Here is a 103,555-nt window from a genome sequence, read left to right as displayed (position 1 = left end):
AGGCTTCCTCTTCATCCTCATCTCCAGACCCAACTTCCATCGCGAAGTCCGCACCGCCGCGTTGATCCTGCTCGTGGGAGGGATCGTCTTCTTCGCCAGACGAAAAGGCGTGGGCAACGCCAGCCAATCTGAGAAGGCAACTTCCAACTAGTTTGCTTTGACCCGATACCACGGCTTCGGTGATTCGCCATACGTTATGCGGGAGTCTTCTCACTCGACGGCGAAGATGTTCGATGGGCATCGGATACCATTCGCTCGATGGGCCATAGCCACACTCCGAAGAGTTCCGTAAGCGCCACCACATTCTGCTTCCGGTGTCACCTCACGGCGTTTCGACGCGTTCCAGAACTGCCTTAGGGGAGGAGGCATTGGTCGCTACGCTGCCGGCGTCAACCAGCAGTTCGAACGGCTGCAGGCCTCCATGAGCGGACTTTGCCCGCTGGAGAACTTGCATCATCAGTGACGGAGTCAGAAGGAATGTGGTCGCCGCTTCGGTGCCGGCCGTATTTAGTCCACCAACGATGAGCACATGTCCGGTCGACGTCAGGTTGGGACGATACGCGATGAGGCCATAGGTATGATCCGGACCCGTGCCATAGATCATGCTTTCTCCTGGACGGGGATGCACGTTGCGTATCCCCGAAGGTTTATCGTTGCCTGCGTTGATTTCAAAGCGGAAGTTCATCTGGGGTTGAAACAGTTCGATCCATGGATTGGCTTCGACGGAGCCGATCAGGATGGCATTCCCGGTGCGAAGTTCGTCTATACGGAGATCGCGCGCATATCGGATTACCATGCGGGTTGGTACGACCTCATCCAACTGAGCGATGTGAGCGACGAAATCCAAATCAACCACGCTGGTAAAACGCCGGGCCCCCAATTTGAGAATCTCGGGAGCGCCCGGGGCAGCGTCTGCCTCAGCCTTCGCGCGATAGCTCGCGTTGATGTAATTCGCGAGCGGCAGAGGTCGATCGATTAGCCGTTGCATGATGACCAGACCGCCGTCGGAGGGGACGATAAAGGTATCGCGATCGCTGCCAAAGAGCTCCGACCAAAGGGCAGCGGAAGCAGCCTCAGGGGGAGGCGCTGTGGCGCGCTTCAGAAAGTTCATGGGATGAAAGGCAGCAACGACGAGTCCTAAGACGATGCCAACACACAGGGTAAGAACGGCTCCGTACTTGTGGAGTGTCACTCTTGCCTCAGCTGCTTTTGCACTGGTCGAGGATGGTCCAACGACTTCTGAAGCTTGGGATGGGCGAGACTCTGCGGGCATCGAACCCGTGCCAGAGCCGATCGACTTGTCATCGGAAAGTGGAGACGTGGTCTGCGGAATGCTCCGGGCCTCTGTGGATGGCTCCGTTTCGACCGGACGAGAAGAGAAGGCAGGCGCATAGCCTCCTCGAGGAATCTCCAGGCGCAATGGCTCGGATGCACCCTCCGTCGCGAAGTATTCTTCGATCCGTCTTCGCAGGGTCCGCGCATAGCTTCGAACGATGTTGTCATCGCTTGCGTCGTAGCCTTCGGCCCTGCCGAAGACGAGAATGCCAATCTGCTGTTCCGTGATTTCATCGGTGCGATCGCGGATGTGACGATCGACGATGAATAACAGGAAGTCAGCCAACAGGCGCGAACGTCCCAAGCCTCCGCTGTCGGCGATTCGACGAGCAAGCAGCCATCGCGGGTCGTCGAGATGCGCATGGATGCCGAGTTGGCGCGCGCGGATGGAACGTACCCCATCCTCCGCTTCGACCTTGGTTGTCGGCTCCAATACCTGCATCGCTGATTTGTGGCTCGTTTCCAAGGCCGACTTTAAGCGCTTCCTGTGAACGCTATGTGAACCATGCCATCCATCCACCTTGCACAGGGGTGCGCACACGTTGGCACATACGTCTTCGCCATTGAAGCCAAGGGGGATAGCTCGTCCACATTGTGTCAAATTCTTTGTCACGGAGATAACCCCTACCACCGGTTGTGCGGCTTCCAAATACTCGACTCAACCCATGACTGAATATGAGCTGAGCCGTTGGGTGGGGCACATGAAGCATTGGATCGACCAATAGGAGACAGGATGAAGACGCTATTGCTGGACTTGCCGGGGCCAACCAACCAGACGGGTTTACTACGAGCAACGAGAACCACCTGGTATCGCGCCCTGATGACCACCGTCCTTGTTGGGCTCGGACTGCTGTGGGTGCCGAGCTCGTTCGGACAGGGATTGACCGCAACCATCGCCGGTACGGCGACTGACGGCAGCGGAGCTGCGGTCGCCGGAGCGAACGTTACGATTCGGCAACTGGACACGAATGAAGCTCGAACGGCGACCACTACGAGTATTGGTTCGTATACATTTCCGGGGCTTGCGCCGGGCGGATACAGTGTGACGGTAGAAAAGCCAGGATTCAAAATCTTCCTGCAAGATCGAGTGACGCTGGTGATCGACCAAGTGGCGCAGATCGATGCGCACCTGGAAGTTGGGTCAGATCAACAGACGGTAAACGTGACGAGCGAATCTCCGGTGATCCAGACGGAGACCTCCTCGGTCGGCCTGGTGATTGACAGCGCGACGATTCAGAACACACCTCTGAATGGACACGTGAGCATTCTCGGGCTCATCAATCTCACGCCTGGTGTCCAGGATGTAGCGGCGCAGGATCAGGTTCCGGTGCGAGGCGTCACGCTCGCCTTCGGCACCAACCAGCGCAACTCCTATGGCGACGTGGGCAATACCTTCGACGGCGTAACCAATATGGAGATCGAACTCCAGCGCGCTCAGGGCGAGGTACCTTCGCTAGACGCGATCTCGGAGTTCAAGGTGATCGACCAGGGTGCTCCGGCAGAGTTCAACCAGCCCAACCAGATCATCGTAGCCAGTGCGAGCGGTGGGAACGCACTGCATGGTGAGGGCTTCGAGTTCAATCGCAGCCGTGGAACGGCCGCCAAGGCGTGGTTCAACGGCACCCACGCTGCGGCGCCCGCGCGAGCTCCTTACCAGCGTAACGAGTACGGCGGAAACCTGAGTGGGCCGATCTTTATTCCACATGTATACGACGGCCGGAACCGAAGCTTCTTCTTCGCCAGCTATGAGGGCTTCCATCTCACCCAGTCGGCGTCGATCAGCAGCACGCAACCGACTGCGGCCGAACGCATGGGCGATTTCAGCTGCTTCCTTCCAGGTGGGGCCTGCACGCCAAACGTCGTCATCAAGAACCCGTTGACCGGGCAGCCCTTTCCCGGGAATATCATCAACGTTCCGCTAAACCCCATCGATGTGCAACTGATGACCCTGCTGATGCCTCCGTCGACCACTCAGACGACCGGAGTCAACACACAAGAGCTGGTTCCGCATACGACCAACGTCAGCCGATTCAATCTGCGCCTCGACCATAAGATCAGCGACCATGACCAGATTCGAGCCACATGGCTGCGCGCCTTCTATGGGCCGTTCTCCGATGTAGGGACTTCGAGTCTGGCTGGCGGTGTGTCGCAGGATGGAGAGCACAACTCTATCTTCGTGGTGGGCTGGACGCACACCTTCTCACCGACTCTGCTGCTCGATAGCCAGATCTCGTACATGCACATGCCGCTGTATCGTGCTGGCCAGAACGACAAGACCGACTTTTCCGCGCTCATTCCCGGGCTGGGTGCGATTGCGCTCCAGGCGGCACCGACGATCAGTATCACGAATATCACCGGCATCACCGAAGGTGGCTCGAAGAACCTCGAGCAGACTTACCAGGGCAATACGTCGCTTACCAAGGTCCTTCCCAAGCATACGGTCAAGGCCGGCTTTTCCTATCTCTACAATACGTCTTGGCAGGATTCCTCGGGGCATGGATCGTTCTCTTTCAATGGCGTCTACTCGGGAAATGCGTTCGCGGACTTTTTGCTGGGCTACCCTTTGCAGACAGGCAATGCGACTCCGGAGGACTTCGTTGTTCGCTGGAACTCAAGCCAGTACGGCATGTATGTTCAGGATGACTGGAAGATACTGCGCAATCTGACATTCAACTTAGGAATTCGCTACGATCTGCAGCGATTTCACGATAACCCGTATGGCACCGAATCGCTGTTTGTCCCCAGCGTGGGTAAGGTGGTAGTGTTCGCGAGCTCCTACCCCGCAATCAGCAACCCGCTGTATATCCCGGATACGGTCCTTGCGCCGACGGTGGGTCTGCCATCCAAAATGTACTCCTACCTCGGTCAGGCCGACACCAACGTTGCGCCGCGCTTCGGCTTTGCTTACCAGGTCCATCCGAAGACCGTGATCCGCGGTGCTGTAGGCCAGTACTACAACCTTCTGCCCTCGTCCTACCTGGGCGCCGGGTTCAGCAGCATTCCCTTCACCACCAGTGTCAACTACACCAACACCACTCCCACGCCGACGATCAACATGAACTCGCCGTTCGCCGGCAGCGCCACCGTGGGCGCCAATCCGTCAGTAATCGCGCAACATAAGACCGTTGCGCCTTACACCGAGCAGTACAACCTGGCTGTGGAGCAGCAGCTGCCCGGCGGCCTCGACTTCCGCGTCGGCTACGTGGGGCAGCGCACCATCCACCAGAACAATCACGGCGGACCCGGTAACACGGAACCCGACATCAACTACGCTCCTCCGGGCCCTTACACCGAGCAATCGCATCGGCCCTATCCGACCTTCTCTACGATCACCGAAGACTTCGATCCGCTGTATCACACGACAGGAAACTCGCTGCAGGTCGGCCTCCACAAGCGATTCAGCCACGGGTTCCTCATCAACGCGGAGTATCAGTGGATTCGTGTGCTCGGCGTGGAGAATCACGAGAACCCGACTAATATCGGAGACTCATACGGCAACATCTCCAACATCACGCCGAACACGCTCGAAGTGAGTTACCAATATGAGCTTCCGTTCGGTAAGAACAAGATGCTCTTCGGCAGGGCCAACGATTTCACGAACGCCCTGGTCGGCGGATGGCAGCTCGGTGGAGTTACCTCCTTCCAGACCGGGCAGCCCTTCTCCGTCACCTACACCGCACCTGGCAGCCAGATTTACGGCGCCAGTGGCCGAGCTAATCGCGTGGAGGGCGTTCCACTGTATCCAGGGGTCAAGACCCGTGCCGAATGGTTCAATCCCGCGGCCTTCGCGGCGCCTCCGGCATATACCTTTGGCACCTCCGGTTACGACATGATGTGGGGGCCGCACTATCAGAATTGGGACATGAACCTGGAGAAGAACGTGGCAATCGGTGAACGGTACAAGCTTCAGCTTCGCGGAGAGGTGTTTAACGTTGCCAACCACCCGAACTTCAGCGTACCCAGCGCGTCCATCACCACGCCTTCTTCCTTCGGAATGATCTCGTCGGTGGTGAACGAAAGCCGCACAATTGAGTTCGCCGCGAAGTTCCATTTCTAGTCAGCTCAAACCTCTGGGCGCGTCCGTCTGTCGGAGCATCGATCTGCGCTGACAGGCGGACCGCTTCGGACGTACCCATGTCTTGAAGGAAGTAACGAGCGCAAGGGCGTCCTCCCGGACGTCGGTGAACAGGAAACGAACCATGCTGATCGATCGACATCTCAAAAAATCTTCCGTTGCTGGGCTGTTGCGCGCAAAGCGGTTGGGCCACGTGCCTTCCGTCCCAGCCATGCCTGCACGCGCCATTGGCAACGCTGAATACGGTGGTCTTCTCCGATGTAGACCGCGCTCCGATGCACGCGTTGAACAGATCATCTGGAAGAGCGTGAAGGGCGCAGATTCTCCGATGCCACCATCGGTACTTTCGTCCACTCATCGACGCCGGGGATGTGACCTCTAAAGATGAAGACCAGCGGAAATGCAGTCACGAAATCAACGCGGGCGTGAGCTGATCCCGCTCCGGCACGAGTTTGTCTCCAAATATTCTTCAGCAACGTCATCTTCCGTCGTCACTCTGCCAGGTCAGACTGAAGCGGAAACTTAATTGAGCCTTTGAATAGAGGAAAGTAATATGCATCTTCGTGTCTTCACGCGTCTTTGTGGTTTTGTGGTTGGGCTCGTCCTTGCAGGTTATATCTGCGGCCTCGCGCTGGCACAAGCCGTCCACACGAATCCGTGGTCCCCGGTCGAGGTTGCGCCCTTACCGCCCATTGCCAGCGTTGACGATGGCGTCTGGCTTAAGGGTGATCTTCATCTGCACTCCCGGCATAGCCATGACTCTAGCAATAACTCGGAGGCGAAGATCATCTCCTTTGCCCAATCGGTCGGCATGGACTATCTCTGCATTACTGATCATGACAATCATGTCCAGGGCGACGTGGCGGATAACACTTGGACCGATCCCGAATTCAAGTCGGATTCCGTGCTACTTCTGTACGGTGGCGAGTGGACGACCACTCGCGGCCACGGCAACGTATTTTCCGCGCACCCTTATGACCATCAGAGGCTCTATGATGTTCGCGACCAGCGTGACATTGTGATTGGCGCCGTGAAGAAGGAGCTCGGCGTTCATCTGTCGGCCAACCATCCGAGCGGCAAGGATCATTTCGGCTTCTCATACGATATGGTCGACTCGATCGAGGTGTGGAACTCCGCCGTCTGGCCTAAGAACGCCAATGCCATCATGATCTGGGATGACATGCTGTCGTCGGGTCGCAAGCTGACGGGCAGAGGGGGCAGCGATTCACATCACGGCACGCCGGATACGCCGGAGCAAGCGACGAAGAACTCCTACCAGCGTCAGGCTAACTATGTGGGAACGCCGACGACCTGGGTGTTTGCGAAGACTCGAACGTTGCAGGCAGTGGTCGATGCTTTGACGAATGGACGGGTCGCGGTAAGCGCAAATCCCTATGCGCCGCGCGTAGAGTTCTATGCGGACCTCGACCAGGATGGAAAGATGGACATGATGATGGGCGACAATGCCAAGGCCACTGGCAAGCCCGTACGGTTCCGCGTCCAGCTGACAGGCAATACCGTCTCGGGGGCTTCGTACACGGTGCGGATCGTGAAAGACGGCGACCCGTTCAGTACACTGCATGCCATCGGAGGCAAGGCGACGATGGTGGAGTTCACGGACACCCCCAGGGAGATTGGCCGGACTTACTATCGCGTCGAGGTGGAAGGGCCTCCGACGGCGTATCCCCAGGTCCCGGGGTCAGTCACGTTGAGCGGAAATATGGTGGGACTATCCAATCCCATCTACTTCAATTTCGATCCCAACTTCTGATCGTCGCAAAAAAGATAATTATTGGTATAGAGCGGCAGGGAACGCCGACCTTAAGTGTTGTAGTTGTCGAGATCCGGGGCGGGCGCTTGTTGACGGCGACCGACCGTGATGCATTGCCTCCGCCACTTCTTCATCTTCTTCGAAAGGATCTCAGAGTTGAATGAGCGGCCGAGTGTGTCGAGGTCGAGACCGGGGCGATCCGCAACGGAAGTGGTATACCGAAGGAAGGTCTGGAGGATCGAGGGCACCATTGAGTGGATTTGCCGGTGCTGCCAATCTCAAAATGGCCGTTAACTAGTGACTCGCAGCTCTTGCCATTCCATAGCTCGGCAGAGGTCAATCGGTGCGATCCCGATGAGGTGCAACAGCCGTTGGGGCGCTCGCGGATCAGCGGCAAGACAGACGACGTTGTACCGTTTGTGTGCTATCCGGACGTGTCTCAGTCCCACTGTGCCGAGGAGCCTCTGCGGAGCAGATAAGCTCGCTCGATGGGTAGGCATCCTGCACTGGCTCTGCTTCCCGGACCCACCTGAACACGGATGGGCGAGAAGCGGAAGAATGCACTCGACAGTGCGGGATGACGCCGGATTACATTTCTTCAATATCGTCCCATCCTGATGAAATGAGCTTTCTCCGAAATGTTGGCGACGAAGCCCACCTCCCGTCTAGGAGCGTCCCGCCAGCCTTAGTACACACTCGACACGGATCTTCGGCGTGGCTACAGAGGGGGAGCGTAGCCTGAGGCTGCAGGTACGAGATACTAGGTGGACATAGAAGGGGGAGCCACTGCTTGCGATCTCGCATCCAACACAACGTGACAGCTCCAGCTGTCGAGGGCGAAATGCCCAAGTCTCATGCTCTCTATCTAGATTCCTCAGAGGCGGTGTTGGAGAGCGCCCAGCCAAACGTACTGGCGGCGGCGCCCGACATAGACCTGATGACGGTAAAGATGTGGGCGATGGTTCTTTTGACCGGCGTGGGAGCCGGGCTCACCAGCGGTTTGCTGATGAGGCTGCTCCGTTTGGTGCAACACCTGAGCTTCTCGTATTCCACCGGAGATTTCCTTACGGGAGTGCGCAACACCTCAAGCGAGCGTCGGATCCTAGTTCTTGCGCTTGGGGGCATCGTCGCCGGCTTATCGCTCTATCTTCTGCGCCGCTTCACGGGAGGTTCCGAACCCGGGGTGACGGGCGCGATCTGGCACCAGCAGGGACACTTTGAGGCTTCTCCGACCATCGCAAAGTCGCTGATCTCAATTGTCGTCGTCGGCATGGGGGCGGCGATCGGCCGTGAAGCTGCACTGAAGGACATGGGGGCTACGGTCGCCGGGAAGATCTCCGATTGGACCAGCCTGTCGCCGGCGCAGAGACGTCTTCTTGTCGCTTGTGGGGCGGGAGCGGGAATGGCGGCGGCCTACAACGTGCCGTTGGGGGGAGCGCTATTCGCGGTAGAAGTGTTGCTCGGAACAATGTCGCTCACCAACGTGCTTGCGGCAGTCATCACCTCCTTTGTCGCCGTGGCGGTCTCCTGGTTGTTCCTGCCAAACTCGCCCACGTTCAACGTCGCACAGCTGTCCCTCTCTCCGTCACTCTTGTTGTGGGCGGCTTTGGCAGGCCCAATCCTTGGAGTGGCATCGGCCATGTATGTGCGATTCATTGGCTGGTCGGAAAGTGGGAAGCCCAAGGCACTCATGGTGGTGATCGCGCCGGTCCTGGTTTTCCTGCTCCTTGGAGCTGTGTCTGTGCGCTTCCCGGAGATTCTGGGTAATGGAAAAAACGTGGTGCAGGAGGCCTTCGGCAGTCAGCTGGGAACGGGACTACTCTGCTGGCTGCTCGTTCTAAGGCCGCTCGCTACGGCGATGTGCTTGAAGTCGGGTGTGCCAGGAGGCTTGTTCACGCCAACCATGACGTTCGGTGCGTTGCTCGGTGGCCTACTGGGCGAAGGTTGGAGTCACGTGGTTCCGTCAATCGCCAAAGATAGTTACGCCATCGTGGGCGCGGGGGCAATGCTGGCCTCGGCGTCACAAGGACCACTCTCGTCTGTGGTTTTCATGCTGGAGCTTACCAATCACACCGACGCGCTGATTGTGCCCTTGCTCATCGCTGTCGCTGGCGCCACCTTGATGGCTCGGAAGCTGGATGTCCATTCGATTTATTCCATTCGTGGCTAGCAATGTAACCGGGAACAGGTAGGCGACAGCGGCAGCTGTTCTCAATCCTTCCAAGCGGATACGTAATGGCATTTCTCCATCAAGCAGCAGTGGCGATCCAGTCCCGCCCCTGCACGAGTGCTAACGCAGAGTGGATGACATCGAGTAAAGACATCCGAGGCCGTCGAGAGAATAATCGCACCGTCGAATCCGTTGTGTCTCAGTGCCTCCAAGAGCTTCACGGGCGTTGGAGTACGCGTGGACCTCGTAGCCAAGGCGGCGACTGCTCACACTGGCATGCCGCGACTTGTGGCACACGAATGTGGAGGTGATTGCCACCTCGGATATTGACAGAATCAATGCCCAGGTATCTATAGGTATGTGGCTGGCAGTTGAATCTCAGTCAACCGTGTACTCAAAAGTAGACCGCGTGAGAGATGCGCTCGTTTCAGTGACAGGGGTATCCGTATCGAGCCGAAAGTGAGTGCGATCGCAACGGCGCGGTTTGCGCGTCACCGCCCTGGTCGAGCGAATGTGCCAAGTGTAGTCGAGTGTGAACTGTAGGCGATGCGGGTTGCCGTTCGTGCGTTATCGCGTCTTTTACGATGAAGTAGATTGTTCGCGAGATGACGCGCAGGAAGCGCCAGCTGAATGCAAACGGCCCTCAGCGAGCTGAGGGCCGTTGATGGTGAATAAGGTGATGTTTAGAAATAGGCGCGAACACCTGCCTGAATCTGACGCGGCGTGTTGCCTTGCGTCTTGATAACGCCCCAAGAGCTCGAAGACTGCAAACTGAGGCTGGGGTTTGCGAAGTCGAGATGGTTCATCACGTTTTGGAAGACGCCGGTGAGTTCCAGGCTGTAGCGCTCGTACACCACGAGCTTCTTCTTGACGCTGAGATCGAGGTTGAGGGAGGGAAGACCGCTGATCCTGCCGGCGCCACCCGAACGCGAGTCGAGCCCGAGGATCAGAGGGCGGATCTGATCGAAGACAGCAACGGGGTTGGTAAACATGTTGACAGCGGCCGAGGTGCTGCCCGTGTGAACAGCCGTACCTACTGCGACGCCGTTGGGGTCGGTTCCACCGAGGACGCCGCGATGCGTGCTATAGCCGCCTGTGTACGCGCTGGTAAAGACGCAGTTTTCGGTATCGGTCAGGTTGCTTCCATCGTTGCCGCCGAAGCTTTGACCAGAGTTGTTGGTCGCGCAGCCGAGCGGAGCGCCAGAGGCGGCAGTCAAGACTGGCGAGAGTGTCCAACCTCCTGCGAACCGGCCGATGATGCCTGGTTGTCCCCTATACCAAGGAGTGTCATAGACGATGAAGGTGTTGAAGATCACTCTCTGGTCGAAGCCCTGTCGACCATATTGCAGGCCCGGGTTGTAGTTATCCACGTCGGTTGAACCACTGGCGGATTGGTTGCCAGGCTGCAGGCCAAGCGCTTTGCTGTAGGTGAGGTTTTCCTGCAGCGTGAGGCCGCGCCAGCCACTGGTCTTGAATGTCACATACCCCCCATTGTAGTTACTGTACCCGTTTGGCACGTCTTGGTTCATGCCGCTTACAACCTGACCGGCAGAGCCGAAGGTTGCGATCGAGGTGGGTGTGCCCATGAGGCTGCGGGGAAATACGAAGCCTGCTCCAACGGCGCCATTAACGTTGTTATCGAGCGCTTGCCAGAGGCTGAAGACCTTCTGCTGGCCGAAGTTGGCAGCCTGCTTCGCGACGACCGCTTGTGTGCAACTGCTGTAAGTAGGAGTGGGGCAATAGGCTGAGCCTACACCTCCGAGTGCCGTCTCAAAGAACGGTTGTGGGGCGACGGTCGGATAGATCTTCTTGGTCGTCGCAGCTGTGGTGTTGGCTGAGCAGAGGCTGGCCGAGGTCGTGCAGCCAAAGGCCGTTTCGACCGCCACGTACGCGGCTTCGAACGATTGGCCGCCCTGGCTCAGCATGTATGGCACCGAGTTGGGGTTGAGCTGGTTGAACTCGTGATGGATCAGCCGCCCGATGTAGCCGACCTCGATCAGCATCTTGCGATTGATCTGACGCTGGACGGAGACGTTGAAGGTGTCGACGACGTTGGGGCGCATCGAGACGTCCACCCCCGAGGAGCTCGCGATGCCCGGGCCATCGAAGCCGGGATGGTAGGGCTGTGGGAGTGTGTTGGTCACGGGCGCACTGGCCAAAACGGGTGCAATGCCATCTTCACCCTGACTCGTGTTGCCGAATCGATACGCAGTTTTGTCCGTGTAGTTGGTTTGCGTGCAAAGACCGGTGCCGGTGGTGGAAGACTGCGCATACTTGCACTGGGTTCCAAGGATCAGACCCGGAGCGGCCAGCAGCGGAAGGATCTCCGCATCGCCGTTGACTCGGCCATAGAGGCGGCCGTATCCAACTCGAATCGCCGTAGCGCCATCCCCAAAGAACTTGTTCAGCCCTTCGTAGCTGAACTTTGGCGTCCACACAGCCGAGACGCGAGGACTCACTCCGCCGTAAAAGGGGTTGTAGGGATATTTGCGATTGCCTTGCACATTGTGGATCTCGGCCCAGCCGATCTCAGGATTGTAGATCTGCCCAATGATAGCGGCGGCCTTCCGGTCGGCGAGAAACTTCTCCGTGCTGAGCGGGTTGCCAGATGCGTCGGTGAGGAGAGACTCGTTGCCGTTGCGGTCCGTGGGTGGCATCTCCACGGCATAGCTGACGCCAAGATTCAAGGTCAGTGTCGGCTTGGCGTGCCATGTATCCGTGACGTAGATGTTGTAGAACGGATTGCTCGCATGACCGGTGACGGGTGTCAGCGGTGCGTTTAGCGTGAGGCCGTTCGCGGTATTGCTGTAAGTATTGGCCACCTGCGTGTCCGTGACGAGACCATAGTAAGTATCAAGAATGCGGGCGTTGGACGAGGTGCCTGCTCCTACCGCGCTGAGCCCGGTGTAGGAGATGTTGCCGCCGCCGCCGCTGTCGCCGATCTGGTAAGTGGGTGTGAAGTTGATGCTGGAACCATTGTCCGTGCGGGAGAAAAAGTAGAAGTTGTGCTGGAATTGGCCCCCGACCTGGAGGAAGTGATTTCCTTTCAGCTTCGTGACGTTGTCGCTGAAGAAGTTGTCCTTGCCATCCCAGGAGCGTGTGCGGATGCTCTGCGCATTGACGTTGTAGGGCGAGAGCACCGTGGTAGCGCTCTCGCCCAGAGGCTCGATGGCGCCGCCAGCACCTGCGACCTGCGCGGGTGCATTGGCGTCCTTCCAGTTCCAATAATTACGCAGAAAGCTGTAGTGAAAGTCATTGGTGAGGCTGGAGCTGATGTTAGTGGTGACGCCAACGACGAGATACCACGGTTCCTGAGGGCGAGGTGCAACGGCTGTGGGCACGCCAACTTTATCCCCGGGCAGAGCGCCGCCAATGTCGACCTGATTGCTAGTGACACTGGTGAACTCGTAATAGCGGTAGCTCGCCATGACATGCCACTTAGGGCCGAAGTCGTGGTCGATACGCGCCACGAAGAAGTCACTCTTTTCCGGTGTGAGGACGGAGGCCTTATATCCGATGATGTTCTTACCATCGCAATAGGATGTAGACAGTCCACCGCAGCTTTGATCGAAAGTGCCCACATACGTTATGCCAGTAGCTCCGACAGAACCGTTACTCGATGCCGGGGCAACTGGCAGCTGATTGTTATAGAAGTTGGCGAGGGTTGGATTCATGCCGATGCCGCGGGGGTCGGCAGTGATCAACTGCTGCTTCGTGTAGGTCGTCGAGCCGAAGGTGAGTTGTCCCTGTTGCAAGTATTGGTAGGACGGGACTGTCCGCTCATAGATCGAGGCCTGGGGGTATCGGAAACCTTCATACATTGCGAAGAGATAGGTTTTTCCGCCGAAGAGCTTCGGCAGGATGGGGCCACCCGCGGCCACGCCGTAACGGCTGTAATGATAGCTCGTCTTCGGGGTATAGGAGGTGGTACCGGTGTTCGGGAAGTTGCCCTGCCAAGTATTGCTGTTGAAGTTGTTATTGAGATAGTACTCGTATACCGTTCCGGTCCACTGGTCGTGACCGCGCCTGGTGACTGCCTGCGTCTGGAAACCGGAGGAGTTGTTGAAGTCGGCGGTTTGGCCGGTGGTGGACACCTTGAATTCTTCGATGCTGTCCTGCGGCATCGGCATGGCGCCCTGTACTGGGGCAAACGCCGTCGTATACGTCGTCGACGTGCCATCCATATCGAAGGTATTGTTGCCGCCGTCGAGCATGAAGGTGGCCTGGTCTGTTGTGGTTCCTGCGACGTTGCCACCTGGTGTCACGCCAGCCTGCAGCGTGACGAAGGTGGATACCTCGCGACCGATCGTCGGCAGGGAGGCGGTGAGGGCCGGGTCGACGGTTGTGCCAGTGGATGCGTTGATCGTCTGGAGGTCCGCGTTGGATGCAGTGACCTCAACAGTGGTGCTGTCGGCACCGACTTCCATCCTGAAGTTGGCCGTCGTCTGAGAGCCAACGCTTACTGTCAGAGCCGTAATCACATCCGTTGAGAAGCCGGTTCTCGTGGTCTTCACATCGTAGACGCCGGGGGGGACATCGGGAACGATGTACTGGCCCTGCTTATTGGAGACGGTGGTGCGGGTACTCTTTGTAGCCTGGTCAGTTACTGTAATCGTGGCGTCCGCGATCAGCGCACCGCTCGAGTCGGTTACTGTGCCGACGATCGTACCGCTGCTGGTGGCCTGGCCGAAAGCCAGACTCGCGCTGTGGGGGATGAGTGCCAAGAGAAGGAAGATGCCAGTCGCAAGAAGCAACCGCCTGAAGCCAGTGGTGTTCATGAAACCCCTCGTATTCGTTCCTGTGTCTTATCGTTGGGAATTCGGGTGCGATCTCGCCTGTGCGCAGTCACTTCGAGACAGACGACTACCGTTACGCCATTGGGGAAATGGCTGGCATTGCAACATCGAGGCAGGGACAAGATTTGTTGCTTCATTTCATACTCCTTACGGTTCGTTTCGCAGCAAACGGCGGCCCTGCGGCTACGTGGGGTCGCCGTTTGGGGCGCATTGCAGCGCATCGTGAGTTACTAGGAGGCCAGTGCTATTAGAAGCAACAAAGACAAAGGCGCTGATCGCGTCCCACGGTATTCAGGTGAGGCATGGGTTGTGTGTCGTAGTGATTCACTGGGATTATCATTCGCCTCCTGTCTTTGCGGCAGCCTCTTGCTTGGAGGGCTGCGCGAGGTTCGCACTGTTGTTGATGGCCGCCGGTTGCGAGGCGGAGTAGAGCAATGCGTTGAAGAGGAACTTATAGGTGACTTCAGAGATGGCGCGATATTGCGGCCGGAATCCGAAGAGGATCAGGTGGCCCTTGCCGACGTTCTGCTGCGCGATCACAGAGGTCCCTTTGAGGAGGTTGCCTCCGAGGATCCAGCCGCTGAGGAGCGGTGCGTCGGTGTTGAACGAAGCGATGGACTGAGCCTCGCCATTCACGCGGAAGATGGGGCCGTTCTCGTAAAAGATGGGCACCGTCGGAGTCGAGCCAAAGGCGATTGGGTTGTTGGGATCGACTGAGACCTGAAGGATTGAGCCGGGGATATAGAACTGACGACGATCGATGGTGTCGAGTGCGTTCTCGATGACGCCACCTTTTTTCGCGTAGACCTCGGAGGCACGGTTGAAAGTGATGATCGTTCCGCCATCGTTCGTGAAGGCATTGAGCGCGGAGACACCGTCGGGGCCGAGGCCACCGGTGAACTCGGGTGGGGTCGGCGGTGGGGGAGTGGCTCCCTCGCCAGCCGGTCCTCTACGAACACGAGCTGTGCCTTCTGCACCTCCGGCTCTTGCAGTAGCCTGTGTATTGTTTGCCGTTGGGGCCGCCGGGCCTTCCCCTTCGCCAAAGCCGCGGCTACCTGAGGTGATGGCGCGTCCCGAGTTATCGGGGAGGATGATTACATCGAATCGCCGGTGCAGGTCACCTTTGCGCACGTCCGCGTCCACCAAGCGGATATACGGGATGTGGTTCTGATCGAAGATGAAGCGGGTCCAACCCTCGTCCATGGAAGCTACCCAGCTTTGATAGAGACCGATGCGAGGCAGGTGCAAGACGAGTGCATTGCCCGCTGGTGCGGAGGACGCGGGCTTGATGTCGAGAGAGAAGTCGGCAGCCAGCTTGCTTAGCTTTGCGTCGATGCCCGGCTGGGAGGGGACATAGATCGTGCCGGGCGTGGGCGAAGAGGTGAGCCGGTAGACCTGCACCTTCTGCGCCAGCAGGGAGAAGACCGCGTACAGGCTGGAGTTGGTGGTATCGGCAATAAAATAGCCGGTAGATGAGTGGCCTTCGAAGTGTCCCGGAGTGGGCTTGGCCGTAGTGACAGGTTGAGTAGAGGCATCGAACTTGTCTTTGGCCTCGACCGCATTGACGCCGAAGAGCAGAGGCAGTGTCTGCGCGGTGACATCATAGGGACGCTGCAGCGGACCACCGGGATATTGCGCGATGTTGGGGTAGTGCTGGATCTCGAGAACGCTCTTGGCAAATGCGGCGAAGGGCTGGCCGAGCGGAACGATATAGCTACCTGCGCCGAACTGCTGTCCATTTGCAGTGAACGGAGTTGTTGCGCGCTGGACTTCGACATCGGCGGTACGCAACGTGTTGACGAGTCGTGCCGTGACGACGGGGTCGGTCTGCTCCGCGGGGATAATCCAGGCATAGGGCTGACCGGCAGAACGAGTTACTGCGTGCTGACCAATGGTGTAGAAGTTGTTGAGATAGCGCTCGCGGAAGGTAGCAGCGTTATAGGCGATTGAGAAGAAGGCGTCGTGCTGATAGTCGACGATGTCGCCGAGACGCCACCAACCACCCTTCCAGGGATTGGGGAAGTTCCACGCCGCTACCTTCGCGTCGTATCCAATGCCGCGGCCGAGCCGCTCATAGGGAATGTTAACGGGCGTAGCGATGTTCGCACTTGCTGACTCGGTGAGGATGCGAAGCCCGTTGTGCAGCGAGATGTAGTCGCGCAGGGGAGACCAGAAGTCGTAGACGCCATAAGAGAGCACGCCCGTCTTGCCAGTACCGGCGATGTCCAGTGCCGTGTTGGCTCCCAATGCGTTGATCGACGAGATGAGCAGGGGATCGATGTTGGGGTCGAAGGGATCCACGAACGGAGGCACGTAGATGCGCGCCGCATCCTCTCCCTGCTGATGCATGTCGTAGAGGATCTCGGGATGCCAGCGATTGAGGACTTTTTCGGTGGTCAGTTGGGTCTCGACTTGTGTGAAGGTGGCCCAGTCGCGATTGTCGTCGTGGCCGGTGTAGTGATGCCAGATGACGACCGGCTGCGTGCCCTCGTACGGTGTGCCGAGGTACTTCTTGTACCAGTCGACGACGAGTTGCTCGCCATCGGGGTTTTGCGATGGCACAAGTATGATGATGACGTTGTGCAGGATCGACTGAATGCGCGGTGTGTTCCCGGTCGCGAGTTCATACGCAAACTGAGCGACACTCTGCGAGCTGGCTATCTCCGTAGAGTGGATGTTCGCGGTGACAGCGAGGATGGTCTTTCCCTCAGCGACGAGCTTCTTCGCCTCTTCCGGCGAAGTAATACGCGGGTCAGCCAACCTGCGCTGAATGTCAAGATAGTGATCCAGGTGGGACAGATTCTCCGGTGCGGAGATGGTGACTGCAACGAAGGGCCGGCCCTCCGTGGTCTTTCCCAGTTCCTCGTAGCGAATGCGATCACTCTCGCTTGCAAGCTTCTTGTAGTAGGCGGTGAGTTGGTTCCAATCGGCGAGCTTGCGATCTGCTCCAAGCTTGAATCCAAACGCTTCTTCCGGAGTGGTGACGTGCTTCTGTGCAAGGCTAGGAACTGCGGCAGACAACAGCAGGAGCGTTGCGATGAATGTTTTCATTGCTTCCTCGTAGAACTTAAAGAGTGATCGAATCGGGGAGACGACGACCTACGCTAAGAGTGACTGCAGCCACGCACAACACGTCTCGGGGACGGCGTCAGGACCGGTACAGGCAGGTTTTTATCGACAGGAGAGAGAGAGGAAGAGATGGAAAGGGCAACAGCGCTGGAGGAGCGCCTGCGTCGCCGCATTTGAATAAGCATTCTTCATCTCGATGAGCCAGACGATATCAGATATCAAGTCCAGAGTGCAACGGGCAGACGAAACCTCTCGCGGTAGAGGTTTGGTCGCTTCCGTCTAGATTCTGGTGGCTTCGATTAGCCAGAGGGCAAGGTGGTGCGTCACGTCACCGAGGGCATGAAGGCGAGCGCGAAGCCCGGAACGGACCTCCAAGCCCCGGCGCGCCCTGCGGACTTCGTCGTGAACGTTTCGCAGCTGGGGAAGGGAAAGAAACTGCGCATCAGTGCGTGACTCAGCGTCGGGCGGGATGGGCTCTATGGACGTTGCGCCCGGCACGCGATGGAGACGCTTTTCGCGCGAAGCTGGCGAGCCGGAGTCCAGAAGCTGGCTAGATACGTCATACTGGAAACGTCGTGACCAACAGGCGCCTCAATCCGAAGGCCAGCATGGCCGTGTCCTTGTCCCTGAAGATGAGGAAGTGGGTTGGCGTCTTCGCGGTCTTCCTGGGCCTCATGGTCCAGACGGCACATACGCATCGGGGCGAGAACACCGTTACGCCGCAGGGCAAGGGGCATGCACTCCTTGCTGCGGCAGGAACGAGCTCTGATCTCTGCCCGCTTTGCGTAGCGATGCACTCGGCGAGCCCTGCAGAGGCTGCCAGGCTGCCTGTGCCACCACAGGAGACCTCTGCGCTGCTGGTTGTAACGCGTGGACGATTCATCGCTGCGCCGACGGCGTACACGCACTTCAGCAAGCCCCCACCTAACTCCACTCGATAAAGACAGCTGTTCCCTTGTTCCTGCACCGGTTGTAGTGGTGCGGAGCATCCTGCGCACTCACCGGCGTCGTGTCGATGAGCGCCTTGTCGTCTCTTCTTGACTGGAGGTTATCGTGCAAATTACGCATACGTTGCGTACGTTCATCAGATTTTTCTTTGTGGGTCTTCTGGCTCTCGTTCCATTGGCAACCGCTGTGGGCCAGACCAACTCAAGTGTTGTGAAGGGAAGTGTCTCGGATCCGACGGGTGCTAAGGTACCCAACGCGAAGGTAGTCCTCATCAATCCGGTGAGTGGCTTCTCGCGTTCTGCAACGACGGACCCGGAGGGAAACTTCGCTTTCTATAACGTACCCTTCGACTCCTATACCGTCACCGCGACGGCGCAGGGGTTCGGTTACTCCCGAGCGGAGGTCAACGTTATCTCCAGTGTTCCGGTGTTTGCGGAACTCCATGTGAAGGCGGCGGAAACGGAGACGGTGGAAGTAGAGGCCGCAGCCGGGCCGATCTCGGAGACCTCTCCCACGTACCACACGGATGTCGATCGCTCGTTGATCGATCATCTGCCGATAGAGAGTCCGTCGAGCGCGCTAAGCTCCATCGTGACATTGGCGTCGCCCGGTGTAGCGGCTGACTCCAACGGCCTCATGCATGGTCTGGGCGATCACAATGAGGACTCGTTCAGTGTCGATGGCGAGCCAATCTCCGATCAGCAGAGCAAGGTCTTCTCCAACCAGCTTCCTGCTGCGGCCGTTCAGTTGTTGCAGGTCATCGACGGAGCTCCTCCGGTGGAGTATGGCGACAAGACCTCACTGGTTATTGCAGTGACGACCCGATCGGGGCAGGGCATCACGAAGCCCACGGGCGGCGTGCATGCAGCGTATGGCACCTTCGGGAGCACCAGCGTCGGCTTCGACTACGCGCAAGGTGGCCGCAACTGGGGCAACTTCATCGCCGTAGATGGGCTGCAGACGGGCCGTTTTCTCGATGCGCCAGAGTTTGTGGTCTTCCATGACAAGGGCAACGAAGAAAACGTCTTCGATCGGGTCGACTTCAACCTGAGCCAACGCGACTCGGTTCATCTTAACTTCCAGTACACACACTCGTGGTTTCAGACGCCGAACGACTACGAGAACCTCGGCGTCGTGGATCAGTTTGGCAATCCGGTGAGCGATACAGATCAGCGTTCGAAGATCGGAACCGTCAACTTCTCGCCGACGTTCACGCACGTCATCAGCCCTGAGTCCGTGGTCAACTTCGGTGTATTCGTTCGGCGCGACGCCTACAACTACTATCCGAGCAACAATCCGCTCGCGGATTATGCTGTCGATCAGCAGCAGGAGAGCGTGAGCCAGGCTCGCTCTTTGACCAACATCGGCGTGCGCACGGACTACTCGTATGTGCATGGCATCCACAACGTCAAGGTGGGCGGCGTCTATCAGCAGACCTTCCTGCGGGAAAACGATCACATCGGCATCGTCGATCCGACGCTGGTGTCTGGTCTCGGATGCCCGGATCCTACCAATTCAGCCTGTGGCATCCTCGCTCCGTATGATTTGACGGCGGGAGGAAGCTACTATCATTGGTCGGGCCGCACCGATGTGAAGCAGGTCGCTCTCTATGGGGAAGACTCGATCTCACTGCGGAACTTTCAAGCGAACTTCGGTCTGCGTGGTGACTTCTACAACGGCTTGGCGGTCCAGCGCCAGGCGGAGCCGCGCGCCGGTGTCTCCTACAACATCAAGCAGAGCGGCACCGTGCTGCGCGTCTCGTATGCCCGCACCCAGGAGACACCCTTTAACGAGAACCTCGTGCTGTCCTCGACGGGATGTGCGAACCCTGTGCTCTACAACATCTTTGCCACACTCTCCGCGGGCAGCTGCGCGACCGAGGCGGCGACGCCGTTCAATCCTGGCTTCCGTAATGAATTTCACGCGGGCTTTACGCAGTCTGCAGGACGCCATCTTGTCTTTACGCTCGAGTACCTGACGAAGTACACGCATAACGCGTATGACTTCAGTGTGCTGGGCACGACGCCGATCACCTTCCCGATCGAGTGGCACAACTCGAAGATCCCTGGCTATGCGATGAGCGCCTCGCTCACGAATGTGAAGGGATTGTCGATCCGGTTCAACGGCTCGTCGGTCTCGGCGCGCTTCTTCAATCCTGAGGTCGGCGGTGTCGGCGCGACCCCGAACACCCCCGGATCCAACGCTCCCTTCCGCATCGACCACGACGAGCACTTCAACGAGACGACACACGTGGAGTACACGATGCCATTCCGCAAGAGCCTGTACACGTCGTTTAACTGGCGATATGACACCGGCCTCGTTGCGGGTGCGGCGCCTTGCTACAACGTGACGGATCCGAACAGCGCCTGCTCCGGTACCTCCATCACGATCAATGGGCAGCCATATGTGGATCTCAGTGGTCTCAGTCCTGACCAGCAGTTTCAGGCTGGACTGGTGTGCAACGGAGTGAAGGCCACGCCGACGCTCGGGACGGGTGCTGCAGTCGGGGGGAATTCTGAGGTTTGCCTCGCATCGCAGTTGACCTCGAAACTCATTGTGATCCCGCCCCCAGGCACGGAAGACGATGACAGGAGCCCGCAGCGTATTCAACCTCGCACGGTCTTTGACCTAGCGCTGGGCGATAGCAACATCGTTCATTTTGGCGAAGGCGAACGGTACAGGTTCAGCGCAAGCGTGACGGCGATTAACATCGCCAACAAATATGCGCTGTATAACTTCCTGTCCACGTTCTCCGGAACCCATTACCTCACACCTCGCACCGTCACCGCCGAAGTGGCATTCCATTTCTGATCCCACCACAGGCCTGGCACCGGGACGATCTGGGCGTCAGGCCGGCGAGGTGATGTGATGCGAAACATATTGCGCTCCCGGCAGTCGCTGTGGCGTGCCTTCCTGCGGACTCCCGCAGGAAGGCAGCTGCTGCGCGACGGGGTTGTTCCGCGGCCTTCTTCGTCGCGGCGCAGGAAGCCGATCGTATCTCCCGAAGAGAAACTGATGCTCCTTGTGTGGATCGTCCTATGTCTGCTCGGCCTGGCGTTGGGAGCATGGTTTGGTGAGGCGAGCGGCAGAGACCGCTGGATCGATGATGATCGAAAGGCGATGTCCAGCCCGTTGATTGTTCGAGGCGAGCAGCTCTCAGGATATCGCCGGTCAGGAGGACGGGTTGTAGTGATTCGCCTCGTCGGCGAGGGGCCTTAGGCAAGTCGCGAACGCCGGTGACGTTGGTGATCATACGCAGCGGCAACGCTATTTCATGGCTGCCGCGGTGATCGCGATCACACAATGCTCACCTCTTGGCCCCCATGAGTTTGCGAGCTCGGTGTGTGCAGGCCCGACCATTCCGTGAGCCAACGGCTATGTAGCCATTTTGCCGAGTAGGCTATCCTTGATGTATGCCAGCGACCGAGGATCTTCAGTTTCCTCCGGCATTCACCGCGGAGACCGAGCCCGGCTTTACGGGCAAGGCGCCGTTCGAATCCTGGGGACGCTACCCGAATTACAACGCCAACGTGATCCCGCTTCATTGGCAGGGCGACTATCCGCGTGTGATCGACGGCGTGCATCACGGCGTTCTGCCCGTGGGCATGGGCCGCAGCTATGGAGACGTGTGCCTGCTGAAGGATGGCACGCTGGTTAAGACGACCTCGATGAACCGGCTGCTGGCCTTTGACGCAGAGACGGGTCTGCTGACCGCGGAGTCCGGCATCACTCTCGCGGAGATTCTGGACTTCTGTGTGCCACGGGGCTTTTTCGTCCCGGTGACTCCCGGGACAAAGTACGTTACGCTCGGCGGCGCGATTGCCAACGACATCCACGGCAAGAACCATGAGGCTGCAGGCTCGTTTGGGAACCATGTGCCAGCGTTCGAGCTGGTGCGCTCCGACGGCACGCGCATGCTGTGCACGCCGACGGAGAACCCCGACTTTTACGCTGCGACGATCGGCGGTATGGGGCTGACGGGACTGATCAGCTGGGCGCAGCTGAAGCTCAAGCCCATCGTGTCGCGGCTCATTGATTATGAAGGCATCCAGTTTCACGGGATCGATGAGTTCGTCGCCATTAAGAAGCAGTACGCAAATGTGGAGTACAGTGTCTCGTGGCTCGACTGCGTGTCGACGGGGAAGAACTTTGCGCGGGGCGTCTACATGCTGGGAGAGCATGCGAAAGAGCCGGGTGAGTTGAAGCCCAGCCCCGAGCCGAAGCTCGTGTTCCCGATGAACGCTCCAGGCTTCCTGCTGAACAAGCTCTCGATCAGCGCATTTAACACGGCATTCTTCCATAAACAGATCAAGAGCCATGTAAAGACGAAGCAGGACTACGAGCCCTTCTTCTACCCGCTGGATAAGGTGCTGCATTGGAACCGCATGTACGGCCAGCGCGGCTTTGTGCAATTCCAGTTCGCGCTGCCGTGGCAGACGAGCAAGGAAGGCACTATTGCGATGTTGAGAGAGATCACCAAGTCCGGCCTTGCAAGCTTTCTTGCGGTGTTGAAGACGTTCGGCGATGTGCCTTCGGTGGGTATGATGAGCTTCCCGATGCCCGGCTTTATGTTCGCCCTGGACTTCCCGATCAAGCCCGGCATCACGATGCCGCTGATGCAGCGGCTCGGCGACATGACGAAGGAATACGGCGGCCGGTTGTACTCGGCAAAAGACGCCTGTATGACTCCGGACCAGTTCCAGGCTTTTTATCCGCAGTGGGAGAAGTTCGCACGCTTCAAGGATCCTGCGATCACGTCGAGCTTCTGGGAGCGCGTGGTGGGTGCAAGCTACACGGGACGCACGGTAAGGACGGTCGGCCGATGAGCGCGGCGAATCCCGCTAACCCAACGCATCCTCTGCAGATCGCCAGACGTCCTTCGATGACCTCCGGAACACCGAAACGCATCCTTGTGCTGGGCGCGACCTCGGGCATCGCTGAGGCTTGTATCCGGCGTTGGGCTGCGCGTGGCGACTTGCTGTATCTCGTTGCCCGCAGTCCGGGGAGACTCGGTGTGGTGGCGGACGATGCCCGTGTGCGCGGCGCGTCTTATGTGGATAGCGAGGTGGCTGACCTCGATGATACTGCTGCACACCCACAGATGCTGGCGCATGCTATCAACTCGTTGGGCGGGCTGGATGTGGCGTTCATCGCGGTGGGTACGATGGGCGAGCAGGCGCAGTCGGAGCGCAGCTTCGAGGATGCGGCCGCTGTACTGCATAACAACTTCATTGCGCCGGCGAGCCTGCTGACCTGGCTGGCGAACTACTGCGCGCAGCGGCACACTGGCACCCTCGCGGTGATCTCTTCCGTGGCTGGCGAGCGTGGGCGGAAGTCGAACTATGTGTATGGCTCAGCGAAGGCAGGCTTGACGGCATTTCTGAGCGGACTGCGCAATCGTATCGATCGCGAGGGCGTGCGGGTGCTGACCATTCTCCCTGGCCCGGTGAAGACGGCGATGACTGAGAGTATGAAGGGCAGTGACAAGTTCGCCGACGTGAACAAGGTTGCGGCGAGCATTGTGAGTTCCATCGATAAGGGCGGCGATGTCCTCTATGTCCCGGGCATCTGGCGGATCATTATGGCCGTCATTAAGCTCATCCCGGAGACAGTGTTCAAGAAGCTGAGTCTGGGCGCGGAGTAGTGCAATACTATCCAGCTGTTGCCGGGGCGCGGCCCCTGAGACGTAGGTCAATGATCAAGTGCTACGGGAAACGATGATGTCGCAGCCACACCGGCCCTGCCAGCTATGGTTGAGGCTTGTGCCTCGCTAGAGATTGAGGGCGCGGTTTCTTCGAGGGGAACCCGTTCTGTCAGACAAGCAAACGTTCGCGTCATGTCAGCGAATCCCGATACCGTGGTATCCTCGGACGCAGGCAATCAAACCTGCGACAGATTGAGCGATGAAAATCTTGGAGTGTCTGGACTCAAGAGATGGCGCAGTCAGGTGGTCGAATGGGTGGTTTCTGCTGAGTCGTCGAGATGGACATCGTTGAGGATTTGCGGGATTTTCTTCGGGGCGGCTTCCAGGGGGTGGTGGTGCGGAAGGTTTCTCGTCAATATTTTCCGGTCACTTTAGGGTTTTGCGGCGAAAGTTACTTGCTCATCGTTGCATTTTATGATTCGTTCTTCTATGAGATGGGCGTGAGCGCCATGCGATATAACTCTTCGGTTTTGCGCAATTTCGTGTATCAAGGCGCCATGAACTTGTCAGGCGCGTGCGGCGTAAGTTTTTGCACTTAAATCGGCCCATCTGACATATATCAAGGCTCACAAAATCATGGCCATCATAGAATTTCCCACATATCAATTTTTGGGTGTGAAGGTTCAGCCTCTCACGAAGGCCGAACTATTGGGGGTTTTCGATGTGATCATGGCCTCTGATCTGGAAAATTGCATCGTAGGCAACCATAATCTGCATAGCCTTTACCTGGTGCATCGCGAGCAGGCGATGCGCGATTTCTACGGTAGAGCTCTCTATACCCATGTCGATGGCATCTCGATTATCTTGCTAGCCAAGTTGTTGAGGGTGCCCCTGCGGCGCACACACCGCAATGGGTATCTCGACTGGATCGTGGATTTCCTTCGAATGGCGGCAGAGAGATCCTGGCGAATCTACTTTTTGGGGGGGCCACCCGAGATGTCTGAGAACGTCCCCGCCCGTCTTGGTTTGCTGTTTCCCGGACTGCAAGTGCGTAGCCATCATGGTTTTGATGCGTTTACCCCGGACACGACCGTCTGGGAAGAGATCGAAGAGTTTGGCCCACAAATCATTTTGGTTGGCATGGGGATGCCAAGGCAAGAACGATGGATCCTCGAGGCGACAACTCGGATCCACTCCAGGCTCCTTCTTCCATGCGGCGCCACGGTTGAATACCTTATGCATTTCCAAAAGCCGGCACCTCGTTGGCTGGGCCCGATCGGCCTGGAATGGCTCTATCGTCTTGTCACGCGGCCACGGAGTTTATATCGCAGATATCTTCTAGAGCCTCTTACTTTGATCCCAATCATCTTGCGGGAAATGATTACGAGGAAGGCCCAAGATGATTGATGAAGTTCGATCTGGGCCTTTGGTGTCTGTAGTCATCCCGACGCGCAATCGCGCCGACTTGGCGTGTCGAGCCGTTCGCAGCGTTTCAGCTCAGACTTATACGAATATCGAGATCATTGTTGTCGTGGATGGACCTGATCCGGCGTCGGTAGAGGCTCTGACTGCCCTGGGGATAGATAGGCTGCACATCGTCGCGCTGGAACAGAACGTCGGGGGAAGTGAAGCCCGTAACGTGGGCGTAAGGAATGCTGGCGGGGACTGGATCGCATTCCTGGATGACGATGACGAGTGGTTTGTATCAAAGCTTGAAAAGCAGCTTGAAACTGCCTTGGCGATGTCAAGCCGGCTGGTCTTTGTGGGAAGCCAATTTATTCAGAGGGATAACTACGGGGACCGGATTCTTCCCGTGTTCGCGCCTATCGCGTCGGAAGCATTCTCTGAATACCTTCTCGGTCGTACAAGGAATTTAGGAGCCGGTGGCTATGTCCAGACCTCCACTTGGCTCGTTTCCGGGGAACTTGCGCGATCTGTAGAGTTTGCGAGGAATCTCAAGCGTAACCAAGACATAGACTGGATGCTGCATGCCGTTGAAGGCAAGAAAGCTGCCTTCCAAGTAGTGATGGAGCCACTCGCAATTTTCCATTCGGAGCAGCAAGAGGGCAGGATAAGCAAGAAACCGGACTGGCGCTTTCACTATGAGTGGGCGTTACTGAACAGAAAATATATGACCCCGCGAGCCCTGGCCTATTTTCTTTCGACGGTCTGCGCTGTAGACGCGGCTAAGCAGGGCGAATCGATTTCAGCTTTTTCGAAGATCTTGTCTACGATTGTACGAGCCAATGCTTTATCGCCCCGCTGCCTCGTTTGCCTTCTCTACTACATTACCGTCCCTGAACGAGCCCGGACTAAGGTCAGACTTGCAGTTTCTAACGGTCGGCGGCGACCAGTTGGCAGGGGGGCTCTATAATGCGTGTCGCTGTTGTAGTGCCATGGTATTTCGCGAATGGTGGTGCCGAAAAGGTGGATGGCGTCCTAGGCGAAATGTTTCCCCAAGCGGACTTTTATGCGCTATTTTTCAAGGATCAAGGAATTCCCGCGAAGCTTGTAGGCAGAAAAATTCATGGATCATATCTGCAGCGGATACCAATGATCGAGAAAATCTATCGCCCACTTCTCTTCACATATCCCTATGCCGTCGAATCTCTCGACTTGCGGGGTTATGATCTCGTGATCACTTCGGACTGGGCGTGTGTTAAGGGTGTTATTACGGATCCTACGACGCGTCACATTTGCTATTGCCACAGCCCGATGCGCCACGTGTGGGATTTGTACCGGACCTATCTAGAGGACCTCTCCGCCTGGCAAAGACCGTTTTACGCCATGACGGCGCGAAGACTCCGGCAGTATGACTTTGAAGCATCCCAGCGGGTTGAATCGTATATAGCAAATTCCAAATATATAGCTGATCGCATCCGGCATTACTACAGAAGAGACTCAACGGTCATCTATCCGCCAGTAGAAACGCGCGACGGCTATATTTCCGAAACGGTTGGCGACTATTATCTCTCTGTGGGTCGGTTGAATCGTACAAAGCGTATTGACCTCCTCATTGAAGCCTGCAACAGGTTGCAACGCAGGCTCGTCGTGTCTGGTTGGGGACCCGAAGAACAGTCGCTGAAAGCTCTAGCCGGCCCGACAATTGAGTTTGTCGGGCGGGTTCCAGACCTTCAATTGCGGGATCTCTATGCGAATTGCCGTGCGCTATTGTTTGCTGCGAATGAAGATTTTGGAATTGTTCCTGTAGAGGCGCAATCATATGGACGTCCCGTGATCGCATTCGGATACGGAGGTTCACTTGAAACTGTGCGGGTGAATCACCCGGAGGGCCTTCCCGATACAGGGATCTATTTTGCTGATCAAACTGCTGGTGCCGTGGTCGACGCGATTTGCCGTTTTGAAGACATCGAGAGCGAGTTCCTTCCGCAGCAGATTCGAGAACATGCATGCGAATTCGATACATCTGTATTTGTAAGTGCAATGCGGAGATACATCGATGATGTGTTGCGGACGCCGAAGCGGTCGATGGAGTTGCGATCGTAAAATGAGGTTGTTCCTGACCTCATATCTTGCTATCGCGGTGCGGCTATTTGGCACCCCATGGCCTTTTGGACCGGAAGGTATTGTCCTCTTTCTCTTCGAGGAGGAGGTTCTACCGCTCAGGGCTGCCACCAAGATGACCGAGTGAAAAGCGCAATCTAAGGTCGGTAGACACCTAAGTCTCAGAGATTGGATCTTGACGTGGATTTTACGAAAAGAACTTGGCATTCTATCCTCTCGTCGCTCCGGAGGCGTCAGAGGGAATTTGTCGAATCCGCGATACTGCCGTGGCCCCGGATGCTCGTTCTTTATCTAAATAATCACTTCGGAAAGACGCGCATCACGGAAGACGGGAGCTCGATCACTCTATCAATCACGACAAGACCGGACCGTCTGGCAAGCGTGTTCTTCGTATTCGAGGCTATAGCGCAGGGGACGATTCGCCCGTCACGAGCTATCCTCTGGATCGACGATCCGTCGGCGTTCGCGGCGTTGCCGCAGTCCTTGATCCGTCTTCAGAAGCGGGGGCTCGAAATCATTTTCACCGACAATTTCGGCCCACACACAAAGTACTTTCCCTACGTGATGTCTCTTGGTCATCATGAGATGCCTCTAGTGACCGGAGATGATGACCAGCTATACCCACGTCGGTGGCTTGAGGGACTTGCTGCAGCGTATAGTCAGTCGCCGGAATACGTGCATTGTCATCTTGCGAAGGTCGTGCGCCTGGATGAGAGCGGCGGCGTGCGGCCGTATGAGGAATGGCCTAAATGCCGGTCGGAGCATGCGAGCTTCGATCACATAGCCCTCGGCGTTTCCGGCGTGATCTATCCGCCGGAACTACTGAACTCACTTCGTAACGCGGGAGATGTATTCAGAATCTATTGCCCGAAGGCGGACGACGTCTGGCTGCACGTGCAGGCGATTCGAGCGGGGTATAGGATCCGGCAACTGGCTTCGACGCCGGGGGAGTTTCTTCCAGTCGCGGGATCGCAGCGTGTGGCGCTCTGGCGTCAAAACGTTGTGGGCGGGGGAAATAACTGGCAGATTAGAGCTACTTATACCCCAAGTGATCTCGCGAAGATACGATGGGGCGCTGAAGAAAAGGAACATGGACGACGGACTTCGATGTGAAGACCCTTGTGCTCCCGAACACCTGTGCAAGGGGAAAAGATTTCAAAAAAATCGCGTTCGTGTGAATCACCAGCAGGATCGAGGGAGGAGTCATCGTCCAGGGCTAGTTCTGAGGCTCATGAAACCGCTTCGCTCGACCTTTTCGAGATTCGCTACGGCGTACAGCGTGAGGAGTAATCCGACCCCTGGGCTATATGAGAGAAGTGACATGGCAAAACTCACGATAAGAATCACAACAATCATATGAATAAAAACCTTGAGGTGTTCGAGCGAGTAACTCATGAGGGCGCGGAAGCTAAATAGAAACGCGGAAAGCGGTATGGGAAGAAAAAGCAGCAAGCCAATGATCCCATAAGTCACGGTGGCGTCTAGATAGGAGTTGTGCGCGCTTGTCACCTCGAACCCCACGCGTGCAACTACATCCCAGGCTCGCGGCGTAGTCCAGACGCCGTACGTGCCATAGCCCAGCCATGGTCGTCTGGATATAAGCAACAACGTACCGTCCCAGATAGCACTTCTGCCAGTAAGTGTACGATCCCGGCCAAACAAGGCCAGCACACTGTCCAGGTTTTCGTAGGACAAAATCGCGAGCGTTCCCAGGATCGACGTCATCCCGACGACCATTGAGAATCGTGATTTGGGGTCGAAGGCCGCAATAAACTTGACGCCGACGGAAAGCAAGACAACGATGACAATGGCGATCCATGACTCACGGCTGTTTGACCGGAATGAGAGGAACATCGCCAAGGCGAATAACGACCATCGCCAAAACCTCTCCAAACCCGACGTCGGCACGACGCCGAGACAGAGCGCCACGGCTAACGCGGTGTTCAATCCGAGTTCATTCTTCTGCCGGAACATGCCTCTCCATGATCCGAGGTTCGCAAGGTTACCTTCCGAACTGGTCTCTACACCGAAACCATGCACGTGAACGATTAGGAAAGACGCTACGAGTAGAAGGGTATAAGCCCACATCAGCAACCGTGTGAGCTCAGATGGAGTAAAGCGGTCGAGGAGATAGTTGAAATAAAGAAAGACGCAAATGCTCGATATCGCTGGAGAATAGGTCGTGCTGAGGGGAGACGCATCCCATGTGAGACTTAACAAAGTCCAGAGAAGATAAATCGCCCCCAATTTACAAGTCAACAATTCCCAATGAATTCGGCTTCGATTACTGATGAATGCAAGGATCGAGCATAACCAGAACACTGAAAGTACGATCTGATCTACGACGTGTCGCCGCTCGAGGCCGAAGATTGTGATGGAACCGTTCATCGCGAAAAGGCAAAGAATCCCAATATTGACGCATTCCTCTGTGGAGAGCGAACTGCTGAGAACGCGATCGCGCAGCTGACTCGATGTGCGAAGCGGAACTGGGACTGCCTGCACCTTGTCTTGAAATGTTGCCTGCATAACCGCATTGTACGCTACTGTCGTCTCCCGAATGCGGGGGAGGGCCCGTCAGAAAGGGGGTTCCCATGCTCTTGGCTCATAGAGAATATGGAGGAGTCAAAGACGGAGACCGCAATGAGAGTTGGGGGCATCAAACGAAGTGGTGGGGCCCGTCCCGGATACCGAACGACGCGTCAGAGAGTTTTGTAGAGCTCTATCGACGGCTGGCAAGGTCCCGGTCGCGGCAGTTGGATGGACTGCGTCTGAGTTCAGCCGTCGGCGCGCTGTCGCGATAGACTAGGCGGGAAGGCGATTTGCGATTCTGGCCACGCTCCTCAAACCGGAGCCGCGCGCCGAGCGGCGTTGGAGACCAATGATGCTACCCTCACGATTCTTTCGCATCGCACTCGTGACGCTTGTCGTCTGGTACGGTGTCGGCCTGGCCGAATGTCAATCGAGCGGCTCCACGACAGTCCCTATGTCAGGGTTCCGGACCGCTCATCCGCGTCTGATCATAACGGATGGCGATCTCGTGGCTATTAAGCGGGCTATAGGAAGCGATTCTTTTGCGAGGTCACAGTTCACCTTCATCCAGGCGAAGGGGCAAGACATGTTACGAACCTCGCCGATGACTTACAAGCTCGGTGGTGAAGAACACACATTATTGGGTCTTGCTCGGATTGTGGAAGACCGTATTCTCACATTAGGTGGCTTGTACCGTCTCACGGGTGATCGTCGCTACGCCGACCGGGCCATCCAGGAGATGCTAGCGGCTGCTAACTTTCCAGATTGGAATCCGCAGCATTTCCTGGACACAGCAGAGATGACTGCTGCGCTAGGGATAGGCTACGACTGGTTGTATTCCGTGCTCACCCCCGCGCAACGAGACACGATCCGTCATGCGGTGCAGAGCAAGGGGCTGGCGCCGTTTCTCAGCGAGCTCCCCGCGGGCAAGCTGCAGTTCATCAATAGTTCGAACTGGGGCGACGTCTGTTATGGCGGCGAGACACTTGGGGCTTTGGGGATCGCTGAGCCGAACGACGCCGCATCCATGGCTTCCGCGCAACAAATTCTTGGGTATGCCCGCACTGGATTTGCGCAGGTCATGCAGCTCTATAGCCCAGACGGAGGTTTCGATGAGGGGCCCGTCTATTGGTACTACGCGACTATCTACAATTCACTTTATCTAGCAGCTCTTGACTCTGCGCTCGGAAGCGACTTTGGTCAGGACCATGCGGCGGGCTTTTCCCTTACTGGCACATTTCGTGAGCAATCGGTCGGCCCTAGCTATCAGCTGGCGAACTTTGGGGACGCGGATCAAGCCCCGATTCCAGCAGCTCAAATGTTTTGGATGGCTCGGCACTTCAACCGCCCTGACTATGCGGCATCGGAGAAGGGCACGCAGGAATATATCCGGACCGCGATGGCCAAGAATCCGTTCTGGGATAGCGCTCGATTTGATGTTTTCTGTCTCTTCTGGTACTCGCTTGGATCGCACTCTGGTACAGCCGCGGGTTCGCCCCTGTACCAGACGTTTCAGCGAATCGGACAAGGTTTCATTCGCTCGTCCTGGACGGATAGGTTTGCATGGTACGTCGCGTTCAAGGGAGGTGACGCGCGGGCTGTCCATGGTCATCTAGATCTTGGGTCATTCATACTGGAAGGTCTGGGTGAGAGATGGGGGGTGGATCCGGGTAAGGACAGTTATGCTATTCCCGCGTCACGTAGCTGGAGGCCTCGTACTGAGGCTCATAACACCCTGACGATAGGGAATCAGAATGAAGATGCAAATGCCAAAGCTGCTATCTCTCCAATTCAGAAACACGGTGACAAGACATTTTCTATTATTAACTTGGACGACGCCTATAAGTCTCAATTGAGACACTGGCAGCGGGGGGTTGCACTTCTTTCTGGCGGACAGTTCCTGGTTCAGGACGAAGTTCAACCGGTGTCCAAGGCCGACGTCGTATGGCACTTTCATACTTACGCCACGGTTGTCTTAAGTTCTGATGCTCGGACAGCAACCTTGGTTGAGGCTGGGCGTTCCATCAAAATACATCTGCTGACGCCGTCCATGCGATTTTCGCGAGAATTCCCTCAGACGACGCCTCCGCAGTACCCCGTGACAGGCATGACTGATCTGGTCATCCAGCTACCGGATGTAACGGTACCCACAACGATCGCCGCTCTTTTCTCGTCGCCCACCGGATCTGGAGCCGCAGACGTGAAACCACTCACTAAGTGGTAGAGTCGCGCAGTCACTCGCACGTCGAGAATTGGCGGACGGTCATCGCGAGGCGATCGTCTTCAACTATTCCTGGATGGCTGTTCGGAGACTTCCGTAGTCGACTGGGCATCCTTCCGGAGAACGAACTGTAATAGAGTCCAATTCGCCACGACCAACAGCCCATCGGTGAGGAGACTTGCCCAGGCAGCGCCGTACCATCCATAACGAGGAATGAGCCAGACGTTCATTCCGCAATTCATGGTGGCCGCTATCACTTGAGAAGTCGTTCGGTATTTCTGAAGCCCCGCTGCCGTCAACGCAAAGCCTGTGATCTGGTGAATTCCGCGAAAGAAGGGGATCAAGCAGAGCCATCGAACGGCATGCACGCTGTCGGAAAACCCTCGGCCAACAATATGAGGGATGAGCGGAGCTGTCACGAAGATTGCCAGTGACAGAGATGCTCCAAGAGGGATCGTTCGCTTGAGCAGCCGGTTCGTCACTTCTGACGTTGCTCTCACTCCCTGCTGACCTTCACGAAATAGCTTAGGCATGGTGGCGAGTTGAATAGAGCTTATGGGAATTGTGGCAATATCAATGACGCGGTAGGCCATCGTATAGATGCCGTTTGCGTAATTCATGCCATAGTGACTCAGCAGCGTCTTGTCGATGTCGTTATAGACGCCAGTTGTAGATGCCGCAAACGAGTACCCAATGCCTTCTGCTCCATGTTTCAGTGAAAGTCGCAGATCAAGGCGCGGTCGCCCCAGGAGAACGGTCACAGTCGTAATTGCGATAAACATCGAAATGAGTGAAACCGCCGTTGAGGCCACAGACCACTGCCATGCGGTGGCTCGATGCATGACAAGAATCATTCCGCCGGCTGCAATGACCCGCATGAGATTTGTGAGCAGATTCAAGCCTGCAGTAAACCGCAGTTTTTCGAACGCTTGGAAGACTCGCCCCGTTTCACCTGTGACTTGGGCGCAGATGCAGTTTGATATGGCGGCCAGCGGAAGCAGGGTGGCGCTACGGGCGTTCAGAAAATGAGGCCCGAGGAACGAGAGTACGATCGTCATGGTGGTGCCGACTGTTACAGTGACGAAGAGTAAGTTTCCCCAGTAGACCGCGAATTTCGTCGGCTCACCCGAAACATAGCGGAGGAGCACCATTCCAGAGCCAAGGGTGGTGTAAAGCGATACCAGCATCGCGAGAGCAAAGGCTCCGCCATACACGCCGTATTCCACGGCTCCCAGCAACCGCGCCAGAATGACAAAATAGCCAGCTTGCAATAGGACTGACGTACCTTGTCCGGCCGCCATCCAAACTGTGTTCCGACCAGTGGTGGTTCCTAGAAGGCGCTTCCATTCACGCAGCAAGATATTCATGCGGGAGATGAACCAAGGATGAACACATGATTCAGAAACAAAAAAAAGAACCCCGCTCGCTGAGAGGCTAGCTTCTGTGCAGCCGTGACCATGATTGTGCCTCGCTCGGCTAAGACTACGATGCAATGCTTGGTGGATCAAGTCAACCTTGTGAGGCTAGTCGAGTTCTAGGGACCCTCTCTGCTGACGGGGCTATGGAAGTTGTGACGTATTTCGCATCGGCGGAACTAGTGGCCGATCGGCAGTTCAGCGCCATGGTCGTAGATTGGAGCGGTCTCGTTGTGGGCTTCATCTCTGGGAGCGCTCTATCTGAGTGCTCTCATCACGAGGGTATAACGAGCCTCAGAGCATGAGATCTGATATGCGACGATGGACTGCATGCCCGGTACGAAAGAGCTGGCCTCTAGTGGTCTTTGGTGCTCGCTGAGCTGAACGAAAACGATGCGTTTACTGCAGATTACGCAACTTCAAGGCGGTTGCCCGCCGATCACCAATCGTGTAGTGTATTGTCAGGCTACATCGGAACCGTGCCAAATTCCTCCGTATCGCACACGTTGAACCGCAGGCTATTGTCCGCGGCCCTCGGTTGTGATCGGCAAGCCATCATCTTCAACCTCGGAAGCGGGTAGCTTTGGACTCTGGAAAACTGCAAGATCAGGGAAGCACGGCGGAAGGAAAACTTCTGACCATTGGAGACCTTCTCCGGTTTCTACAACGGCGTAGGTGGACGATCCTCGGCTGCCTCCTTGGATTCTTTGTACTGGCGATTGCCTATTGCGCTGTCGCCACCCGTCGGTATGCTTCCGAGTCAATCATCGAAATAAAGCGCCCCGATGATACGCTGGGACTTAATACTCTCGTGAGCGGCTCGTCGCAGATGAACGGCGAAGAGAATCCGCTTCAGGAGAATGTAACTCTGGCGACTAAGGTTGCCGAGTTGCAGTCCGAGTCCCTTGCCCTCCGTGTCGTTGAAGAGTTGAACATGGAGCAGACATCGGACTATAAGCCTCGCTTGACCTTGGGGAGCCTGAATCCGGTTGGATGGCTCGCCGGCTTTCTCAGTCCGGCTGCTAAAGGGGACCCTCCCGGGACGGCATTTTTGGATTCACCTTCCCGCCGGATGCTCGCATTCAAGATCTTTGAGTCACATCTGAAAGTCGAAGTGGTAGCAGGGACGCGCTTGATTTCGATCACCTATCAGAGCCCCTCTCCTGAACTCGCGGCGCAGGTAGTGAACACACTCACGAACGATCTTTCCCAGTACGGTTTTGAGACAAAATATAAAGCTACTCAACGGATGTCTTCCTGGCTTGCCGACCAAATTGATTCGGTTCGACAGCACGCTGAGGACATGCAGCAGCAGGAAGCCGCCCTGCGGCGAGATACAGAAACATATAATATGGGCGGCACCAATGCTGCCGGACAAACCCTTGTGTACAGTCCTCTGCTAGACCACCTGCAGCGGACTACCGACACACTGAGCCAGGCCGAGGCAAATCGCATTGTTCGCGGCGCGGTCGCACAGATTGTGAAGACCCGTAATCCGGTTTTGATCTCGGGGTTGGCCGGCAGCGGTCTCGGTGGCAGCGGCAATACATCTTCCGCCGAGTCTTTGAATCTTATTCGAGATCTCCAAAATAGAGATGCGCAACAACAGTTACTGATCTCTCAAGATGAGCAACGGCTTGGATCCGCCAACCCGAAGCTGATTCAGGAGAGAGCCCAGCTGACATCGATTCAGGAAGCGGTCAAGGCGGAAGAGGATCGTCTGGCAGCCCGTGCCAGCAATGACTATGAGGTCGCTGCGCAGGAAGAACAGGGCGCGCGAAACGAGCGGGACGCCATCATGAAGCGCGCCGACGTGGTGAATGACAAGGTCCTCCAATATGAGATCGTTCACCAGGAGGCCTCTGATGCGCGGCTTCTCTACACAGACCTCAATCGCAGGCTAAGCGAAGCGGGAGTTCTTGCCGGCCTTCAGTCAAACGATATGACGGTTGTTTCTGCTGGCTTTGCGCAGGATAAGCCTGCATCTCCGCGCATTATTCTTATTCTGGGCGGCGCCATCCTCTTCGGAGGAATCATCGGTCTTATGATCGCCGGAATTCAAGATGTGCGTGATGACAAAGTCAACTCGGTTGAAACCGTTGAATCGGAACTCGGCATCCCGGTCTATTCCGTCATGCCTGACTTCAACGCGCCCGATAGCCTCTACGGATATGGCAAGTATTTCTATGGGCGTTATGGTTTTCGCAAGAAGAAGGATTCCTCAGCACCTGAAGCGGAGGAAGGAGCCCCTCACGCCATTCACGTTGTAAGTCGACCGGATTCCCAATATTCGGAGGCGCAACGCGTTCTTCGTACCGCCATCATGCTCTCCCGTACCGGCACTCCGGCGAAGACAATCCTCATTACAAGTAGCACACCAGGTGAAGGCAAGAGCACTACGAGTACGAATCTTGGAGCTACATTTGCACGCACCGGGCTACGAACGCTCCTGGTGGAAGCGGATCTGCGAAAACCAGTGCTCGCACGCCGTCTCGGCCTGGCGCCGTCCACGGACGGCTTATCAAGAATCATTACAGGTCATCTTGATCAAGATTGGGTCGTTGAAGTGCCGGGCGTCCCGAATATGTGGGCCATCCCAGCTGGTCAGCGACCACCAGATCCCTATGAGCTCATCAGTTCGGATGTCATGAGGGACTTGGTTAAGCGATGGGGGGAACGTTTTGACCTTGTGATCCTTGATGGACCGCCTGTGCTCCCAGTCATTGATTCGGTGATGCTCTCTGAACATGTGGATCTTGTGCTGGTGATCACGAGGTTTAATCGTACGAGCATCAGGTCGTTGCGCACCACCCATAGGTTGCTTAGCCGACAGGTACGCGCCAGTATCGGCGCCATTCTCAATGCTGTGGCGCAGGGCAGCGAAGGTTACTACGACTACTACGGGTACAGACAGAATCCCTATAAGTATGCGGACAACGAGGAGGGATCATGAAGACTAGTCAGGTGCGATTTGGCCTCCTCTTTCTCGTTGCTTCTGGAGCTTTGCTGTTTTGCTCCGCACGCGCCCAGCAGCTCGCGGTTCCACCTTCCGGTCCCGCAATGACCAGCAATTTGCCGGCGGCGGAGAGTCTGCCAATCGTTGCTGGCGATATCATCGCCGTTCACGTTTTTGATGATACTGATTTGGACCAGGCACATCTTCGTGTGACCGACGCGGGCACAGTCCCTCTGCTGTTGCTGGGCCCCATTAGAGTGACCGGCCTTACTCCGGGCGAGGCGGGTACGGTCATCGCCAATGCCTACGTGCAGCATAACCTCCTGATTAACGCTCATGTACAGGTAACAGTCGAATCGATCTCGTCCGCTGACGTGACGGTGTTCGGTAACGTCAACGGAGTTACTGGTCAGACCAACGGCATTGCGTTTACGCTGAATTCCCCCCGGCCGCTGCTCACCGTTCTCGCCATGGCAGGCGGATTTAATGATCGGGCTTCGCACACCGTTACGATTGAGCGACGTGGTCCGGAGAAGCAACGTATTACGGTGAGATTGCCGGTCGATCCGATCGAAGATCTAAGCAATGACCCTATGGTGTATCCGGGGGACATCGTGGTTGTTCCCCGCGCCGGGATCGTTTACGTGCTCGGAAACGTGACACAGCCCAAAGGAATCGTGATGAATGAGGACGGCAAGCTGAGCCTGCTGCAGGCGATCAGCCAAAGCGCTGGTCCGCTCCCCACCTCATCCTTGAAGAGTCTCATGTTGTTCCGCAAAGAGAACGGGGAGTACAAGGCTATTCCCGTGAACCTGGGTAAGATCCTTCATGGCAAGGCTCCTGACATTGCCCTCGCTCCCGAAGATGCGATCTACGTTCCATTCAGTGTTGGCAAGAATCTGTTGGTGAATGCTTCTGGAATCACCGCCGCTCTGGCCAGTTCGACTGCGACAGGACTTATCTATACCCATTGATCCTTGTTACTCTGGCGACGTAACGAAGCCGCGCACTCTGTGACACCTAGGCTCGCGCGAAGACAACGGCCGCTTCGGGGTTTTTGGCTAAGGACCGATCAACGGGCGGAGTCGGTCAGGGCAAAAATGGCCCATGCGAGTTCGCGCCTCTGCCTCGGGGCGTGATTGGTAGGCAGCGCAAATGTCCCCGAACGTCTGCACACTCAATCCATCCTCACCAACAGGCGACATCGCGATCTGGCCACCATTGGATCGGATTAGCCTCGCGAGAGCGCATTGTTCGTTGGTACTGAGGCGGCTGCCAAACGGTCTCGATTGGGAAGCAGCTCAGCGACAGTGAGCGGGATGCACGCCTGGAAAGCGCGGGCCGCGCGATGTTTGATGTTCTATGGGCGCGAGGGCATACACACCCACATCCAGTTCTCAGGCAATTCCCGGTCTCAACGTTCAATGAGGAGATCCGCCTCGGTACCACGGACTTCTTCGAATTGTCGCGCTGAAACCGTAGGCGTCCGGAAGTATCGCTTCAGCGCGGTGATGTGCCGTTCAAAGCCGTAGAACGATGCAGCAGCGATCGCGATGACCGTAAGAAACTCTACGACCATGAAAACTAATAGCTTCGGCACGTTTCCGCTTGTGACGGCGGTCGTGTAGAAGTTGTTCTTTTTTAGGACCGCGAATAAGAAGACATGCAGTAAATAAATTCCATAACTGATCTTCCCCACAAAGATGAGCGGGGAAGCTCTAAGTACCTTGGAGGAGAGGGAATTGTCTTTAAGCAGTATCAAAAGGAATGCACCGCTTGCGTAAACCACTGGCGTCTGCCACTCTAACGGCACAATCAATAGCCACGCTACGAGCCAAGCCAGTGGCCGGAACCGTTGGAGATCTCCTTTATAGCTCGCCAGAAGTGAGCCTAATGCGAGGGCATCAAGATGTCGGAGGGTGTTGTGGGCGGAGACGACGTCCCAGTGACGAAGAATGGGGCAGACCACCATCAACACGGCGCAGAACACCATGAGACGCTTCCTCGTGAGCATCCAAACTAATGCGGGCCAAGCGAGATAAAACTGTTCCTCCACTGCCAGGGACCAGATCGGACCGAATGGGACGGGTTGGGCGTGATCGACGCCATAGGTTAAGTTGGAAACATAGAATAGATAGGGCCACCAACTGACACCGTGCCGCCCAAAGGCACCGGAGGCCAAAGTGAAGATTACGACCAGGTAATAAAGCGGCCAAATACGGAGCCCGCGGCGAGCGTAGAAATTTCTGAAGTAGTGAGGTGAGTCTTTTTCGGCAAGCAGAATGCCTGTGATTAGGAAACCAGAAAGTACAAAGAACATCTGCACGCCAGTCGCCCCGTACTGGGCAATGTAGTGGCGTGCAGCGGGGAAATGAGTAAAGTTCGGACCTGAATGCCCGATGAGAACAAAAACCACTGCTACGGCCCGAAGACCGTCAAGTTGGCCAATATATTTTCTCATTACGAGTACGCTAGCAGGTTCTTGAAGGAAGCGGCGACCTTCTCAATGATGGCGTCGACCCAGCCGGCGGACGCCACCTTGGGGAATGGTCCGGAAGTGCGCCACAGATACGAATGCTTGGTTTGAGCGTGAGGCGTGCAGTGGTAGGCGGGAGCGGCGGCTCGGCGGCGGCGGATCAAGTAGGTGAAGATTGTGTTGGGAGACGGTTGCAGAGCCGTTGACTCTTGATGGTTATACCGGCATCGGCTGCTTTGTCCCGCGTCCCAGCGCATCCTTGATGGTGTCCCTGGTGGAGCGGTTGAGCCGCCACTTCACCCCCTCGAGCCAGATAGAAAATCGGGTCGAGACCGGTGGCGTCGCTTTGCCGAAGTGCCGCTTCAAACGCCACACCTCGCGGTGATAGCAATATGCCTCGCGATAACCGGCGCTGAAGTGGACGACATCGGGTTCAACCAGAACCCCTTCCTTGATGAAGTGGCAGTCGCCCTTGAAGACATCAAGATGAATGGCGCCACGCGAGTTGATCGGAGTCCACATTCCATGGATACCCGCCGAGACCAGGGGAATGTCGCAAATCGCCAGGGCGAGTGCGAACAGCGGCTCATCCGTGATCCCGCCGCCATAATAGGTGCCAATCCTGAGGGTGTCTGCCTGCTGGAGAAGGTCTCGTGCCGTATCGAAGAATTTCGTCGTCAGTTCACTCTGGCGGAAGTAGTAACATCCACCGTTGAATCGGGGTAGGCGAGTCAGATTGAACTTATTCAGCACATAGGGAACATCGACGTCGTACATGGTGTCTGCGGCGGTGACATAGCGCCAGCCAAGGATGCTTACATCCTGTTTGCCGAAGGTGTCGAACAGACGACTGAGGTTATTCACCACCAGGCAGTCTGTGTCGATGTAGATCGTCTCTTGAAAGGGGGTAATCCGATCGAGATAGAACTTGGGCACCATATTATCTCCGTACTCCGCAGTGTGGGGGATGATATGGGTGTAATACTCTGCCAGTTCTGGATCGGTGGAGTCGGTCAGGATGGCGACCGGAAGGTTCGGGGCGTTGAGACGGAGTGACATCCCAAGCCATTTTGCCATCTCAATATATTTTTCACCGCCGAGGGCCATGGTGATGAGGCCCCGTTGAAGCCCTTCGGTCTGCATGTTTCCTCCAGAGGTAGTTGTCATTATAGGCGAGCATTGTGAGATGCCAACCACCCTGGATTCGCCGGTTCGAGGTTCGAAGGTAATCCTCGCCCGCGTGAGATATGTCAGGGCCCTGCGTCAGCGCAGATCGACCTGAGCCTCAATGGCAAAACGTACGAGCTGAGACCGGCTGCGCACGCCGATCTTCTCGAAGAGCTTCTGCACGACAGCCTTCACTGCGCTTTCCGTCAGGTCGAGGCGGGCTCCGATTTCCTTGTTGCCGAGGCCCTCGAGGATTCCCCGGAGAACCTGTGACTCGCGTGGCGTCAGCCGGCTGAGGCCGGCGCTGCTGGCTGCGGCGCGGGGTTCCTCGTCGTTCAGGAGGGTCAGGGCCGCGCCGGAGGAGATCCAGCGTTCGCCCTTCGCTGTGCGTTGGATCGCCAGTACGAGTTCGGCGGGCGGCTCGGTCTTGAGGAAGATGCCAGCATTCATCTGCCTTACGGCTTTGTGCAGGTCGCGGATATCCATTCCAGCCGTGACCATCAAGGCCTTCGCGCCAGGCCGCACCTGACGAAGGCGGCGAAGTAGGTCGAGGCCATTGGAGGCCAGCGTCGCCGTGTTGGCGAGTTCGTAGTCGATCAGGGCTACGTCGAAGTCGAGGCCACGCTGAAGAGCGGACATGGCCTCGTCTGCCGTAGCGAAGTCACCACTGATATGGAAGCCCGGTTCTTCCTCGAGCATCCGGCGCAGGCTCTCGCGGAAGAGCGTGTGGTCATCGACTAGGATCACCTCGATTGGATTCATCGTCTCTGTGCTCACTCTTCCACCTCCGCTATGGTTAGGTCCACGATGAATGTAGCGCCGATCGGGCTGGCCTCATAGCGAAGGTCGCCGTGGAAACTGCGCATCATCGCCTTGGAAAGATATAGTCCCAGCCCTGTAGCTCCGCCTCGCTCCCCGAAGGGACGAAAGAGCTTGTCCGGATCTCCGACCCCGGGACCGTTGTCGGAGACGGCGATGTGGATCATATCCTGACGGTGCGTGGCGGAGACCCGGACTTGTGGATGTTCCGTGTCCCCCAGCGCCGACTGCGCGTTGCGGAGGAGGTTGAGGAAGACCTGGATGAGACTCGAGGAGTCGGCCCAAACGGCCGGCAGTCCCGGCGCGATCTCCCAGGAGAGATCGATGTCTGCCTCTCGCAGCGAGGCCTGTACCACGATGTAGAGGTCGCTGAGAAAGTTGTCGAGATGTACGTGTGTGGCCTGCCGCTTAACTAGCGAAAGCTCTGCGGAGGCCATACGCTCAAGAGCCGCGACCAGCTGACGCAGGGCGTCAAACTCTTTGACCTGACGTGCTCCGGGCTTGTCGATCAACAGGTTCTGTTGCACGTTCGAGATCGCAGCGCAGATGTTGCGGATCTCATGCGACAGCGCTCCGAGCGCGATGCGTGAGCTGACCAGCACTTGCTCCAGATTGGCCTGCTCGCGATCGCGCGTCTCATTGGAGGCGTCGATGATCATCGCCGTCAGACGACGTCCCTGGGGACTGTTGTAGGTCGAGAACCAGACGTCAGCGAGAAAAGGATCCTTGTTGGAGCGAAAGCCCTGGCACTGCATCATGGTGCGGAGACGTTCGAAGCCCTGCCGGCCGACTTGCACGCGGGCCAGCGACGGGACGAATTGTTGCAGCGCCATTCCCTGCAGGGAAGCGGTAGGGGAATCGGGGACGCCGCTCCAAAGCTGCTGTGCCGCATCATTCGCATCCAGAATCCTGCCGGACTCATCTACAGTAACAATGCCGATCGACGAATTTGCCACCACCAGCCGAAGTTGCTCTTCGACGCCGCGCCGGGTCTCCACTTCGGCTCGCAGGGCCGTTGAATGTTCTTCTTCGACGCGCCGCCGCTGGAAGGTCTCATGCACATAGAGACCCACCGCCACGTAAGCAAAGCAGTACAGAGCATCGCGGGGGAGGCCCTCGTTGAGATTCCAGCCGAACGCGTCCGCAAACTCGGCCGCAAAGGTGCAAACAAGGCCGAGCAGCACGATCTGCCAGCGCCGCAGCGCCGCGCTCATCAGGATGATGGGTGCGACATAGAGCGGCGACAACGGAATGGCGGCGCCAATCTTGGTGTCGACGACCACGATCAGGAGGATTGCAGCAAGTCCACCGAACAGCACGGTGCGCCGTCCCTTGGGAGTCGCAACCGATCTCTCCAGCCACCGATCAACCTGAAACTTCATCGCCATCTGCGCGGTGCATCCTGTCCCGTTCGCGAAAGACCAACCCCTTCATACTCTATGAAAATCGAAAGATAGAGAATGTCTCGTAAGAGCGCGAGAGGGCCGCGTGCTCCTTGCGGCACGACTCATTTAGCCTAGTAGACGTGAGCCGGCCTCGGAGTAGCCAGTCGGCGAGAACGTGATGCCGTTATCCGGATAGGGTGATTTGCCAGGCTTTGTAGAAGCCGGCAGGAACCCTTTCCATCGCCGAAACCATTCAAGCGAGGAAAGTTTGCGGGAGAGATCAGGCCTGGTGAAGCTGCATGCAGGTGTCGGCATTGTTGCCGCGATGGGGCTGGCCATGGCCTCCCTTGGCGGCTGCAAGGAAAAACAGGAAGACAAGAGCGCACAGGAGGCTCCTCCCGCCGCGGTGTCGGTGGAGGGAAGCAGCGTCAACGACCTGGTGCGTGTGTCCAATCCGCAGCGGTTCCGCCTTACATCCGCCGAAGTGCGGTCAGTTGACGCCACGCTGGCAGTGACTGGGTCGGTGAACCCTGACGTCTCGCGTGAGATTCCGGTGCTGTCCCTGGCGAATGGTCGGGTGGTCGCGCTGCACGTGGGGCTTGGCGATACGGTGCGCAAGGGCCAGCCGGTGATGGATGTTCAGAGCACGGATGTGGCGGCAGCCTTCAGCACCTATACCAAGGCCGTCAACGACGAGCACCTCACTGACGTGACGCTGACCCGCGACAAGCTGCTCTATGACAAGGGAGCGATTGCGCAGAGCCAGCTCGAGACCGCACAGTCTGGAGAGGACGATGCTAAGGCCGACCTGAGGGCCGCCGAGCAGCAGCTCCGGGTGCTGGGCGTCGATAAGAATCATCCCGCCGACACGGTGAAGATCTACGCTCCTGCCAGCGGCGTCATCATCGCACAGAACACGACGGCTTCTGGAGCGGCGGGCATTACCTACGCCGGCGCCAACGGTTCGCTCACCATCGCGGATCTCTCGCATGTGTGGGTCATTTGCGATGTCTATGAGAACGACCTCGCGCGGGTGAAGCTGGGAGATCCCGCGGACATTCACATCAACGCCTTTCCCGGAAAGACCTTCCGCGGCACCGTGAGTGACATCGGAGCGGTCCTCGATCCCTCGATCCGCACGGCGAAGGTACGCATCCAGGTTCCGAACCCAGGTGGCTTGCTGCGGATCGGCATGTTCGCTACGGCGACGCTCGATATCGCGAAGTCCACGATGCAGACGACGCTGCCTAGCACGGCGGTGCTCCATCTGCATGACCGCGATTATGTGTTCGTTCCGGGGGGCGATGGAACCTTCCGGCGCGTCTCAGTAAAGCTCGGAACCTCGCTCGACGGTGGCTGGGTGGTGGTGCAGTCCGGGCTGGCTGCGGGGCAGCAGGTCGTAGCCAATGCGCTCGAACTGCAGAACACGGCGGACCAGGGATGATTCGCCGGCTCGTCGATTTCGCCCTGAATAACCGCTTCATCATCCTCGTCTTTGCGGTGCTGCTGTTCGTGTGGGGAGCCATCAGCTTCCACAACCTTCCGGTGGAAGCCTATCCGGACGTGGCGAACAACTACGTCAGCGTGATCACGCAGTGGCCGGGCCGCTCTGCCGAGGAGGTCGAGCAGCAGGTGACGGTGCCGCTGGAGAATGCCATGGCGGGCATCCCGCACATGAGCCATCTCCGCTCGACCACGTTGGCGGGCCTGTCCAGCGTCGTCATGGTCTTCGACGATGACAGCGTCAACGACTGGAATCGTTCCAAGGTCAATGAGCGGCTCTCGCAAGTGAATCTTCCCGCGGGCCTGCAGCCACAGATGGGCACGGACTGGAGTCCGGTCGGCCAGATCTACTGGTACACGTTGAAGAGTACCAATCCGCAGTACGACACCATGGCTCTCAAGAGCCTGGAGGATTGGAAGCTTGAGAAGGCCTTCCGCAGCGTACCCGGCGTGGTCGATGTCTCCAGCTTCGGCGGAACAACGCGCGAGTACCAGGTCATCATCGACCCGGAAAAGCTGATCTCTTTTGGACTGACGATTCAGCAGGTGCAGCAGCAGATCGCCGCGAACAACGTCGATGCGGGCGGAAGCTTCATCGAGCAGGGCGAGCAGCAGATCAACGTACAGGAGGTCGGCCGCTTCAGGACGACCGATGACATCGCGAACACCGTGTTGAAGGCGTCGAACGGTGCTGCTCTCAAGGTCAGCGACGTGGCGACGGTCATACAAGCGCCCAAAATCCGCCTGGGGCAGATCGGCAAGACCTGTAAGCCTGGCGACTACACCTGCGGCAACGAGCCGCCGCAAGACAAGAAGTCCATCCGCCGCGCCGATGGAAAGTTGGTCGATGACGACGATGTGGTCGAAGGCATCGTGCTGCTGCAAAAGGGCGCGGACTCCGATGGCGTGCTCGACGCGATTCACGAGAAGGTGAAGGACCTGAACGAGCATGTCCTTCCTCCGGGCGTGAAGATCGTGCCGTTCCTCGACCGCAGCGACCTGCTCAAGCTAACTACGCACACGGTGCTGCACAACCTTACCGAGGGCATCGTGCTGGTTGCCTTGGTGCTGTTGATCTTCCTCGGCAATGCACGTGGCGCGCTCATCTGCGCGATCACCATTCCGTTCGCGCTGCTGTTCGCGTCGATCTGCCTCGACCTTCAACACATTCCAGCCAACCTACTCTCGTTGGGAGCGCTGGACTTCGGCATGGTGGTCGAAGGCGCGGTGGTCATGGTGGAGAACATCGTTCGCCACCTGAGTCACAAGCGCGACGTCAACCGCTCGGTGAACGATCAGATCCGTGAGGCCGCGCACGAGGTACAGCGCCCGGTCTTCTACTCCATCACCATCATCATCACGGCCTACCTTCCCATCTTCACGCTGCAAGCGGTTGAGGGACGGCTCTTCAAACCGATGGCGTGGACGGTTGCCTTCGCGTTGCTCGGTGCGCTGCTGTTCTCGATGCTGATTGCACCTGTGCTGGCAAGCTTTATCTTCAGCAAGGGCACACGCGAGTGGGAAAACCCGGTGATGCACTGGCTGCTGACCCGCTACCGCAAGGATGCAACATGGGCGATCGAGCACAAGTGGGTGCCGTTTAGCGCAGCTGCCTTCGTGCTCGCGCTTAGCGCCTATCTTGGCTTCGGCGGAGCCATCGGTTCGGAGTTCCTACCGCATCTCGATGAGGGCGCAATCTGGGTGCGAGGTTCGCTCGCGCCCAGTACAGGACCCACGCAGAGTCATGCGATTGCCGAGAGGACACGTGTCTTGCTCGCCAGCTTCCCCGAGGTGCGTCAGGTCGTGAGCCAGATTGGCCGCCCTGATGATGGAACCGATCCGACAGGTTTCTTCAACACCGAGTACTACGTCGACCTGAAGCCGAAGGATGAGTGGCGTCCGGTCTTCAAGCAGAACAAGGAAGAGCTGATCTCAGCGATGGACCGCGAGTTGGAGAAGTATCCTGGCGTGGTGTGGAACTTCTCGCAGCCGATCTCCGACAACGTGGAAGAGGCAGTGAGCGGCGTCAAGGGCGAGTTGGCCGTGAAGCTCTACGGCGATGATCTGAAGACGCTGGAAACCAAAGGCGATGAGATCGTCAACGTGATGAGCAAGGTCCCGGGTGTTGCGGACCTCGGCTTGTTCCGAGTGCTTGGCCAACCCAACCTCAACTTCGTGGTCGACCGTGCTGCAGCCGCACGTTACGGCATCAATGTTGCCGACATCCAGAACGAGATCGAGGGTGCAGTGGGGGGCACCATTGCGGGTGCTCCTGTGACGCAGGTGTTCGATGGCGAAGCCAAGTATGACGTGATGGCGCGCTACGATCCGAAGTATCGTTCGACGCCTGAGTCCATCGAGAACATCCGCCTGGTCGCTCCATCCGGCGAGCGGGTCTCGCTCGCGCAGCTGACGCATGTTCAGATCGCCGACGGCGCGGAGGAGATCTATCGCGAATCGGGCGGCCGTTATGTGGCCATCAAGTACAGCGTGCGCGATCGCGATCTCGGCAGCACCGTGCGCGAGGCCATCGACAAGGTGAACCACGATGTGAAGCTGCCGGTGGGCTATCACCTCGACTGGGCTGGTGAATATGCCAGCCAGCAACGCAGTTCGCGACGCCTGATGATTGTTTGCCCGCTGACGATCCTGCTGATCTACCTGATCCTCTACGGCATGTTCGGCTCGATGAAGTGGGCGAGTCTGGTGCTTGCGAACGTGGCGATGGCGCCGCTGGGCGGCATGCTCGCGCTGCTGCTCACGGGCAATCACTTCAGCGTGTCGACTGGTGTTGGCTTCCTCGCGCTGTTCGGCGTCAGCGTGCAGACCGGCATCATCATGCTGGAGTGCATCAACCAGATGCGCGTCAACGGCCATCCGCTGAAAGACGCTGCCGTTGAAGGGGCTGTGCTGCGTTTGCGACCGATCATGATGACGATGCTCGTGGCGACGCTGGGTCTGTTGCCGGCTGCTCTCTCGCATGGCATCGGCTCTGACTCGCAGCGGCCCTTCGCGATTGTGATCGTCGGCGGCCTCATCGGCGCCTTGATGATGGGTATCTTCCTCATGCCGACGCTGTATGTGTGGATCGCGCGGCCGAATGACGTGCTGCCCACACCGGACACGGAGTTTGAGAACTGATGATGAAGAGCAACGAGCAACTGGTCCTCACTCATGCAGGCATTCGCTCTATGGTGCCCCTCGCATTGGTGTGTGTGCTGCTCTCGAGTTCGCGCAGCTGGGGACAGGCACAGCAGGCCCCGGCAGACACGCAGAGCGTACGCTCGGCGGCTGAGGCATACGCGGCCAGTGCTCAGCGCGGCGCCGATCCCCGGCAGCCGCCGCAGTCGAAGCCCGGAGCGCTCACACTACAGCAGGCTGTGGAGCAGGCCAAGGCCAAGAACCCCACGATCCTCGCCGCGGAGGAGAACCTTCGTGCCGTGCGCGGCCAGGAGATCCAGGCTGCCGTGCGAGCCAACCCGAACTTCACGCTCTATGGGACCGACGTCTCAGAAAACGCGAATGCTGTAACGCCGTACAACTACAGCGCACAGGTCTCGCGGCTCTTCGAGCGCGGACAGAAGCGGCGCTGGCGCATGGACGATGCGAAGGCGACTAGCGCCGAGACCGAAGCGCAGCTCAACGACCAGCTCCGACAGACGGTGCTCGCGGTAAAGCAGGCGTTCACCAAGATGCTTGTCGCGAAGGAAGCGCTGGAACTGGCTACGGCAACGCTGAAGGACTATCGGCACGAGGTCGAAATTGGAGAGGACCGCTACAAGGCTGGCGATCTCGCGAAGCTCGACTTCGAGCGGCTCGATCTGCAACTCGCGAGCTTCGAGAGTGATCAGTCGAACGACATCGTGAACCTGCAGCAGGCCAGCTATCAGCTGCAAACGTTGCTGGGCATCGACAAACCTTCCGACGAGTTCGACGTGAGAGGCGATGTGATTCCTCCTGTGATCACCGAGACTCGGGCCACTCTGGAGCAAAAGGCGATTGATGCGCGGCCTGACTTTGCCGCGGCTCGCTTTGCGGTGAACGCCGCAGACGCGAACTACAAGCTTGTCGTCGCGAATGGCAGCACGGACCCAACGCTTGAGATGGAATATGATCGCTCCGGCACGGAGAACTCGTTGGGCTTCTCGGTCAACATCCCACTGCGTCTCTTCGATCGCAACCAGGGCAATAAGCAGACCGCAAAGTTCCAGGCGAGCTCTGCGCGGTTCACGCTGACTGCGGCCCGCAACCAGGTGACTTCAGACGTTGATCAGGCATGGGTGGGATATTCCGAGGCCAAACGGCTCTCAGATCGCTTCTCGGAGCGCTACCTGGACGAGTCGCACGATGTGCTCAACATTGCGCAGTATGCCTTCGAGCACGGAGGCCTCACCCTGATTGACTATCTTGATGCCCTGCGGGATTTCCGCACCTCAACTGCGGATGCACTCAACGCGTACCAGAATACGTGGATTGCGATCCATCAGCTGAGCGCAGCGAGCGCGACGGAGCTTGTGCCTTAGCTCTGAGAAGAATTCAAAGGCACAAAGATGCGCAACGGGTATGACGCTTCAGCGTCATACCCGTTGCGCGTTGTGATGATCGAGAGCTAGGGAGTGGAGCGGATCTTGTCGGTAGCTGCCGCACTCGTGATCGTCGCCGCCGCCGGAAGCTGCGTCGTATCCCATCCGCCGCCGAGCGCCTGCACCAGCTCGACCGCCGCAGTCATCTCGTTGATCTTCAACTGAACCTGAGTCGTCTGATCGCCGAGCAGCGTTGTCTCGGCGCTCAGCACGTTGAGGTAGGGATCGACGCCGGTCTCATAGCGCGCGTTGGCGAGATCCAGATAACGCTGCGCAGCCTTAATCGAGTCGTCCTGCTGAATGGTCTGCGCCGACGTCGTTCGCAGCGTGGCGAGGTAGTCTTCGACCTGCTGGAACGCCGTGAGCACGGTCTGCCGGTAGGAAGCCACATCCGCGTTGTACTGCGCCGTATATTGCTGTACGGTAGCGCGGCGCAGCCCGGCGTCGAAGATGGTCTCTGTTGCGGACGAACCTAGCGACCACAGGAACGCTGGCGCCGAAAAGAGATTCGCGATGTGAGACGATTCCAGGCCGCCAGAGCCGCTGAGGCTGAGCGTGGGGTAATAGGCTGCCTTCTCGACGCCGATCAGTGCATTCGCCTCGGCCATGGTGCGCTCGGCGGCGGCGATGTCGGGCCGACGTTCAAGCAGCTGCGAGGGCACACCAACCGGAATGGAAGGCGGCTTCGCCGATAGTGCTTTGACCGCCATCGAGAAGCTGCCCGCGGGCTTGCCGATCAGCGTCGCGATAGCATGTTCATAGATGGCACGATTTGTAGCGACGCTTGTGCGCTGCTCGATCGCGTTGTCGAGCGTCACTTCGGCTTGTGCGACCGACTCGTCACTATCGATGCCGGTGTCATAAAGCGCCTTGGTCAGGTCGAGCGACTTGCGATCGGCGTCTACGGTTTTGTCGTAAACGTCCTGCAGCGCATCCTGACCGCGGAGCTCGAAGTAATAGATGGCGAGGGACGCCTGCTCGGAAAGACGTTCGTTCTCGAGATCGGCAGCCGAGACCTGCGCCGCGAACTGGTACTCCCGGACTTGATTCCGCACGCGACCCCACAAGTCCGGCTCCCACGAAACGTCGAAGGGCAGCGAGAGCACCGTCGAAGTCGAACCCGCCGCAGTCGTGGTTGCAGACGTTGTCCCACCCGAGGTGGTCGTTACGTCATGCAGCGTTCCCGGTGTGTGCGTGCGGCCCCACGACGGGCCAACGCTTAGCGTGGGAAAGAACGACGAGCGTGCTTCATTGACTAGCGCGCGCGAGGCCATGAAGTTCTGGAAGTACTGCTGGACAGTCTGATTGTTGATGTCCAACTGCTCTTCGAGTGCATTCAACTCAGGCTCCTGGAAGACCTCCCACCACTTGCCCTTCAACATCGCGTCCGAGGGCTGCGCCGGCTTCCATGAGCCATCGGGAAGGTTCGCGTACGTCGCCTGAGTGGTCTCCTTGTAGGCAGGCGGAGGAGGAGGCGCCGAGGCGCGGTTGTACTTGGGCCCGACATTGCAGCCCGTCAGCGTAACGGCTGCGAGCGCGGTTCCAAGGGCCAGTGTTCCGCGAAAGGTCCGAATACCACTGCTGACCATGCGGCGGGAGGCTTTGAGGTTCGTATTGATTGCCGTCTGCGTCATCGTGTCCTGCTTTCCCACGGGCTAGTGTTGTTCCACCGGTCGCGTGGTAAAGAGTCTTGCGTTCCTGTCGCCCTGTACCTTCAGGCGAAGATTGTCCATAAAGAGGTAGATCACCGGCGTGGTGTATAGCGTCAGCACCTGGCTGACAATGAGGCCGCCAATGATTGAGATGCCAAGCGGGCGACGGAGCTCAGCGCCCATTCCCGTACCAACCGCCAGTGGCACAGCTCCGAAGAGCGCAGCCGCGGTGGTCATCAAAATCGGCCGGAAGCGCAGAATCGACGCCTTGAAGATGGAGTCGCGAGTATTTAGATGCTCGGTGCGCTCGGCATTGAGGGCAAAGTCGATCATCATGATCGCGTTTTTCTTTACGATTCCGATCAGCAGGATAATGCCGATAATGCTCATCACGTCGAGTTCGCCGCCGGTGAGGAGCAGCGCCAGCATGGCCCCGACGCTGGCCGGAGGAAGCGTCGTGAGAATTGTAATCGGATGGACCAGGCTCTCATACAGGATGCCAAGCACGATATAGACCGCGAGAATCGCGGTTGCGATGAGGTATGGCTCCGTGCCTAGCGACTGCTTATACGCTTGCGCCGTGCCTGCGAAGTGGCCCTTCACGCTTTCGGGCATGTTCAGCTTCTGTTGGATGCTCTGAATGAGCTGCGTGGCCTGGCCCAGGGAGACGCCCTGTCCCAGGTTGAAGCTGACGGTCACACTGGGGAACAGGCCGGTGTGATTGACCGAGAGTGGCGAGGTGGAAGGCGCGTACGTGAGGAGCGAGCTTAGTGGAATTGCCCCTCCACCCTTGGTGGGGATCACGTAATCGTGTTTGAGTCCCTCCGGGGTCTGCCAGTACTTCGGAGCAACTTCCATCACGACGTAGTACTGGTTCAGCTCGGAGTAGATGGTGGAGACCTCGGACTGGCCGAAGGCCGCGTAGAGCGTCTGATCGAGGAGCTGAGGCGTAGCGCCGAGCCGGGCAGCGGTCGCGCGATCGTAATTCAGCAGCGCCTGCAGTCCGTGGTTTTGCTGGTCGCTGTTCACGTCCTGGATGCCCGGAACCTGCTTCAATTCGGCCATCAGCTTGGGACCCCACTCCTGCAGCTCGGCGGTCGTGTCGGCAGAGATCGTGTACTGGAACTGCGCGTTAGACTGACGTCCGCCCATGCGGATGTCCTGCACGGCATTGAGGAATGTCGCGGCGCCTGATACTTTCGCAAGCTTTGGACGCAGACGGTTGATGACGTCCGTCGCGCTGATCTTTCGTTGATCCAGCGGCTTCAATGCAATAAAAACGTATCCGCCATTGGTCGATCCTTGGCCTCCCGTGAAGGCCATCACCTTGTCGACCGCAGGGTCGTCCTTGATGATCTTCACCGACTGCTGCACGGCCGCGTTCATGGCATAGAACGATGTGCTCTGCGGCCCCTGCATGCCGCCGTTAAGCACGCCGGTGTCCTGCTGCGGGAAGAAGCCGCCGGGAATCTTGATGAGGAGGTACACATTCAGACCGAGCGTGCATACGAAGATGAACAGCACGATTGCCGGGTGGTCGAGCACCCAATTCAGGCTGCGGCGATATCCATTCAGCAGCTTGGTGAAGAAGAACTCGCTCAGGTTCCAGACGCGGCCATGCTCAATATCGTGTTCGGAGCGCAGCACCCGCGAGCACATCATCGGTGTGGTGGTCAGGGACACGACCATGGACACCAGGATCGAGGCCGAAAGCGTGATTGCGAACTCACGGAAGAGACGCCCGATGATGCCGCCCATCAACAACAGTGGAATGAAGACCGCGATCAGCGAGATGCTGATGGTGAATACGGTGGGACCGATCTCCTGAGCGCCGCGCAGCGCTGCCTGGAACGGAGTCATGCCGTCTTCGATGTGGCGGGAGATGTTCTCCATCACCACTATCGCATCGTCGACGACGAAGCCCGACGCGATAGCCAGTGCCATCAAAGAAAGGTTGTCGAGCGAGAAGTCGCAGAGATACATGATCGCGCAGGTGCCGATCAGCGAGACCGGCACGACCACCGCAGGGATGAGGGTCGCAGGAACGTTGCGCAGGAAGACGAAGACGACGAGGATGACCAGCGCCACCGAGACCAGCAGCGTGGACTCGATGTTCTCGACCGACGCGCGGATCGTCAACGTACGATCGAGAATGATGCCGAGGTGTTCCCCTGTCGGAATCGTAGCCTGCAGTGACGGGAGCGCGGCCTTGACCGCGTCAACCGTCTGAATGATGTTTGCGCCCGGCTGGCGCAGGATCATCAGATTTACCGAGCGACGCCCGTTCACGTAGCCGGCCTGGCGCACGGTCTGCTGTGAGTCGATGACCTCGGCGACGTCCTCGAGCCGGACCGCGGCGCCGTTGTGGTAGCCGACGACCAGTGGACGATAGGCGGCGGCTTTGGAGATCTGATCGTTTGCGAGGATGTCGTAACGGTTTGCGCCGTCGCTGAACTGGCCCTTGGCGAGGTTCGAGTTCTGCCCGCTGATGACCTGTTGTACTTGCGGCAAGCTGATGCCGAGGCCAGCGAGCTGGTCGGGATTGATCTCGACGCGCACCGCGGGCAGCGACGCGCCCACTACGTTGACCTGGCCCACGCCGTTGATCTGCGAGATGCGCTGCATGATGACCGTAGAGGCCTCATCATATAGCGTCGGGATGTCATAGACATCCGACTGCAGCGACAGCATCAGGATCGGCGAATCGGCAGGGTTGACCTTGCGATAGCTCGGGTTGGAGGGCAGGTTCGCGGGCAGGTAGGTGCGCGCTGCATTGATGCCCGCCTGGACGTCTCGCGCCGCGCCGTTGATGTCGCGGCTGAGGTCGAATTGCAGCGTGACGCTCGTCGTCCCGATGGAGCTCGACGAGGTCATCTCGGTGACGCCTGAGATGTGTCCGAACTGGCGCTCCAGCGGCGTGGCCACGGCCGAAGCCATGATGTCCGGACTGGCTCCGGGAAGCGACGCACCGACCGTGATGGTAGGGAAGTCCACCTGCGGCAGCGGCGAAACGGGCAGTACCGTAAACGCGATGACGCCCGCAATCGCAATCGCGATCGTCAGGAGCGTCGTCGCGACGGGACGCTCGATGAAGACGCGCGAGGGATTCATGCTGTCCTCGCGGCTTCCGGCTCATCAGGATGAACGATGGTGCCTTCCTGCGGTTTCTTTCCGAAGCGCTTCCCGAGGTTGTCGAAGAAGATGTAGATCACCGGGGTCGTGTACAGCGTCAGTACCTGGCTCAGCAGCAGGCCGCCGACCATCGAGACACCCAGCGGTTTGCGAAGCTCCGATCCGATTCCCGAACCGAAGGCCAGCGGGATGCCGCCGAGCAGCGCAGCCATCGTCGTCATCAGAATCGGGCGGAAGCGCAGCAGCGATGCCGTGTAGATGGCTTCGGTGGAATCGAGGCCATGATCGCGCTCCGCCTCCAGCGCGAAGTCGACCATCATGATGCCGTTTTTCTTAACGATGCCGATGAGCAGGATAATGCCGATGATCGCGACAATGTCGAGATCAAGGTGGAACATCCGCAGCGCGAGCAGAGCTCCCACGCCGGCCGAGGGCAGTGTGGAGAGAATCGTGATCGGGTGAATGAAGCTCTCGTACAGTACGCCTAGCACGATATAGACGACGACCAGTGCGGCGATGACCAGCAGGCCTTCGTTCGAGAGTGAGCCCTCGAATGCGGCGGCCGTGCCCTGGTAGTTGCGCACCACGCTTTGAGGCAGGTCCATCTGATCGATGGTCTTGTTGATCGAGTCCAGAGCTTGGGAGAGCGAGTAGCCGGTGCCGAGGTTGAAGGAGATCGTCACGGCAGGGAACTGGCCCTGGTGATTGATCGAGAGCGGCTCGCTGACGGTTTCAAAGTGCGCGAACGCGCCCAGCGGCACCGGGTTTGAGGTAACCGTCGAGGCTGAGCTCGACCCACCTCCCCCGCCTCCGCCACCGGGCGCGGGGGTAGTGCCTGAACCGCTGCGCGTCGTACCGGAAGCCGCCGTGTTGGTCGACGAAGACGTGCCGGTTGAGGAAGAGGACGCGGAGATAACGTTCGTGACGGCTGCGGTATTCGATGACGTCGAGAGCGAGCCGGTGCGAGCCGCTGAAGTCGTCAATGCGGTGTTGTTCGCGGTCGCGCTGGTCGATAGTGCGGAGGTCGCGGTGGTGGTTGCGCTGATACCATTGGTCGCGCTGGAGTTGAACAGCGAGGTGCTCGCGGCTGCCGATCCGTTGCCTGCGCCTGCTGACGATCCCTGCGTGTTGGATGAAACCGCAGTCACCCCACCGGTCGTCGACGCCTGCACGTAGATATCGTTCAGCTGGGTCGGATTCAGCTGGAACTGGGGCATCGCCTCCAGGATCACGTGGTACTGGTTCAGCTGCGTGTACATCGTGTTGATCTGACGCTGGCCGAAGGCGTCGTAGAGCGTGTTGTCGATCGCCGAAGGTGTGACGCCGAATCGCGAAGCGGTAGCGCGGTCGATGACGAGTTTCTCGGCCACGCCGCCGAGCTGCTGATCCGTCACGACGTCTGCAAGTTCTGGAAGCTGTTTCAGCTTCTTCACCAGGTCGGCAACAACGACGTTCAGCTCGTCGATGTTGGGATCTTCGACGGTGTACTGGTATTGGGTGCGGCTCACACGGTCATCTACAGTGAGATCCTGCACGGGCTGCATATAGAGCTTGATGCCTTCAACCTGGTTGAGCCTCTGCCCCAGCTGTCCGATGATCTGTGTCGCTGAACCTTTGCGCTTGTCCTCATCCTTCAGGTTGATCTGGATGCGGCCTGCGTTCAGCGTCGAGTTGGTTCCATCCGCCCCGATGAACGACGAGATACTCTCGACATCCGGGTCCTGCAGCAACACGTTCGCCAACTGCTGCTGCTTGTCCTTCATCGCACCGAAGGAGATGGAAGCTGGGGCCTGTGAGATGCCCTGGATGATTCCCGTGTCCTGCACCGGGAAGAATCCCTTGGGAATGATCGTGTACATCACGATCGTCAGCACCAGTGTGGCCACCGCAACCAATAAGGTGATCGTCTGGAAGCGCAGCACGAAGCGGAGGGTGCGTCCGTAAAAGGCGATCAGGTCCTCGAAGACCTGTTCGGACTTGTGGTAGAACCAGCTCTGCTCGCTCTCGGGAGTGTGCTTGAGGATGCGAGCTGCCATCATCGGCGTCAGCGTCAGCGAGACGAACGCCGAGAGCACGATGGTGACGGCCAGCGTCACCGCGAACTGGCGGAACAGCCGGCCGGCAACGTCGCCCATGAAGAGCAGCGGGATGAGCACGGCGATGAGCGATACCGTCAGAGAGACGATGGTGAAGCCGATCTGCTCAGCGCCCTTGAGCGCCGCGGTCATCGCGTCCTCGCCCTCTTCAATGTAGCGAGCAATGTTCTCGACCATGACGATCGCGTCGTCGACGACGAAACCGGTCGAGATGGTCAACGCCATCATCGTGAGGTTGTTGAGGCTGTACCCGCAGAGGTACATGATGCCAAAGGTTCCCACCAGCGACAACGGCACAGCCACGGACGGGATGACGGTGGCCGAGACGCTGCGCAGGAAGAGGAAGATCACCATGATCACCAGGAAGATGGTGAGCATCAGCTCAAACTCAACGTCCTTGACGGATGCGCGGATGCTGACGGTACGGTCGGTGACGGTCTGCACGTGGACAGACTTCGGCATCGCGTCGATCAGTTGCGGCAGCAGCGCCTCGATGCTGTTGACCACCTGAATGGTGTTAGCGCCGGGCTGGCGCTGGATGTTGAGGATGACCGCGGGTGTCTGGCCCTTGTCGCCAGCGTGGGCGACCCATGCCGCCAGCTCCGAGTTCTCGACGCCGTCGACGATCTTCGCGACATCGGTGAGCATGATGGGTGCACCGTTGCGGTACGCCACCACGACCTGCTTGTAGTCTTTGCTGGTCTGCAGCTGGTCGTTGGCATTGATCGTATAGTCCTGTGAGGGACCGTCGAAGCTACCCTTCGCCGAGTTAAGGCTGGTTCCGACGAGCGCGTTCCGCAGATCTTCCAGATTCAGCCCATACGACGCAAGCGCCGTGGGGTTGGCCTGGATGCGGACTGCTGGCTTCTGGCCGCCGGAGATGGAGACCAGGCCGACGCCGTTGATCTGCGAGATCTTCGGCGCGAGCCGCGTGTCGGCGAGATCCTCAACCTGAGAGAGCGACGTCTCGTTGGACGTCAGCGCGAGCGTCAGCACCGGCGCATCGGCCGGGTTGGACTTCGAGTAGATCGGAGGCGTCGGCAGGCCCGCAGGCAGGAAGCTCTGCGCCGAGTTGATGGCGGCCTGGACTTCCTGCTCGGCCACATCGATATTGATGGCGAGCTGGAACTGCAGCACGATGACCGACGACCCGCCCGAGCTTGTCGAGGTCATCTGGCTGAGGCCGGCGACCTGGCCGAACTGACGCTCGAGCGGAGCCGTCACCGCGGAGGCGACGACGTCTGGGCTCGCTCCGGGGTAGAACGTCTGGATCTGGATGGTCGGGTAGTCGACCTCAGGCAGCGCCGAGACCGGCAGCTGGAGGAAGGCAACACCGCCGGCCAGAAACATCGCTGCCATGAGCAGCGCCGTTGCGACCGGTCGCAGGATAAATGGCCGCGAAGGACTCATGGTGCTTAGTTGCCGCCTGCCGGGGATGACGTTTGGCTCCCCGGTGCGCCCGTGCTGTTCTTTCCACTGGACTTGCCGTGACCGCCCTGACCGTTGGCAGGCTGGTTCGGCTGGATGAGCGCATCGGCGTTGTTTTCCAGGCGATCGAAGCCGCTGGTCGCAAGCTTGACGCCCGCTCCGATGCCTGAGACGGCGGTGACGTTCTCATCGCTGGTAAGGATGGTGATGTTCTGCACTGATACTGTGGCTGGAGTTCCGGTAACGCCCTGGCCTCGGCCCGAACGTCCGCCCGCAGCACTTGTGGTAGCAGGAGCGCTGTCTGCTGGTTTGGCGGCAGCGCCTCCGGTAGCGGCTTTCTTTCGAGAGGCCCCCGGCTTGACCACGTATACGAAGGCCTGCGTGCCGTTGTACTGCACCGCGGAGGTTGGAACCAGCGTGGCTCCCTGCACCGTCCTGACCAGCAACCGCGCATTCACAAACTGGTTCGGGAAGAGCGCCAGATCCTTGTTCTCAAAGGAGGCACGGAACTTCAGCGTTCCGGTCGTGGTGTCAATCTGGTTATCCAGCGAGGTGAGTTTGCCGGTAGCCAGGATGTTGTCGTTGGTGCGATCGAAGGCGTCCACTACCAGGCTATGGCCGGCCTTGAGCTGCTGCTGGATCTGCGGGAGGTTATCCTCGCTCACGGTGAAGACGACGGTGATCGGCTGGAGCTCGGTGATAACCACCAGCGTCGAGCCGGTGCCCGAGAAGACCGTATTGCCCGGATCGACCAGGCGCAGACCGACCCGGCCGGTGATAGGCGCGACGATATGGCAGTACGAAAGATTGGTCTCGGCGCTCTGCACACTGCCCTGATCCGTAGTGACCGTGCCCTCGTCCTGCAGCACGAGCTTGTCCTGATCTTCCAGCTGCTGCCGTGCGATGGCATTGCGGGCGAAGGCGTCCTGGTAACGCTTGAGGTCCATGCGGGCCTGGGCCAGCACGTTCTCGTCATGCGACAGCGTGCCCTTGGCCTGGGTCAGTGCGGCCTCGTAGGGGCGGGGGTCGATTTCGACCAGCGGCTGGCCCTTCCGAACCAGCTGACCTTCGGTGTAGTGCACGGACAGCACGCGGCCGGTGACCTGGCTGTAGAGCGTGATGGTGTGCAGCGGCGTCACCGTGCCGAGTGCGTTGACGTAGATATTGCTGTCGCCGGTCGAGGACTCGCCGACGGTGATCGCTGCGGGGCCGGTCTGACCGCGACCGTGATGGGCCCCAGCGGCAGGTGTATCGCCGCCGTCGGTGGCCTTGGGCCGCGTCGTGAAATAGAGGGCCAGCGCACCGACGACCAGCACCACCAGCACCACGCCCCAGATGAGGGCACGGCGTCCGCGGTGCTTGTCCTTTTCCCATTCTTCGCGGGAAGAGTTGTGCTCTTCAAAGCTTCGTCCGAGCTCGCCTCCATAGGAGGGAGAGCTTTGCGCCGCAAAGTTATCGCCCAGCGCCCTGTCGTCCAGCGGGGTGCGTCCGCGCTCGTTGTCGAGCATTCCTTGTCCTCGATCAGCCGCCCCAACAAAGTTGTGCGATGAGTTGGTTATTTGCCCAGTGCGTTGGGACTTTAACTGTATGGATGGTTTAGCTTGCGAAAAAGTTTCGATGCCCGGGCCCGGTGTGAAAAAGCCTTTTCATGCCACCCGTGCTGGCACATTGCTATCCGTTTGGAATGCGATTATTGCAGTCTCTCATAGCTTTGGGGTGCATCCCAATAGAGAACGGTAAACGCACGAGGCGTGCGACCTTTCTACTCCTGGAGCCGCGGGAAGGATGCGATTGCCGGCCAACGCGGTTCTGGCGTTAGGCCCGTTCGAGGTGTTGGTGGAGCGATGAGAGCGAGGTACCGGCTACCGGGCCTCGTGGTCGCGCCGCGCCTGATGATACGACGAGGAGAGTAGCTTCGACTCATGGAACGGAATCGCATCACCGTGCTGGGCAGTTTTGTTGCTGATCTGGCGTTTCGCGTGGATCGTCTGCCAACGCGTGGAGAGACGATCCTGGGGCCGTCGTTTGTGCTGGGGCCAGGGGGCAAAGGCTCCAACCAGGCAGTAGCGGCGGCTCGCGCGGGAGGACAGGTCAGCTTTATCTCCAAGCTAGGCCGCGATCCCTTCGGCGATATCGCCCGCAAGCTCTATGCCGACGAGGGAATTGATACCGGCCACCTTTATGAAGCTGCGGTTCCCACTGGCGCCGCGGCGATCCTCATCGATGCGGCCAGTGGCGATAACGCGATCATCGTCGTTCCCGGGGCCTGCTTCACGATTACGGCGGAAGAGGTGGAGGCTGCCGGCGAGCTTATCGGCAGCTCTGCCATCCTGATGGCGCAGCTCGAGCTGCCGCTGGAGATCGTTGCGCATGGACTGCGGCTGGCGCGGTCGCTCGGAGTGCACACGATCCTCAATCCTGCGCCTGCTGCGCCTTTGCCGGATGACATTTACCCGCTGGTTGACTACATCACGCCCAATGAGAGCGAGACGGAGGCGTTGACAGGCGTTTCCGTTGCCAACGTCGCCGATGCGGAACGGGCTGCCGATGTCTTCCTCGCCCGCGGTGTAAAGAACGTCATCATCACCCTGGGAGCGCAGGGCGCCTTTGTGAAGAGCGCGACGGTTCGGGCTCATGTCGGCGCGCTGAATGCCGGACCAGTGGTGGAGACGACGGGCGCGGGCGATGCCTTCAACGGAGGTTTTGCTGTGGCGCTGACGGAAGGCCTCGGGCTCGAGGATGCGGTGCGCTTTGGTTGCGCAACCGCGGCGATCTCCGTGACGCGGCCCGGAACCGCACCCTCCATGCCACAGCGGGGCGAAATCGATTGCCTGATGGGTGGGCGCGCAATCAACGCAGCTGGGTAATCCGCACATGTACCTGCCTTTTGAGGCGCGCCGGACCAGCTGGCATTGCGGTAGGATGGTGGCGCCGGGAAAGGGAGACTGGTTTCATGGTCAAAACGCAACGCCGCTACCAGGAGGTCGCGGCCAGGATCTCGCGTTACATCGCGGAGCATGGGCTGCAGCCGGGGGCTCGCCTGCCGGGCGAGATCGATCTGGCGAAGGTTTGCGGCGTGAGTCGCCCGACCATCCGCGAGGCCATGGTGGCGCTGGAGATCGCCGGCGAGCTGGAGATTCGTTCCGGCTCGGGGGCGTACGTGCGTGAGGCCGTCAATCCCATGTCGCTGGTGCTGGACTCCGGGCCGGGACCGTTTGAGTTGCTACGTGCGCGTACCTTGATCGAAGGTGAGATCGCCGCCGATGCCGCCGTATACGCCTCGGCCAGCGACCTGAACAAGATTGAGAAGACGTTGGAGCAGATGCGCAAGATGGTCTCGTCGAAGACCAACGCGCAGGTCAGCGACCGCCAGTTCCATGTTGCGATCGGTGAGGCGGCCAAGAACAGTGTGCTGGCCTCCATCGTCGATGGCCTGTGGGCGGGGATGTTTGCCCCGATGTACCACCGGCTGAGCCAGCGGGCGGGCCTCGATCGCCACCAGGAGGCCGCGCTGGTGGACCACGAAGCGATCTTCAAGGCCATCGCGGAGCGTAATCCGAATGAGGCGCGCCGCGCCATGCGACTTCACCTGTATCACGTAGAAGAGCACCTGACGAGTGATGAAGCCGGCGGTAAGGAAGAGCCCATGTCGGCGGCGCGGGGAAAGCGATCGTCGGGTAAGAATGATGCTGCGGATCGCGACGTGATCACGGCATAGATCTTCGAGTTCGAGAAGACACGACGCGGGGCCGATATTGTGGCCCCGCGTTTGTGTTCGAGGCGAATGTGTCTACTTCGCGAAGAGCTGGCTGAGGTCGGCGAAGGCCTTGAACTCGAGCGCATTGCCTGCGGGGTCGAGGAAGAACATGGTGGACTGCTCACCGACCTCTCCCTTGAAGCGAGTGTAGGGCTCGATGACGAACTTCGTGCCAGCGGCTTTCATGCGCTCAGCCAGAGTCTCCCAGTCCTTCTGCTCCAGGATCACGCCGAAGTGCGGTACGGGGACGTCGTGTCCATCGACGGGGTTGTGGTGTGCCCCGTCACTGACGCCAGGCTTCCTGTGCGCGACGATCTGATGTCCGAAGAAATCGAAGTCGATCCAGGTGTCGGAGCTGCGGCCCTCTGGGCAGCCCAGCACGGTGCCGTAGAAGTGTCGAGCGGCGTCGAGGTCGTTGACGGGGAAGGCAATGTGGAAGGGGCGCAGAGAGCTCATGGACCTGAGAAACCTTCGGGCTTGGGACTTATCTTCGCGGCCATGCTGCGGAGACTGTACTCGATCATAACGAACCGGCGTAACGGCTTGGCCCGACGGCGACCCTAGGCATTTCCCCAGTTACTGAAGGCGGACGGCAAGTTTGGTTCTGCCTCCCTTTGGGGGATGTTCATCTGACGCAACTCCATTTCTTATGACGATAGAGTTCAGCGGCACACCCGCCGGGCCTGTACGTGGAGGAATCGATTGAGCATTCCCGTTATTCTGGCCGACAATCAAGTGATCTTCCGTACAGGTACGGCGCGAGTCATCGCGCAGGAACCCGGGCTGGAGATTGCAGCGCAGTGTGCGGATCTGGTGCGGCTCGAGGAAGCTGTAGCAGGTCTGCGGCGTTCGGTGGTGATCTTTCCCTCCAGCATTACCCGCGATCTTGAGAGCTTGTTGATGTTGATCGAGCAAGCCAATAGCCGCGCGATCATGATCCAGGAGCACGGCACCGAGACCCCGGAGTTGCTGCGCAGCTTGCTCGACGGCCTCGTACTACGCTCGGTCGCCGGCGCGCAGCTCACGGATGCCATACGCCGTGTCTGGCGGGGCGAGCACTTCGAGCAGCGCGCGACGGTGAAGGAGATGCCGTCCCCGGATCGTGTGGGAGCGCGTGTGCTGGAGCGCCTGACGCCGAAGGAACTGCAGATTGTCGCGCTGATCGCGGAAGGCTGCAAGAACAAGGGAATCGCCGACATGCTGGGCACGAAGGAGCAGGTGGTGAAGAACTACCTCCGTTCCATCTACGACAAGACCGGCGTGAGCGACCGCCTGGAGCTGGCGCTGTTCACCGTGCACCATCGCACGCTGGCGGATGCCGCGGCTCAGGTGCGTGCGGAGCTGATGAGGACGGCTTAGGCTCCGGGGTACCCCCCTCCCCCCCCTGTTTTCGGTAAAGTCTTCATGCAAGACATGTTAGCGGGGTACCTCGAAATGCGAGGTGCCGCGTGAGCGCCGTCTGCATGTGTGAACGTGGATGCCCGTGTCTTCAGGGTAGCCGGTTTTGGCTGGGGATTCGGCAAGCGAGTGCATGCGAGATCGGCAATAGGCATGCGTATTTGGTGGAGGTGCAGGGTTGGCCTGGGCTTGACAGGTTTGCGATCGGCAGCGATGTGCAGCCGCAGGGTCGTTTACTACCGCAAACGATACCCCACCCTTTTCACGATGGAGCCGTGAAAGGATGGGCCACCCGACGATTCCACCCAACGATTGGGATGTGTGCTCGGAGCTACGAGCGGTGTCCGGACCGGTTTCCGATCCAGGTTGCTATCTGGGTGAGCTGCTGCTTGGGCAGGTCGTGATCTAGCTGCTCCAGCAGGTCTGCGATCGTTACGCTGCGAAGCTTCGCTTTCCAGGCCTCTTCGGCGTCCCACATCACACGCGCGATCTGGCAGGGGCCGTGCGGCTTCGACTTCGCGGGTTTGCAGGGGTTGTTCTGCCGAATCTCCGTACAGACGAAGGCCGGTCCTTTGCCCTCGACCGCCTCGACGATGTCGAGGAAGGTGATGGAACGTGCTGTCCGTGCAAGGCTGTAGCCGCCGGTGGGGCCAAGGGTTCCCTCGACGATACCGGACTGCGAGAGCGCCTGGAGCGCCTTGGAGAGATACTCCTTGGGAATGCCGTGGAACTCAGCCAGGTCTTTGGTGGGGAGATGACGCCCCTCGGGCAATCCGGCGAGGATTGCGCAGCAGTGGAGCGCCCACTCGACATGATTGCGTAGTTGCATCAGCTCAGGTTCGCCTTGGTGAGCCCGTACGCCTCGTCCTGCGATCCGGGTACGGCCTGGAAGGCGATGCTCGCGCGGTTCCAGCCGTTGATGATCATGATCGCAAAGGTGAGGTCGGAAAGCTCCTTCTCGCTGAAGTGCTCGCGGACGCGGTTGAAGATCTCGTCGGAGACGCCATGGGGAGGGAGCTTGGTGAGGGTCTCGGTCCACTCGAAGGCGGCGCGCTCACGGGGAGTGAAGAGCGGGCTGTCATGCCATACGGCGACGTGATAGAGGCGGAGCTCGCGCTCGCCACCGATCTTGGCTTCCTTCGAGTGCATGTCCACGCAGAACGCGCAGCCGTTGAGCTGGGAGGCGCGAATGTCCACGAGGTGGAGCAGGGAAGGCTCGATGGAAGACTTCTTTACGGCAAGGCTGGTTTCGAGGAACTTGCGGAAGAGGGTTTCGGACTGTTTGGCGTATTCGATGCGCATGGCGATGTCTCCTTTCGTATTGAGGACAGTAATTATCCTTAATTGAGATGAGGTGCGATTGCCGGAGATGCGGGAAAAAGTGAAGGGCAGCGATTGCTCGCTGCCCTTGGGGTTTGAAAGACTGAGCTCATGGCGGAAGATGGAGGGAATTGGTGCCAGTGCCAGCAGAAAGCAGGTCTTTCGACTGCGCCTCTCGCGATGAAACCGCGAGGAGGCTGCGCTCAGGATGACAAAATTTTCAAAGTCGAACAGCTGCGCTCAATCTATCGGTAGAGACAGCCTAGAGGCCCATGCGCTGTTCCTGTTCCTCATCGTGGCCGGAAACTACGCCTAGTTTTTCGGCGATAGATTTGCCTTGGGTGAAGAGGAGGAGGTAGTCCGGGCCGCCGGCTTTGGAGTCGGTTCCGGAGAGGTTGAAGCCTCCGAAGGGATGGGCTCCGACCATGGCGCCGGTGCACTTGCGGTTGAAGTACAGGTTGCCAACGTGGAACTCCTCACGGGCACGGGTCAGCTTCTCGCGGGAGCTGGTGTAGAGGGCACCGGTGAGGCCGTACTCGGTGTTGTTGGCGATGGCGAGCGCGTCGTCGAAGCCTTTGGAGCGGATGACGGCGAGCAGGGGGCCGAAGACTTCTTCCTGCGCGAGGCGGGAGGTGGGTTGGACGTCGGCGATGATGGTGGGCTCGAGGTAGTAGCCACCTTCCTTGTCAACGCCATTGCCACCGGCGATGATGCGCCCTTCGGTCTTGCCGATCTCGATGTAGTCGAGGACGCGCTTCTTCGCGACTTCATTGATGACCGGACCGATGTAGGCATTTTCGGCGGGATCGCCGATGACGAAGTTGGAGACGCGCTCGGCGAGGCGGTCGCAGAAGACGTCGTAGATGGAGTCTTCGACAATGACGCGGGAGCAGGCGGAGCACTTCTGGCCGCTGAATCCGAAGGCCGAGGCAGCGACGCCCTCGACGGCCGAGTCGATGTCGGCATCGGCCTCGACGATGATGGCGTCCTTGCCGCCGAGCTCGAGGATGGTGCGGCGGATGAAGCGCTGACCGGGAAGCGTCTTTGCGGCGTTGGCGTGGATCTCGAGGCCGACCTTCTTGGAGCCGGTGAAGGCGATGAAGCGGATGGCGGCGTTCTCGGTGATGGCGCGGCCGACTTCGGGGCCGCCCTGCACGAGGTTGATGACGCCATCGGGCAGGCCGGCTTCGATCATCAACTCGAGGAAGCGGGCGGCGATGGTGGGGGCGTCTGGCGAGGGCTTCAGCACGACGGTGTTGCCGGAGACGATGGCGGCGCAGGTCATGCCGGCCATGATGGCGAAGGGGAAGTTCCAGGGCGGGATGACCGCTCCGACGCCGAGAGGGACGTAGCGCAGGAGGTTGCGCTCGCCGGGGAGCTGGATGGGCGTGTTGGTGGCGTCGAGCTTGAGGGCCTCGCGGGCGTAGAACTCGAGGAAGTCGATGCACTCGCCGACGTCGGCATCGGCCTCGGCGAAGTTTTTGCCGACTTCTAGTGTGAGCCAGGCGCAGAAGTCGAGGTGGCGCTTTCGGATGAGGGCGGCGGCCTTGAGGAGCAGGCCTGCGCGGTCGGCGACGGTGGTGTGCTTCCAGGTGGCGAAGGCAATCTGGGCGGCGTCGATGGCGGCCTGGGCGTCTTCGCAGCTGGCCTCGAAGTGGATGCCGACGATTTCGGCGGGGCGGGCGGGATTGACGGAGTGGAAGGTCTTTGCCGTTCGCACGGGGCAGCCGCCGATGAGGAGGTCGTAGCTCTGGCCGAGCGCGGAGCGGGCGACGCCCAGGGCTTCCTGCATCGCGCGCTTTGTTTCGGCGGTGGTGAAGTCGGTAAAGGGCTCGTTGCGGAAGGGCGTGAGGTCTTCGAGTTTCATGGCTCTTTCATTGTACGAACTTGTGGGTGTTAGTCGGCGGCGGCGTCCTGTGCACCGGGCGCCGCGGCGATCTGGGCGGCGTCGAGCGTAAGCAGCAGAACGCGGCGGAGGGCCAGTTCGCGGCCTGTGGGGTCGTAGGACTCGGCGAGGGTGTGCACGCCGGCGCCGAAGCCTCCGGCGCCAATGGCGAGCGCAGGAACGCCGAGCGAGAGGGGAAGGTTCGCGTCGGTGGAGCCGATGCGCAACTCCGTGACGATGCCGAGATGGCGGTCGACGGCGCTGAGAGACTGTGCGATGGGCGAGGCGGGCATGAGCATGGCTGCGGGACGGTCGCCGATGCGCTCGGCGTGCAGGGTGAGGCGGAGGTCCGGCGTGGTCGCGCCAGGCTGGCGAGCCGCGGCGTGCTGTTGGTTGTAGCGGTCGACGGCAGTGCTGAGTACACGAAGGATGGAAAGCTCGGCGCGATCGAGCTCCATGGGGGCGATGGAGCGGAGATCGAGGTCGGCGGTGGCGAGCTCGGGAATGGAGTTGACGGAGGTGCCTCCGCGAATGGTGCCAACGTTCAGGGTGGTGCGCGGGCGCTGGGGCAGGCGGAGCTCGCCGAGTTTTACGAGAGCTTCTGCGAGGGCGAGGATAGGGTTGGGGCGGCCGGCGTCGGCCCAGGAATGGCCGCCGGGGCCGGCGACCGTGACGCGCAGACGGCGGCTCCCCAGAGCACGGTTCACGGCGGATCCGGTGCCGCTGCCTTCGAGTGCGAGCGCGGCGCCGATGCGCTGGAAGTAAGCGGACTGTGAGCTGAAGAGGTGGCGCATGCCGCGGAGGTCACCTTCGCCTTCCTCGCCCACGTTGGCGGCGAAGAGGATGGTGCAGGCGGGCTCGATGGCGGCGGATTTCATTGCGGCAGTGAGGGCCAGCAGGCCGGCGAGGCCTGCACCGTTGTCGCAGGAGCCGGGGCCGAGGATGCGGTCGCCGTCCTCGCGGGGTGTGCAGTCAGTGCCTTCGGGGAAGACGGTGTCGAGGTGCGCGGAGAGCAGCATGACGGGGTCGTCGGAGCGAGCGTCCGCTGCGTATAGCTCGCCGAGGGCGTTGCCGGCTCCGTCGAGATGGACATTCTCGAGGCCGAGGGCGCGGAAGCGATCGAGGAACCAGGCCGCGCGCGAGCCCTCGCCAAATGGAGGCGCGGGGATGGCGAGGAACTCGAGCTGCCAGCGGCGGAGCTGGAACTCGTTGAGGTGCAGCCACTGGAAGGCTCGATGGACGGCGCGAAGCTCGGCCAGAGCGGCGATGCGGCGGGGCGCGCTGGGGAGCGGGGCGGTCATCGAAGGGCCTCCACAGGCCCGGCGACTAGTTTCTCGGGCAGGGGTGACGGGGCGGTCTCCGGATAGAGGACCTCAGCGAGGAAGAGGCCGCTGGCCGGGGCGGTGGGACCGGCGGCGCTGCGGTCACGCGCGGAGAGGATCGAGGGCATTGCGGAGGCGTCCATCGAGCCGCGGCCGATCTCGACCAGCGTGCCGACGATGTTGCGGACCATGTGGTGGAGGAAGCCGGAGCCGTGGATGCGAAAGGTGAGGAGATCTTCGGTGCGGGTCCAGGAGACGGAGTGGATCGTCTTGACGGGATTGGGGCCGGCGTCGTCGGGATCGGAGTCTGCTGCGTCAGAGGCTTCGTCCGCGCTGCGCTGGGACTTGTCGAGATCGCCGGCGGCGAAGCTGGAGAAGTCCAGGGCGCCGAGGAGTGGTTGCGAAGCGTGGCGCATGGCTGCGAGGTCGAGGGACCAGCGGCAGTCCCACACGTAGGGAGCAACGAAGGGGGAGCAGATGCGCTCGAGGAGGCGGCCATTGACCAGGGGGCTGCCGGCCTTGCGGCGCTCGAAGAGGTGGTACTCGTAGATCTTTCCGCGGGCGCTGTGGCGGGCGTGGAAGGACTCGTCGACCAGCTCGGTTTGCAGGATGCGGATGCTGGCGGGAAGGATGCGATTGAGGGCGCGGTGCAGGTTGGTGGCGGGGATGTTGGCGCGCAGGCTCAGCGACGCGACCTGGCCCAGCGCGTGGACGCCGGCGTCGGTACGGCCGGAGCCTTGCGGAAGCAGACGCTCGCCGGTGACCTCGGCGACGGCGTCCGACAGGCAGCCCTGTACGGTCGGCAGGCCGGGTTGCACCTGCCAGCCGTGGTACGGCGTTCCGTCGTAGCTCAGGGTGAGCTTGAAATGCGGCACCTCTCCACGATACGGGAGCGGCCGGATCGGACGCCATCGCCCGAATTTCCCGTGCCCCGACGCACCGCCGGTTGCCGTGGAAGGCACCTATACTGGAGGCTGTCCTGAGCGCCAATGGAACCAATCGTGTGCGGCCCGCGTAGCAGAGTGTGCCGGACAGCGAGCGTTCCTCCATGGGCTGCTCCGGTTGGAGAGTTGATCGTGAACTGGAAGCATGGTCAGGCTGCGGCCTGCGTGGCCTTAGTGGTGTGGAGTGCGGTGACACCGGCCGCGATACAGATGGCGGCGGCCCAACAGGTGGCGCAGCAGGTCTCGTCGAATGCGGCGCCGGTGAGTGCGACGCTCCCGGCCGCGCCGAATCCGACGCAGCCGCTCTACCTGCGGCCGACGGAGCATGATTACGGCAAGGGCCGCAGCGGCTTCCCCAACCCGTTGAGCTGGTATCAGCGGACCGACTATCCCGAGCCGAGGTTGACCAACACGCCGCGACTCGACGATCTGCTGCGCGATGGAAAGATCTACCTGAGTCTCTCCGATGCCGTGACGCTGGCGGTGGAGAACAACTTCGACATCGCGATTGCGCGGATCAACCTGGATATCGCGGACGCGGACCTGTTGCGGGCCAAGGCCGGAGCGTCGCTGCGCGGCGTCTCGACGGGTCTGGTGGCCAACACGATCGGAGGCTCCAGCACAACGATCACCGGCGGCGGCGGGCCGGGAGGAACTACAAGTGCGGCGGGTGGATCGGGTACGGGTAATGGCGGCCTGGTGCTGAGCACGAACGGCGCCGGTCCGGTGCCGGAGGTGCTTGATCCGGCGCTGACGGGAACGGTCGAGTACCAGTCGCAGAAACAGGCTCAGGCTACACCGCTGTTCAGCGGCGGCTTGCCTTCGATCTACAACAATACGGGGACGTTCAACTTCGCCTACAACCAGGGTTTCCTGACTGGAACGCAGCTGCAGGTTGGCTTCAACAACACACGCGTGACCACCAACAACCCGAACAGCGCGTATACACCGCAGCTGAACACGAGCCTTGTGGCGCAGGTAACACAGCACCTGTTACAGGGGTTCGGCACGGGCATCAATGGCCGGTTCATTCTGCAGGCGAAGAACACTCGCCGCATCACGGACTCGGCGTTCCGGCAGCAGGTGCTGTACACCGTGAACCAGGTGGAGAACATCTACTGGGCGCTGGTGAGTGCGTATGAGGATGAGCAGGCGAAGGAGCGCGCTCTGGCGCAGTCCACGCAGCTTACGGCGGACAACCGCAGGCAAGTGCAGATCGGGACGTTGGCGCCGCTGGACGTGGTGAACTCGGATGCTTCTGTGGCGAGCGACAAGCAGGCGCTGGTGGCATCGCAGACCAACCTCGAGTACCAGCAGCTGCTGATGAAGCAGGCCATTGCGCGCAACCTGAATGACGCTGCACTGTCGGCTGCGCCGGTGATTCCGACCGATCGTGTGAGCCTGGAGCGTCTTCCTGTCGAGGACGAGACCGTTGACGACCTGGTGAAGTTGGCCTACGCGAACAACCCGCAGATTGAGCAGGCCGTACTGAACATGAAAAACAACCAGATCACCATCAAGGCAGAGCGCAACGGGCTGCTTCCGGTGGTCGATGCGTTCGGGTTCTATGGTGGTAGTGGACTGGGTGGCACTGTGAGCCCGGCCTGCGCGCAGGAGGTGCAGCTGTATGGCTTCCCGGTCTCGGCCTGCCCTAGCAATAGTGGTTATGGCTCGGTGCTGAACAGCACGTTTAACAACACCAACCAGAATTATGCCGTTGGGGTGAACATCAACATCCCGCTGCGCAATCGTGTGGCGCAGGCGGACCAGGCGCGATCGCAGATGGAGCTTCGTCAGAGCGAGATGCGGCTGCAGCAGCTGTATACGCAGATCCGCATGAACGTGATCAACGGGCAGTTCGCGCTGACCAACGACCGCGCGCAGGTGAATGCTTCTCAGGCCTCGCGAGACTATGCCGCGCAGTCGCTGGACGCAGAGCAGAAGAAGTATCACCTGGGCGCTTCGACGACGGCGCTGGTGCTGCAGCAGCAGCGCAACCTGGCATTGGCGGAGAACACGCTGATCTCGGCCCAGGCGGTGTATGCCAAGGACCGCGCGGCGCTGCGGCAGTTGCTGGCCTCGACGCTGGACGACTACGGCATCACCATTACGGATGCGGCTACGGGGTCGGTCTCGAAGGCGCCGGCGATTCCTGGCCTGACGAAACCGGAAGCTCCCGCGGCGCCGAAGCCGATCCCGGCGGTGGCACCACCGGCTCCGGGGAATTAGCGGCTAAGGCGGGAGTATTATCGCTGTCATGGCGACGACCACGATCTCGGAAGAAGAAGCTATTCGCGATCTTCCCGGCCTGCTGGTAAGAGTGCGCGGCGGTGAGGAGATTGCGATCTCTTCGGGAGACAAGCCGGCGGTCATCCTCAAAGCAGAACAGATGGATCCGTCGATCGATGCGACCCTGGCTCGTATGAAGGCGATCCGTGACCGGGACGGTGAAGACGCTTTTCGTATGGGCAGCGACTTTGCCGACGACCTGGAAGAGATCATTCGACAGCGGAAGCCGGCGGACCGGTCCGCGTGGGACTGATTCTCGACTCCAATATCCTTGTCGCATGCGAGCGTCGGCGTCTGCCGATCGACGAGGTTGCATTGAACGCCCGTGCGGCCGGTGAGCTGCAGCTTGGCATTTCCAGCGTGACCGTGGTCGAGTTGACCCATGGCATTTATCGAGCGGAGAGCCTCTCTGAAAGGGAACGCCGCAAGCGGTTCCTCTCCAGCGTCCTGGGGTCGATCACGGTATATCCGCTTTCGGTGGAGATTGCTTTGCTCGCAGGACAGATCGAAGGCGAGCAGGCGGCGAAAGGTATCGGCCTTCCGTTCGAGGACTTAGTGATCGGGGCGACGGCGTTGTCGCTGGGGTTTCGGGTGGCGACTTTGAACGTCAAGCACTTTCGCTTGATTCCAAGGTTGGAGATCGTGTCGATCTAGAGACGGAAAGAATTGTGAAGCCCGCCGATGCTTTGTGCATCGGCGGGCTTTGTTGTTTGCGGGTTCCGCGAAGCACAGGGCAGCCATGCGTAAACTTGACGATGTATGAGTCACGAGCAGTCTTTGAACGCACTGGCCCACTCCGCGTCCGCTTATCTTCGCTCCGCACGGCATCAGCCGGTGAACTGGTACGAGTGGGGCGCGGAAGCCTTTGAGCGCGCGCAGCGCGAGAATAAGCCGGTCCTGCTGGACATCGGCGCGGTGTGGTGCCACTGGTGCCACGTGATGGACCGCGAGAGTTACGAAGATCCGCAGATGGCGGTGATGATCAACGAGCTGTTCGTTGCGGTGAAGGTGGATCGCGATGAGCGGCCGGATGTGGATGCGCGTTATCAGAGCGCCGTGTCGGCCATCAGCGGACAAGGTGGCTGGCCGCTGACGGCGTTCCTTACCGGTGACGGCAAGCCGTTCTTCGGCGGCACGTACTTTCCTCCGGACAATCGCTACGGGCGACCGGGGTTCGGGACAGTGCTGCGGTCGATGGCGGGAGCCTACGCGGAGCGTCGCACGGAGGTCGAAGAGACGGCTGCGAGCGTGATGAATGCCATTGAGCATAACGAGAGCTTCTCGGCGTTTGCGAAAGACCCTGGAGACCCGCTGGTCGAGAAGCTGATCGGCGCGGCGCTGACCTCGTACGATCCGCGTAATGGCGGCTTTGGCTCGCAGCCGAAGTTTCCCCACTCGGGAGCGATCGACCTGTTGCTGGACGAGGCGACGCGTGGGACAGCGCTGAGCGAGAAGGCTCGCGAGGTTGCGCTGACATCGCTGAAGAAGATGGCGCGCGGGGGAATCTACGATCAGCTGGCGGGTGGTTTCCATCGGTACTCGGTGGATGACCGATGGATTGTGCCTCACTTCGAGAAGATGGCGTACGACAATTCGGAGCTGTTGAAGAACTATGCGCATGCGTTTGCCAGCACGGCCGATCCGGAGTTTGCGCGGGTGGCGAAGGACATCCTGCGGTGGATGGATGAATGGCTCTCGGACCGTGCGCATGGCGGCTTCTATGCCTCGCAGGACGCCGACGATTCGCTCGATGATGATGGTGACTACTTCACGTGGACGCGCGATGAGGCGCAGGCTGCGCTGACGCCGGAGGAGTTCGCTGTGACGGCCGCATACTTCAACATTCGCGTGGTGGGAGATATGCACCACAATCCCTCGAAGAATGTGCTGCATGTTCCTGCTGAGGTGGAGGTTGTCGCCAAGACGCTGGGTCGCAGTGTGGAGGAGACGCGCGCGTTGATCGAGGCTGCGCACACGAAGATGTATGCGGCGCGGCTCGAGCGCAAGACGCCGTATGTCGACAAGACCGTGTACACGGGTTGGAACGGGATGTGCATCTCGGCGTATCTCATCGCTGGTCGCACGCTTCAGCTAGCCGAGCCCGTAGCGTTTGCGCTGAAGTCGCTGGACCGCGTGCTGGAAGAGGCATGGGATCCGGAGCGGGGGCTGTCGCGGGTTGTGGCGTATGGCGAAGGCGGGGCAGTGACTCCGATACCGGCGGTCCTGGAGGACTATGCGTTCCTCGCCAACGCAGCGCTCGATGCCCGGGAGGCGACGGCGGAGATCCGGTATTACCTCGCTGCCAAGGGACTCGCGGACCAGATGATTGCGCGCTTCTACGATGTGGAGGGCGGCGGCGGGTTCTTCGACACGGAGACGAAGGCGGGTGCGATTGGAGCTCTATCGGCGCAGCGGAAGCCGCTGCAGGATTCCCCGACTCCTTCGGGCAATTCGACGGCTGCGACGGTGTTGCTGCGTCTTGCAGCGCTGGCGGACGATGCGCAGTATGAGAAGCTCGCACGGGAGACGCTGGAGGCTTTCGGCGGCATGGTGGAGCACTTTGGGCTCTATGCGGCGAGCTATGGGCTGGCGCTGCGGCGCGCGGTTGCGGGCTCGCTGCAGGTTTGTATTGTGGGTGATGATGCAGCCGCTGATGATATGGAACTCGCTGCGACGGCGCGGTTCATGGTGAACAAGAGCGTGATCCGGGTGCGCCGTGATCAGCTCGCGATGTTGCCGCCGGCGCTGATGGAGACGCTGCCGAATTTGGCGCAGGAGCAGGGTAGCGTGGCGCTGGTGTGTCGTGGAAGCTCGTGCCTGCCTCCGGTGACCACGGGTGAGGGCGTCATCGAAGCGTTGGCGAATTAGCCTTCCGCAGCAGGGGCGCAGCTGAGGTGGTCGGATTGAATCCAATCCGGTGCGGCCGTCTTGCTTACCTGCCAGTCGACATCGAAGTGGCTGCCGTCCCGCACCGTATAGAGGAAGCGATTGATCGCGTAGGAAGCCTTCGGATCCTGGGCGATGGCAGAGGTCATGGTGAGAACTCCGTTCTGCCATCCTTGCTCGCTGGTGTACATCGCCGCACCGAAGTTGTTGGCATCGAACTCGACCAGGCGTTTCTGCTGTGGGTCATACCCGATGAGGTACTTCGCAACGTAGCCGGTGGTTGGCACGACGTCTCGTTCGGTCAGCTCGAGCCACTTGTCGTCGAGAATCACCGCAGCCTCGAAGCTGGCCTGATGAATCTTTCCATTGCGGAAGGAGCCCTTGCAATTCCACTTGCCGGAGAAGCGGAATGCACCGGACGGCGTTACCGGCATTGATGCGGTCTGCTGGGCGAGAGTACAGGATGCAGTCAGCAATAGAAGAGAGAAGACAGAGACGCGTCGTGACGGAACGGTCGATTTTGGCATGTGGCGAATCTCCAAAGTCACTGTGTGATTCAAGGGATCCGTACGGCGTCTGTGGTCTGCGCTGCGGAGCTTGGCAATTCAGTTTGAGGCGATCGGCCCTGCAGGACGAGCATGGAGCTTGAGGAGCCGAAGGAGATGTTTTCTTCGGCGAAGGCCTTGAGTACGCGGCGGCGCAGCTCGCGCAGCACGCCGTCGCGCTGGTTGACCTGAACACGTACGGTGATGGGATAGATGACCTCGTAGCCGGAGATCTTATCGACGCCGGGGGTATCGGGGTCGCTGATGACGACGTCTTTGAAGGCTTCGTCCTTGCGCACGGCGAGGGCCAGGTTGCGCAGCACAGCCAGGACGCGGTCGGGATCCTCGCGCGCGTCGACGCCGACGTTGAGGGTGCCCACGGCGAAGTCGCGGGAGAGATTCGAGACGGTGGTGATCTGCGAGTTGGGAACGATGTAAAGCGTGCCGTCTCCGTCGCGCAGGCGCGTGATGCGCAGCGACAGGTCTTCGACGGTGCCGGTGAGCGAGGCGATCTTGATGGTGTCCCCGACGTTGTACTGGTCCTCGATGAGAATGAAGACGCCGGTGAGCACGTCCTTGAAGATGGACTGCGCGCCGAAGCTGATGCCGAGGCCGATGACGCCGGCGGAGGCGATGAACGGGCCGAGGGGAACTCCGACGGCGCCAAGGAACTCCACGAACACGTAAAAGCCAATGACACCGTATGCCGTCGCGCGTACGATGGCGGCCATGGTGCGGAGCTGAGCGGCACGCTGGGAGTTGCCGACCAGTTTATCGGCGCGATTCAGCAAGCGGCGGACGAAGAATGCGGTGATCCGCTGGGCGGTGAATCCGAGCAGCAGCGCGACGATGAGCCTGGGCGCGCCGTGCTCTGTGAAGGAGATGAGATCGTTGTGCCAGCCCTTCATGAGGGCTTCGAAGAAATGCTCCTCGTTGGGAACAGTTGCCGCGGAGGCATGCGACGTGGGAATGGCGGCGCCGATCGAAGCAAGGAAGTTGTGCCATGGGTTCATCAGGTTCATCATTCGGTTTCAGTAGGATTCAGAATACCGAGCGGGACGATGCCTGGCCGTTCGGACGGAAATGCCGATTGAGGTGAGGCAATGAAATGCGCACGTGGGGTGAGCGGGCGGATGTGGACTGCGGCGTGGCTGCTAGGCGCTGCGCTGCTGCTGACGGCAGGTGTGAGCTTTGGGGGCGGACAGAGCGGGAGTCAGACGCCTGCGCCTGGAGGTGCAAGCGCTCCCAATGGCGGCTCCAACAGCGCCATGCCGGCCTTCGATGACACCGATCCGCTGGCGAGGGCGCGGCAGGCGACCCAGTCGCGGACGTACGCCAATGAACGGCAGAAGAAACTGCTGGCCGATGCTGACAAGCTCGTGGAGCTTTCGAATGAGTTGAGGGCCGAGGTCGGCAGCTCGACCAAGAACGATCTCTCGCTCACGGTGATCAAGAAGGCGGGAGAGATCGAGAAGCTGGCGCACGATGTTCGGGAACGCGAGCGGAATTAGGTACGGTTCACCGCGCGAGGGCTGCGGGAAGATTGAGCTGCGGCTCGGTCATCCTGCTTGAGGTGCTGGCGGTGGTCTGCAGCAGCGCGATGATCTGCGCCGGGGTCAGCCCTGGTCGTTCGGCTCGCAGGATGGCGACGGCACCGGCGACCAATGGGGCTGTGGCGCTGGTGCCCATCGCCTGCACGTAGGCCACGTGGCCGAGACCGAAACAACCGAGGCTCGAGTCGCTGGTCGCGGGCAGGCCGTCGGTGGTGTTGCTCAGGCCGCTGGAGCAAGCTCCGCGGACGAAGCCGCTGACGCCGCTGTCGGGACCTTCGGGGTAGCTTCCGCCGGGTGCGGCGATGGCTCCCGCCGCGCCGTAATTGCTGTAGTAGGCGCGCGTGATGGGGCCGGCCACGCAGGTCGCGTTGGCTGCGAGATTCTCCGCGCAGGCGGGATTGGTGTCGGCGACGACGGGCAAGACGCCGCGGGCCTGCGCGGGAAGCTCGATGTAGCGTCCCGCACCGAGATTGAGGCCGTCATTTCCGACAGCTGCAACGACCACGGCTCCTGCCTGTTCGGCGGCGTAGGCCACGCTGTCGAACTGGGCTTTCCAGCCGGCTCCGTCGCCGGTGTTGAGGTCGACGACCGAGCCGAGAGAGAGCACGATGACCGTCGCATGCTGTTCGACTGCGTCGTTGATGCCGGCGAGCACCCAGCTGAGGAGGCCGCCGGGCTGGCCGGCTTCGCACTGTGCGAGTGTAGTTGCCCCGGTGCCTGCGGGGAGTCGCTCCAGCACCTTGATGTTGAGCAGAGAGGCCTGCGGTGAGACGCCGATGACGTCGCCTGTACCGGAACCGAGCGCGCCTGTTGCCAGCGATGCTACCCATGTACCGTGGCCGGACTGGTCCTGGGGCGAGCCGTCGTCGCAGGGGCTGGGTTCGCCGCTTGCGGTCTGATCGACGAACGAGCGCTGGTAGACGAGGTTCGGAGCGATGTCGGGGTGGCTGGCGTCCACTCCGCTGTCGAGTATGGCGATACGCGCGCCGGCTCCAAAGGAGGTATTCCATGGGCCGGAGACAGGGCCGCCGGGAACGTTGCTGCCATAGCCGCCGGACTGCTGAATCGCCCAGCCCTGTGGCGAGGCATAGTAGGTATCGAAGGGCGCGCTGGGAGCCGTTGGAGGCTTGTCCCCGATGGACGTGAAGAGACGAGGCGTGAGGCGCGTGGTGGAGATGGGCGACGGGGTGGGGTTGGAGATGATGGCCGAATGGGCGGCGGCACGATTCGAGGACTCGGGCTGTAGTGTGGCGCTGTCCTGTAGGGACGCCCCGAGGATCATTCCGTGACCGCGAACTACCCGGTCCTGGAGTACCGTGGCGACCTCCGGCCGGGCCGCGAGGGCTGCGCGGACTGAGGATTCTTCGGTCGCGGAGGTTGCGACAGACGAAATGCCCAGCGAGCTGAGATGACGGATCGGCCGTGCACCGGCTGCCCGGAGCAACGCGTCTGCGTTGGCGGGAATGCGTCCATTGCGATAGACCACCACCAGCCGCCCGGGGGCGGTTTCGGCGACGATCGAGGAGCGCGTCGACGTCAGCGGGGCGATTGCGGAGCCGGTCTGGCAGACGGCCAGCGCAGCTTCGAGCAGAAACGGAAGCACCACGAGGGGGCTAAGGCGGAGCGCAGGGAAGACCCTGGGGAATCGCATCGTGAACCTCATCGTGAGGGCCTATCGGCGACGCGCGAGAGAAGCACAGCTTTTTCAGGGGTATTGTGTGACCAAGGACACCCCCAAATGAGAGGAATCGCCCGGTTTGGAATCCATCTGTGCCAGTTCCGGACAGGGTGGACGATTTTCCGGCGGGCTGCGTCTCTGCGCGGCGCGGGTAAACTGTGGCGCAGAACCGGGGCGACCCGCGTCTGTCTCCGCGACTGTGGATCGCCGCGTCGCCGTGGAGGGCATCCAACGAGTAAAATCTGTTACGGCAACGAAAGAATTCTGCCGGGAGGAGATTTGGCTGTGGCGCGTGCGACGTCGACCCCTGTGCAGTCCGCGGACGCACCCGCTGACCTTGCGGACCTTTCTGACCTTACGGATAACAAGCCCTTTGCGGGCGGCCTGAGCGCGGGGCAGCTGGTCCGGTTCTACCGGCTGATGTATCTTTCGCGGCGCATCGACGATCGCGAGATCCTGCTAAAGCGGCAGCAAAAGATCTTCTTCCAGATCTCCTGCGCGGGGCATGAGGCCCTGCTGGTCGCGGCCGGCCTGGCTCTGAAGCCGGGTTACGACTGGTTCTTTCCGTACTATCGCGATCGGGCGATCTGCCTGGCGCTTGGCCAGACGGCAGAAGAGCAGCTATTGCAGGCCGTGGGCGCCGCGGAGGATAAGCAGTCGGGCGGCCGGCAGATGCCCTCGCACTGGACCTCACCGGAGCTACATATTGTTTCGCCGTCCAGCTCGACGGCGACGCAGTGCCTGCATGCGATTGGCTGCGCAGAGGCTGGCCGCTACTTCTCGCACCATCCGAAGGCGGCGAAGAAGCCGGATGCCGCAGTTTTTGATTATCGCCAGTTCAAGGATGTTACGTTCCATCCCGACGAGGTGACGTATGTCTCTCTCGGCGAGGGGTCGACGTCGCAGGGTGAGTTCTGGGAATCGCTGAATACGGCTTCGAATAACAAGCTTCCCGTGCTGTACGTCATTGAGGACAATGGCTACGCCATCTCGACGCCGGTGGAGGCGAACACCCCGGGCGGAAGCATCTCGAAGCTGGTGGCGAACTTCCCGAACTTCCACTTTGCCGAAGTCGACGGCACCGATCCCATCGCGAGCTACGAGGCGATGGTGGAGGCGGTGGCGTACTGCCGCTCCGGCAAGGGGCCGGCGCTGGTGCATGGGCATGTGGTGCGGCCGTACTCGCATTCGCTCTCCGATGACGAGCGCAAGTACCGCAGTGAAGAAGAGATTTCCGCAGATGCGCTGCGCGATCCAATCGCGAAGATGCAGGTTTGGCTGCTGGAGAAGGGAATTCTCGACCAGCGCGGCCTGGACGAGCTGCACAAGAGCGTGGATGACGAGGTACAGGGGGCGAGCGACCGGGCCATGGCGGCCCAGCCCGCGCAGGTGCCGTCGATCCTGAAGCACCAGTATTCGGAAGACCTGAAGCCCACGGATATGCGCTTTGCCGCGGAGCCGCAAAACAGCGGGGAAGAGCGCACCATGCTTGACCTAATCAACGCCTGCCTGCGCGATGAAATGCGCCGCGACGAGCGGATTGTGGTGTTCGGTGAGGATGTGGCGGATGCGACGCGCGACGGCGCTCTGCGGGCGGGTGTGGTGAAGGGCAAGGGGGGCGTCTTCGGCGTGACTTCCGGCCTGCAGTATGAGTTCGGCAATGACCGGGTGTTCAACTCGCCGTTAGCGGAGGCCAACATCGTGGGCCGGGCGATTGGCATGGCCGTGCGCGGCATGAAGCCGGTCGTAGAGATTCAATTCTTCGATTACATCTGGCCAGCTATGCACCAGATGCGCAACGAGTTGAGCGTGATGCGGTGGCGCTCGAACGGCACGTTCTCGTGCCCGCTGGTGATGCGGGTGCCGATGGGCGGATATCTCACGGGCGGGTCGATCTATCACTCGCAGTCGGGCGAGAGCCTCTTCACGCACACGCCGGGTGTGCGGGTGGTGATGCCATCGGACGCGCGGGATGCCATGGGCCTGCTGCGGACGGCGATCCGTTGCGACGACCCGGTGATCTTCTTCGAGCACAAGAATCTGTACCGCGCTGTCTATGGGCGCGAAGCCTATCCGGGACCGGACTATACGGTGCCGTTTGGCAAGGCGAAGATAGCTCGCACGGGCAAGGACTTGACCGTGGTCACGTATGGCGCGGTAGTTCCGCGTGCGCTCGAAGCGGCGCGGCGGATGGAGGTCGAGAAGGGCGTGGATGTCGAGGTAATCGACCTGCGCTCGCTGAGTCCGTACGACTGGGAGGCGATCGCCGAGTCCGTTCGCAAGACGAACAAGGTGCTGATTGCGCATGAGGACATGCAGAGCTGGGGCTATGGGGCCGAGATCGCAGCACGAATCGGCGAGGAGCTGTTCCATGATCTCGACGCCCCGGTGAAGCGAGTTGCGGGGATGGATAGCTTCGTGGCCTACCAGCCGATCCTCGAGGACGTGATCCTGCCGCAGGCGGGGCGAATCTTCGAGGCTATGGCAGAGCTGGCGGCGTTCTAGCTCGCTCGAAGCATCGTTGCGAGGTGGATACACCTACGTTGATCCTGTGAACACACTTGGATTCCAGAGGAATTCGTGAGCATTCGCGCGACCCGGGAGCCAGTTCGGGGTATTACAGGCCAGTCCCTGTTGATTGCGCGGCGATGCTGCGGGCAGGGCCGCGAAGGAGAGACGTTCGCATGCGTCCTGTCCGCACCCTGTTTCCCCTGATCTCCAGCGCTGCCAACGCGGCGGTAACGGCTGCGCTCTGCACGCTGATGGTCGTTCCGCCGGCTTTTGCTGAGGGTAGTGAGCCCATGGCGACGACGTCGGTGGCGCCAGTGGTTCGCTCCGCAAAGCTAAACGAACATGAGCGTGTGCTGCAGGCACTCAACCGGCTGACCTTCGGGCCACGCCCTGGGGATGTTGCCGCCGTCGAGCGTGTGGGGTTGGATCGCTGGTTCGATGAGCAGCTTCATCCTGAACGGATCGACGATTCGGCGTTGCAGGCCGAGCTTGCGATGTATCCCGCCTCGCAGATGAAGAACTCAGAGCTGATGCGGCGCTTTCCGCCGCCGCAGGTGCTGAAGCAGATGGCGTCCCGTGGGATGCCGCTGCCCAGCGACCCAGTGGAACATGCCATCTATGCGGATGCCCTGGCGAGCTACGAGGCGCAGCAGAAGAAGCAGGGCGCGGCCGGCCAGCAAGAGGCAAAGGCAGTCCCGGCCGACAAGGTGGCTGACATGGCGGATGAGGCCATGATGCCGTCGGTTGTTGGAGCGAGCCCAGAGACTTCAGTGAAAAAGGGCAAGGCCTTGAAGCACTCCGAGGCGATTGCGGCGATGGATCCGGCAGACGCGCGGGAGGTGCTGGCGCTTCCAGCGGACGAGCGTTATGGCCGGCTGCTGGCGATGTCGGGCGAGGAGTCGGTGGCGTTTCGCGAGGGATTGAAGCCTGCGCAGCGGGCCCTGCTGACCCAGGGCATGACGCCTGCGCAGACCGAGGTGGTGCTGGCGATGCAGGGGCCGGCACGCGTGGTTGGCGCGGAGGCGATGGAGACGAGGCTGCTGCGCGACATCGACTCCAACCGCCAGTTGCAGGCCGTGATGGCGGACTTCTGGCTGAACCACTTCAGCGTGTACGCGCGGAAGAATCAGCTTGAGCCCTACATGCTGGCGACGTATGAGCGGGAGACGGTTTTGCCGCGCTCGCTGGGGCGGTTTGAGGACCTGCTGGTGGCGACTGCGGCGAGTCCGGCGATGCTGATGTATCTCGACAACTGGGAGAGCATCGGGGATCATTCGCTCGCGGCGGACCGGGTGAAGGAGCTGCAGGAGCGACGTCCGAATGGCGCGGCGCAGAAGTTGCCGAAGGGCATCAACGAAAACTATGGCCGCGAACTGATGGAGCTGCACACACTGGGAGTCGGTGGAGGATACACGCAGAAGGATGTCATTGAGGTTGCGAAGTGCTTCACGGGATGGACGATCGACCGGCCGTACCAGGGAGGGCTGGCCCAGCCGATGGGCGGCATGCGACGCGGCGCGTTGCAGCAGGTTCATAGCGCTCCGGGGGAGTTTCTGTATGACCCCAATCGCCACGAACCGGGCACCAAGGTGGTGCTGGGGCATGAGATCAAGGATGACGGCTTGAAAGAGGGTTTGGAGGTGCTGCACCTCCTGGCGACGAGCCCGGCGACGGCGCACTTCATCTCGCAGAAGCTGGCAGTGCGCTTCGTCAGCGACGATCCTTCGCCGGCGCTGGTGGATCGCATGACGGCGATGTGGCTGAAGACCGATGGGAACATCTCAGCCGTGCTGTCGACGATGTTCCACTCGCCTGAGTTCTTCTCTCCTGCGGTGTATCGCGCGAAGGTGAAGACGCCGATCGAGTTCATGGTCTCGGCGTTGCGCGCGAGCGATGCTCATGTGCTGAATCCGCTGCCGCTGGTGCAGGCGATGGATCGGCTGGGCATGCCGGTCTACGGAATGCAGACGCCGAATGGCTATTCGTGGAAGTCGGACGAGTGGGTCTCCAGCAATGCGCTGATTGCGCGGATGAATTTCTCGCTGGTACTGGCGGCCGGACGGTTGCCGGGAGTGAGGACGGATTGGCCGGGGCTGCTGGGGGCTCCGGGAGACTCGAATATGGCAATGAGCCCGACAGCGGAGACGGAGAAACAGCTCGAGGGGTTGCTGCTCGACGGTCCGGCGGCGGAGAAGACGCGCGCGACCGTGCTGGCGCAGTTTGCCAATCCCACCGTTCCGCAGGAGGCAGAGCGCGGCTTCCGGGCGCGGCCTGCTCCGCAGACGGCTGAGATCGCCGGCGAGGACGGTGCGGGGCAAGTCATGCAGCCGACACAGCAAGAGGCGCAAGGGGTGATGCTGGTGCGGGCTAAGGCGACGCGCGCCGGTCGTGGCGGAGGCGGATTTGAGGCGGTGGCGAGTGCCCCGGTGACTCCGCTGGACACCATGGCAGGGTTGCTGCTGGGCTCTCCGGAGTTCCAGAGGCGGTAGGCGCAGGGGTGACCAATGCGCCACCATCGCCGTGGGAACGGCAACTTCCTTCGGCCCCCGGCGTTAACATCAACAGCAGCGGCGCTTCGTGCGCCCGGCTAGAGAGCAGAACGGGCTCAAGGAGTACATACCATGTCCCACAAGACACTCTTCACCGACTCTAGCGACTGGGGCTGCGATATGAACGGCCGCGACCTGGCCATGCGTAACGGAGTCACGCGCCGCGGGTTCCTGCGGAACGGCGCGCTGGCGCTGGTTGGAACCTCCGTGGTTCCGGCGTTTCTTACGCGATCGATTTATGCCGAGATGGGTCGTGCTTCGGCGTCGAAGAAGAAGCTGGTGGTGATCTTCCAGCGCGGCGCTTGCGACGGTTTGAACGTGGTTGTGCCTTACGCCGAGAAAAATTACTACGCCATGCGTCCGAGCATTGCGATCCAGCAGAAGGATGTCCTCGACCTGAACGGCTTCTTTGGCCTGCATCCCTCGATGGCTCCGCTGAAGCCGCTGTACGACCAGGGACACCTGGCGATTGTTCATGCCGCGGGGTCGCCGGATCCTTCGCGTTCTCACTTCGACGCGCAGGACTACATGGAGTCGGGCACGCCGGGCGTGAAGATCACGCAGGATGGCTGGCTGAATCGCGCTCTGATTGATGTGTCGGAGCCGAATGCTTCGGCTTTCCGCGCCGTAGCGTTGGGGACTGAAGTACCGCGCACGCTGAAGGGTAAGGTGCCGGCGATTGCTGTGGCGAACCTGCAGGATTTCTCAGTCGGCGGGCGTGGACCGCAGACTTCGCCGATCTCGAACGCGTTCCAGGCGATGTACGACCAGAGCACGGATGCGATGCTGCACGGCACGGGGCAGGAGACGTTCGAGGCTGTGAAGATGCTGAAGTCTGCCGATCCCGCGCACTACACGCCCGCGGCCGGGGTGACGTATCCCAACCAGCCCTTCGGCAACAGCCTGAAGCAGATTGCGCAGTTGATGAAGGCGAACCTTGGCGTTGAAGCTGCGTTCGCAGATATCGGCGGATGGGACACGCACCAGAACCAGGGTGCGACGACGGGGCAGCTGGCGAACCGGCTTACGGAGTTCTCCAAGTCGATTGCTGCGTTCTGGCAGGATATGGGCGACGAGGCCGAGAACATCACGCTGGTGACGATGAGCGAGTTCGGGCGCACGGCGAGGCAGAACGGCACTGGTGGCACGGACCATGGTCACGCGAATGTGATGTTCGTGCTTGGCGGGCAGGTGAAGGGCGGCAAGGTCTACGGCAAGTGGCCAGGGCTTTCCAACGAGCAGCTCAACGATGGCCGCGATCTCACCGTAACGACGGACTTCCGCAACGTGCTGGGCGAGGCGGCGTATCGCAGCCTGGGCTCACGCGACATGGAGCGGGTCTTCCCGGGGTCGAAGGTGAATCCGTCGAGCTTCCTCAACTTCGTCTAAGCGACGCAGAATATTTTCAGCGAGTGTGACGGTCGGCACATACGGCTCGCATTCGTGCGCTTACAAAAGAATCACATTCGATGTGACGGATTCGGGCAACGTTCCACAGTGGCACATATGGTTCCCTCATCGGGGCATTGTCCACACAACTTTTCCCAAGTATGACCGTCATATCCCATGTGCGGCGCGATGAGCGCGGCATAACCAGATAGCCGGACCAGCACTTCCATCGGCAACCGGCTTCCCCTATCCGCATAACCCTCCCCACCCTTTCTTAGTGCCCCCGGAACATCGGGGGCACTATGCCTCTTAAGGGCAGCAGAGGAGCAGAACAGCTGAATAGCAGAACAGCGTCTTAGCTGAAGGGCTAGGCGGGATCTAACGGCCTAGTGTGGGGATGGTGGTGGCCAAGTACTGATCTATGAAGCGTCGCAGCTCGGTCTGCAGGGCAGCATCGTCGCCGGCGTTGAGTTCCACCGTCGTCTTGGGGTCATGCGCGTTCGCGAAGGCTGCAGGCGCATGGCTGGCGTTGGTGGTGAGCAGGAGCTTTGGGGTGCTGAGCCCTGCGAGGGGTGCGGCGAGAGGGAAGTCCTGGTTGAACAGCAGGCCGATGGGGACGATGCGGACGCGGCGATCCTGCTCCACATGATTGCGCATGTCTCCATCGGCGTCCCAGAGAACCAGCGCTGGCAGTTCGCTGTGGTCGTGGCAGAGTTGCGTCGCGATGGCTGCGCCGACACCGGTGCCAAAGACGACGATCTGCTTCGGTGCGATGCCTCGGGTCGAAGTGAGGTAGTTGAGCGCGGACTCGGCATCGGTCTGCATCAGCTGCTGGGTGGGATGACGTCCGCCGCTGTGCCCATAGCCGCGATAGTCGAAGAGCAGGACGTTGAGGCCGGCGTCGTGGAGAGCCTTTGCCGAGGGATTGGCGTCGCCCATGGAGCCATTGCCGGAGTGCAGCATGAGCGCGACGTTGGCGGAGCTGGTGGTGGAAGGAATCCACCAGCCGTCGAGCTGCGGTTCGCCGGTCGTGTCGACCCCGAAGCGGACCGGAGTGAAGCTCAGCCCCTGGCTCGAGGGTGTCAGTGCGAGTTCCCGTGAAGGCTTGAGGACGTACTGCCACTGGGTCTTGTAGAAGACGTAGCAGACGAGCACCTGAGCGCAGAGGAGCGCCAGAACAATCATCGCGAGGAACATCTTCGCGAGCCACAGAGGATGCACGATCTCGTAGACCTGCTTCGGCCTTTGGGGTGCGGGGGCTGGGATACTCGTCTTCTGCCTGCTGCTGGCGTTGCGCTGGGAGGTTCGGCTGGGCATGCTCGTTGCTTCTTTAGCATCTCATGCGCGGTCGCTCCGATGCTCGCAGGCAGAGGCTGGTTGCATGCTTGTCACACGGTGTTGCTGGGGAGTGCCTGCAATTCTCCGTTTCCCACAAAATTCGTATTGATGCGGCAAACCTCTTGCGCTGGTTTCCCCTCTTACTCAACAGCTTCGGAGATACCAGCCGGTTTTCCGGTTGGGTTCTCAAGGTTGCTAAAAGTTTTCAGAGACGCGGGCGCAGCTTTTTGGCTGCGGGTCGCAACAGGAGAAGAACCATGAAGCGTATCGTCCTTTCGATCGCTGCACTGATCATGCTGGCTGGCGCATTCTCGCCGGCGCAGGCGCAGGAACATCGTCACAAGCATTGCTGGGTCAGCCACCACCACCGTCATTGCCGCTGGTCTTAGGCTGCGGCACACCACGTAGCACAGGAAGCCCGGCCGCGCGCCGGGCTTTCGTGCGTCTGGCGGCGTTGTGGACGTGTGCCCTGGAACCCGGTCGGCAAACAAATTCGCGGAATCTGGGGTCGCTCCGGCATTCTCGCTTCTGGGTTGGTAGAATCGATTGAATCCGCCCGAAAGGGGAAAGCCCATGCAGGCTATCCTTGCCCTCGAAGACGGACGCCTATTCCGCGGTAAGGCCCACGGTGCACCCGTGGAACGCGTCGGAGAGGTGGTCTTCAACACATCGCTGACTGGCTATCAGGAGATCTTTACCGATCCCTCGTATGCAGGTCAGATCGTCGTACTTACCAATCCGCACATCGGGAACTATGGCACGTCGCCGTCGGACGCGGAGTCCGTGCGTCCGTACATTGAAGGCCTGGTGGTGCGTGAGTTCTCCCCGGTCAGCTCGAACTGGCGGTCGACCGAGGTGGTTGACGAATACCTGGAGCGCACCGGCGTTCCTGTGATCTCGGAGATCGACACCCGTGCGGTGGTGCGGCACTTGCGCGCCAATGGCTGCCTGCGGGGCTGCCTCTCGACCAACGTGGCGGATCCGGCTGCGCTCGTCGCGAAAGCTCGTGCGCTGCACATCATGAGCGGGACGGACCTCGCCAGCGTGGTCTCAACCAAGCAAAGCTACACGTGGGATTCGGAAGAGCCGAAGAACGAGACCGGCGACGCGTTCCTGCCGGTGAACGATGCGGCGGCGAAGGACAAACTGCACGTGGTGGCGTACGACTTCGGCATCAAGCAGAACATTTTGCGCATGCTGGCGCGCGAGAACTGCACGGTGACGGTGGTCCCGGCGAAGACGCCGGCGAGCGAGGTGCTCGCAATGAATCCCGATGGCGTGTTCTTCTCGAACGGCCCGGGGGACCCCGAGCCGCTGGACTACGCGGTGAAGAATGTCCAGGAGCTGCAGGGTAAGACGCCGATCTTTGGCATCTGTCTGGGCCACCAGATCTTCGGCCTGGCGCTGGGCGGCAAGACGTACAAGCTGAAGTTCGGACATCACGGCGGCAACCACCCGATCAAGAACCTGGAGACGGGCAAGGTGGAGATTACCGCGCAGAACCACAACTTTAACGTGGATCCCGCGAGCCTGCCTGATGACGTGGAGCAGACGCACATCAACCTGAACGACCAGACGCTCGCCGGCCTGAAGCACAAGACCGACCCGATGTTCAGTGTGCAGTACCACCCCGAAGCATCGCCCGGACCGCACGACTCGCACTACCTGTTCAAGCAGTTCCGGCAGGCGATGGAGGATTGGAAGAAGTAGTCGCGAGCGGGTCAGCTTGGTCGAGCCGCAGTCAACGGCACGACTGAGTGGCTTGTTTGCGGCGATAGTAGGTGAAGTCCCGGTCGGCGCTCAGGGGGACCTGGCAAAGTTCGTAGTCTTGTTGGAACGATGCGGATCGACTGATCTCGTCATCACCGAAGAAGAAGACGGGCGTTCGTATCTCTGGGGTCGTTCCTTCGGCCGGGCCGAGGATGATGTAGTCCGGTTTGCGAGCCAGTACTGAAGCACCGTCGCCTTTGAGGTGTCCTATGAGCCGTGTCCATGGACCCGAGGTCGGGATGTTTTTTCTCCTGGCGATCTCGGCATCGTTCAAACCCAACATGTCGATGTATTCCATGCTGTCCGAGTGGTATGGGGTCGAGCCGGCCGTGTTCAGCGCGACATAAGAGCCGGCGGGCCAATGCGTCGCGATATACCTTCCCACGAGCTGGCCCACGCCGGCGGCTGGGTCGACGGTGCGGGGATTCAGGACGGGAGGCACCACCTGAAGGGTGAGCGCTGCAATCATGACGGCGAAGCTCGCAAGAACACCGTTTGACGTAGCGAAGAACCCCAGCTCCTTGGCATGCAGAATCAGCAGCGTTGCGAGCAGCGAGTAGATCAGAAGGCAGAAACGAAAGGCGACCATGTGATCCCCGCCTGAAACCAGGATGAACAGGGCATTACAACCGGTGAGGACCCAGATGGCGGTATCCCTCGGGCTGAAGGTCTTTCGCTTCACGGAAAGACATGCTGCAGCGATCGCTATGGGGCCGATAAAAGGCGGCGTGACAAGGAAGTGCACCGCATAACGGATGCCGAAGCGCAGCAGGACAAGGTGGCTGATTCCACCCAGTTTCGCGTACATGGTGTTGGGGACGGCTGCGTGGAAATACGACCAGCGGAAGATCTCAGTTGGAACCAGCACGAGCGTTACGATGCCCACGAAGATCCCAAGCAGATGTACTTTCGGCTTCCTCGAAGCGTTCGGAAGCACAAGAAGCAGACCGCCGTATCCCGCGATCAGGAGAATCCCTTCCGGGCGTGCCAGTGTTGCCAGGGATAGCAGAAGCGCGGCCGCTGCGACGTTCCGGTTCCCCGGCGAAAGTTGCGGCTCGAAGGCATCGCAGCCTTGTAAGACACCAGCGGTCCCGAGGGCGGCGTAGAGCACCGAATCAAGTCCGCCGATGTCCCACACGAGGAACATCCAGGAAGCGCCGATGAGAAGCAAGCCAAGCTGCGCGCCGATGAGGCCGGTTCGACGGCGCAGGTAGGAATAGAGAAATGCCGCGAGGGCAGCATGACTCGAAAAATTCACAATGCAAGCGGCCCATCGCAGGGGTATGCCCACGGCTCCGCAGGCCGCGACGAGGATGAGGTGGAGTGGGCTCGTGAAGCCCTCGACGCGCGGCCCACGCCGGTTCCATGTCAATCCAAGGCCATCCAGCAGGTGACGCGCGTAGCGCAGGGTGATGTAGGCGTCATCGTGGAAGAACTGATGATTTCGTTGCAGGCAAACGGCGATGAGCAGCGCGGTGTACGCAGCGGAGACGAACCAAAGGCGGTTGGACTGGAAAACCCTGTGTTGAAAGTCACGCGAATCGGATGCCATCATAGGTCCAGGGTTCGTGACGGGAGAACGTGTTGTTCGCTTCTGCCCGTTTGCTTTCGGTGGGGTACATTGTATCGCCCGCTCCATGAGCGATAATCAAGACACGAAGCGCTTATTCGACTGACTCAAACATGCCACGTAGAAATGACATAGCAAAGATTCTGGTGATCGGCTCCGGTCCGATCGTCATTGGCCAGTCTGCCGAGTTCGACTACTCCGGCACGCAGGCGTGTAAGGCGCTCAAGGCCGAGGGCTATGAGGTCGTGCTGGTGAACTCGAACCCGGCGTCCATCATGACGGACCCGGACGTTGCCGACCGCACGTACATTGAGCCGCTGACCATTACCTACCTCACGGAGATTCTTCGCAAGGAGGTCGAGCTGCTCGATCCGAAGCTCGGCAAGTTTGCCGTGCTGCCGACCGTGGGTGGACAGACCGCGCTGAACCTTGCCGTCGATCTCGCCGATGCCGGCGTGCTCGACGAGCTGGGTGTGGAGCTGATCGGCGCGAAGCTCGAGGCCATTAAGAAGGCTGAAGACCGTCTCCTGTTCAAGGACGCGATGACGAAGATCGGGCTCGACATGCCGAAGTCGAAGTTGATCAACAATCTTCGCGACGGGCTTGAGTTCGCTGGCGTTTTGGGCTTCCCGGTGGTGATCCGCCCGAGCTTTACCCTGGGCGGATCGGGCGGTGGCATTGCGTTCAACCGCGAAGAGCTGATGGAGATCCTCAACCGCGGTCTCGATCTCTCGCCTGTCCACGAGTGCCTGCTCGAAGAGAGCGTGCTCGGCTGGAAAGAGTACGAGATGGAGGTGGTGCGCGACCTGAAGGACAATGTCGTTATCATCTGCTCGATCGAGAACTTCGATCCGATGGGCGTGCATACGGGTGATTCGATCACCGTGGCGCCCGCGCAGACGCTTACCGACCGCGAGTTCCAGCGCATGCGCGATGCGTCGATCGCGGTCATCCGCGAGATCGGCGTGGAGACTGGCGGAAGCAACGTGCAGTTCGCGGTGAACCCGCAGAACGGCCGGATGACGGTCATCGAGATGAACCCGCGCGTGTCGCGTTCGTCGGCGTTGGCCTCGAAGGCTACGGGCTTTCCGATTGCGAAGATCGCGGCGCGGCTCGCTGTTGGCTACACGCTCGACGAACTGCAGAACGATATCACCAAGGCCACGCCGGCATGCTTCGAGCCCACCATCGACTATGTTGTGGTGAAGATTCCGAAGTGGCAGTTCGAGAAGTTCCCCGGCGCGGATGAGACGCTCGGGCCGCAGATGAAGTCTGTGGGCGAAGTGATGGCCATTGGGCGCACCTTCAAGGAATCGCTGATGAAGGCGGTGCGTTCGCTGGAGACGGGCAAGAAGGGCGTGATGGATGACATCGATCCTCGGCGTTTGCGCCAGCGGCTTGTGACGCCGCATCCGGACCGTCTGTCATATCTGCGCTATGCCTTCGATACTGGCATGAGCGTGCGCGATGCGGTGCGCTTTACGGGCATGGACCCTTGGTTCCTGCACCAGATGAAGCAGATCGCGGATGAGCTGAAGGCAGTGGAAGCCATTGGCTATCGCAAGCTCGATGAAGACACGCTGCGCTCGGCGAAGCGGATGGGGCTTTCGGACGCGCGCATTGCTGCGGCGCTCAAGCTCGACGACAAGGACGGCGCGGCGAAGGTCGCTGCGCTGCGTAGTGAGCTCGGCATCAAGCCGGTGTTCAAGCTGGTCGATACGTGCGCTGCGGAGTTTGAGAGCTTCACGCCCTATATGTACTCCTGCTACGACGAGGAGGATGAGTTCCAGGCGACCGACAAGAAGAAGGTCATCATCCTGGGCTCGGGACCGAACCGCATCGGGCAGGGCATTGAGTTCGACTACTGTTGCTGCCACGCGGCGTTCGCGCTGCGCGAGGACGGCTACGAGACGATCATGGTGAACTGCAACCCTGAGACTGTCTCGACCGATTACGACACCTCGGACCGCCTGTACTTTGAGCCACTGACGCTCGAGGACGTGCTGGCTGTGTATGAGCATGAGGCTGCCGCAGGTGCGGATATCGGCATGATCGTGCAGTTCGGCGGCCAGACGCCGCTGAACCTCTCCATGCCGTTGAAGAATGCGGGCGTGCCAATCATCGGCACGAGCCCGGAGTCGATTGATCTTGCCGAAGACCGCAAGCGTTTTGGCAAGCTCATCACCGAGCTGAAGATTCCGCAGCCGCAGGGCGCGATTGCGACCAACGTCGACGAAGCTCTTTCGGGTGCTCGTCGCGTGGAGTATCCGGTGCTGGTGCGTCCGAGCTACGTGCTCGGCGGCCGCGCGATGGTCATCGCTTACGATGATGCGGACATCGTGCGCTACATGACAAGCGCGATTGAGTACTCGCAGGACAAGCCGATCCTCATCGACCATTTCCTCGAGGACGCGATGGAGGTCGATGTCGACGCGCTGTGCGACGGTACCGATGTTGTCATCGCCGGCATCATGCAGCACATCGAGGAGGCGGGTATTCACTCGGGCGACTCGTCCTGCGTGCTGCCTTCGGTGGACCTAACGCCGGATGTGCTGGACATGATCCGCACCTACACGCGCAAGCTGGCAATGGCGCTGGATGTCATCGGCCTGGTGAACCTGCAGTTCGCGGTACAGCGGGGCACGGTGTACGTCATTGAGGTGAACCCGCGCGCTTCGCGCACGGTGCCGTATGTTTCGAAGGCGACCGGCATTCAGCTGGCGAAGATCGCATCGCGGCTGATGACGGGTCGCAAGCTGATCGATCTGCTGCCTGATGCCGTCGCAAGCGGTGAGGACCTCTCGACCGGAGAGCATTTCTTCGTAAAGAGCCCGGTGTTCCCATGGGGCAAGTTCCAGGGAGTGGATCCGATCCTCGGTCCGGAGATGCGCTCGACGGGCGAGGTGATGGGCGTGGCGAGCACCTTCGGCGAGGCTTTCGCCAAGGCGCAGATGGCTGCCGGCCAGGTGCTGCCGACCGGCGGGACGGTCTTCTTCAGCGTCAACGACCACGACAAGCCGCTCGTTGCGGCGCTGGCGAAGCGGTTCGTCGACATGGGCTTCCGCCTGGTGGCGACCTACGGCACTGCCGAGCTGCTGGAGGATGCTGGGTTGCAGGTGGAGAGCGTCTTCAAGGTGAAGGAGGGCCGTCCGAATGTGGTCGACCTCATCAAGGGCGATCGCATTCAACTCATCATCAACACGCCGCGTGGGCAGGAGAAGGTCTTCGATGAGCAGGCCATTCGGCGCGCCGCGGTAAATGCGCGTATCCCGACGATCACCACGCTGGCCGCGGCCCATGCGGCTGCCGAGGGCATCTCGGCGTTGCAGCGCGGCAAGATCACGGTGGAGTCGCTGCAGGAGTTGCACGCGTCGCGCAAGGCTGAGCCGGTCGCACAGTAGACGAGGTAGCAAAGATAGACAGCGGCGCATCCCTGAGGGTGCGCCGCTATTGTCTGTAGCTTGTTAGATTTCTTCGGGGGCTGGTGCGCCGAGCTGCGCGCCGATGGCATAGCCGACCATCGCGACGGGGATCCAGCAACCTACGAGGGGTCCGGCGCCGTCCATGAGCCCGCTGCCGTGGTAGAAGTCGAAGAAGGTTCGCCACAACCGGAGGGTGAGATGGCCAGGGCCGCACTCGGCGCATAGGCCGGGGCCGGTCTGCAGGTCGATCACCCAGACCGAAGCTCCGAGGAGCACGATCAGGCCGGCGATCCACACATAGCGGCCGACGCGATTTCCCGTGACTCGGGTGACGAGGGCGCCCACGATGGCTGCCACACCGAAGCTAAGGGCCGTGAGGATCAGCTTTGGCGCGGGCTCTGCGGGATCAGGGCGGGTAAAGCCCATCCCGATGACGAGCGCCATCACCACCGCCAGCGTAAGGAGACAGTGAGCTGCGAACCAGGAGGCTTCGCGGCCCAGGTCACCTATCGATTTGTTGTGCTTATCTGCTGAGGCGCCGGTCATCGAACATCCTGCCTGAAGTGTAGGATGCCCCGGACTAAACTGAGAATGACACTTATGTTCATCGAAGGCATCCACGTCCCCCTGACCGCGCCGTTTTACCTCGACCAGAGCAGCTACCTGCGCAAGCTGGAGCACAACGTCCGACGGTACTCCCTGACGCCGGTCTCGGCCCTGGTGGCGTTCGCCCCCGGTTGCGAGGGGGAGGGATTGTCGGACAGCGAGATTGCAGATGCGCTGGCGACCATCGCGGATTCAGCGGCGAAGGAGAAGGTGCTGATTGCGGGGCTGCCGCGCAGCAGCGTGCGCTCGGCACTCGCGATTGCTGCGAAGGCAGAGGCTGCGGGCTTCGATGCTGTCCTGGCGGCGGCACCGCTCGATGTCGCCACGCTGAAGCCTGAGGAACGGCTGGTATGGTTCCGCGCTATTGCGGATGGATCGCCGCTGCCAGTGATGCTCTACAGCGATGCGCAGGGGATTGGGGCGACGCTCTCGGTCTCCGAGGCGGCAGCGCTCGCGCAGCACCCGAACATCCTTGGGCTCTACGACGCCGGGCTTACAATCGTGCGTTTTGAGGCCATTGCTGCGGCGACGAAGGAGATTCGCCGTGAGGTCGCGGTGACGGCGATCTTCGCCCCCGTGACACGCAGGATGCTGCAGCCTGAGACCGTGGCGACCAATCTGGTCACCATCGGAATTGTCGGCGAGTTGGGCGGTACAGCCGTTGCAATCACTCCTGTGGCTCCGGCGATCAAGACGCGGACGAAGGTCGTCGGCTTCCAGGTGATCGCTGCGGGACGGATCGCGGGTGCGGTCGAACTGCTGCAGGCTGGCGTTCCGGGAGTGATGCCGGCGCTGGCTGCCTCTGCGCCGCAGGGATGCCATGAGGTCTTCGCAGCCTTCAAGGATGGCGATCCGGCGCTGGCGACGCTCAAGGCTGCACGGCTCGCTGCGGTTGACGATGTTGCTACGGCGCTGGGGATCGCGGCGATCAAGTATGGGTGTGATCTGAATGGGTACTACGGCGGCCCACCACGGCTGCCGCGTCTTGCGCTGACAGCTGGGGATAAGGAGCTCGTGGAGCGAGCCTTGGGCAGCGTGAAGAACTGACAATCTGCGAGACTCAGTTCAGGCGAAGCAAAAGGCCATGGCACTTGCCGTGGTCTTCTATTGACCGACCTCGATCTATCGTATTGATGCGAGCTTGGTCCTCGCCTGCATCGCTTCGGGCGAGTTCGGATAGCGCTGGATCAGCGCGCGGAGTTCGCGCTGGGCGTTGTCGTTCTGCTTGGTCGCGATCATCGCCTCGGCGCGGTGGAGACGCGCGGCGGGCAGCTTGGAGTTGTCGGGATAGTTGTCGATGACCTGGGAGTAGGCCTTGATGGCCGTGCTGGGCTTGTTGCTGCGCAGGCTCATCTCGCCGAGGTAGAAGTAGGCGTTGCCGGAGAGATTGTCATTCGGGTAGGCCTGGATGAGGTTCTCGAACTCAGTCGACGCGAGACCGTACTTGGCGGTTACGTAGTCACCGTACGCGGTGCGGTACATGTCTCCGGCTGGCAGGCCGGGGTTTTGCGGCGCTGCGTTGGGGTCGTTTGCGGCTTGCGAGGCTGTGGGGGCTGGTCCGCTGAGGCCCCCCTGCGGAGGGTTTGTGGGGAGTGGTGCGCCTCCGCCCGCTGGAGAAGGCACCGCCTGAGGCAGGCTCTGCAGGATGGAGTTTGCCGCGGCCTGCTGCCCCTGGATATCGCCGAGAGCCTTCTCCATGCGGCCGAGGCGCGCCTTCAGCTCGTCGATGGAGTCATTGAGCGACTGCACCTGGCCGGAAAGCTGGTCGTGCTTGGCTGACTCCGCGTCCTGCACGTTCTGCAGCTTGAGCTGGAGGCCGTTCACCGTGATCCCCATCTTGTTCACAGAGTCGGCGGTCTGCTGTACGAGATCCTTGAGCACGCCCATGCGCTCGTCATTGGCCTGGGTCAGGCGCGCGACCGCATCCTGCAGCTCCTGAACCTGGGTCTGCAGCTGGACCATGTCCTTGTTGACGGCGTGGGCCGGAGTGGTGCTGAGGCCTAGCGCGAGAAGAGCGACGGTGGCCGTGCTGCGGAAGGTCGCGCGGAAGTTGCGGTCGGTAGTCATGGGGAAACTTGCTCCTGGAGGTAAACCGCCTCACGCGAGGCCGAAGGCTGGCTTCGGCCTCGCGTCGGCGTTAGCGATCGAGTGAGAACTGGGCGCGGCGGTTCTCCTGCCAGCAGCTCTCGGACTCCTCGGTGCAGAACTGGCGTTCCTTGCCGTAGCTCACGACGCGGATGCGGCCGGGGGCTACGCCAGCGTTGACCAGCGCAGTCTTGGCGGAGCTGGCGCGGTTCTCACCCAGGGTGATGTTGTACTCGGCAGAGCCGCGGTCGTCGCAGTAACCGGCAATCAGCACCTTCACCCCGGGGTGGGCGGTGAGGTAACGCGCGGCCGAAGAGGCGGAGGTCTGCGCGTCCGGGCGAAGCTCGTAGCTGTCGTAGTCGAAGAAGATATCCTTCACGTTGGCCTTGAACTCCGCGTCGGAGCCCATGTTGCTGCTCTCGTCGTTTCCGGTGGCTCCAGTGGGCAGGCTTGGGACGCGCACGGTGACGCGGACGTTGGCTTCGGTGGTGCCCCCATCGCCCTTGGCGACGAGGTGGAAGTTGGTGGAGTTCGCCGGGGAGACGGTCGTGGTGCCGTTGACGTTGACCTGCCCGATGCCGTCGATGCTTACGCTGGTCGCGTTGGTGGTGCGCCAGTTGAGCACGACGGACTGACCGAGGTCGATCGCCAGCGGGTCGGCGGTGATGGTCGCGGTCGGAGCCGCCACGTTGCCTGGCGCTTCGGCGCTTGGGGGCGGCAGCGCGCTTTCCTTTTTGTGGCAGCCCGCCGCAGCCAGCATCAGCAGGGAAGCCATGGCGGCGACGATCGCCGATTGCATCCTCCGCCCAGTCTTCAACTCAGTGTTCCATCCGTTCGCCATGCGCATCATCCTTAAACTCCTGAAGATGGGAATCTTTTTCTAGTGCAAGATTGGCAGTCCCGTTGGGTCAATCGCCTGCGCCCGTCGTAGCCGCCGAGGTCTCTGAGAGTTGCGCGGGGAGCCAGACCGCGCTAACATGTATCGTGTAGCGATACGTGTTTATTATATCGAAACTCTCACTTCCAGCTCCAGTTGGGCATGTCAGCGCCCGGGCCCGTGAGTGCTTTCCTGTCTGTGCCGTCCGCCAGCATCCCCATAATGCGGGTGTGGTTCGCCCGGCCATCGGGCGAGTTCGCAAAGGCGATATGGCGGCCGTCGGGAGACCAGGTGGGGAAGTCACAGCGTCCGATGTCATGGGTCAGCTGGATCCAGCGCTTGGTGGCGACTTCCATGACGTAAATATCCTGTCCGCCGGGAGCTCCGGGGCCATACTTGCGGTCCCAGGCGAAGGCGATGAACTGGCCGTTGGGCGACCAGGAGGGCGAGGAGGCATAGCCACCATCGGTCATGCGGGTCACGCCGCTGCCGTCGGAGTCCATGATGTAGAGCTGCGGCAGGCCAGTGCGTCCGCTGATGAAGCCAATCTGGGCTCCAGTCTTGGGGTTCCAGGTGGGCGAGGCGTCGAAGCCGAAGCTGGTGAGGCGGCGGGCCATTGCACCCTGGGGGTCGGAGACCCAGATATCGTTCTTGCCGGAGCGGGAGGAGGAGAAGGCGAGTTGATTGCCGCCGGGACCCCAGGCGGGCGAGATGTTCGAGCCCCCGGCGGTGGGGAAGGCTACCGGCCGGTTCAGCAGCAGCGAGTACATTTTGATCTGGAAGCCGTCGCGCGAGAGGGCGCTGAAGGCTACGCGCGAGTTGTCCGGAGAGACGCGGGGCGAAATGGCGACGGTGCCGAGGTGCGTCAGCACATGCTGGTTGGCGCCGTCGTAGTCCATCTCGGCGATTTCCTTTACGCCTTCGCCGACGAGACGGATGTAGTAGATCTTCGACTCGGCGATGCCCGGGACACCGCCGGAGAGGCGGAAGATGATCTCGTCGGCGAAGCGGTGCGCCACCTGACGGGCGGCGTCGTCGCTGGCATCATCGGTATAGACCTTGGAGAAGATGAGGGGGAACTGCGAGTTCTTCGTGTCATCGAGGAAGCCGTTGACGACGAGCTTGCCTCCGCTGACGTTGAGGTTGCCGAAGGCCACCATGGAGGCGGAGGTGGGAGCGGCGGCCCACTGCGCGATGTTGATCTCCTGCTGCGAGCCGGGGGTTGCCGTGGGCTGCATGGACTTCGAGACCATGTCGAAGATGCCGGCGGCGCTGAGGTCGGCGAAGAGCGTGGCGTCGAAGGCGCGCTTCTCCGAGACGACCTGAGCGTCGGCGCTCTGCGGCTTGAAGTCTGCCGCGGCGATGCGGATTTTGTCCGCCGCGCCTTTGTCGATCTCCATGTGGTACCAGTCCTGCGCATACGCTGCCGTGCTGCACAGGAGCGCCGCAAGAAGGACGGTACCGGTCTTCAACGTACTGGCTTTCATCACGCTGTCGAGACTCAGGATGATCTCCTCTCAAGAATGGTAGACGCTGCTTCGGTGGGAATCAGCAGCTTGGAAGACAACAACTTGGGGACCCGTGGCGTGCTGCGGGATCGGTGTCCCAGGCGCGCTTACTGGGTGTGGAAGTCGAACTTGTACTCGATGGTGATGTGATCGCCGGCCGGAAGCGGACCGAAGGTGTCGATGCGCTGGATGGCCGCCATGGCTGCGGCGTCCAGGGTGGGTGATCCGCTGCGTTGATAGAGCCGAAGATTCTGCACGGTGCCATCGTGCTCGATGTCGAAGACGACGACCGCGTTCTTCCCGTTGGATGCACCGGCATTGATGGTGTCGGTGTAATAGTTCTGCGCGACCTTGCGGCCGATGATTCCGAAGTAGTAGCCGTAGCGTGCGCCATAGACGCGGTCGGGCACAGTCAGACTAGCAGTGCCGTTCTTCACCTGGGTTACGGACATGGGAAGTTGCGTCGCGACTTCACCGCTGGCGGCCTTGGTGGTTTCGGGCGTGGGTTGGGGATGCTTGGGCGGCGCAGGCGTGGGGATGGGCGCGACCTTGGCGGGCTGCGTTTTGGCCTTCACCTCGATGTCGGTGGGCTTGGGCGGAGGCTGGGTTTCGACCTTCGGTGGAGGCGCGGGAGCTTCGCTGGCGTGCTCTGGAGCGAGGACGGATTTGTCCACGGCAGCAGCCTTCTGGGGCAGGGGAATGGCGGAGACGATGGAAGCCTGGATGGCTCCGGCGTTGGCTTGCGGTCCGCCCCAGTGATCGTGCATCACCAGGCCTGTCCAGGCGGCTGCAGCGATGGCCGCGACCACGAGCAGGTGCAGCGAGATGGAGAGGCCCATCCCTCCTCCGAAGCGTTCTTCGGAGGCCATGCTGCGATGCTGGATTGCGGTCGTGCTCATCGTTTGGGTTCTAAATGCTCGATCTTGTTCGAAGTTTGTTGCCTGCTCAAAGTCGGGTAGCTGTAGAGCGATGAGGTTTGAGGTATTGAGCGAGGAGGAAATGCTTCTTCCGTTGCGCTATTGCTCCACTGGCCGAGTCACGATGCTGATGTTGGTGACGCCTGCGGTTTTCACTGCTTCCATGACGGAGGCGAAGGCTCCAAAGGGCACGCTTTGGTCGGCGCGAACGTAGACGACGCGCTTGGTGTCCTTGGGCTCGGGCAGAGCTGTCAGGGCGTCGGCGAGGGCGTTCACGTTGACCAGCTTGTCCTGCAGGTAGACGTTGCGATCCTTGTCGATGGTGATGACGGTGTGGACCTCGGTGAGCTGGTTGACGGAGCGGGTCTGCGGTACGGCGACAAGGATGCCGGACTGCAGCACCGGCGCGGTGAGCATGAAGATCAGCAGCAGCACCAGTACCACGTCGACGAGTGGCGTGATGTTGATGTCGGCGAGGGCTGTTTGCGTACGGCCGCGGGTCGAGAAGGCCATTAGTAGCCCCTCCGCCTCGGGTCGTCTTGCGGGATCTGGGATTGCGCGGTGGGATGCACGCCGGAGTAGCCGTCGCGGCCCTGCGCGCTCATCAGCGCGGCGTTCTCGATGGCGTTGAGCAGCTCGCGGCCAAAGTCATCCATGCGCGAGGCAAACTCGCGAAGGCGCGCGGTGAGCTGGTTGTAGCCCACCAGTGCGGGGATGGCGACGACGAGGCCGGCGGCGGTGGTGATGAGGGCTTCGGAGATGCCCGGAGCGACGGCGCGCAGGGTTGCGGCGCCCTCCGTGCCGAGGCCGTGGAAGGCGTCGACGATGCCCATCACCGTGCCGAAGAGGCCGACGAAGGTGGCCGACTGGGCGATGGTCGCGAGCCAGGTCATGCGGCTCTCCATCAGTGTGAGGGATTCGCTGGCGGCGGTGAGGGCAGCGCGCTCGAGGGCCTGCGGATTGGGCGGAACACCACGGCCGCCCTGGCGCTGGTACTCATCGTGGATCTCGCGGAAAATCTCGACCAGCGGGCTGGGGCGGAACTGGTCGGCCAACGCGGCGATCTCGCTCAAGCGGCCCGACTTGCGGAAGGCGCGAATGAAGCGGCGATTCTGCGTGTCGGCGGCGCGGAAGTAACGCCACTTGGAGATCATGATGGCCCAGGAAAAGATGCTGGCGATGAGCAGAATGCCCAGCACGGTCATGGCGACAGGGCCGGAGTTGCGGACCATCTCCACGATGGCGCTCTGGTGGGCTCCCGCCGGCGGTGGACCGAGGGGAGAGGCGGACGAATCTTGCAGGAGCAGGGCGAGGGCGTACAGAATCATCGGCTTCCAGTGTACTCGTAGGTCGTTACTCGATTGAGGTGGCGCGCTGAGCAGGAGCAAATGCGGGCCCGTAGTCTTGGATGGTACTGGCAGGCGGTTCCGCCGTATGCCGCTTAATGTCGCTTAGGGCTTCGACGCAGATTTCTGCCAGGTGTTGCGCAAAGGTATCTGCGAGTGCACGTGGCGACGGACGCACAAGCGGCCCTGCTATGCTCACGTTGAAACTGCCTGCTCCCACAGTATGCTGCTCGAACTTCGCGCCGAAAACTATGCTGTCATCGACCACGCAGTTGCTGGGTTCGGCCCGGGGCTGAACCTGCTGACGGGCGAGACCGGCGCTGGCAAATCGATTTTGATCGATGCGCTGGCGCTCCTGCTGGGTGGCAAGGGTTCTAGCGATGTGGTGCGCCACGGGGCTGAACGGGCTGTGCTGGGCTGTGTCTTCGAGTCGACGCCAGGTGCGGAGGCGATCCTCGAAGCGAACGGGATTGATCCCGAGGGCGATGAGATCCTGCTGCGGCGGGAGATTGGCGCCACAGGTAAGGGACGAGTCTTCATCAACAACCAGCCGGCGACGGTGGGCGTGCTGCGGGCGCTGGCTCCGGAGCTGGCGCTGGTGCATGCGCAGTCGGAGACGCTGATTGCCTTCGATACGGAGCAGCAGCGGCTGTTGCTGGATCGCTACGGAGACATCACGACTGAGCTGACGGCCACAGCCTATGCGAGCTGGCGCGAGATCGCTGCCCGACTGGCTGAGTTGCGGTCCGCGGAACAGGACCGGCTGCGTCTGATCGACCTGTGGAGCTTCCAGGCGAAGGAGATTGGGGCGGCGAAAATTACCGATGCCGAGGAGGATGTGCGGCTGGAGACGGAGAAGCGCGTGCTGGCGAATGCCGAGCGGCTCTTTTCGGCGGCCAACGCTGCGCAGGAGCTGCTGTACGAGGCAGAGGTCTCGGCGGAGTCGCTGCTGGGATCGGCGATCCGGCATGTCGAAGAGCTTGCGCGCTTTGAGCCGAAGTTCGCGGAGACGCTGTTGCAGCTGAATGCGGCGAAGGCCTCGATCGAGGATGTGGCCACGACGCTGCGGGACTTCGCCGGCGATGTAACGGCCTCGCCCGAGCGGCTGGAGGAGATCGAGGATCGTCTGGCGGCACTGGATCGGCTGAAGCGCAAGTATGGACACTTTGAGGCGCTCACGGGGCTTTCTGCAGTGATTGCATTTGGCGAGGATGCGGAGCGCAGACTGGGCGAGATGGAGAACCGCGAGCAGCTGCAGGTTCAGCTGGAGCGGGAGCTAGCCGCGGCGGCGGGCGTGTATAAAGCTGCGGCGAAGAATCTCACCGCGCAGCGCCAGGCTGCGGCGAAGAAGCTGGCGAAGACTGCTGAGCGGCACATCAACGAGCTGGCGATGAATGCGCGCTTTGCAGTGGAAGTGACGCCGGGCGAAGAGACTTCGCACTGGAGCGCGGCGGGCTGGGACAACATCGCCTGCACGATCGCGACGAACCCAGGCGAGCCGTTGAAGCCGCTGGCGGAGGTCGCATCGGGCGGCGAGCTTTCCCGCGTGATGCTGGCGCTGAAGGTGTCGGTCGAAGAGGGCGAGAACGCCGCGGCGAAGCGTCGCAAGACGCAGCTGCCGCGCACGCTGGTCTTCGACGAGATCGACATTGGCATTGGCGGCCGCGCGGCGGAGGCGGTGGGTCAGAAGCTGAAGGCGCTCTCCCGGGTGCAGCAGGTTATCTGCATTACGCATTTGCCGCAGATCGCGGCGTTTGCGGATCAGCATTTCCTCATCGAGAAGAGCGAGAAGCGTGGGCGCACGCAGACTGGGGTGCGGCAGATCGACCCGCATGAGCGGATCGAGGAGATCGCGCGCATGCTTTCGGGGGCGGAGCTGACGGATACATCGCTGCGGCATGCGGAGAAGATGCTCGAACAGGCGCGATAGGGAAATCGTGCGAGCAACCCGTCCCGGCGGTCCTGCTTCTCACCACGCAGCAAGCAAAATCTGCATTCCAACGAGTCCAGGAGACTGAAATGTCCGAACCGAAGAAGTGTGCGCACGAGAACTGTTCCTGTATCTGCACCGACGGCAAGAAGTTCTGCTCCCAGATCTGCGAGGATGCAGTCGGAACCCAGACCCTGTCCTGCGACTGCCCTCATCCGGGTTGCACCGGCAAGGTCTAGGGTCAGCGGCAGAGCCGTTCGCGTGAGTCGTTCCGCGATGGGCCGTTTGTCGCGCAGGAGGCAGGGCGCATCGTTCCCGGGGAGTTTTGCACCGGGCACGGTGCGTCGTGTCCTGCGAATTCCGACCACTTTGGGTATACTTAGTGGGTGACCACTACCCTCGCCGATCCCGTTGCAGCCCCCCAGGAAAACCAGGAAAGCACGGCCGGAACCAGCGCCACCAAGCGGGTTCTGCTGCTGAAGCCTCGCGGCTTCTGCGCCGGCGTGGTGCGCGCGATCGACATTGTGCAGATCGCGCTGGACACGTTTGGAGCGCCGGTTTACGTGCGCAAGGAGATCGTCCACAACAGCTACGTGGTGAACGATCTTGCCCAGAAGGGCGCGATCTTCGTCAATGAGCTGGATGAAGTGCCCGAGGGTGCGCGCGTGATCTACTCCGCGCACGGCGTCTCGCCGGCGGTTCGCCAGCGCGCCAAGGAGCGCAACCTCAAGGTGATCGACGCGACCTGTCCGCTGGTCACCAAGGTGCATCTGGAGGCGATCAAGTTCGCCAAGCAGGGCTACTCGCTGGTGCTCGTTGGCCATCGCGATCACGAAGAGGTTGAGGGCACCCAGGGGGAAGCCCCGACCGTGACGCAGGTGGTTTCGACTCCGGAAGAGGTGGAGCAGCTCGTCGTTCCCGATCCGAACAAGGTCGCCTACCTGACGCAGACCACGCTCTCGCTGGACGAAGCGGCGACGATGATCGATGCGCTGAAGAAGAAGTTTCCGAACATCGCCGGCCCGCACGCGCAGGACATCTGCTACGCCACGGAGAACCGCCAGACGGCGGTGAAGAACGTGGCTCATGGCGCGGACCTGGTGCTGGTAGTGGGCTCGCGTAATAGCTCGAACTCTAATCGCCTGGTCGAGGTTTCGAAGAACCTCGGAACGCATTCGTACCTGATCGACAAGGCCGAGCATATCGAGCCGAGCTGGCTCGAGGGCGTATCGACGGTTGCGATTACGGCGGGCGCGTCTGCGCCTGAGATTCTGGTGCAGGAAGTTGTCCAGTATCTGCAGGGCAAAGGTTACGGCTCGGTCGAAGAGGTTGAAGTGATGCCCGAGAATGTTCGCTTCGGCCTGCCGCCGGAGATTGTGCAGGCGATTACGCCGGCACGGCCAGCGGCTCAGGCTTAGTGCTTCGCCGGAGAGGGTCCGGCCTGGATTTTTGTATCGCTTGAGCTTCCAGAACGTCCGGGTCTTTGACGGAGGCTCTGTACCGAAGAAGCTCCGTACGTGGCTGATGGATGATCGAAAGATAAGGGATTTCCAGCAGTTGCAGGATCAAATCGCACGAAACCGGACTGACCCCTGGTCTGTCCAATGCACATGGGTTTCCATGGAGCCCCGGAGCTGGACAAGCGTTTCCGCCTGTCGCCAATGAGTACATCGCCCCAGAATCCGTACGCTACGCCCCAGGCTCCAAGCCAACCAAGGTTTGGAAGACTCGACCTTCCGCTGGAACAGGTAAAGCGCGGTATCGCGCGTTCGGCGGAGTGGCTGCTCGGCCAGCAGTCTGAGCAGGGCTACTGGTGCGGCGAGCTCGAAGCAGACGTGATGCTCGAGGCCGACTACATCTACATGCACAAGCTGCTCGGCACCGGGGACCCCGGTCGCCTGGAGCGCGCGCGCAATGAGATTCTTCGCCACCAGAACGACGACGGCGGGTGGAGCAACTACCCGGGTGGGCCGTCCAATGTGAACTATGGCGTGAAGGGCTACTTCGCCCTGAAGCTGATGGGCCACAAGGCCGACGAGCCCTTCATGGTGAAGGCACGCGAGAGCGTGCTGTCCCTGGGCGGGGTGGTGGAGTGCAACACCTTCACCAAGATGTATCTCTGCGCGTTCGGGGCCTACGACTACGACGCCGTACCGGCGGTTCCGCCGGAGATCATCCTGTTTCCGGACTGGTTCTACTTCAACATCTACCAGATCAGCGCATGGTCTCGCGCGATCCTGGTGCCGCTGTCAATCATCTACGCGAAGAAGCCCTTCAAGAAGATTCCGCACGAGCAGGGAATCGACGAGTTGTTCGCGGGCGGCCGTGAGAGTTCCGACCTGCACCTGCGCTGGGACAAGAAGCATCCGTTCAGCTGGCGCAACTTTTTCATCTTCACGGACCGCGTCGCGCACCTGGCGGAGCGCGTGCACATTCGCCCGCTGCGCAAGATGGCGTTGAAGAAGGCCGAGAAGTGGATGCTCGAACACTTCGAGAAGTCCGATGGCCTGGGTGCGATCTATCCGGCCATGCTCAACGCGATCATCGCGCTGCGCTATCTGGGCTACTCGCAGGACGATCCGCAGTTCATTCGCGCGATGGATGAGTTCGAAAAGCTGGGGCTGGACTTCCCGGAAGGCGAGCCGAACTATCCGACGCCGACCTTCCGAATGCAGCCTTGCTTCTCTCCGGTGTGGGACACGGCTCAGGTGCTCTCGACCCTCGGTGAGGCAGAGCTTCCGCGCGGAGACGCGCGCCTAGTGAAGGCCGCCGACTGGCTGCTGTCGAAGGAGATTCGTTACAAGGGCGACTGGTCTCATAACGTCAAGATCGACGACCCCAGTTGCTGGTGCTTCTTCTACAACAACGACCATCAGCCCGACGTGGACGATACCGGCGAGGTGCTGCTGGCGCTCAAGTGCGTCGACAACCCCCGCGAACGCTACCAGCATGAAGTGACGCAGCGCGCCGTGGAGTGGGTCTTCGCGATGCAGTGCAGGTCGGGTGGATGGGCCTCGTTCGACAAAGACAACACCAAGAAGATGTTCGAGTCGATCCCGTTCGCTGACCACAACGCGATGATCGATCCGCCAACCGTGGACATCACCGGCCGCATCCTGGAGATGCTGGCGGCTTATGGCTACACGCGGCGCGACAAGCGCGTGGAGAAGGCTGTTCAGTTCATCCTCAAGGAGCAGGAGCCGGATGGCGCCTGGTTCGGACGCTGGGGTGTGAACTACCTCTACGGCACCTTCCTGGTGCTGCGCGGCCTTCGCGCGATGGACTTCGACTCCTATGAGCCTGCGGTGCAGCAGGCAGCGGAATGGATCCGCATGGTGCAGAACACCGACGGCGGTTGGGGCGAGACGTGCGGCACCTACGATGATTCGAACCTGCGCGGCACGGGGCCTTCGACTCCGTCACAGACGGCGTGGGCGCTGCTTGGTCTTCTTGCAGCCAACGATA

At 60.3% G+C, this 103,555-nt stretch carries 67 protein-coding genes (1 of these 67 cut by a window edge); 35 read left to right on the top strand and 32 right to left on the bottom strand.

The genetic code is table 11. The annotated features are described in order from the left end of the window. Positions 1-322: 322 nt before the first annotated feature. On the bottom strand, positions 323-1,777 hold the full coding sequence (locus AC5E6W_RS13045) for a hypothetical protein (protein WP_491752746.1): 1,455 nt from the start codon (positions 1,775-1,777) through the stop codon (positions 323-325). Between the two features lie 291 nt (positions 1,778-2,068). Here AC5E6W_RS13045 and AC5E6W_RS13040 point away from each other — a divergent pair, with 291 nt between their 5' ends. The 3 genes from AC5E6W_RS13040 (at position 2,069) to AC5E6W_RS13030 (ending at position 9,351) form a co-directional block, all read left to right on the top strand. Then, positions 2,069-5,392, top strand: a complete 3,324-nt coding sequence (locus tag AC5E6W_RS13040) for an outer membrane beta-barrel protein (protein ID WP_491752745.1) — start codon at positions 2,069-2,071, stop codon at positions 5,390-5,392. 571 nt (positions 5,393-5,963) lie between these two features. Beyond that, a complete protein-coding gene (locus tag AC5E6W_RS13035; RefSeq protein ID WP_491752744.1) occupies positions 5,964-7,181 on the top strand; it encodes a CehA/McbA family metallohydrolase in 1,218 nt (405 codons plus the stop codon). Between the two features lie 886 nt (positions 7,182-8,067). Further along, positions 8,068-9,351 carry a chloride channel protein gene (locus AC5E6W_RS13030; protein WP_491752743.1) on the top strand — a complete coding sequence of 428 codons (1,284 nt, stop codon included), beginning with the start codon at positions 8,068-8,070 and terminating at the stop codon, positions 9,349-9,351. A 683-nt stretch (positions 9,352-10,034) separates the two neighbouring features. On the opposite strand, the gene AC5E6W_RS13025 is transcribed toward AC5E6W_RS13030, so the two are convergent. Then, positions 10,035-14,129: an outer membrane beta-barrel protein gene (locus AC5E6W_RS13025; protein WP_491752742.1), complete on the bottom strand. Its 4,095-nt coding sequence runs from the start codon at positions 14,127-14,129 to the stop codon at positions 10,035-10,037. A 354-nt stretch (positions 14,130-14,483) separates the two neighbouring features. Next, positions 14,484-17,198, bottom strand: a complete 2,715-nt coding sequence (locus AC5E6W_RS13020) for a M14 family zinc carboxypeptidase (RefSeq protein ID WP_491752741.1) — start codon at positions 17,196-17,198, stop codon at positions 14,484-14,486. Between the two features lie 593 nt (positions 17,199-17,791). Here AC5E6W_RS13020 and AC5E6W_RS13015 point away from each other — a divergent pair. From AC5E6W_RS13015 to AC5E6W_RS12975, 9 genes are all read left to right on the top strand, one after another. After that, on the top strand, positions 17,792-18,157 hold the full coding sequence (locus AC5E6W_RS13015; protein WP_491752740.1) for a hypothetical protein: 366 nt from the start codon (positions 17,792-17,794) through the stop codon (positions 18,155-18,157). Positions 18,158-18,269: 112 nt separating this feature from the next. Further along, positions 18,270-20,975: a TonB-dependent receptor gene (locus AC5E6W_RS13010; protein WP_491752739.1), complete on the top strand. Its 2,706-nt coding sequence runs from the start codon at positions 18,270-18,272 to the stop codon at positions 20,973-20,975. 602 nt (positions 20,976-21,577) lie between these two features. Then, positions 21,578-22,990, top strand: coding sequence for an FAD-binding oxidoreductase (locus AC5E6W_RS13005; RefSeq protein ID WP_491752738.1), 1,413 nt, complete (start codon positions 21,578-21,580; stop codon positions 22,988-22,990). Further along, positions 22,987-23,808, top strand: a complete 822-nt coding sequence (locus tag AC5E6W_RS13000) for an SDR family oxidoreductase (protein ID WP_491752737.1) — start codon at positions 22,987-22,989, stop codon at positions 23,806-23,808. The genes AC5E6W_RS13005 and AC5E6W_RS13000 overlap by 4 nt, the downstream gene beginning before the upstream one ends. A gap of 338 nt (positions 23,809-24,146) precedes the next feature. Then, a complete protein-coding gene (locus AC5E6W_RS12995) occupies positions 24,147-24,407 on the top strand; it encodes a hypothetical protein (protein ID WP_491752736.1) in 261 nt (86 codons plus the stop codon). Positions 24,408-24,444: 37 nt separating this feature from the next. Beyond that, positions 24,445-25,215, top strand: a complete 771-nt coding sequence (locus AC5E6W_RS12990) for a WecB/TagA/CpsF family glycosyltransferase (RefSeq protein WP_491752735.1) — start codon at positions 24,445-24,447, stop codon at positions 25,213-25,215. Beyond that, the gene (locus AC5E6W_RS12985) at positions 25,208-26,182 is read left to right on the top strand and encodes a glycosyltransferase family 2 protein (protein WP_491752734.1); all 975 of its coding nucleotides are present in this window, start codon (positions 25,208-25,210) and stop codon (positions 26,180-26,182) included. The genes AC5E6W_RS12990 and AC5E6W_RS12985 overlap by 8 nt, the downstream gene beginning before the upstream one ends. Further along, positions 26,182-27,315 (top strand): glycosyltransferase, encoded by a 1,134-nt coding sequence (locus tag AC5E6W_RS12980; protein ID WP_491752733.1) that lies wholly within the window; start codon positions 26,182-26,184, stop codon positions 27,313-27,315. Before AC5E6W_RS12985 ends, AC5E6W_RS12980 begins: the two co-directional genes overlap by 1 nt. A 294-nt stretch (positions 27,316-27,609) precedes the next feature. Then, positions 27,610-28,446, top strand: a complete 837-nt coding sequence (locus AC5E6W_RS12975) for a hypothetical protein (RefSeq protein ID WP_491752732.1) — start codon at positions 27,610-27,612, stop codon at positions 28,444-28,446. A gap of 90 nt (positions 28,447-28,536) precedes the next feature. Here the strand turns inward: AC5E6W_RS12975 and AC5E6W_RS12970 are convergent, their stop codons facing one another. Continuing rightward, complete coding sequence (locus AC5E6W_RS12970) at positions 28,537-29,859, bottom strand: O-antigen ligase family protein (protein ID WP_491752731.1); 1,323 nt, start codon at positions 29,857-29,859, stop codon at positions 28,537-28,539. A gap of 352 nt (positions 29,860-30,211) precedes the next feature. Here AC5E6W_RS12970 and AC5E6W_RS12965 point away from each other — a divergent pair, with 352 nt between their 5' ends. After that, a complete protein-coding gene (locus AC5E6W_RS12965; RefSeq protein WP_491752730.1) occupies positions 30,212-32,086 on the top strand; it encodes a heparinase II/III domain-containing protein in 1,875 nt (624 codons plus the stop codon). Positions 32,087-32,145: 59 nt separating this feature from the next. Here the strand turns inward: AC5E6W_RS12965 and AC5E6W_RS12960 are convergent, their stop codons facing one another. Further along, the gene (locus AC5E6W_RS12960; protein ID WP_491752729.1) at positions 32,146-33,450 is read right to left on the bottom strand and encodes an oligosaccharide flippase family protein; all 1,305 of its coding nucleotides are present in this window, start codon (positions 33,448-33,450) and stop codon (positions 32,146-32,148) included. 631 nt (positions 33,451-34,081) lie between these two features. Here AC5E6W_RS12960 and AC5E6W_RS12955 point away from each other — a divergent pair. Next, positions 34,082-36,451 (top strand): GumC family protein, encoded by a 2,370-nt coding sequence (locus AC5E6W_RS12955; protein ID WP_491752728.1) that lies wholly within the window; start codon positions 34,082-34,084, stop codon positions 36,449-36,451. Then, a complete protein-coding gene (locus AC5E6W_RS12950) occupies positions 36,448-37,428 on the top strand; it encodes a polysaccharide biosynthesis/export family protein (protein ID WP_491752727.1) in 981 nt (326 codons plus the stop codon). The genes AC5E6W_RS12955 and AC5E6W_RS12950 overlap by 4 nt, the downstream gene beginning before the upstream one ends. Positions 37,429-37,868: 440 nt before the next feature. Here the strand turns inward: AC5E6W_RS12950 and AC5E6W_RS12945 are convergent, their stop codons facing one another. From AC5E6W_RS12945 to AC5E6W_RS12930, 4 genes are all read right to left on the bottom strand, one after another. Next, positions 37,869-38,915, bottom strand: coding sequence for an acyltransferase family protein (locus tag AC5E6W_RS12945; protein WP_491752726.1), 1,047 nt, complete (start codon positions 38,913-38,915; stop codon positions 37,869-37,871). Between the two features lie 231 nt (positions 38,916-39,146). Then, entirely contained in the window at positions 39,147-40,073 is a 927-nt protein-coding gene (locus tag AC5E6W_RS12940; RefSeq protein ID WP_491752725.1) for a glycosyltransferase family protein, read from the bottom strand. Positions 40,074-40,193: 120 nt separating this feature from the next. Beyond that, a complete protein-coding gene (locus AC5E6W_RS12935) occupies positions 40,194-40,874 on the bottom strand; it encodes a LuxR C-terminal-related transcriptional regulator (protein WP_491752724.1) in 681 nt (226 codons plus the stop codon). Further along, a complete protein-coding gene (locus AC5E6W_RS12930; protein WP_491752723.1) occupies positions 40,871-42,304 on the bottom strand; it encodes an ATP-binding protein in 1,434 nt (477 codons plus the stop codon). Before AC5E6W_RS12930 ends, AC5E6W_RS12935 begins: the two co-directional genes overlap by 4 nt. 286 nt (positions 42,305-42,590) lie before the next feature. On the opposite strand from AC5E6W_RS12930, the gene AC5E6W_RS12925 reads away from it, so the two are divergent. Genes AC5E6W_RS12925 through AC5E6W_RS12915 form a run of 3 tightly spaced genes read left to right on the top strand, consistent with a single transcriptional unit; the run spans position 42,591 to position 48,327 of the window. Beyond that, a complete protein-coding gene (locus AC5E6W_RS12925; protein ID WP_491752722.1) occupies positions 42,591-43,745 on the top strand; it encodes an efflux RND transporter periplasmic adaptor subunit in 1,155 nt (384 codons plus the stop codon). Then, positions 43,742-46,945 (top strand): efflux RND transporter permease subunit, encoded by a 3,204-nt coding sequence (locus tag AC5E6W_RS12920; RefSeq protein WP_491752721.1) that lies wholly within the window; start codon positions 43,742-43,744, stop codon positions 46,943-46,945. The genes AC5E6W_RS12925 and AC5E6W_RS12920 overlap by 4 nt, the downstream gene beginning before the upstream one ends. After that, a complete protein-coding gene (locus AC5E6W_RS12915) occupies positions 46,945-48,327 on the top strand; it encodes a TolC family protein (RefSeq protein ID WP_491752720.1) in 1,383 nt (460 codons plus the stop codon). The genes AC5E6W_RS12920 and AC5E6W_RS12915 overlap by 1 nt, the downstream gene beginning before the upstream one ends. Positions 48,328-48,413: 86 nt before the next feature. Here AC5E6W_RS12915 and AC5E6W_RS12910 read toward each other — a convergent pair whose 3' ends face one another. From AC5E6W_RS12910 to AC5E6W_RS12895, 4 genes are read right to left on the bottom strand one after another with little or no spacing between them, the layout of a single operon-like run. Beyond that, entirely contained in the window at positions 48,414-50,021 is a 1,608-nt protein-coding gene (locus tag AC5E6W_RS12910) for an efflux transporter outer membrane subunit (protein WP_491752719.1), read from the bottom strand. Between the two features lie 21 nt (positions 50,022-50,042). Continuing rightward, entirely contained in the window at positions 50,043-53,150 is a 3,108-nt protein-coding gene (locus tag AC5E6W_RS12905) for an efflux RND transporter permease subunit (protein ID WP_491752718.1), read from the bottom strand. Then, positions 53,147-56,677, bottom strand: coding sequence for an efflux RND transporter permease subunit (locus AC5E6W_RS12900; protein ID WP_491752717.1), 3,531 nt, complete (start codon positions 56,675-56,677; stop codon positions 53,147-53,149). Before AC5E6W_RS12900 ends, AC5E6W_RS12905 begins: the two co-directional genes overlap by 4 nt. A gap of 5 nt (positions 56,678-56,682) precedes the next feature. After that, entirely contained in the window at positions 56,683-58,203 is a 1,521-nt protein-coding gene (locus AC5E6W_RS12895) for an efflux RND transporter periplasmic adaptor subunit (protein WP_491752716.1), read from the bottom strand. A gap of 414 nt (positions 58,204-58,617) precedes the next feature. On the opposite strand from AC5E6W_RS12895, the gene rbsK reads away from it, so the two are divergent. Continuing rightward, positions 58,618-59,562, top strand: coding sequence for a ribokinase (gene rbsK / locus AC5E6W_RS12890; RefSeq protein ID WP_491752715.1), 945 nt, complete (start codon positions 58,618-58,620; stop codon positions 59,560-59,562). An 86-nt stretch (positions 59,563-59,648) separates the two neighbouring features. Next, positions 59,649-60,413, top strand: a complete 765-nt coding sequence (locus AC5E6W_RS12885; protein WP_491752714.1) for a FadR/GntR family transcriptional regulator — start codon at positions 59,649-59,651, stop codon at positions 60,411-60,413. Between the two features lie 72 nt (positions 60,414-60,485). Here the strand turns inward: AC5E6W_RS12885 and AC5E6W_RS12880 are convergent, their stop codons facing one another. After that, positions 60,486-60,908, bottom strand: a complete 423-nt coding sequence (locus AC5E6W_RS12880) for a VOC family protein (protein ID WP_491752713.1) — start codon at positions 60,906-60,908, stop codon at positions 60,486-60,488. A gap of 246 nt (positions 60,909-61,154) precedes the next feature. On the opposite strand from AC5E6W_RS12880, the gene AC5E6W_RS12875 reads away from it, so the two are divergent. Continuing rightward, a complete protein-coding gene (locus AC5E6W_RS12875; RefSeq protein ID WP_491752712.1) occupies positions 61,155-61,811 on the top strand; it encodes a response regulator transcription factor in 657 nt (218 codons plus the stop codon). A 370-nt stretch (positions 61,812-62,181) separates the two neighbouring features. Here AC5E6W_RS12875 and AC5E6W_RS12870 read toward each other — a convergent pair whose 3' ends face one another. The 5 genes from AC5E6W_RS12870 to truA form a co-directional block, all read right to left on the bottom strand. Further along, on the bottom strand, positions 62,182-62,679 hold the full coding sequence (locus AC5E6W_RS12870) for an RrF2 family transcriptional regulator (protein WP_491752711.1): 498 nt from the start codon (positions 62,677-62,679) through the stop codon (positions 62,182-62,184). Continuing rightward, positions 62,679-63,152: a carboxymuconolactone decarboxylase family protein gene (locus AC5E6W_RS12865; RefSeq protein WP_491752710.1), complete on the bottom strand. Its 474-nt coding sequence runs from the start codon at positions 63,150-63,152 to the stop codon at positions 62,679-62,681. Before AC5E6W_RS12865 ends, AC5E6W_RS12870 begins: the two co-directional genes overlap by 1 nt. 280 nt (positions 63,153-63,432) lie before the next feature. Then, positions 63,433-65,037, bottom strand: coding sequence for an L-glutamate gamma-semialdehyde dehydrogenase (gene pruA, locus AC5E6W_RS12860; protein WP_491752709.1), 1,605 nt, complete (start codon positions 65,035-65,037; stop codon positions 63,433-63,435). Between the two features lie 29 nt (positions 65,038-65,066). Beyond that, positions 65,067-66,356, bottom strand: a complete 1,290-nt coding sequence (locus AC5E6W_RS12855) for a M20/M25/M40 family metallo-hydrolase (protein WP_491752708.1) — start codon at positions 66,354-66,356, stop codon at positions 65,067-65,069. Next, positions 66,353-67,252, bottom strand: a complete 900-nt coding sequence (gene truA, locus AC5E6W_RS12850; protein ID WP_491752707.1) for a tRNA pseudouridine(38-40) synthase TruA — start codon at positions 67,250-67,252, stop codon at positions 66,353-66,355. The genes AC5E6W_RS12855 and truA overlap by 4 nt, the downstream gene beginning before the upstream one ends. 201 nt (positions 67,253-67,453) lie before the next feature. Between truA and AC5E6W_RS12845 the strand changes: the two genes are divergently transcribed. From AC5E6W_RS12845 to AC5E6W_RS12830, 4 genes are all read left to right on the top strand, one after another. Beyond that, entirely contained in the window at positions 67,454-69,550 is a 2,097-nt protein-coding gene (locus AC5E6W_RS12845) for a TolC family protein (protein WP_491752706.1), read from the top strand. Positions 69,551-69,578: 28 nt separating this feature from the next. Next, positions 69,579-69,863: a hypothetical protein gene (locus AC5E6W_RS12840; protein WP_491752705.1), complete on the top strand. Its 285-nt coding sequence runs from the start codon at positions 69,579-69,581 to the stop codon at positions 69,861-69,863. Then, positions 69,854-70,264, top strand: coding sequence for a PIN domain-containing protein (locus AC5E6W_RS12835; protein WP_491752704.1), 411 nt, complete (start codon positions 69,854-69,856; stop codon positions 70,262-70,264). Before AC5E6W_RS12840 ends, AC5E6W_RS12835 begins: the two co-directional genes overlap by 10 nt. Positions 70,265-70,387: 123 nt before the next feature. Then, positions 70,388-72,478 (top strand): thioredoxin domain-containing protein, encoded by a 2,091-nt coding sequence (locus AC5E6W_RS12830; protein WP_491752703.1) that lies wholly within the window; start codon positions 70,388-70,390, stop codon positions 72,476-72,478. On the opposite strand, the gene AC5E6W_RS12825 is transcribed toward AC5E6W_RS12830, so the two are convergent. Continuing rightward, positions 72,475-73,023, bottom strand: a complete 549-nt coding sequence (locus tag AC5E6W_RS12825) for a hypothetical protein (RefSeq protein WP_491752702.1) — start codon at positions 73,021-73,023, stop codon at positions 72,475-72,477. The two genes, AC5E6W_RS12830 and AC5E6W_RS12825, sit on opposite strands and share 4 nt — an antisense overlap. A 29-nt stretch (positions 73,024-73,052) precedes the next feature. Next, the gene (locus tag AC5E6W_RS12820; RefSeq protein ID WP_491752701.1) at positions 73,053-74,066 is read right to left on the bottom strand and encodes a mechanosensitive ion channel family protein; all 1,014 of its coding nucleotides are present in this window, start codon (positions 74,064-74,066) and stop codon (positions 73,053-73,055) included. Positions 74,067-74,144: 78 nt separating this feature from the next. On the opposite strand from AC5E6W_RS12820, the gene AC5E6W_RS12815 reads away from it, so the two are divergent. Continuing rightward, positions 74,145-74,552 carry a hypothetical protein gene (locus AC5E6W_RS12815; RefSeq protein WP_491752700.1) on the top strand — a complete coding sequence of 136 codons (408 nt, stop codon included), beginning with the start codon at positions 74,145-74,147 and terminating at the stop codon, positions 74,550-74,552. Positions 74,553-74,559: 7 nt separating this feature from the next. Here AC5E6W_RS12815 and AC5E6W_RS12810 read toward each other — a convergent pair whose 3' ends face one another. Next, complete coding sequence (locus AC5E6W_RS12810) at positions 74,560-76,245, bottom strand: S8 family peptidase (protein WP_491752699.1); 1,686 nt, start codon at positions 76,243-76,245, stop codon at positions 74,560-74,562. A 312-nt stretch (positions 76,246-76,557) separates the two neighbouring features. Between AC5E6W_RS12810 and AC5E6W_RS12805 the strand changes: the two genes are divergently transcribed. The 3 genes from AC5E6W_RS12805 to AC5E6W_RS12795 all read left to right on the top strand — a co-directional run bounded on the left by AC5E6W_RS12805 (position 76,558) and on the right by AC5E6W_RS12795 (position 82,721). Beyond that, positions 76,558-78,777 carry an alpha-ketoacid dehydrogenase subunit alpha/beta gene (locus AC5E6W_RS12805; RefSeq protein WP_491752698.1) on the top strand — a complete coding sequence of 740 codons (2,220 nt, stop codon included), beginning with the start codon at positions 76,558-76,560 and terminating at the stop codon, positions 78,775-78,777. 179 nt (positions 78,778-78,956) lie between these two features. Beyond that, complete coding sequence (locus tag AC5E6W_RS12800; RefSeq protein WP_491752697.1) at positions 78,957-81,272, top strand: DUF1800 domain-containing protein; 2,316 nt, start codon at positions 78,957-78,959, stop codon at positions 81,270-81,272. A gap of 132 nt (positions 81,273-81,404) precedes the next feature. Continuing rightward, on the top strand, positions 81,405-82,721 hold the full coding sequence (locus tag AC5E6W_RS12795) for a DUF1501 domain-containing protein (RefSeq protein ID WP_491752696.1): 1,317 nt from the start codon (positions 81,405-81,407) through the stop codon (positions 82,719-82,721). A 378-nt stretch (positions 82,722-83,099) separates the two neighbouring features. Here the strand turns inward: AC5E6W_RS12795 and AC5E6W_RS12790 are convergent, their stop codons facing one another. After that, positions 83,100-84,038, bottom strand: a complete 939-nt coding sequence (locus AC5E6W_RS12790; RefSeq protein ID WP_491752695.1) for an alpha/beta hydrolase — start codon at positions 84,036-84,038, stop codon at positions 83,100-83,102. Between the two features lie 161 nt (positions 84,039-84,199). Then, positions 84,200-84,634, bottom strand: a complete 435-nt coding sequence (locus AC5E6W_RS12785) for a hypothetical protein (protein WP_491752694.1) — start codon at positions 84,632-84,634, stop codon at positions 84,200-84,202. Here AC5E6W_RS12785 and carA point away from each other — a divergent pair. Next, entirely contained in the window at positions 84,633-85,769 is a 1,137-nt protein-coding gene (gene carA, locus AC5E6W_RS12780) for a glutamine-hydrolyzing carbamoyl-phosphate synthase small subunit (RefSeq protein ID WP_491752693.1), read from the top strand. The two genes, AC5E6W_RS12785 and carA, sit on opposite strands and share 2 nt — an antisense overlap. A 31-nt stretch (positions 85,770-85,800) precedes the next feature. Here the strand turns inward: carA and AC5E6W_RS12775 are convergent, their stop codons facing one another. Beyond that, entirely contained in the window at positions 85,801-87,120 is a 1,320-nt protein-coding gene (locus tag AC5E6W_RS12775; RefSeq protein ID WP_491752692.1) for a DUF8728 domain-containing protein, read from the bottom strand. Positions 87,121-87,512: 392 nt separating this feature from the next. Here AC5E6W_RS12775 and carB point away from each other — a divergent pair, with 392 nt between their 5' ends. Beyond that, positions 87,513-90,800 carry a carbamoyl-phosphate synthase large subunit gene (gene carB, locus AC5E6W_RS12770; RefSeq protein WP_491752691.1) on the top strand — a complete coding sequence of 1,096 codons (3,288 nt, stop codon included), beginning with the start codon at positions 87,513-87,515 and terminating at the stop codon, positions 90,798-90,800. Between the two features lie 63 nt (positions 90,801-90,863). Here the strand turns inward: carB and AC5E6W_RS12765 are convergent, their stop codons facing one another. Then, positions 90,864-91,367 carry a hypothetical protein gene (locus tag AC5E6W_RS12765; protein WP_491752690.1) on the bottom strand — a complete coding sequence of 168 codons (504 nt, stop codon included), beginning with the start codon at positions 91,365-91,367 and terminating at the stop codon, positions 90,864-90,866. A 45-nt stretch (positions 91,368-91,412) separates the two neighbouring features. On the opposite strand from AC5E6W_RS12765, the gene AC5E6W_RS12760 reads away from it, so the two are divergent. After that, a complete protein-coding gene (locus AC5E6W_RS12760) occupies positions 91,413-92,474 on the top strand; it encodes a dihydrodipicolinate synthase family protein (protein ID WP_491752689.1) in 1,062 nt (353 codons plus the stop codon). 75 nt (positions 92,475-92,549) lie between these two features. Here the strand turns inward: AC5E6W_RS12760 and AC5E6W_RS12755 are convergent, their stop codons facing one another. The 6 genes from AC5E6W_RS12755 to AC5E6W_RS12730 form a co-directional block, all read right to left on the bottom strand. Next, a complete protein-coding gene (locus tag AC5E6W_RS12755; RefSeq protein ID WP_491752688.1) occupies positions 92,550-93,494 on the bottom strand; it encodes a tetratricopeptide repeat protein in 945 nt (314 codons plus the stop codon). A gap of 70 nt (positions 93,495-93,564) precedes the next feature. Further along, positions 93,565-94,362: an OmpA family protein gene (locus AC5E6W_RS12750; RefSeq protein WP_491752687.1), complete on the bottom strand. Its 798-nt coding sequence runs from the start codon at positions 94,360-94,362 to the stop codon at positions 93,565-93,567. Positions 94,363-94,529: 167 nt separating this feature from the next. Next, positions 94,530-95,876, bottom strand: coding sequence for a translocation protein TolB (locus tag AC5E6W_RS12745; RefSeq protein ID WP_491752686.1), 1,347 nt, complete (start codon positions 95,874-95,876; stop codon positions 94,530-94,532). 128 nt (positions 95,877-96,004) lie between these two features. Next, the gene (locus AC5E6W_RS12740; RefSeq protein ID WP_491752685.1) at positions 96,005-96,796 is read right to left on the bottom strand and encodes a TonB family protein; all 792 of its coding nucleotides are present in this window, start codon (positions 96,794-96,796) and stop codon (positions 96,005-96,007) included. A 117-nt stretch (positions 96,797-96,913) separates the two neighbouring features. Next, positions 96,914-97,327 (bottom strand): ExbD/TolR family protein, encoded by a 414-nt coding sequence (locus AC5E6W_RS12735; RefSeq protein ID WP_491752684.1) that lies wholly within the window; start codon positions 97,325-97,327, stop codon positions 96,914-96,916. Continuing rightward, positions 97,327-98,142 carry a MotA/TolQ/ExbB proton channel family protein gene (locus tag AC5E6W_RS12730; protein ID WP_491752683.1) on the bottom strand — a complete coding sequence of 272 codons (816 nt, stop codon included), beginning with the start codon at positions 98,140-98,142 and terminating at the stop codon, positions 97,327-97,329. The genes AC5E6W_RS12735 and AC5E6W_RS12730 overlap by 1 nt, the downstream gene beginning before the upstream one ends. Positions 98,143-98,383: 241 nt before the next feature. Between AC5E6W_RS12730 and recN the strand changes: the two genes are divergently transcribed. The 3 genes from recN to shc form a co-directional block, all read left to right on the top strand. After that, the gene (gene recN, locus AC5E6W_RS12725) at positions 98,384-100,090 is read left to right on the top strand and encodes a DNA repair protein RecN (RefSeq protein WP_491752682.1); all 1,707 of its coding nucleotides are present in this window, start codon (positions 98,384-98,386) and stop codon (positions 100,088-100,090) included. A gap of 386 nt (positions 100,091-100,476) precedes the next feature. After that, positions 100,477-101,508: a 4-hydroxy-3-methylbut-2-enyl diphosphate reductase gene (locus AC5E6W_RS12720; RefSeq protein WP_491752681.1), complete on the top strand. Its 1,032-nt coding sequence runs from the start codon at positions 100,477-100,479 to the stop codon at positions 101,506-101,508. Between the two features lie 243 nt (positions 101,509-101,751). Beyond that, a protein-coding gene (shc, locus tag AC5E6W_RS12715) for a squalene--hopene cyclase (protein WP_491752680.1) crosses the window boundary here: on the top strand, positions 101,752-103,555 show its 5' portion. 230 nt of this gene lie beyond the right edge of the window; 1,804 of the gene's 2,034 nt are visible here — the first part of the coding sequence; its start codon is at positions 101,752-101,754; its stop codon lies beyond the right edge, outside the window.

The organism is Bryocella sp., assembly GCF_058498515.1.
Note: the sequence above shows the minus strand (reverse complement) of the source record. Positions and strands in the feature narration are given on the sequence as shown.

Coding starts and splice junctions, on each gene's coding strand:
- AC5E6W_RS12785 (WP_491752694.1), bottom strand. CDS start 84,634: ATGGGCTTTCCCCTTTCGGGCGGATTCAATCGATTCTACCAACCCAGA.
- recN (WP_491752682.1), top strand. CDS start 98,384: ATGCTGCTCGAACTTCGCGCCGAAAACTATGCTGTCATCGACCACGCA.
- AC5E6W_RS12905 (WP_491752718.1), bottom strand. CDS start 53,150: ATGAATCCCTCGCGCGTCTTCATCGAGCGTCCCGTCGCGACGACGCTC.
- carA (WP_491752693.1), top strand. CDS start 84,633: ATGCAGGCTATCCTTGCCCTCGAAGACGGACGCCTATTCCGCGGTAAG.
- AC5E6W_RS12910 (WP_491752719.1), bottom strand. CDS start 50,021: ATGACGCAGACGGCAATCAATACGAACCTCAAAGCCTCCCGCCGCATG.
- AC5E6W_RS12870 (WP_491752711.1), bottom strand. CDS start 62,679: ATGCAACTACGCAATCATGTCGAGTGGGCGCTCCACTGCTGCGCAATC.
- AC5E6W_RS12745 (WP_491752686.1), bottom strand. CDS start 95,876: ATGAAAGCCAGTACGTTGAAGACCGGTACCGTCCTTCTTGCGGCGCTC.
- AC5E6W_RS12930 (WP_491752723.1), bottom strand. CDS start 42,304: ATGGCGATGAAGTTTCAGGTTGATCGGTGGCTGGAGAGATCGGTTGCG.
- AC5E6W_RS12855 (WP_491752708.1), bottom strand. CDS start 66,356: ATGACCGCCCCGCTCCCCAGCGCGCCCCGCCGCATCGCCGCTCTGGCC.
- AC5E6W_RS12940 (WP_491752725.1), bottom strand. CDS start 40,073: ATGCAGACCGAAGGGCTTCAACGGGGCCTCATCACCATGGCCCTCGGC.
- AC5E6W_RS12825 (WP_491752702.1), bottom strand. CDS start 73,023: ATGCCAAAATCGACCGTTCCGTCACGACGCGTCTCTGTCTTCTCTCTT.
- AC5E6W_RS12755 (WP_491752688.1), bottom strand. CDS start 93,494: ATGACTACCGACCGCAACTTCCGCGCGACCTTCCGCAGCACGGCCACC.
- AC5E6W_RS12915 (WP_491752720.1), top strand. CDS start 46,945: ATGATGAAGAGCAACGAGCAACTGGTCCTCACTCATGCAGGCATTCGC.
- AC5E6W_RS12790 (WP_491752695.1), bottom strand. CDS start 84,038: ATGCCCAGCCGAACCTCCCAGCGCAACGCCAGCAGCAGGCAGAAGACG.
- AC5E6W_RS12975 (WP_491752732.1), top strand. CDS start 27,610: ATGCTCGTTCTTTATCTAAATAATCACTTCGGAAAGACGCGCATCACG.
- AC5E6W_RS12865 (WP_491752710.1), bottom strand. CDS start 63,152: ATGCGCATCGAATACGCCAAACAGTCCGAAACCCTCTTCCGCAAGTTC.
- AC5E6W_RS13000 (WP_491752737.1), top strand. CDS start 22,987: ATGAGCGCGGCGAATCCCGCTAACCCAACGCATCCTCTGCAGATCGCC.
- AC5E6W_RS12730 (WP_491752683.1), bottom strand. CDS start 98,142: ATGATTCTGTACGCCCTCGCCCTGCTCCTGCAAGATTCGTCCGCCTCT.
- AC5E6W_RS12920 (WP_491752721.1), top strand. CDS start 43,742: ATGATTCGCCGGCTCGTCGATTTCGCCCTGAATAACCGCTTCATCATC.
- AC5E6W_RS12765 (WP_491752690.1), bottom strand. CDS start 91,367: ATGACCGGCGCCTCAGCAGATAAGCACAACAAATCGATAGGTGACCTG.
- AC5E6W_RS12760 (WP_491752689.1), top strand. CDS start 91,413: ATGACACTTATGTTCATCGAAGGCATCCACGTCCCCCTGACCGCGCCG.
- AC5E6W_RS12840 (WP_491752705.1), top strand. CDS start 69,579: ATGGCGACGACCACGATCTCGGAAGAAGAAGCTATTCGCGATCTTCCC.
- AC5E6W_RS12885 (WP_491752714.1), top strand. CDS start 59,649: ATGGTCAAAACGCAACGCCGCTACCAGGAGGTCGCGGCCAGGATCTCG.
- AC5E6W_RS12820 (WP_491752701.1), bottom strand. CDS start 74,066: ATGATGAACCTGATGAACCCATGGCACAACTTCCTTGCTTCGATCGGC.
- AC5E6W_RS12900 (WP_491752717.1), bottom strand. CDS start 56,677: ATGAGTCCTTCGCGGCCATTTATCCTGCGACCGGTCGCAACGGCGCTG.
- AC5E6W_RS12895 (WP_491752716.1), bottom strand. CDS start 58,203: ATGCTCGACAACGAGCGCGGACGCACCCCGCTGGACGACAGGGCGCTG.
- AC5E6W_RS12880 (WP_491752713.1), bottom strand. CDS start 60,908: ATGAGCTCTCTGCGCCCCTTCCACATTGCCTTCCCCGTCAACGACCTC.
- AC5E6W_RS12740 (WP_491752685.1), bottom strand. CDS start 96,796: ATGAGCACGACCGCAATCCAGCATCGCAGCATGGCCTCCGAAGAACGC.
- AC5E6W_RS12810 (WP_491752699.1), bottom strand. CDS start 76,245: ATGCGATTCCCCAGGGTCTTCCCTGCGCTCCGCCTTAGCCCCCTCGTG.
- AC5E6W_RS12990 (WP_491752735.1), top strand. CDS start 24,445: ATGGCCATCATAGAATTTCCCACATATCAATTTTTGGGTGTGAAGGTT.
- AC5E6W_RS12985 (WP_491752734.1), top strand. CDS start 25,208: ATGATTGATGAAGTTCGATCTGGGCCTTTGGTGTCTGTAGTCATCCCG.
- AC5E6W_RS12750 (WP_491752687.1), bottom strand. CDS start 94,362: ATGATGCGCATGGCGAACGGATGGAACACTGAGTTGAAGACTGGGCGG.
- pruA (WP_491752709.1), bottom strand. CDS start 65,037: ATGAAACTCGAAGACCTCACGCCCTTCCGCAACGAGCCCTTTACCGAC.
- AC5E6W_RS12960 (WP_491752729.1), bottom strand. CDS start 33,450: ATGAATATCTTGCTGCGTGAATGGAAGCGCCTTCTAGGAACCACCACT.
- AC5E6W_RS12800 (WP_491752697.1), top strand. CDS start 78,957: ATGCGTCCTGTCCGCACCCTGTTTCCCCTGATCTCCAGCGCTGCCAAC.
- carB (WP_491752691.1), top strand. CDS start 87,513: ATGCCACGTAGAAATGACATAGCAAAGATTCTGGTGATCGGCTCCGGT.
- AC5E6W_RS12980 (WP_491752733.1), top strand. CDS start 26,182: ATGCGTGTCGCTGTTGTAGTGCCATGGTATTTCGCGAATGGTGGTGCC.
- AC5E6W_RS12995 (WP_491752736.1), top strand. CDS start 24,147: ATGGACATCGTTGAGGATTTGCGGGATTTTCTTCGGGGCGGCTTCCAG.
- AC5E6W_RS12945 (WP_491752726.1), bottom strand. CDS start 38,915: ATGAGAAAATATATTGGCCAACTTGACGGTCTTCGGGCCGTAGCAGTG.
- AC5E6W_RS12795 (WP_491752696.1), top strand. CDS start 81,405: ATGTCCCACAAGACACTCTTCACCGACTCTAGCGACTGGGGCTGCGAT.
- AC5E6W_RS12950 (WP_491752727.1), top strand. CDS start 36,448: ATGAAGACTAGTCAGGTGCGATTTGGCCTCCTCTTTCTCGTTGCTTCT.
- AC5E6W_RS13020 (WP_491752741.1), bottom strand. CDS start 17,198: ATGAAAACATTCATCGCAACGCTCCTGCTGTTGTCTGCCGCAGTTCCT.
- AC5E6W_RS13045 (WP_491752746.1), bottom strand. CDS start 1,777: ATGCAGGTATTGGAGCCGACAACCAAGGTCGAAGCGGAGGATGGGGTA.
- AC5E6W_RS12735 (WP_491752684.1), bottom strand. CDS start 97,327: ATGGCCTTCTCGACCCGCGGCCGTACGCAAACAGCCCTCGCCGACATC.
- AC5E6W_RS13040 (WP_491752745.1), top strand. CDS start 2,069: ATGAAGACGCTATTGCTGGACTTGCCGGGGCCAACCAACCAGACGGGT.
- AC5E6W_RS13025 (WP_491752742.1), bottom strand. CDS start 14,129: ATGAACACCACTGGCTTCAGGCGGTTGCTTCTTGCGACTGGCATCTTC.
- AC5E6W_RS12965 (WP_491752730.1), top strand. CDS start 30,212: ATGATGCTACCCTCACGATTCTTTCGCATCGCACTCGTGACGCTTGTC.
- AC5E6W_RS12815 (WP_491752700.1), top strand. CDS start 74,145: ATGAAATGCGCACGTGGGGTGAGCGGGCGGATGTGGACTGCGGCGTGG.
- rbsK (WP_491752715.1), top strand. CDS start 58,618: ATGGAACGGAATCGCATCACCGTGCTGGGCAGTTTTGTTGCTGATCTG.
- AC5E6W_RS13035 (WP_491752744.1), top strand. CDS start 5,964: ATGCATCTTCGTGTCTTCACGCGTCTTTGTGGTTTTGTGGTTGGGCTC.
- AC5E6W_RS12970 (WP_491752731.1), bottom strand. CDS start 29,859: ATGCAGGCAACATTTCAAGACAAGGTGCAGGCAGTCCCAGTTCCGCTT.
- AC5E6W_RS13005 (WP_491752738.1), top strand. CDS start 21,578: ATGCCAGCGACCGAGGATCTTCAGTTTCCTCCGGCATTCACCGCGGAG.